The 114,067-nt window shown below is 63.5% G+C and carries 96 protein-coding genes, 2 tRNA genes and 1 pseudogene (2 of these 99 cut by a window edge); 72 read left to right on the forward strand and 27 right to left on the reverse strand.

The features are described 5' to 3' along the window. From tssF to CLU91_RS00565, 7 genes are all read left to right on the forward strand, one after another. Positions 1-348 carry the final stretch of a type VI secretion system baseplate subunit TssF gene (gene tssF / locus CLU91_RS00535; protein ID WP_157814524.1) on the forward strand. The gene continues 1,494 nt to the left of window position 1, outside the view, so 348 of the gene's 1,842 nt are visible here — the last part of the coding sequence; the start codon falls outside the window, past its left edge; the stop codon is at positions 346-348. Continuing rightward, positions 312-1,343 (forward strand): type VI secretion system baseplate subunit TssG, encoded by a 1,032-nt coding sequence (tssG, locus tag CLU91_RS00540; RefSeq protein ID WP_100872527.1) that lies wholly within the window; start codon positions 312-314, stop codon positions 1,341-1,343. The genes tssF and tssG overlap by 37 nt, the downstream gene beginning before the upstream one ends. 78 nt (positions 1,344-1,421) lie before the next feature. After that, a complete protein-coding gene (locus CLU91_RS00545) occupies positions 1,422-4,175 on the forward strand; it encodes a type VI secretion system Vgr family protein (RefSeq protein WP_100872528.1) in 2,754 nt (917 codons plus the stop codon). 40 nt (positions 4,176-4,215) lie between these two features. After that, a complete protein-coding gene (locus tag CLU91_RS00550) occupies positions 4,216-6,438 on the forward strand; it encodes a T6SS effector phospholipase Tle3 domain-containing protein (protein WP_100872529.1) in 2,223 nt (740 codons plus the stop codon). Positions 6,439-6,990: 552 nt separating this feature from the next. Continuing rightward, a complete protein-coding gene (locus CLU91_RS28335) occupies positions 6,991-7,824 on the forward strand; it encodes a hypothetical protein (protein ID WP_232730569.1) in 834 nt (277 codons plus the stop codon). Positions 7,825-7,878: 54 nt separating this feature from the next. Then, the gene (locus tag CLU91_RS28340) at positions 7,879-8,241 is read left to right on the forward strand and encodes a hypothetical protein (RefSeq protein ID WP_100872531.1); all 363 of its coding nucleotides are present in this window, start codon (positions 7,879-7,881) and stop codon (positions 8,239-8,241) included. Positions 8,242-8,349: 108 nt separating this feature from the next. Continuing rightward, positions 8,350-9,225, forward strand: coding sequence for a hypothetical protein (locus tag CLU91_RS00565; RefSeq protein ID WP_232730570.1), 876 nt, complete (start codon positions 8,350-8,352; stop codon positions 9,223-9,225). A gap of 14 nt (positions 9,226-9,239) precedes the next feature. Here the strand turns inward: CLU91_RS00565 and CLU91_RS00570 are convergent, their stop codons facing one another. Beyond that, a complete protein-coding gene (locus tag CLU91_RS00570) occupies positions 9,240-9,527 on the reverse strand; it encodes a barstar family protein (protein WP_100872532.1) in 288 nt (95 codons plus the stop codon). Between the two features lie 292 nt (positions 9,528-9,819). On the opposite strand from CLU91_RS00570, the gene CLU91_RS00575 reads away from it, so the two are divergent. From CLU91_RS00575 to CLU91_RS00600, 6 genes are all read left to right on the forward strand, one after another. Further along, positions 9,820-10,731, forward strand: a complete 912-nt coding sequence (locus CLU91_RS00575) for a patatin-like phospholipase family protein (RefSeq protein ID WP_099759670.1) — start codon at positions 9,820-9,822, stop codon at positions 10,729-10,731. Between the two features lie 59 nt (positions 10,732-10,790). After that, complete coding sequence (locus tag CLU91_RS00580) at positions 10,791-11,195, forward strand: GlcG/HbpS family heme-binding protein (RefSeq protein WP_096234935.1); 405 nt, start codon at positions 10,791-10,793, stop codon at positions 11,193-11,195. 295 nt (positions 11,196-11,490) lie between these two features. After that, on the forward strand, positions 11,491-12,669 hold the full coding sequence (carA, locus tag CLU91_RS00585) for a glutamine-hydrolyzing carbamoyl-phosphate synthase small subunit (RefSeq protein ID WP_096234936.1): 1,179 nt from the start codon (positions 11,491-11,493) through the stop codon (positions 12,667-12,669). After that, positions 12,662-15,892, forward strand: a complete 3,231-nt coding sequence (gene carB, locus CLU91_RS00590) for a carbamoyl-phosphate synthase large subunit (protein WP_100872533.1) — start codon at positions 12,662-12,664, stop codon at positions 15,890-15,892. Before carA ends, carB begins: the two co-directional genes overlap by 8 nt. Before the next feature lie 163 nt (positions 15,893-16,055). Next, entirely contained in the window at positions 16,056-16,532 is a 477-nt protein-coding gene (gene greA / locus CLU91_RS00595) for a transcription elongation factor GreA (RefSeq protein WP_010397233.1), read from the forward strand. Continuing rightward, on the forward strand, positions 16,532-16,975 hold the full coding sequence (locus CLU91_RS00600) for a DUF4149 domain-containing protein (protein WP_198521197.1): 444 nt from the start codon (positions 16,532-16,534) through the stop codon (positions 16,973-16,975). Before greA ends, CLU91_RS00600 begins: the two co-directional genes overlap by 1 nt. A gap of 180 nt (positions 16,976-17,155) precedes the next feature. Here the strand turns inward: CLU91_RS00600 and CLU91_RS00605 are convergent, their stop codons facing one another. Continuing rightward, a complete protein-coding gene (locus CLU91_RS00605) occupies positions 17,156-17,626 on the reverse strand; it encodes a YhbY family RNA-binding protein (protein WP_010397237.1) in 471 nt (156 codons plus the stop codon). 42 nt (positions 17,627-17,668) lie between these two features. On the opposite strand from CLU91_RS00605, the gene CLU91_RS00610 reads away from it, so the two are divergent. From CLU91_RS00610 to CLU91_RS00635, 6 genes are all read left to right on the forward strand, one after another. After that, on the forward strand, positions 17,669-18,352 hold the full coding sequence (locus CLU91_RS00610; RefSeq protein WP_100872535.1) for an RlmE family RNA methyltransferase: 684 nt from the start codon (positions 17,669-17,671) through the stop codon (positions 18,350-18,352). A gap of 202 nt (positions 18,353-18,554) precedes the next feature. After that, positions 18,555-20,438 carry an ATP-dependent zinc metalloprotease FtsH gene (gene ftsH / locus CLU91_RS00615; protein WP_100872536.1) on the forward strand — a complete coding sequence of 628 codons (1,884 nt, stop codon included), beginning with the start codon at positions 18,555-18,557 and terminating at the stop codon, positions 20,436-20,438. Between the two features lie 114 nt (positions 20,439-20,552). Next, positions 20,553-21,386, forward strand: a complete 834-nt coding sequence (gene folP / locus CLU91_RS00620) for a dihydropteroate synthase (protein ID WP_100872537.1) — start codon at positions 20,553-20,555, stop codon at positions 21,384-21,386. Between the two features lie 40 nt (positions 21,387-21,426). Then, the gene (gene glmM, locus CLU91_RS00625; RefSeq protein ID WP_100872538.1) at positions 21,427-22,764 is read left to right on the forward strand and encodes a phosphoglucosamine mutase; all 1,338 of its coding nucleotides are present in this window, start codon (positions 21,427-21,429) and stop codon (positions 22,762-22,764) included. Positions 22,765-22,845: 81 nt separating this feature from the next. Continuing rightward, positions 22,846-22,922: transfer RNA gene (locus tag CLU91_RS00630), tRNA-Pro, on the forward strand. 94 nt (positions 22,923-23,016) lie between these two features. After that, positions 23,017-23,091: transfer RNA gene (locus CLU91_RS00635), tRNA-Arg, on the forward strand. 71 nt (positions 23,092-23,162) lie between these two features. On the opposite strand, the gene CLU91_RS00640 is transcribed toward CLU91_RS00635, so the two are convergent. The 3 genes from CLU91_RS00640 to CLU91_RS00650 form a co-directional block, all read right to left on the reverse strand. After that, positions 23,163-23,342, reverse strand: a complete 180-nt coding sequence (locus tag CLU91_RS00640; RefSeq protein WP_100872539.1) for a hypothetical protein — start codon at positions 23,340-23,342, stop codon at positions 23,163-23,165. Positions 23,343-23,516: 174 nt separating this feature from the next. Continuing rightward, on the reverse strand, positions 23,517-24,092 hold the full coding sequence (locus CLU91_RS28345; protein ID WP_232730571.1) for an FxDxF family PEP-CTERM protein: 576 nt from the start codon (positions 24,090-24,092) through the stop codon (positions 23,517-23,519). A 302-nt stretch (positions 24,093-24,394) separates the two neighbouring features. Then, positions 24,395-24,967, reverse strand: coding sequence for a GbsR/MarR family transcriptional regulator (locus CLU91_RS00650; protein WP_232730572.1), 573 nt, complete (start codon positions 24,965-24,967; stop codon positions 24,395-24,397). 117 nt (positions 24,968-25,084) lie between these two features. Here CLU91_RS00650 and cydD point away from each other — a divergent pair, with 117 nt between their 5' ends. The 5 genes from cydD to cydX all read left to right on the forward strand — a co-directional run bounded on the left by cydD (position 25,085) and on the right by cydX (position 31,425). Next, the gene (gene cydD / locus CLU91_RS00655) at positions 25,085-26,785 is read left to right on the forward strand and encodes a thiol reductant ABC exporter subunit CydD (protein WP_100872540.1); all 1,701 of its coding nucleotides are present in this window, start codon (positions 25,085-25,087) and stop codon (positions 26,783-26,785) included. After that, positions 26,782-28,464 carry an amino acid ABC transporter ATP-binding/permease protein gene (locus CLU91_RS00660; protein ID WP_100872541.1) on the forward strand — a complete coding sequence of 561 codons (1,683 nt, stop codon included), beginning with the start codon at positions 26,782-26,784 and terminating at the stop codon, positions 28,462-28,464. The genes cydD and CLU91_RS00660 overlap by 4 nt, the downstream gene beginning before the upstream one ends. A 67-nt stretch (positions 28,465-28,531) precedes the next feature. Further along, entirely contained in the window at positions 28,532-30,109 is a 1,578-nt protein-coding gene (locus tag CLU91_RS00665) for a cytochrome ubiquinol oxidase subunit I (protein WP_100872542.1), read from the forward strand. 13 nt (positions 30,110-30,122) lie between these two features. Further along, positions 30,123-31,277 (forward strand): cytochrome d ubiquinol oxidase subunit II, encoded by a 1,155-nt coding sequence (gene cydB / locus CLU91_RS00670; RefSeq protein ID WP_100872543.1) that lies wholly within the window; start codon positions 30,123-30,125, stop codon positions 31,275-31,277. Positions 31,278-31,299: 22 nt separating this feature from the next. After that, a complete protein-coding gene (gene cydX / locus CLU91_RS00675; protein ID WP_070258990.1) occupies positions 31,300-31,425 on the forward strand; it encodes a cytochrome bd-I oxidase subunit CydX in 126 nt (41 codons plus the stop codon). A gap of 92 nt (positions 31,426-31,517) precedes the next feature. Here the strand turns inward: cydX and CLU91_RS00680 are convergent, their stop codons facing one another. Then, positions 31,518-31,697: a hypothetical protein gene (locus CLU91_RS00680; protein ID WP_100876512.1), complete on the reverse strand. Its 180-nt coding sequence runs from the start codon at positions 31,695-31,697 to the stop codon at positions 31,518-31,520. A gap of 164 nt (positions 31,698-31,861) precedes the next feature. On the opposite strand from CLU91_RS00680, the gene CLU91_RS00685 reads away from it, so the two are divergent. Beyond that, positions 31,862-32,596 carry a hypothetical protein gene (locus tag CLU91_RS00685; RefSeq protein ID WP_100872544.1) on the forward strand — a complete coding sequence of 245 codons (735 nt, stop codon included), beginning with the start codon at positions 31,862-31,864 and terminating at the stop codon, positions 32,594-32,596. 2 nt (positions 32,597-32,598) lie between these two features. On the opposite strand, the gene CLU91_RS00690 is transcribed toward CLU91_RS00685, so the two are convergent. Both CLU91_RS00690 and CLU91_RS00695 read right to left on the reverse strand, forming a co-directional pair. Next, the gene (locus tag CLU91_RS00690) at positions 32,599-32,973 is read right to left on the reverse strand and encodes a DUF1294 domain-containing protein (protein ID WP_100872545.1); all 375 of its coding nucleotides are present in this window, start codon (positions 32,971-32,973) and stop codon (positions 32,599-32,601) included. A 58-nt stretch (positions 32,974-33,031) separates the two neighbouring features. After that, a complete protein-coding gene (locus CLU91_RS00695; protein WP_100872546.1) occupies positions 33,032-33,598 on the reverse strand; it encodes a methylated-DNA--[protein]-cysteine S-methyltransferase in 567 nt (188 codons plus the stop codon). Positions 33,599-33,692: 94 nt separating this feature from the next. Here CLU91_RS00695 and CLU91_RS00700 point away from each other — a divergent pair, with 94 nt between their 5' ends. Continuing rightward, complete coding sequence (locus CLU91_RS00700; protein WP_100872547.1) at positions 33,693-34,442, forward strand: nucleotidyltransferase domain-containing protein; 750 nt, start codon at positions 33,693-33,695, stop codon at positions 34,440-34,442. Here the strand turns inward: CLU91_RS00700 and CLU91_RS00705 are convergent. Then, complete coding sequence (locus tag CLU91_RS00705; RefSeq protein ID WP_157814525.1) at positions 34,439-36,673, reverse strand: TonB-dependent siderophore receptor; 2,235 nt, start codon at positions 36,671-36,673, stop codon at positions 34,439-34,441. The two genes, CLU91_RS00700 and CLU91_RS00705, sit on opposite strands and share 4 nt — an antisense overlap. Before the next feature lie 326 nt (positions 36,674-36,999). On the opposite strand from CLU91_RS00705, the gene CLU91_RS00710 reads away from it, so the two are divergent. Further along, positions 37,000-37,836 (forward strand): hypothetical protein, encoded by an 837-nt coding sequence (locus CLU91_RS00710; RefSeq protein ID WP_157814526.1) that lies wholly within the window; start codon positions 37,000-37,002, stop codon positions 37,834-37,836. Positions 37,837-37,843: 7 nt separating this feature from the next. Here CLU91_RS00710 and CLU91_RS00715 read toward each other — a convergent pair whose 3' ends face one another. From CLU91_RS00715 to CLU91_RS00725, 4 genes are all read right to left on the reverse strand, one after another. Continuing rightward, on the reverse strand, positions 37,844-38,242 hold the full coding sequence (locus tag CLU91_RS00715; RefSeq protein ID WP_100872550.1) for a bacteriohemerythrin: 399 nt from the start codon (positions 38,240-38,242) through the stop codon (positions 37,844-37,846). A gap of 202 nt (positions 38,243-38,444) precedes the next feature. Then, positions 38,445-38,600, reverse strand: a complete 156-nt coding sequence (locus CLU91_RS27680) for a hypothetical protein (protein ID WP_157814527.1) — start codon at positions 38,598-38,600, stop codon at positions 38,445-38,447. Between the two features lie 150 nt (positions 38,601-38,750). After that, entirely contained in the window at positions 38,751-38,936 is a 186-nt protein-coding gene (locus CLU91_RS00720; RefSeq protein ID WP_100872551.1) for a hypothetical protein, read from the reverse strand. Positions 38,937-39,047: 111 nt separating this feature from the next. Beyond that, positions 39,048-41,570: a PepSY domain-containing protein gene (locus tag CLU91_RS00725; RefSeq protein ID WP_100876513.1), complete on the reverse strand. Its 2,523-nt coding sequence runs from the start codon at positions 41,568-41,570 to the stop codon at positions 39,048-39,050. Between the two features lie 195 nt (positions 41,571-41,765). On the opposite strand from CLU91_RS00725, the gene CLU91_RS00730 reads away from it, so the two are divergent. The 3 genes from CLU91_RS00730 to CLU91_RS00740 all read left to right on the forward strand — a co-directional run bounded on the left by CLU91_RS00730 (position 41,766) and on the right by CLU91_RS00740 (position 45,134). Next, a complete protein-coding gene (locus tag CLU91_RS00730; protein WP_100872552.1) occupies positions 41,766-42,866 on the forward strand; it encodes a branched-chain amino acid aminotransferase in 1,101 nt (366 codons plus the stop codon). Between the two features lie 67 nt (positions 42,867-42,933). Next, positions 42,934-43,650 (forward strand): ribonuclease T2 family protein, encoded by a 717-nt coding sequence (locus CLU91_RS00735; RefSeq protein ID WP_157814528.1) that lies wholly within the window; start codon positions 42,934-42,936, stop codon positions 43,648-43,650. A 77-nt stretch (positions 43,651-43,727) separates the two neighbouring features. Next, a complete protein-coding gene (locus CLU91_RS00740; RefSeq protein ID WP_100872554.1) occupies positions 43,728-45,134 on the forward strand; it encodes an MFS transporter in 1,407 nt (468 codons plus the stop codon). 10 nt (positions 45,135-45,144) lie between these two features. Here CLU91_RS00740 and CLU91_RS00745 read toward each other — a convergent pair whose 3' ends face one another. Next, a complete protein-coding gene (locus CLU91_RS00745; protein WP_100872555.1) occupies positions 45,145-46,779 on the reverse strand; it encodes an acyl-CoA synthetase in 1,635 nt (544 codons plus the stop codon). Positions 46,780-46,893: 114 nt separating this feature from the next. Here CLU91_RS00745 and CLU91_RS00750 point away from each other — a divergent pair, with 114 nt between their 5' ends. From CLU91_RS00750 to bla, 12 genes are all read left to right on the forward strand, one after another. Then, a complete protein-coding gene (locus CLU91_RS00750) occupies positions 46,894-47,595 on the forward strand; it encodes a Crp/Fnr family transcriptional regulator (RefSeq protein ID WP_100872556.1) in 702 nt (233 codons plus the stop codon). A gap of 62 nt (positions 47,596-47,657) precedes the next feature. Further along, the gene (locus CLU91_RS00755; protein WP_100872557.1) at positions 47,658-48,251 is read left to right on the forward strand and encodes a hypothetical protein; all 594 of its coding nucleotides are present in this window, start codon (positions 47,658-47,660) and stop codon (positions 48,249-48,251) included. A 24-nt stretch (positions 48,252-48,275) separates the two neighbouring features. Then, positions 48,276-48,674 (forward strand): DUF2946 domain-containing protein, encoded by a 399-nt coding sequence (locus CLU91_RS00760; protein WP_232730573.1) that lies wholly within the window; start codon positions 48,276-48,278, stop codon positions 48,672-48,674. A gap of 64 nt (positions 48,675-48,738) precedes the next feature. Then, positions 48,739-49,335 (forward strand): SCO family protein, encoded by a 597-nt coding sequence (locus CLU91_RS00765; protein WP_232730574.1) that lies wholly within the window; start codon positions 48,739-48,741, stop codon positions 49,333-49,335. A 17-nt stretch (positions 49,336-49,352) separates the two neighbouring features. Continuing rightward, positions 49,353-49,823, forward strand: coding sequence for a copper chaperone PCu(A)C (locus CLU91_RS00770; RefSeq protein WP_198521198.1), 471 nt, complete (start codon positions 49,353-49,355; stop codon positions 49,821-49,823). 123 nt (positions 49,824-49,946) lie between these two features. Next, on the forward strand, positions 49,947-50,609 hold the full coding sequence (locus CLU91_RS00775; protein ID WP_100872560.1) for a CerR family C-terminal domain-containing protein: 663 nt from the start codon (positions 49,947-49,949) through the stop codon (positions 50,607-50,609). Next, entirely contained in the window at positions 50,606-51,814 is a 1,209-nt protein-coding gene (locus CLU91_RS00780) for a multidrug effflux MFS transporter (protein WP_100872561.1), read from the forward strand. Before CLU91_RS00775 ends, CLU91_RS00780 begins: the two co-directional genes overlap by 4 nt. Before the next feature lie 110 nt (positions 51,815-51,924). Then, positions 51,925-53,271, forward strand: a complete 1,347-nt coding sequence (locus CLU91_RS00785) for a DUF3422 family protein (RefSeq protein ID WP_100872562.1) — start codon at positions 51,925-51,927, stop codon at positions 53,269-53,271. A gap of 73 nt (positions 53,272-53,344) precedes the next feature. Beyond that, positions 53,345-54,865, forward strand: a complete 1,521-nt coding sequence (locus CLU91_RS00790; RefSeq protein ID WP_100872563.1) for a hypothetical protein — start codon at positions 53,345-53,347, stop codon at positions 54,863-54,865. A gap of 66 nt (positions 54,866-54,931) precedes the next feature. Further along, positions 54,932-55,324, forward strand: a complete 393-nt coding sequence (locus tag CLU91_RS00795; RefSeq protein WP_100872564.1) for a BlaI/MecI/CopY family transcriptional regulator — start codon at positions 54,932-54,934, stop codon at positions 55,322-55,324. Next, positions 55,321-57,078 carry a M56 family metallopeptidase gene (locus CLU91_RS00800; protein ID WP_100872565.1) on the forward strand — a complete coding sequence of 586 codons (1,758 nt, stop codon included), beginning with the start codon at positions 55,321-55,323 and terminating at the stop codon, positions 57,076-57,078. The genes CLU91_RS00795 and CLU91_RS00800 overlap by 4 nt, the downstream gene beginning before the upstream one ends. Before the next feature lie 77 nt (positions 57,079-57,155). Continuing rightward, positions 57,156-58,085: a subclass B3 metallo-beta-lactamase gene (gene bla / locus CLU91_RS00805; RefSeq protein ID WP_232730575.1), complete on the forward strand. Its 930-nt coding sequence runs from the start codon at positions 57,156-57,158 to the stop codon at positions 58,083-58,085. A 5-nt stretch (positions 58,086-58,090) separates the two neighbouring features. On the opposite strand, the gene CLU91_RS00810 is transcribed toward bla, so the two are convergent. Further along, complete coding sequence (locus tag CLU91_RS00810; protein ID WP_100872566.1) at positions 58,091-58,414, reverse strand: tetratricopeptide repeat protein; 324 nt, start codon at positions 58,412-58,414, stop codon at positions 58,091-58,093. Positions 58,415-58,611: 197 nt separating this feature from the next. Here CLU91_RS00810 and CLU91_RS00815 point away from each other — a divergent pair, with 197 nt between their 5' ends. Then, on the forward strand, positions 58,612-60,702 hold the full coding sequence (locus tag CLU91_RS00815) for a TonB-dependent siderophore receptor (protein ID WP_198521199.1): 2,091 nt from the start codon (positions 58,612-58,614) through the stop codon (positions 60,700-60,702). Positions 60,703-60,809: 107 nt separating this feature from the next. Continuing rightward, positions 60,810-61,973 (forward strand): DUF1624 domain-containing protein, encoded by a 1,164-nt coding sequence (locus tag CLU91_RS00820; RefSeq protein WP_100872567.1) that lies wholly within the window; start codon positions 60,810-60,812, stop codon positions 61,971-61,973. Between the two features lie 6 nt (positions 61,974-61,979). Here the strand turns inward: CLU91_RS00820 and CLU91_RS00825 are convergent, their stop codons facing one another. The 3 genes from CLU91_RS00825 to CLU91_RS00835 form a co-directional block, all read right to left on the reverse strand. Further along, positions 61,980-63,851: a hypothetical protein gene (locus tag CLU91_RS00825; protein WP_100872568.1), complete on the reverse strand. Its 1,872-nt coding sequence runs from the start codon at positions 63,849-63,851 to the stop codon at positions 61,980-61,982. 108 nt (positions 63,852-63,959) lie between these two features. Beyond that, on the reverse strand, positions 63,960-64,490 hold the full coding sequence (locus CLU91_RS00830) for an isochorismatase family protein (protein ID WP_100872569.1): 531 nt from the start codon (positions 64,488-64,490) through the stop codon (positions 63,960-63,962). 42 nt (positions 64,491-64,532) lie between these two features. After that, positions 64,533-65,450, reverse strand: coding sequence for a LysR family transcriptional regulator (locus CLU91_RS00835; protein WP_100872570.1), 918 nt, complete (start codon positions 65,448-65,450; stop codon positions 64,533-64,535). A 121-nt stretch (positions 65,451-65,571) separates the two neighbouring features. Here CLU91_RS00835 and CLU91_RS00840 point away from each other — a divergent pair, with 121 nt between their 5' ends. The 9 genes from CLU91_RS00840 to CLU91_RS00880 all read left to right on the forward strand — a co-directional run bounded on the left by CLU91_RS00840 (position 65,572) and on the right by CLU91_RS00880 (position 83,531). After that, on the forward strand, positions 65,572-66,786 hold the full coding sequence (locus CLU91_RS00840) for an ABC transporter substrate-binding protein (protein ID WP_100872571.1): 1,215 nt from the start codon (positions 65,572-65,574) through the stop codon (positions 66,784-66,786). 95 nt (positions 66,787-66,881) lie between these two features. Beyond that, complete coding sequence (locus CLU91_RS00845) at positions 66,882-68,396, forward strand: CoA-acylating methylmalonate-semialdehyde dehydrogenase (RefSeq protein WP_100872572.1); 1,515 nt, start codon at positions 66,882-66,884, stop codon at positions 68,394-68,396. Positions 68,397-68,405: 9 nt separating this feature from the next. After that, positions 68,406-69,299 (forward strand): 3-hydroxyisobutyrate dehydrogenase, encoded by an 894-nt coding sequence (gene mmsB, locus CLU91_RS00850; RefSeq protein WP_100872573.1) that lies wholly within the window; start codon positions 68,406-68,408, stop codon positions 69,297-69,299. Between the two features lie 134 nt (positions 69,300-69,433). Next, complete coding sequence (locus CLU91_RS00855; RefSeq protein WP_157814529.1) at positions 69,434-72,991, forward strand: DUF4132 domain-containing protein; 3,558 nt, start codon at positions 69,434-69,436, stop codon at positions 72,989-72,991. Between the two features lie 30 nt (positions 72,992-73,021). Further along, positions 73,022-76,771 (forward strand): DUF4132 domain-containing protein, encoded by a 3,750-nt coding sequence (locus CLU91_RS00860; RefSeq protein WP_157814530.1) that lies wholly within the window; start codon positions 73,022-73,024, stop codon positions 76,769-76,771. A gap of 17 nt (positions 76,772-76,788) precedes the next feature. Further along, positions 76,789-77,892, forward strand: coding sequence for an AAA family ATPase (locus CLU91_RS00865; protein ID WP_100872576.1), 1,104 nt, complete (start codon positions 76,789-76,791; stop codon positions 77,890-77,892). Next, positions 77,883-80,372, forward strand: a complete 2,490-nt coding sequence (locus CLU91_RS00870; RefSeq protein ID WP_100872577.1) for a DUF5682 family protein — start codon at positions 77,883-77,885, stop codon at positions 80,370-80,372. The genes CLU91_RS00865 and CLU91_RS00870 overlap by 10 nt, the downstream gene beginning before the upstream one ends. Further along, positions 80,365-81,498, forward strand: coding sequence for a VWA domain-containing protein (locus tag CLU91_RS00875; protein ID WP_198521200.1), 1,134 nt, complete (start codon positions 80,365-80,367; stop codon positions 81,496-81,498). The genes CLU91_RS00870 and CLU91_RS00875 overlap by 8 nt, the downstream gene beginning before the upstream one ends. Continuing rightward, a complete protein-coding gene (locus CLU91_RS00880) occupies positions 81,495-83,531 on the forward strand; it encodes an SWIM zinc finger family protein (protein WP_100872578.1) in 2,037 nt (678 codons plus the stop codon). The genes CLU91_RS00875 and CLU91_RS00880 overlap by 4 nt, the downstream gene beginning before the upstream one ends. Before the next feature lie 13 nt (positions 83,532-83,544). Here CLU91_RS00880 and CLU91_RS00885 read toward each other — a convergent pair whose 3' ends face one another. Further along, positions 83,545-83,934 carry a DUF1090 family protein gene (locus CLU91_RS00885; protein ID WP_157814531.1) on the reverse strand — a complete coding sequence of 130 codons (390 nt, stop codon included), beginning with the start codon at positions 83,932-83,934 and terminating at the stop codon, positions 83,545-83,547. A 134-nt stretch (positions 83,935-84,068) separates the two neighbouring features. Here CLU91_RS00885 and CLU91_RS00890 point away from each other — a divergent pair, with 134 nt between their 5' ends. From CLU91_RS00890 to CLU91_RS00915, 6 genes are all read left to right on the forward strand, one after another. After that, positions 84,069-84,911, forward strand: a complete 843-nt coding sequence (locus CLU91_RS00890) for a tetratricopeptide repeat protein (RefSeq protein WP_198521201.1) — start codon at positions 84,069-84,071, stop codon at positions 84,909-84,911. Next, a complete protein-coding gene (locus CLU91_RS00895; RefSeq protein WP_198521202.1) occupies positions 84,908-85,906 on the forward strand; it encodes a tetratricopeptide repeat protein in 999 nt (332 codons plus the stop codon). The genes CLU91_RS00890 and CLU91_RS00895 overlap by 4 nt, the downstream gene beginning before the upstream one ends. A 68-nt stretch (positions 85,907-85,974) precedes the next feature. After that, entirely contained in the window at positions 85,975-87,189 is a 1,215-nt protein-coding gene (locus tag CLU91_RS00900) for an AGE family epimerase/isomerase (RefSeq protein WP_198521203.1), read from the forward strand. Beyond that, the gene (locus tag CLU91_RS00905; protein WP_100872581.1) at positions 87,186-88,121 is read left to right on the forward strand and encodes a carbohydrate kinase family protein; all 936 of its coding nucleotides are present in this window, start codon (positions 87,186-87,188) and stop codon (positions 88,119-88,121) included. The genes CLU91_RS00900 and CLU91_RS00905 overlap by 4 nt, the downstream gene beginning before the upstream one ends. 183 nt (positions 88,122-88,304) lie before the next feature. Beyond that, complete coding sequence (locus CLU91_RS00910; protein ID WP_232730895.1) at positions 88,305-88,757, forward strand: hemerythrin domain-containing protein; 453 nt, start codon at positions 88,305-88,307, stop codon at positions 88,755-88,757. A 570-nt stretch (positions 88,758-89,327) separates the two neighbouring features. Continuing rightward, positions 89,328-90,968: a diguanylate cyclase domain-containing protein gene (locus CLU91_RS00915; protein ID WP_100872583.1), complete on the forward strand. Its 1,641-nt coding sequence runs from the start codon at positions 89,328-89,330 to the stop codon at positions 90,966-90,968. 22 nt (positions 90,969-90,990) lie between these two features. On the opposite strand, the gene CLU91_RS00920 is transcribed toward CLU91_RS00915, so the two are convergent. Together CLU91_RS00920 and CLU91_RS00925 are read right to left on the reverse strand one after the other, a co-directional pair. Further along, complete coding sequence (locus CLU91_RS00920) at positions 90,991-92,079, reverse strand: LacI family DNA-binding transcriptional regulator (protein WP_100872584.1); 1,089 nt, start codon at positions 92,077-92,079, stop codon at positions 90,991-90,993. Continuing rightward, positions 92,063-93,976 carry a glucokinase gene (locus CLU91_RS00925; protein WP_100872585.1) on the reverse strand — a complete coding sequence of 638 codons (1,914 nt, stop codon included), beginning with the start codon at positions 93,974-93,976 and terminating at the stop codon, positions 92,063-92,065. Before CLU91_RS00925 ends, CLU91_RS00920 begins: the two co-directional genes overlap by 17 nt. Positions 93,977-94,320: 344 nt before the next feature. Between CLU91_RS00925 and CLU91_RS00930 the strand changes: the two genes are divergently transcribed. The 5 genes from CLU91_RS00930 to CLU91_RS00950 all read left to right on the forward strand — a co-directional run bounded on the left by CLU91_RS00930 (position 94,321) and on the right by CLU91_RS00950 (position 100,206). Then, positions 94,321-95,607: a maltoporin gene (locus CLU91_RS00930; protein WP_100872586.1), complete on the forward strand. Its 1,287-nt coding sequence runs from the start codon at positions 94,321-94,323 to the stop codon at positions 95,605-95,607. A gap of 357 nt (positions 95,608-95,964) precedes the next feature. Further along, complete coding sequence (locus CLU91_RS00935; protein WP_035817882.1) at positions 95,965-97,218, forward strand: ABC transporter substrate-binding protein; 1,254 nt, start codon at positions 95,965-95,967, stop codon at positions 97,216-97,218. Positions 97,219-97,330: 112 nt separating this feature from the next. Beyond that, complete coding sequence (locus tag CLU91_RS00940; protein WP_071077887.1) at positions 97,331-98,215, forward strand: carbohydrate ABC transporter permease; 885 nt, start codon at positions 97,331-97,333, stop codon at positions 98,213-98,215. Then, the gene (locus CLU91_RS00945) at positions 98,212-99,087 is read left to right on the forward strand and encodes a carbohydrate ABC transporter permease (RefSeq protein WP_071077886.1); all 876 of its coding nucleotides are present in this window, start codon (positions 98,212-98,214) and stop codon (positions 99,085-99,087) included. The genes CLU91_RS00940 and CLU91_RS00945 overlap by 4 nt, the downstream gene beginning before the upstream one ends. A 9-nt stretch (positions 99,088-99,096) precedes the next feature. After that, positions 99,097-100,206 (forward strand): ABC transporter ATP-binding protein, encoded by a 1,110-nt coding sequence (locus tag CLU91_RS00950; protein WP_100872587.1) that lies wholly within the window; start codon positions 99,097-99,099, stop codon positions 100,204-100,206. Positions 100,207-100,275: 69 nt separating this feature from the next. On the opposite strand, the gene CLU91_RS00955 is transcribed toward CLU91_RS00950, so the two are convergent. Together CLU91_RS00955 and CLU91_RS00960 are read right to left on the reverse strand one after the other, a co-directional pair. After that, positions 100,276-101,313: a ParB/Srx family N-terminal domain-containing protein gene (locus CLU91_RS00955; RefSeq protein WP_157814532.1), complete on the reverse strand. Its 1,038-nt coding sequence runs from the start codon at positions 101,311-101,313 to the stop codon at positions 100,276-100,278. A gap of 90 nt (positions 101,314-101,403) precedes the next feature. After that, complete coding sequence (locus CLU91_RS00960; RefSeq protein WP_232730576.1) at positions 101,404-102,045, reverse strand: TetR/AcrR family transcriptional regulator; 642 nt, start codon at positions 102,043-102,045, stop codon at positions 101,404-101,406. 123 nt (positions 102,046-102,168) lie between these two features. On the opposite strand from CLU91_RS00960, the gene CLU91_RS00965 reads away from it, so the two are divergent. Further along, a complete protein-coding gene (locus CLU91_RS00965) occupies positions 102,169-103,542 on the forward strand; it encodes an MFS transporter (protein WP_100876520.1) in 1,374 nt (457 codons plus the stop codon). Here the strand turns inward: CLU91_RS00965 and CLU91_RS00970 are convergent. Further along, on the reverse strand, positions 103,539-104,756 hold the full coding sequence (locus CLU91_RS00970) for a hypothetical protein (protein WP_198521204.1): 1,218 nt from the start codon (positions 104,754-104,756) through the stop codon (positions 103,539-103,541). The two genes, CLU91_RS00965 and CLU91_RS00970, sit on opposite strands and share 4 nt — an antisense overlap. Before the next feature lie 238 nt (positions 104,757-104,994). Here CLU91_RS00970 and CLU91_RS28790 point away from each other — a divergent pair. Next, positions 104,995-105,198 (forward strand): annotated as a pseudogene (locus tag CLU91_RS28790) (type II toxin-antitoxin system RelE/ParE family toxin); the annotation flags it as partial. A 192-nt stretch (positions 105,199-105,390) separates the two neighbouring features. Further along, entirely contained in the window at positions 105,391-105,687 is a 297-nt protein-coding gene (locus CLU91_RS00980) for a helix-turn-helix domain-containing transcriptional regulator (RefSeq protein WP_232730896.1), read from the forward strand. Between the two features lie 15 nt (positions 105,688-105,702). Here CLU91_RS00980 and CLU91_RS00985 read toward each other — a convergent pair whose 3' ends face one another. Genes CLU91_RS00985 through CLU91_RS00995 form a run of 3 tightly spaced genes read right to left on the reverse strand, consistent with a single transcriptional unit; the run spans position 105,703 to position 108,599 of the window. After that, positions 105,703-106,725, reverse strand: coding sequence for a Gfo/Idh/MocA family oxidoreductase (locus tag CLU91_RS00985; RefSeq protein ID WP_100872591.1), 1,023 nt, complete (start codon positions 106,723-106,725; stop codon positions 105,703-105,705). Positions 106,726-106,753: 28 nt separating this feature from the next. Continuing rightward, positions 106,754-107,740, reverse strand: coding sequence for an inositol 2-dehydrogenase (iolG, locus tag CLU91_RS00990; RefSeq protein ID WP_100872592.1), 987 nt, complete (start codon positions 107,738-107,740; stop codon positions 106,754-106,756). After that, positions 107,733-108,599 carry a MurR/RpiR family transcriptional regulator gene (locus CLU91_RS00995; protein WP_071077880.1) on the reverse strand — a complete coding sequence of 289 codons (867 nt, stop codon included), beginning with the start codon at positions 108,597-108,599 and terminating at the stop codon, positions 107,733-107,735. Before CLU91_RS00995 ends, iolG begins: the two co-directional genes overlap by 8 nt. A 260-nt stretch (positions 108,600-108,859) precedes the next feature. On the opposite strand from CLU91_RS00995, the gene CLU91_RS01000 reads away from it, so the two are divergent. From CLU91_RS01000 to iolD, 5 genes are all read left to right on the forward strand, one after another. Then, on the forward strand, positions 108,860-109,864 hold the full coding sequence (locus CLU91_RS01000) for a sugar ABC transporter substrate-binding protein (protein ID WP_100876521.1): 1,005 nt from the start codon (positions 108,860-108,862) through the stop codon (positions 109,862-109,864). 178 nt (positions 109,865-110,042) lie between these two features. Continuing rightward, positions 110,043-111,164 (forward strand): ABC transporter permease, encoded by a 1,122-nt coding sequence (locus CLU91_RS01005; RefSeq protein WP_100876522.1) that lies wholly within the window; start codon positions 110,043-110,045, stop codon positions 111,162-111,164. Between the two features lie 3 nt (positions 111,165-111,167). Then, positions 111,168-111,953 (forward strand): ATP-binding cassette domain-containing protein, encoded by a 786-nt coding sequence (locus CLU91_RS01010; RefSeq protein WP_100872593.1) that lies wholly within the window; start codon positions 111,168-111,170, stop codon positions 111,951-111,953. Between the two features lie 8 nt (positions 111,954-111,961). Further along, positions 111,962-113,908, forward strand: coding sequence for a bifunctional 5-dehydro-2-deoxygluconokinase/5-dehydro-2-deoxyphosphogluconate aldolase (locus CLU91_RS01015; protein WP_100872594.1), 1,947 nt, complete (start codon positions 111,962-111,964; stop codon positions 113,906-113,908). Beyond that, positions 113,905-114,067: the beginning of a 3D-(3,5/4)-trihydroxycyclohexane-1,2-dione acylhydrolase (decyclizing) gene (gene iolD / locus CLU91_RS01020; protein ID WP_100872595.1), read on the forward strand. The gene runs 1,670 nt beyond the window's last position; the window shows 163 of its 1,833 coding nt (coding positions 1-163); its start codon is at positions 113,905-113,907; its stop codon lies beyond the right edge, outside the window. The genes CLU91_RS01015 and iolD overlap by 4 nt, the downstream gene beginning before the upstream one ends.

A 114,067-nucleotide genomic window follows, 5' to 3' on the forward strand; every position in this document is an offset into this window, starting at 1 on the left:
GATGGTCTGGCGTTGTTTCAGGAAATGCTGGCGCTCCATGATTTGCCTGCTTCACTCATGTCACAACGGCAAATTCAAGGCATCCAGGCCTTGACGCAGCGCGCCAGCAGCACCTGGATGCCCGACGCCAGTGGCGGCGTGCTGGTATTTGGCATCGACGTCTTGCTGACGGTGGATGAAGAGGCCTACGTCGGCAGCGGCCTGCATGCCTTCGCGCAAGTAATCGAGCATGTGCTGGGCATGTATGTGCATGTCAACAGCTATTGCCGTTTGCTCGTCATTTCGCACAAGAGTGGGAAGGAGTTGCTGCGATGCCCGCCCCGCAATGGCCAGCAAGCACTGGCGTAATCGCGCTGCTGTCCCAGGCGCCATACCGTTTTGGTTTCTTTCAGACCGTGCGCCTGCTCGAACGCTGGCTATGCCGGCAGGGCGCGTGCGCCGAGTCCGCACTGCACGAGGGCTTGCGTTTCCATCAGAGCGTTGCGCTGGCCTTTCCTGCCTGCGAGATAGAGGCGGTGTGGCATGACGGCGAGCATGGCCGCCTGCACCTGCGGCCCAGTTTCATGGGCTTGCTGGGTGTGAATGGCACCTTGCCCCTGCACTATACGGAGCGGCTGGTGCGCAAGGAGCGGGCCACGGGCAATGCCGGCGCGCGTGCTTTTCTCGACGCCTTGTCGCAACGCGCGCCCGTGCTGTTTTATCAGGCCTGGGCCGGCAGCCGGATCGAGTGCCAGGCCGACGCAAGCGGCCGCCCCGGGTTTTTGTCGTTGCAACTGGCGCTGGCTGGCGCCTGGCCGTCGCGCCTGGCAAGTACCGGCGCGCTGCCGCCGGAAGCGCTTGCTTACTACGCTGCTGCACTGCGGCAGCGGCCCGTCAGCGCCGAGTTGATGGCCGATGTGCTGGCGGATTATTTCAGCGTGCCCTTGCGTATCGAGTCCTTCGTCAGCACTTGGCACGTGCGCCCAAGCAATGAGCATTCCCTGCTCAACCGTAGCAACGCGAGCCTGGGGCAGGGCGCCATGCTGGGCGCGCGTTGCCGGCGCCGGGATTTGCGCCTGCGCCTGTACCTGGGGCCTTTGACTCGGGCACAGTTCGACGATTTTCTCCCCGGACATTCCGCTGCGCTGGCCTTGAAAAGCATGTTGAGCCTGTTTGGCTTGCCATGCATGCAATACGAAATCCGTCTGATCCTGCGCGCTGCCGACGTGCATGGCAGCAGCCTGACGGCCAGGGTGGAGCAGGGCGCAGCTGGCTTGGGGCAGGGCGCGCGCTTGCTGACCGGGGACGCCCGCCGCGACTGTGACGCCATGTGCTATGACATCCGATTTCCCGGTGCCGCTTGATGCGCCGCAATTGGCCGCCGGCAAATGTATGAATACTGATGAGCTGGGAACGAGGCGTATCGGCACTGGGGAGATGGAATGGAGAACGCGGACGAATTCATGCAGTTCATGCTGGCGGCGAAGGAGTTGAACTCCGGTAACCGTCCGTTGCGCCTGCGCCTGGCGTATGCGGACGGAATCAACGACGATGTGCTGTTGCCGCAGCAGGTCGAGGGTCGCGAAGCCATTTGCGCCGGCCTCGAGTACCGCATCCGTTGCGTTTCGCTCGATGCGCACTTGCCGCTCAAGCAGTTCATCGGTGTCCCGTCCGAGTTGCAGATCGTTACCGACGCTGGGCAGTTGCGCAAGGTGTGCGGCATCGTCGCGCAGGCATCCGCCGGATTGAGCGATGGCGGCCTCGCCACTTATCAGCTGGTGCTGCACGATGCGCTGACCTTGATGGAAAAACGCCGCAATACGCGTGTGTTCCGCGGCAAGACGGAGTTGGAGATCGTCGAACTGCTGATTGCCGAATGGCGGCTGGGCAACACCATCATCGGCGCCACGTTTGCTTGCGAAATCGATCAGGCCTTGGCCGGTCGCCACTTTCCGGCGCGCGAACTGACCATGCAGCACAATGAATCCGATGCCGCATTCATCCGGCGCCTGCTGCGGCGGCGCGGCATTTCCTGGGTCATCCAGCCTGGCGCCGCACGGCATGGGACATCCGACGCCATGCCGTCGCACGTCTTGTTGCTGTTCGATGATGCCAGCCGCCTGCCGGAGCATGTGGCGCCTGTCATCCGCTACCACCGGGCGGACGCCACCGAAGAGAGCGATACCATCACGGCCTGGGGCGCCGTGCGCACCCTGCAGGCAGGCAGCATGGGGCGCCATAGCTGGGATTATGCGGCGCCGCGCAACCGCCAGTTCATGCAGACGGATGCGGGCGGCATGGCAGATCAGGGTGCCAGCGGCAATTGCCTTGCAGCCAAGCTCGACGACTATTTTGTGGCGACGCCGCACATGGGCAATGACGCAGAAGATTTCCGTCAGCTGGGCTTGCTGGCGATGGCGCGCCATGACGTGGAAACCAAGTGTTTTCATGGCGAGGGCGTGGTGCGCTCGCTGGGTGCCGGCCAGCAGTTCAGCCTGGAAGGTCATCCGGAAATCGACCAGCATCGGCCAGATGCCCGGCGTTTCCTTGTCACCGCATTGGAAGTGCATGCCAGTAACAACCTGCCGCGCGCCCTGGATGCGCGCATCGCGCGTCTGTTTGCCGCCAGTGACTGGCTGGCGCAAGGCGCAACCTGGGTGGCAGGGGAAACGGGGCCGCAAACGCCGCGTTATCGCATGCGCTTCAGTTGCGTGCGCGCCAGCGTGGTCCTGGTCCCCGCATTCGATCCGCAGCGCGATGTGCCCCAGCCGCAACTGCAAAGCGCCATCGTCGTCGGGCCCAGCGGCGAAGAAGTGCATTGCGACGAGCAAGGGCGCATCAAGGTGCGCTTTCCCGCCACGCGCGCCGCCGACCATGCACATGCGCAAGGTTCGGGCGCCTCGGATACGGAGCGCGACACGGCCTGGCTGCGCGTCGTCAGCAACTGGGCTGGCGATGGACAGGGCAGCGCGCACCAGTGCGGCACCTTGGCCTTGCCGAGAGTCGGGTCGGAAGTGCTGATCGGATTTTTGGCGGGCGACCCGGACCGGCCGATTGTGCTGGGACAATTGTTCAACGCCGTGGCGCCGCCACCGGCGCTCAGCAAGCGCGGCGCGCTGCCTGGCAACCGCTACCTGGCTGGCATGCGCAGCCGCGAAGTGCGCGGCCAGGGCGGCAATCAGCTGCGTTTTGACGATACGCCCCGGCAAATCAGTGCCCAGCTGGCCAGCGATCACGCCACCACTGAGCTCAACCTTGGGTTCCTGGTCGAGCCGCGCGCCGGCGGCGCTGGCCAGCAGCGTGGCGACGGATTCGAGTTGCGCAGCGATCACGGCGGCGCGATCCGCAGCGGCAAGGCGCTGCTGCTGTCGGCCTGGCAGCGGCTCGACGCGACGGGTGGCCAGTTATCGGCCGAGGAACATCTGGCGTTGATGCAAGAATGCCTGGACCTGTTCAAAGCGCTGGGCGAATACGCTGGCGCGCACCAGGCGCTGCCGGTCGACGTGGCGCCCGCCGCTGCTTTGAAAGAGGCGGTGGCTGCTGCCGTGGCGCCCACGGCCAGCCTGACGGCGCCCGCGGGGCTGGCGCTGAGCAGTCCGAAGACCATCGTCAGCTACGCCGGCGTGAATGCCGACACGGTGGCGCAGCAGCATGTACACGTGATCGCGGGCCAGCGCTGCAGCATGCAGGCTGGCGCTGGCGTTTCCGTGTTTGCCCACAAGGGCGGCATCACCCAGATCGCGCACCATGGCAAATTTCTCATGCAGAGCCAGTTTGACGAGATGCAGCTGAACGCCGCCAAGGCCCTGAAATTGACGGCCAATACCCGCCTGATCGGCATGGCGCAGGATGAAATCACGTTCATGACGGCCGGTGGCGCCTATCTGAAACTGGCGGGCGGCAACGTGGAACTCGGTGGTCCGGGTGCGCTGACCATCAAGACCGACGGCCATCACTGGAATGGTCCGGCCAGCAGCAAGGCTGAATTGCCGAGCTTTGACGAGGGCGACCTGGGCCGCATGCCACAGGTGCTTTCCGGCCTCGATGGCAGTCCCGTCAGTGGCGTCAAGATCGTTGTCGAGCGCGAGGATGGTTCGCAGCAAGTGGTCGATGCCGACAGCGAAGGCAAGGGTGCCGCCATCGTGGGCGACAGCCTGGAAAAACTCAAGGTGCGTATTTTCAGGCCGCGCGACTGAGCGTGGATAGTGCGTTGTCCATCATTCACGGGAGTCAGGCATGAGCGTACACAGACCCAAGGCGGGTTCCTTGCCCTTCGATGAAAGCAAATACCTGCAGATAGGCGAAAAAAACGGCTTGCTGCGCTTCGACCATGACACGCTGCCGATTACCACGCGCTTGCCCTTGCCGGGCATCATGATCTTCGTGCATGGCGTCAATTCCGACGGCGAATGGTATGACGAGGCGGAAACCGGTTTGTGCGCGGGATTGAACGCGCGCTTGCACCGGCGCCAGCATGATCCTGATCGCGGCCCGCAAGAGGGCATCGCCATGACGCCTGCCCGCTATTTGAAGCAGCTGACGCGCGACGGTTTCATTAACCCGCTGATGAAGCCGAGAACCTTCATGGAAGGCGATGGCTATTCGCCCGTGATCCGCTTTCGCTGGGGTTATGCGGCCAATGATATCGAGTTGCAGACGTATGGAAACGGCATATTTCTGAACGAGCAGAATTACTGGGGCGGGGGACCGTTCGCCAATGGCTGCAGTTCCCTGCCGGACTTGTGGGGTGAAGGCTTGTCGGACCAGCTGTTTTTGTGGATGCAGATCCAGCACATGAACCCCACCAATGACCGGCAGGTGTACGCCTGCCCGCCAAGGCCGTATTTCGTGCTGGCCGCCTACCGCCTGGCGCGGCTGATCGAGGCCATACGCCAAAAGCAGGCCGATGTGCCGATCACCATCGTGTGCCACAGCCAGGGCAATATGGTCAGCATGGCAGCGGCCTTTCTGGGCGAGCGGCTGCCCAAGGTGGCGGACTCCCAAGGCAGGATGTGGCCTTGCATTGCCGACAATTATGTCCTGTGCAATCCGCCGTACAGCGTGGTGGAAGACAACATGGCGGAGAACTGGACGTCGTCGAATCTGAAGGCAGCCGACGGCAGTACGGGCCGCCAGACGGCCGCGGCGCGCTTCGAGACGCTGGCGGCCTTCTTCGCCCTCATCGGCGAGCGGCGCGCCGCACAATGGCCGGCCGGGAAAATCGACCAGGCCATGAGCAGTGCGCACCACCCGTTCAAGGCGCAGCACGATATTGACAGTTATGGCGTGCGGGGCGCCACCGTGGGACGCGTGACCTTGTATTGCAATCCGCACGACCAGGTGATTTCGTCCTTGACGGTGCAAGGCATCGGCTGGCGCGGCCTGGCCGGCCCTGTGCTGGACAAGAATGGCCTGCCAAAGAAAGACCGCCATGGCAAGCCCGATCCCGGTGAAATCGCCAGGGCAGGCGGTGAGGGAATATTGACCCAGCGCGTGTTTGCCGAGCGTTTTCCCGTCGGCGTAAAAGGCGCGTACGACTACTGGGGCGATCATCGTCCTGCCATCGACTTTGGCAGCGACCATTTCTGGAATCCGCCTTCCATGATTTCCACGTATAGCGTGGAAAAGGGCCTGGAAGCGCAAGAGAACTGGCTGTTCCAGATACTCACCGTGGCGTTTGCGCCCATCGCCATCGTGGCCACCGCATTGATGCGCAAGCGTATCAATGCCTCGCCCGACAAGTACTGGAAAATCCCGCTGGAAGCGCCCGACCTGCCGGAGACCTTCTTTCCGCAGGCGAAGTTGTTTGGCGAGATCTGCCCCAGCTTTGACATGGGACTGCATCCGCATGGCTGGAATCGCAACAAGGATGCCGCCCATCCGGCCGGCGACCCGTTCCATGGCGAGCGCGAGCTGTCGATACCGCGTGGCGGCCTGCATGGCGAAAAACAACGCACCGATGCGGCGCGCGGCAACGAGGAGAGCGAAGCGGCCCTGCAATACGAGTACCACGCCTCCCTGCGCATGATGGCCAAGCGCGAAGGCAAGGTAGAGAAAGGCAAACAAGTCACGGAAGAAGACCATCCCGAGACGGCGAGCGCGCAATACACGGCTTGGCGCCAGCGGAAAATCCAGGCGGGACTCGCTGGCAATGTCGGCACCTATGCCACCGATCACTCCACCATTTTGACCAATAGCGAGCATTCCAGAAAGGCACTGGCGTATGACGTGGCCGTGGGCTGTTGTCATTTGCTGGAAACGGATTTGCGGGAGTTGCGGACGATGGCGGATTGGCGGTTTCTTGACGATCTTGCAGGCTCTGAACATATGAATATGTCTATTGAATATTTTTACGAAGGAAAAGTGAATGGAGTCGCGCCTTCGAAGTGGGTAAGAAAATCCGTAGATGGAGTAATGCCTAAAAAAATAAGAGATTCGCGTGAAAATATTGTGCCTTAATTTGTATTTAAAAGTATTTGTATAGGAGGGAGAATGGCTAAGAATTTCATATTTACTTCTGTCGCGGCGATCATGGCGACGCTAGGGTTATCGTCATGCGCACTCAAATCGGAACCAATGATCGATAAAAGCAAAGCTGGTACTGCTGGTATCGGCATGCCGTTTACTGCCCAAGTAGTTGGGGTGCAATGGCTGAATCCACTTCATAGGCAAGATTATCCTACGGAGTGGCAGTTATTGTGGACTCTGGGAAAAGTGCGTCCAAATAAAAAAGACGACATGGTGGAGTTGTACCCGACTATATTTTCGAATGTCAGATCAGTTGCAGGAATAGTATCTTCGAATGAAGGAAAAATTACTTTTAGTAATTTTCATATTAAGTACGTCAGGCAAATAATAACAAAATTTCATGGTATGTATTTTTCCAATCCCACCTATTTTTATAACGCCCACGACTTCAAACACAAAAAAGGCTGGAATGAACTGGCCGGTATTCATGTTGAGTACGCTTTGCCTGCAGAACGGTTTGATCCCCTTCTCGCCGGGGAAGACTTGCGCAAGCAAATTACGAGTACTTTTTCCATCGGGAATCCGGACTTCCCCAACTCCTGGACCAAATCCACCCCGCCCGACGTGCGCGTGACGGCCGGTGGCGCGAATGCCGGATTCATTTCCCTGGCCGCCGCCCTCGATTACTTGCAGGCGCATCCGAAGGAAACGGTGTGGGTGATGAGCTGGGATGCGCCCAGTTTTCCGAAAGATGAGCAGATCAATGAAAACATGGTGTTGCTGGTGCTGGCCGGTCCCCATTACAAGACGGAGCGCGATGCGCTGGCGTGGATAGGCTATCCGGCCACGCAGCAGGTGAGCGCCTTTACGGCGCAGAAGGGCTTGCCGCCGCCGACGGTGCAGGCCTGGCAGGCGACCTTGGCGCAGGCGGCAGGCAATGGGCGCAAGAGCGAGGTGGATATCGGCTATGTGATCCACGACGCGCACAACACGCATCCGGCGTCATCGGACCGCATCGCCCACCTGGCGCAAACCTTGACGATGGAATTGCCGGCCTTCGATTTCCTCCGGCAGACCTTCAACACCCCGGCGCTGCTGGGTGAAATGGGCGCCGCCACGGCCTTGACGAATGTAGCACTGGGTATCGCGCAGGCAAATCACTTTGGCCAGAACGTGCTGGTGGCGGGCACCAGCGACGCCGGCCAGACGAGCGGCGTGCTGATTTTGCCGCCGGCCAAGGTGCGCCCCATCGACCCCGTGAAACCGTGGTTCCGCGCGCGCGGCGGCGGCAATGCCTATCTGATGTGGTGGGGCATACAGCATGCCTGGGCCACGCTGGACGCGGGACAGTTCAATGAGCAGGGGTATTCGAAGTAGGTGATGGGAATGGCGCGCAAGATGGCGTTTTCGATGAACTGACCAGGGTGAAAAATGAACCTTCTCTTTTCCTTTCGCAACTTGGCTGTACTGCTGGCGGGCCTGGCTTTATCGGCATGCGTGACGCATCCGGCGAGCAAAGACGACCGTGAGAATGAAAAAGTAATTGCCCAGCCCTTCATGGCGCAAGTGGTGGGAGTGAAATGGTTGAACCCGCTTCAACGCCAGGATTATCCGACTGAGTGGCAATTGCTATGGACCCTCGGGAAAGTTAATCCGAATAAGAAGGATGATATGTTGGAGTTATATCCGGAGATTTTTTCAAAAATCAGGTTTGTTTCAGAAATTTCGCAGATAGAAAAAAGTAAGAGCAATTTTAGGAATTTTCATAAATCATATGTTTCAAATATGATTTAGATATTTCACGGTATGTATTTTTCCAATCCCACCTATTTTTATAACGCCCACGATTTCAAACGCCAAAAAGGCTGGAATGAACTGGCGGGTATTCATGTTGAATATGCCTTGCCTGCAACGCGCTTTGATCCCGTCCAGGCAGGTGAGGCCCTGCGCGAGGAAATCATCGATACTTTTTCGATCGGCAATCCAAGTTTCCCCAACTCCTGGACCAAATCCACCCCGCCCGACGTGCGCGTGACGGCCGGCGGCGCGAATGCAGGCTTTGTGTCTCTGGCGGCCGCCCTCGATTATTTGCAGGCGCATCCGAAGGAAACGGTGTGGGTGATGAGCTGGGATGCGCCCAGTTTTCCGAAAGATGAGCAGATCAATGAAAACATGGTCTTGTTGGTGCTGGCCGGTCCCCATTACAAGACGGAGCGCGATGCGCTGGCGTGGATAGGCTATCCGGCCACGCAGCAGGTCAGTGCATTTACGGCGCAGAAGGGCTTGCCGCCGCCGACGGTGCAGGCCTGGCAGGCGACCTTGGCGCAGGCGGCAGGCAATGGACGCAAGAGCGAGGTGGATATCGGCTATGTGATCCACGACGCGCACAATGCGCATCCGGCGTCATCGGACCGCATCGCCCACCTGGCGCAAACCTTGACGATGGAATTGCCGGCCTTCGATTTCCTCCGGCAGACCTTCAACACCCCGGCGCTGCTGGGTGAAATGGGCGCCGCCACGGCCTTGACGAATGTAGCACTGGGTATCGCGCAGGCAAATCACTTTGGCCAGAACGTGCTGGTGGCGGGCACCAGCGACGCCGGCCAGACGAGCGGCGTGCTGATTTTGCCGCCGGCCAAGGTGCGCCCCATCGACCCCGTGAAACCGTGGTTCCGCGCGCGCGGCGGCGGCAATGCCTATCTGATGTGGTGGGGCATCCGGCATGCCTGGGCGACGCTGGATGCTGGGCAATTCAATGAGCAGGGGTATTCGAAATAGACAATGTCGCAGGCTCAGGCATAGCGCACTTGCGCCGCCTGGGCCGGCATGTCCTGCGCCAGGCGCGCCAGGATGCGCTGCAGGGTGGCCGCCTCGGCGGGCAGGCGCGCCGCGAAGGCTGGCCAGCCGCGCAGTTCCAGCTGTTGCGGCATGTCCACCAGACCCGTGATGGCATCGTGGAAGGCATCCCAGTTCATGCCGTAGAAGGAAGGGAAGCCCAGCGCGGCGGCCAGTGCCGCATGCAACTGGCGCGGCGAGTTGATATCGCTCAAGTCGATTGTCACGAGGGCTTGGCGATTCATATTGCTCCCTTGAGCAAAAGGGCGTTCGACGAGCACAGCGCGGGCGCCTGGGCGGCCAGCCGTTGCGCAAGCGGGTCGCTCAGTGTGCGGCTGTCGGCAAATGGATGTTCTGACATAGTGGGAGCAAGTGACAAACCAGGCGTCAGTCTAGCAGCCGTGTGGTGGCAGAGTCGGCCTGCACGAACCTTGTCACCATAAACATTTAAGACTGCCTTCAGTGCGGACGGCCCCGCTTGCGCTACAATCGGTTCTCCTTTATTGCCACTGCCGCGCGCGGTTTCCCCTCTCCACCATGTTCCCTAAACGCCTGACCCTGCTTGCCCTGGCCGCCTTTGCGCTGGCCGGTTGCGATACCACCGCCCCGAAACCGATACAAGTATTGACGCCACCGGAACCCATCGTCGTCACGCCGCGCAAGATCAAGATCGGCCTGGCGCTCGGTGGCGGCGCGGCGCGCGGCTTCGCGCATATCGGCGTGATCAAGGCGCTCGAATCGCAGGGCATCCACGCCGACATCGTCACCGGCACCAGTGCCGGCAGCGTAGTGGGCGCGATGTATGCGGCGGGCAACTCCGGCTTCGCCCTGCAAAAGATGGCGTTCGACATGGACGAGGCGGCCATTTCCGACTGGGCCTTGCCCCTGTTCGGCAAGTCGTCCGGCGTGCTCAAGGGGGAGGCGCTGCAAAGCTATGTCAACAAGGCTGTCGGCGGCGTGCCGCTGGAAAAGCTCAAGATTCCGTTTGGCGTGGTGGCGACCGATTTGAAAAATGGCCAGCCGATCCTGTTCCAGCGCGGCAACACCGGCATGGCCGTGCGCGCCTCGTCGGCCGTGCCCGGCGTGTTCCAGCCCGTGACGATCGCCGGCCACACCTATGTCGATGGCGGCCTGGTCGCTCCCGTGCCCGTGCGCTTTGCGCGCGACATGGGGGCCGATTTCATCATCGCCGTGAATATTTCGTCGCAAACGGATACGCAAAAGGCCATCAGTTCGATGGAAGTGCTGATGCAGACGTTCGCCATCATGGGTCAGCGCATCAACCAGTTCGAATTGAAAGATGCGGACGTGGTGATCCAGCCCAGCCTGGGCACCATGAAGGGCAACGATTTCAACAGCCGCAACCAGGCCATCCTGGCGGGCGAGCAGGCGACTTTTGCCGTGATGGCGCAGCTCAAGCAAAAACTGAAAGCCAAACGCGAGCAGTGATGGATAGCGCCGCCGCGCATTTCGTATACAATTTTGTTTCAACATAACAAGGATGCACCATGCAATCGAAACCGATTTTGACCCTGGACGACGTAAAGAAAATCGCTGCCGCCGCCGAAGCGGAAGCGGTCAAGAATAACTGGGCGGTCGCGATCGCCATCGTCGATGATGGCGGCCACCTGCTGTGGCTGCAGCGCATGGACGGCGTGGCGCCGATCTCGTCGCACATTGCGCCATCGAAAGCCAAGACGGCCGCACTGGGCCGCCGTGAATCGCGCATCTATGAAGAGATGATCAATGGCGGCCGCGTATCGTTCCTGAGCGCGCCGGAAATCGACGGCTTGCTCGAAGGCGGCGTGCCCATCGTGTTTGATGGTCACTACGTGGGCGCCGTCGGCGTCTCGGGCGTGAAATCCGCCGAGGATGCGCAAATCGCCAAGGCCGGCATTGCGGCGCTAGTGTAAGTAGTAACCGGTATTGCTTTGCAAGCCGCCCCGCGCAAGCCGGGCGGCTTTTTTCATGGGGTGCAGGATTTATGCTGCTGCGCAAAAAAATGCCGGGCCTTCTGTATTTTCTTCCTTGTGAAAAAGCTTCCTTTTGGTTATAATTCAAAGGTTTAGCCAATCACACATATACCGTAGCGACTACCCATCCCCTCATTCAAAATGACCGTTGAAACACCCTGAGTGCATCTGGCTCGGGTAACTAGGCGGTCGGTCTGACGTGGCGCAGCTACGGTAACTTTATCAGGAGTTGCCCTTGCCGCCATTTTTTTCTGGCCCTGCCGTTCCAGCCATATTAGCGCTTGCTGATGGAACGATCTTTAAAGGTTTTTCGATCGGTGCCGCCGGTCATACCACGGGCGAGGTTGTTTTCAACACCTCGATGACCGGGTATCAGGAAATCCTTACCGACCCAAGCTATTGCCGCCAGATGGTCACCCTGACCTATCCGCATATCGGCAATACGGGCGTCAACCCGGAAGACGTCGAGTCTTCCAAGGTTCACGCCGCTGGCCTCATCATCCGCGATCTGCCCTTGCTGGCATCCAATTTCCGTTCCACGCTCTCCCTGTCCGATTACCTGAAAGCTGAAAATATCGTCGCCATCGCCGGCATCGATACACGCAAGCTCACGCGCATCCTGCGTGAAAAAGGTGCGCAGGGCGGCGCCATCCTGGTCGGCACGCAAGGCAATGAGCCATCCGCCGCGCAAGCGCTGGAACTGGCCCGCTCCTTCCCCGGCCTGGCCGGCATGGACCTGGCCAAGGTAGTGTCAAGCAAGGCCGCCTACGAATACCGCGAAACGGAATGGACCTTGGGCGAAGGCTACGGCCAGCTGGCGGACGCGGACGCGAAATACCACGTGGTCGCCTTCGACTACGGCGTCAAGCGCAACATCTTGCGCATGCTGACGGCACGCGGCTGCAAAGTCACCGTGCTGCCGGCGCAAGCGACGGCTGCCGACGCCCTGGCGCTGAACCCGGACGGCATCTTCCTGTCGAACGGCCCCGGCGATCCGGAGCCGTGCGACTACGCCATCGCTGCTACCCGCGAACTGATCGAGAAGGGTATTCCAACCTTCGGCATCTGCCTCGGCCACCAGATCATGGCGATCGCTTCGGGCGCAAAAACCTTGAAGATGAAGTTCGGCCACCACGGCGCCAACCACCCGGTGCAAGACCTGGAAACGAAGCAGGTCTTGATTACCTCGCAAAACCACGGTTTCGCAGTCGACGCGGCAACTCTGCCCGCGAATTGCCGCGTGACCCATGAATCGCTGTTCGACGGTTCCCTGCAGGGCTTTGCCCGCACGGACAAGCCGGCCTTCTGCTTCCAGGGCCACCCTGAAGCGTCGCCGGGCCCGATGGATGTTGCTTACCTGTTTGACCGCTTCATCAACTTGATGGCTGCGGAGGAGAAAAAGAAAAATGCCTAAACGTTTAGATATCAAAAGTATTCTGATTATTGGCGCTGGCCCGATCGTGATCGGCCAGGCCTGCGAATTCGATTATTCCGGCGCGCAAGCGTGCAAGGCCCTGCGCGAAGAGGGCTACAAAGTCATCCTGGTCAACAGCAATCCTGCGACCATCATGACGGACCCGGAAATGGCCGACGTCACCTACATCGAACCGATCACCTGGTCGGTCGTCGAGCGCATCATCGCCAAGGAGCGTCCTGACGCCATCCTGCCGACGATGGGCGGCCAGACGGCGCTGAACTGCGCGCTGGATCTGTTCAACAATGGCGTGCTGGAAAAATACAACGTCGAACTGATCGGCGCCTCGCCGGAAGCCATCGACAAGGCGGAAGACCGTTCGAAATTCAAGGACGCGATGACCAAGATCGGCCTCGGTTCGGCACGTTCCGGCGTGGCGCACTCGATGGAAGAATCGTGGGCCGTGCAGCGCACGCTGGGCTTCCCGACCATCATCCGCCCATCGTTCACCATGGGCGGCTCCGGCGGCGGCATCGCCTACAACGAAGAAGAATTCGAAACCATCTGCAAACGCGGCCTGGAAGCGTCGCCGACGAAAGAGTTGCTGATCGAAGAATCGTTGCTGGGCTGGAAAGAGTACGAGATGGAAGTGGTGCGCGACAAGGCGGACAACTGCATCATCATCTGCTCGATCGAAAACCTCGACCCGATGGGCGTGCACACGGGCGACTCCATCACGGTGGCGCCTGCGCAAACCCTGACGGACAAGGAATACCAGATCATGCGCAATGCCAGTCTGGCAGTGCTGCGCGAGATCGGCGTCGACACCGGTGGTTCGAACGTGCAATTCTCGATCAACCCTGTCGATGGCCGCATGATCGTCATCGAGATGAATCCGCGCGTATCGCGTTCGTCGGCGCTGGCATCGAAAGCGACGGGCTTCCCGATCGCGAAAATTGCCGCCAAGCTGGCCGTCGGTTTCACCCTGGACGAGCTGCGCAATGAAATCACGGGCGGCGCCACGCCGGCATCGTTCGAGCCGTCGATCGATTACGTCGTCACGAAGATCCCCCGTTTCACGTTCGAGAAATTCCCGACCGCCGATCACCACCTGACGACGCAGATGAAATCCGTCGGCGAAGTGATGGCCATTGGCCGTACCTTCCAGGAATCGTTCCAGAAAGCCTTGCGCGGCCTGGAAGTGGGCGTGGACGGCATGAACGAAAAGACCAAGGACCGCGAAAAGATCGAAGAAGAACTGGGTGAGCCTGGTCCTGAGCGCATCTGGTACGTGGGCGACGCGTTTGCCCAGGGTTTCACTCTGGAAGAAGTGCATCAGCTGACCAAGATCGACCCATGGTTCCTGATCCAGATCAAGGAAATCGTCGACCTGGAACTGTGGCTCGATACGCAGAAGCTGGAAAACCTGGACAAGAACACCCTGTACAAGTTGAAACAGAAGGGCTTCTCGGACCGCCGCCTGGGCTTTTTGCTGCAGACATCGGACTCTGCCATCCGCGCCAAGCGGCATGAACTGAATATCCGTCCCGTCTACAAGCGCGTCGATACTTGCGCGGCCGAGTTTTCGACCGACACGGCGTACATGTATTCCACGTACGACGAAGAGTGCGAATCGAATCCGACCGACAAGAAAAAGATCATGGTGCTGGGCGGTGGCCCGAACCGTATCGGCCAGGGTATCGAATTTGACTATTGCTGCGTCCACGCTGCCCTCGCCATGCGCGAAGACGGCTACGAAACCATCATGGTCAACTGCAACCCGGAAACCGTGTCGACCGACTATGACACTTCCGACCGTCTGTATTTTGAATCGCTGACCCTGGAAGACGTGCTGGAAATCGTCGCCATCGAAAAACCGGTCGGCGTGATCGTGCAGTACGGCGGCCAGACGCCTTTGAAACTGGCGCTGGACCTGGAAGCGAATGGCGTGCCGATCATCGGCACCTCGCCCGACATGATCGATGCGGCCGAAGACCGCGAGCGTTTCCAGCAAATGCTGCACAAGCTGGAACTGCGCCAGCCGCCTAACCGCACCGCGCGCACGGAAGCCGACGCTCTGGCGCTGGCGCAGGAAATCGGCTACCCGCTGGTCGTGCGTCCATCGTACGTGCTGGGCGGGCGCGCCATGGAAATCGTCCATGAGCAACGCGACCTCGAGCGCTACATGCGCGAAGCCGTCAAGGTTTCGCACGATTCGCCAGTGCTGCTGGACCGCTTCCTGAACGACGCCATCGAGTGCGACGTCGATTGCATCTCCGACGGCGAAACGACGTTCATCGGCGGCGTGATGGAACACATCGAACAGGCTGGGGTCCACTCGGGCGACTCGGCTTGCTCGCTGCCACCATACTCGCTGTCGCAAGAAACCATTGATGAACTGAAACGCCAGACGGCGCTGATGGCCAAGGGTTTGAATGTGGTCGGCCTGATGAACGTGCAGTTCGCGATCCAGAAGCAAGAGATCGACGGCGAAATGAAAGACGTCGTCTTCGTGCTGGAAGTCAATCCACGCGCGTCGCGCACCGTGCCTTTCGTTTCGAAAGCCACCGGTCTGCAACTGGCGAAGATCGCCGCGCGCTGCATGGTCGGCCAGTCGCTGGCATCGCAAGGCATCACGCAGGAAGTCGTGCCGCCATACTTCAGCGTCAAGGAAGCCGTGTTCCCATTCGTCAAGTTCCCGGGCGTGGATACCATCCTCGGCCCTGAAATGAAATCGACGGGCGAAGTCATGGGCGTGGGCCTGACCTTCGGCGAAGCGTTTGTGAAATCGCAGCTGGGCGCCGGCGTGAATCTGCCAAAATCGGGCAAGGTCTTCATCAGCGTGAAAGCGTCGGACAAGCCGCGCGCCGTGCAAGTGGCGCGTGATCTGGTCGAGTCCGGTTTTACCGTGGTCGCCACCAAGGGTACCGCCGCCGTGATCGCTGCTGCCGGCATCGCCGTCACGCCAGTGAACAAGGTGATCGAAGGCCGTCCGCACGTGGTCGACATGATCAAGAACCATGAAATCGTGCTGGTGATCAACACCGTGGAAGAAAAGCGCAGCGCCATCGTCGATTCGCGGGCCATCCGCACGTCGGCCCTGGCCTCGCGCGTGACGACCTACACCACCATCGCGGGCGCGGAAGCGGCCGTCGAAGGCATCCGCCACCTGGATGAGTTGCGTGTGTACGATTTGCAAGGTCTGCACAAGACCTTGAACTAAGTGCGTTTGCAGTGGCCGCCGTTAGGCGGTACACTGCATGCTTATCAACCACAGAGTTCCGTGCAGAGCAGCGCGCGGCCTCTGTGGTTTTCACTTGGTAAGTCCGTTAACCGTGGCAAAACACGGACAACGGCACCGATAACCAGCAGATAGTAGAGATAACATGACCTCAGTCCCATTGACCAAATACGGCGCAGAACTTCTGAAGGAAGAGCTGCATCATTTGAAGACCAAGGAACGCCGCATCGTCATCGATGCGATCGCCGAAGCGCGTTCGCACGGAGATTTGTCGGAAAACGCCGAGTACGATGCCGCCAAGGAGCGCCAGGCCTTCGTCGAAGGCCGCATCGCCGAGCTCGAAGGCAAGCTGGGCGCAGCGCAAATCATCGACCCGACCGCGCTCGACGCGGAAGGCCGTGTGGTGTTTGCCTCGACCGTGAACCTGGAAGACCTGGAATCGGGCCAGAAAGTCACGTACCAGATCGTCGGCCTCGATGAAGCCGACCTGAAAAAGAACAAAGTGTCCGTGACGTCCCCGATCGCGCGCGCGCTGATCGGCAAGTACGCCGGCGACGTGGTGGAAGTGCAGGCGCCGTCCGGCCCGCGCGAATACGAAATCCTGGAAGTGCTGTACATCTGATGCTCGCCCGCGTGCGCTTCCTCGTTGCCACCCTGTGGGCCGGCAGCCTGTGGACCATCGGCTTCATCGTGGCGCCGACCCTGTTCGGGACGTTGAGCGACAGAGTGCTGGCGGGCAATATCGCCGGCAGCATGTTCCGCGCCGAGGCCTGGCTGTCATTTGCTTGCGCTGTGGTGCTGCTGGCCTTGCTGCAATGGGCGCCCGGCGCGCTGGAGCTCAAGCGCCGCCGCCTGCTGGGGGCGCTGGTGCTGTCCATGCTGGTGTGCGCGCTGCTCAGCCATTTCGGCATTTCGCCGCTGATGGCCGAGCTCAAGGCGCAGGCACCTTCGGGCATCATGGATGATGCCATGCGCAGCCGCTTCGGCATGTTGCATGGCGTGTCGACCGTGATCTTTGCCGTGCAAAGCTTGCTGGCGGGTGTGTTGATCTGGAAACAGCAATAAACGTTGGCGGTGTTGTCGGATTACGCGCTGCGCGCTAATCCGACCTACCGATCAATGCCGTAGGTCGGATTAGCGGCGCCATGGCGCCGCGTAATCCGACAAGCAATAAAAAAGCGGAGCAGGGGATATCCCGTGCTCCGCTTCTTGTTTCAACAGCCTTGCGGCTGCTGAACGACAGGCTTACTTGCTGCCCAGTGCGCTTTTCTTGGCGCTCTTCTGACGTGGCTTGGCACGCTTGATGGAACCGCCTTCGGTAACGCGCTCATTGCCCTTGATCATGACTTTCGTCACGCTGGGGCGCTTGGTGCCGCTGGCGCTGGCCTTGACGATGGTCACTTCGCGCATGCCTTTGCCGGCGCTGACCTTCTCCTTAACCACTTCTTTTTTCGGACGGTAGATTACCAGCAGTTTGCCAATATGTTGTACCGGGGCGGCGCCGAGATTGCCGCAAATCGTATCGTACATTCCGACGCGGGCTTCGCGGTCGTCGCCGAACACGCGGACTTTAATCAGACCGTGCGAATCCAGGCCAAGGTCGATCTCTTTGAGTACAGCAGGTGTCAAGCCCGCTTCGCCAATGATGACGATAGGCTTCAGCGCGTGTGCTTCGGCGCGCAGTGCGCTGCGCTCTACGGGTGTAAGTTTTAGCATAATAATATTTAGTAATTCCCTTAAAAGCAGTATTCTACGCGAATGGCAAAGAAGAAATTAAACAAAAACTGGTTGCACGACCACATAAATGATCCTTATGTGAAGTTGGCGCAAAAAGAGGGCTACCGCGCCCGGGCAGCATACAAGCTCAAAGAAATCGATGAAGACGAAAAACTGATCAAGCACGGCCAGGTAATTGTCGACCTTGGTTGCACTCCTGGCAGCTGGGCCCAGTATCTGCGGCGCAAGCTGGCCGGCAAGGACGGCGGCGGGGTCAATGGTACCCTGATTGGCCTGGACATGCTGGAAATGGAACCGATCGCCGATTTCCACTTCATCCAGGGCGATTTCCGCGAATCTCGCGTACTGCGCCAGCTGGAAGTGGTGTTGCAAGGACGCAAGGTTGACGTGGTACTGTCGGACATGGCGCCGAATCTGTCGGGCATCGCCACGGCCGATGCCGCGCGCATGGAGCATCTGATCGACCTGGCCATCGAATTTTCGCAATTGCATTTGAAGCCATCGGGCGTGTTGCTGGTGAAATGCTTCAAAGACATGGGTTTCAGCCAGATCGTGGAGAAATTCCGCGCTGAATTCAAGGTCGTGGTGCAGAAAAAGCCCAAGGCGAGCCGCGATAAATCGTCGGAAATCTTCCTGATGGGGCGTGGTCTCAAGAATCCGCTGAAAAATGCCGTGCAAGAAGATGATTCCGCCCTTGATATTTAAGCGGGAATCCGCACATGGGAACGAGAAGTGCAGTAGCGTCTGATGGCATAAAAGCCTAAATTGTTTATACTGCATTTTTTTGCGTGAGCGCGGTTTTTTCGCGCGCACGGATCGGCGGGCTTTGGCACGGCCCGCTTATTGCGAGTAAAATCGTGTTTCTAGCTATTGGTAAAGAGATGCGCACTGCATCCAAGGAGTCTTCGTGAATAACATGTTTTCCAAATCTGCCATCTGGGTAGTCGTATTGCTGCTGTTGTTCATGCTGTTCAAGCAATTCGACAGTCATGGCGCCACAGGCGGCAGCAAGGCCATCGCTTATTCCGATTTGCTGGATGAAGTCAAAGCCAAGCGCGTCAAGGATGTCGTGATCGAAGGTTCGTCGATCACCGCCAAGCTGATGGACGACACCAAGGTGCGTACCACCGCCACCAGCCTCGACAAGGGCCTGATCGGCGACTTGCGCGACAATGGCGTGCACTTCGATGTGCGCCCGCCCGAGGAAGCGTCTTTCCTGCAAACTATTTTTGTATCCTGGTTCCCCATGCTGCTGTTGATCGGCGTCTGGGTCTTCTTCATGCGTCAGATGCAAGGCGGCGGCAAGGGCGGGGCATTCTCGTTCGGCAAGTCGAAGGCGCGCATGATGGATGAAGCCAGCAATACCGTCACCTTCGCCGATGTCGCCGGTTGCGACGAAGCGAAAGAAGAAGTCAACGAAGTGGTCGACTTCCTCAAGGACCCGAGCAAATTCCAGAAACTGGGCGGCCGCATTCCCCGCGGCGTGCTGATGGTCGGTCCTCCGGGCACGGGTAAAACCCTGCTGGCGCGCGCCATCGCCGGCGAAGCCAAGGTGCCGTTCTTCTCGATTTCCGGTTCCGACTTCGTGGAAATGTTCGTCGGCGTGGGCGCTTCCCGCGTGCGCGACATGTTTGAAAACGCGAAAAAGCATTCGCCATGCATCATCTTCATCGATGAGATCGACGCTGTCGGTCGTCACCGCGGTGCCGGCATGGGCGGCGGCAATGACGAGCGCGAACAGACCTTGAACCAGTTGCTGGTCGAGATGGACGGTTTTGAAGCGAACTCCGGCGTGATCGTCGTGGCCGCCACCAACCGTGCCGACGTGCTCGACAAAGCGCTGCTGCGTCCGGGTCGTTTCGACCGCCAGGTGTCCGTCGGCTTGCCCGATATCCGCGGCCGCGAACAGATCTTGAACGTGCACATGCGTAAAGTACCCATCAGTACTGACGTGAAAGCCGATATACTGGCCCGCGGCACCCCTGGTTTCTCGGGCGCCGACCTGGCCAACCTGGTCAACGAGGCAGCCCTGTTTGCCGCCCGCCGCAGCAAGCGCCTGGTGGAAATGGCCGACTTCGAAGACGCGAAGGACAAGATCTACATGGGTCCTGAGCGTAAATCGATGATCATCCGCGAGGAAGAGCGTCGCAATACGGCTTACCATGAGTCCGGTCACGCAGTGGTGGCGAAATTGCTGCCAAAAGCCGATCCCGTGCACAAAGTGACGATCATGCCGCGCGGCTGGGCCCTGGGCCTGACCTGGCAGTTGCCGGAACACGACAACTTGTCCGCCTACAAGGACAAGATGCTGGAAGAAATTTCCATCCTGTTCGGTGGCCGCATCGCCGAAGAGATTTTCGTGGGACAAATGTCCACGGGCGCGTCGAACGACTTCTCGCGTGCCACCAAGCTGGCCCGTTCCATGGTGACCCGCTTCGGCATGTCCGACAGCATGGGCGTGATGGTCTACGAAGACAGCGAAAACGAAGGTTTCTTCGGTGGCGCCACCAAGACGATCTCGGAAGCGACCCAGCAAAAGGTCGATGCTGAAATCCGCAACATTCTCGACAAGCAATATGCTTTGGCGCGCACTTTGCTGGAAGGCAACCGCGACAAGGTCGAAATGATGACCAAGGCCTTGCTGGAATGGGAAACCATTGATGCAGAACAAATCAATGACATCATGGCCGGCCTGGAGCCGCGTCCACCGAAAGTCATCCCGCCACGCCGCAATGCGGGCGGTGATAGCGGCACGGGCGGCATTTCGCCCAACGTGACGGCACCAGCCTGATAACGGCCGCCCCGACGGGCGGCACGCAAGGGTATGGCAAGAACGAGGGTAAGGAGCGATCCTTGCCCTTTTTCGTTGCCGCGCCAGATTTTCATGACGACTACAAAGATTCACATGCGACACTATTTGCAATTCGGCCGTTTCGGCTTCAACCTGTCCGGCACGCAGGCGCTGGTGATGGGTATCCTGAACATCACGCCCGACTCCTTTTCCGATGCGGGCCAGTATCAACTGCTTGAATTTGCCCTCTCGCGCGCCGAGCAGATGATGGTCGACGGCGTCGACATCATCGATATCGGCGGCGAATCGAGCCGTCCCGGCGCGCCACCCTTGCCGCTGCAGGACGAGCTTGCGCGCGTCATGCCGGTGCTGTACGCCTTGCGCGACTGCGGCAAGCCCCTCTCCGTCGACACGTATAAACCCGAAGTGATGCGCGAAGCCATCCTGGCAGGCGCCGACATGATCAACGACATCAACGCTTTCCGCGCGCCGGGCGCCATCGACGCCGTGCAGGACAGCGACTGCGCGCTGTGCATCATGCACATGCAAAACGTGCCAGAAACCATGCAAGCCCAGCCCCAGTATGAAGACGTGGTGCGCGAAGTCACCGACTTCCTGCGCGAACGCATCGACACGCTGACGGCGGCCGGCATCGCCCGCGAGCGCCTGTGCGTCGACCCCGGCTTTGGCTTCGGCAAGACGGTGGAGCAGAACTATGCCTTGTTGCGCGCCACGCGCCACTTGCGCAGCGAGCTGGGCTTGCCCGTGCTGGCGGGCCTGTCGCGCAAGTCGATGATCGGCGCCGTCACGGGACGTCCCGTCGAGCAGCGCCTGGCCGGCAGTGTTGCCGGTGCGCTTGCTGCGGTAGCGCAAGGTGCAGAAATTATCCGTGTGCATGATGTAGCTGAAACCGTCGATGCGCTGAAGGTCTGGCGCATGGCACACTGAACCAGTAAGATCTATCATAAACAACAAAAAGAGAAATACAATGACGCGTAAATATTTTGGTACCGATGGCATCCGCGGTCTGGTGGGCACGGCTCCGATCACCCCCGATTTCGTCATGCGCCTCGGCTATGCGGCCGGCAAGGTACTGGCCAAGTCGCAAGGCGGCAAGGCACGCCCGACGGTGCTGATCGGCAAGGACACGCGCATTTCCGGCTACATGCTGGAAGCGGCGCTGGAAGCGGGCCTGTCGGCCGCCGGCGTGGACGTGATGCTGGCCGGCCCCATGCCGACACCGGCGATCGCCTACCTGACGCGGGCGCTGCGCCTGTCGGCGGGTGTCGTCATCTCCGCCTCGCACAATCCCTATCACGATAATGGCATCAAGTTCTTTTCCAGCCAGGGCACCAAGCTGCCCGACAGCGTGGAACTGGAAATCGAAGCGGCGCTCGACGAGCCCATGGCCTGCGTGCCGTCGGACAAGCTGGGCCGCGCCAAGCGCCTGGACGATGCCCAGGGCCGCTACATCGAATTTTGCAAGAGCACCTTCCCGAACGAGTTGGACTTGCGCGGCCTGAAGATCGTCGTCGACTGCGCGCATGGCGCCGCCTACCATATCGCGCCGCACGTGTTCCATGAGCTGGGGGCCGAAGTCATCGCCATCGGCAACAAGCCCGATGGCTTCAACATCAATGCGGGCTTCGGCGCCACGGCAACCAAGGCCATGGCCGAAGCCGTCGTCGAGCACGGTGCGGATCTGGGCATCGCCCTCGATGGCGACGCCGACCGCCTGATCATGTGCGACGCCACGGGTCGCCTGTATAACGGCGACGAGCTGTTGTACGTCATGGTCAAGGACCGGCTGGCAACGGGCCCCGTGGCGGGCGCCGTCGGCACTTTGATGACCAATATGGCGCTGGAAGTATTGTTCAAGCAGCAGGGCATCGGCTTTGCGCGCGCCAAGGTGGGCGACCGCTACGTACTGGAAGTCATGAAGGAAAAGGGCTGGATACTGGGCGGCGAGGGCTCCGGCCATCTGCTGTGCCTGGACCGCCATACGACGGGCGACGGCATCGTTTCCGCGCTGCAAGTCTTGTCCGCGCTCAAGCGCAGCGGCCAGAGCCTGCAGCAATGCCTGGCCGAACTGGTGCTGTTCCCGCAAACCCTGATCAACCTGCGCGTGGCGCCCGGTTTCGACTGGCAGAAAAATGCCGCCATGGTGGCCGAGAAAGAACTCGTCGAGGCCGAGCTGGGCGACACGGGCCGCGTGCTGATCCGCGCCTCGGGCACGGAACCGCTGATCCGCGTGATGGTCGAGGCGAAAGACAAGGACAAGGCCGAGTCGATGGCGCGCCGCATCGCCGACAAAGTCGGTGTGTAAAAGCAAGCGCCGATAGTTTTTTCCATCTAATTCGTCTATGGCAATTGACGAAATTGGATGGGGGCGTTATTATCTTGTCTTCGGAGTGTGGCGCAGCCCGGTAGCGCACCTGGTTTGGGACCAGGGGGTCCAAGGTTCGAATCCTTGTACTCCGACCAAAGTCATAAGCGGGCTGTCAGAAATGACAGCCCGTTTTCTATTCCGCGCTGGCATTTCATTGCTGGCGCGCATGGACTAAAATACTGCACCTTTCCGCCCATCGTTCAACGGATAGGACAACGGTCTTCTAAACCGTGAATGGGGGTTCGATTCCCTCTGGGCGGACCAGTTTCATACTGGCCACGGCTTGCGCCATGCGGCCGCCATCTTTTCTCTTTCCTGTCTGTCAGCACGCGGCCCTAAGGCTGCGCAAACAGCACCTCGCTCAGCAAATACAACAGCGGCACCGCGCACAGCAGCGCCGAGCATAGCGAAACGATTTTTCTGTTGGCCAGTCGGGCCAGACGCAGCCGTTCCCGCACGGGCAAGTGCTGGCGGATCACGCTGCGCGCGCGTGGCTGAAACGGTTGTTCGTGCATGAGTTCTCCCTCGTCGGTCAGCAGTTGATGCTGTCGAGCATAGCGAGGGGCGTCTAAAGATGGTGTAAACAGTGGGCCTGGCGCCGCAAGCGCGGCGTAAAGAGGCGGCTGGCATTGAGGGCGGCAGCGGGCGCTGCTGCGCCGCTGCCGTTATGGGGCTTGTTATTAGGCTTGTTATGGGACTTGCTTTCCCTCGCGGCGGCGTGCCAGGAAGCCCAGCATGCCCAGGCCGGCGAGCAGCATGGCATAGGTTTCAGGTTCCGGCACGGCGGAAATGAAGGCCCTGTAGTTGCTCAGATCTTTGGGCAGGCCCGCCACCGTGAAAGTGGTGCCGGCGGCCACGGGTGCGTCCCAGTGGAACACCAGTTCGCCCTGGCCGAAGTGGATGGCCAGATAGTCATAGGCGGCCGCGCTCGTATAGGAATTGACGCCACCGCTCCAGCCTGCAGTGGTGCCGGCAGTGCAGCCCGAGGTGGCGTTGTCGCAATACGAGACGGCGGCGCCCAGGCTGGTGCCAAACACGCCATTGATGTAACCCTGGACGTCCGAAGGATCCTGTGGCACCAGGTTGTCGTCATAATATTTCACCTGCAGTGCCGGCGATGGCGAATAAGTGACGGTGCTGCCGGCGATGACGAAACCGCTGGCCGGGCCCACATCCACCCAGGTGGCCGCTTGCGCCGCACTTGCCAGTACGGTCATTGCGGCCAGCATGGATGCCTTGATGGCAATGCTCTGTATGCTTTTCATGAAAATCCCCTTGTGCTTGAGACAGTCGCTTCATAATGTCGGGACGCGCCCCTGCATGCCGGGGAAGTCATCCTATTGCCCGTTTTTATCTATTTCCTGTGCGTAGCGAGTACGCAAATGAAAGCTTACTCTTGATGTAAACTAATACAATTTTAATAATTCTATTGGTTTGCTTGACAACATCGCATATGGCTATGTACGGCTGTGCTAACGATAGCCAACATGACGTTGGGAAATGGCGTGACAAGACGCCCCAGTTTGTGCTGGCGGCGCCTTGGGCAGGGGGAGGGGAGGCGGGTGCGTCAGTCGCTGTTGTTGCTGACGCCAAACAGACGGTCTTTGGCGTTGAGCAATTTTTGCACCTTGGCGCCCATTTTCATCAGCTGCGCCATCGATTCGGGCGACAGGCGCTGCAAGTCGTCGAACCAGGTGTTGGCCAGGTCGACCAATTCATACATTTCGCGCATGCGCTCCTGCGCATATTGGTCGACGGGTTCCGTGGCCGGCGCCAGCAGCGATTCGCGCAGCACCGTCAGCGTGGGCGCCACTTCGCGGCGGCGGCGCTCGGCGGCCACCACGCGGAAGATTTGCCACACATCGCCCAGCGAGGAAAAATACTCGCGCCGGTCGCCGGGAATGCGCGACTGGCGTATCAAGCCCCAGCCCTGCAATTCCTTCAAGCCGATGCTCACGTTCGAGCGTGAAAAACTCAGGTGTTCCGCGATTTCGTCTGCGTGCAAAGGATGCTCCGCGACAAACAACAAGGCGTACACTTGCCCCACCGTGCGGTTAAAGCCCCAGCGGCTGCCCATCTCGCCGAAATGGCTGACGAAGGTCAGGATCAGCGGCGTCATGTGGATATTTTGAGTTTTCATAATTATCTGAATTTTTTCACGCCACACCCGCAGGGTCAATTGATATATGTCATGTTTCGCAGTATTATACAAAATATCGAATTTACAGAAAATTCTGAAAACTCAAAAAGTATAGAGATGCCGACCACGCCACTGTCTTTACCCCGCTTTCTCCTTCCCCGCGCCGCCAGCCTGGCGCAAGGTGGCGCCGCCTTGTTGTGGCTGCCACAAGCGGCCTTGCTGGCCTGGGCCGTGCAAGCCATGCTCGATGGCGCGCCGTGGCGCGCGGCCCTGCTGCCGGCCGCTGGCGTGCTGCTGCTGGGCGTGCTGCGCGCAGGCGGCGAAGCGTGGGGCGCGCGGCGCATGTACGCGGCGGCGCGCGCGCACCTGTCCACCTTGCGCGCGCAAGTGGCGCAAGCGCTGGCGCACCGTTCGCCGCTGGACCGCCAGCGCGCGCAGTCGGGCCAGGCGGCCAGCGTCATCGCCGAGCAGGCCGAAGCCATCGTGCCGTACCTGGTGCGCTACAAGCCGGCGCGCTGGAAGGTGATGCTCGTGCCGCTCGTGATCCTGGCCGTCGTCACGCCGCTGTCGTGGATCGCCGCCTTGATCCTGCTCATCGCCGCGCCCCTGATTCCCGTCTTCATGGCTCTGGTGGGCATGGGTGCGCAAGCGGCCAGCCGCGCGCAGATGGTGGAAATGGGCAGCATGAACGCCTTTCTATTGGACCGCCTGCGCGGCCTGGCCACCCTGCGCGCGCTCGACGCCGTCGACGCCACGGCCGAACGGCTCGACGCCTCGTCGCAATCCGTGCGCCGGCGCACGATGGTGGTGCTGCGCATCGCCTTTTTGTCGTCCGCCGTGCTGGAACTGTTTTCCGCGCTGGGGGTGGCCATGGTGGCGGCCTTCATCGGCTTTTCACTGTTGGGCAGCATCAATTTCGGCACCTGGGGCCGTGAGCTGAGCCTGGGGCAGGGCTTGTTCATCCTGCTGCTGGCCCCCGCGTTCTTCGAACCGCTGCGCGAACTGGCCGCCGTCTGGCACGACAAGGCGGCCGGCGAAGCGGGCCTGGCCGGCCTGCACGACCTGGCGGGCGAGGGCGTAGCCCTGCCTGGAGCCGGCGTGGCAGCGGCTGCCGTGTCCGCCGCCGCCATGGCGGTGGCACCGCCACCGGCCGTCGAACTCCATCAACTGCGCTTTGCCCACCCCGGCGAAGCGCCCGTATTCGAGCGCTTCGATTTGACGGTACATGCCGGCGAACACGTGGCCCTGCTGGGCGCCAGCGGCGCCGGCAAGACCACCTTGCTGTCGTTGCTGGCCGGCTTGCTGCCCGCCAGCGGCGGCGAGATCCGCATCGGCGGCGTGCGCCTGACCGACGGCACCGTCAATACCTTGCGCCAGCGCATGGCGTGGATGGGCCAGCGCCCGCACGTGTTTGCCGCGTCCGTCAGCCAGAATGTGACACTGGGCCGGGCAGATGCGAACGCCGCGCAGGTGACGCAGGCGCTGCACCTGGCCGACCTGGCTAGCGTGGCGCAGGCGCAGCCGGCCGTCATGCTCAGCGATGGCGGCCAGGGCTTGTCCGGCGGCGAAGCCGTGCGCCTGGCGCTGGCCCGCGTGGCCCTGCATCCGCATGCCGATTTGCTGCTGGTCGATGAGCCGACGGCCCACCTGGACAGCGAAACGGCGGCGCGCGTCACGGATGCCTTGCTGGAATTGGCCAAGGGCAAGACGATGATCGTTGCCACGCACGACCCCGTGCTGGCCGGCCGGCTGCAGCGCACGGTGCAGGTCGATGCCCTAGCCCTGGCACAGGAGCACGAACAGGAACAGCCGGCATGAAAAATTCACTGATACACAACCCCGTCCTGCGGCAATTGCTGCTGGCCCAACCCGGCAAGCTGATCGCCGGCGCCTTGCTGGCGGCCCTGACGGCGGTGGCCGGCATGGCCTTGCTGGGTTTGTCCGGCTGGTTCATCACGGCCACCTCGATTGCCGGCCTGCATGCCTCTACGGCCATCGTGTTCGACGTGTTCGGCCCGTCGGCCGGCATCCGCCTGCTGGCCATCGGCCGCACGGGCTCGCGCTATGCGGAGCGGCTCGTCACGCACGACGCCACGTTCGCCGCGCTGGCCAGCATCCGCGTGCGGCTGTTCCGTGGCTGGTCGCGCCCGGAAGCGGCCAGCCGCTTGCTGCGCCAGCCCGCCAGGCTGCTGTTCCGCCTGACGGCCGATATCGACGCGCTCGAATCGCTGTACTTGCGCCTGCTGGTGCCAGCTTTTACGGCCCTGTGCGTGGCCTTGCTGGCCGGCGTGGCGCTGGGCGTGATGCAGTGGCAGCTGGGCCTGGGCCTGGCTGCGTGGCTGCTGCTCGCCGGCGGCGGCATCAGCTGGGCCGTGGCGCAGCGTGCCCGCCGTCCCGCCATCGTGCGCTCGCGCGCCATCGAAAAATTGCGTTCCGGCACCATCGACCTGGTGGCCGGTCAGACGGATCTGGTGATGGCGGGCCGCATCGACGCCCAGTGCGCGGCGCTGGCGCAGATCGACCGTTCGCTGGCGCAAGCCGATTTTGCCCTGCTGCGCCTGGAAACGGCGGCCGGCGCCGCGTATGGCGTGGCGGGCAGCGCGCTACTTTCCGGCGTGCTGCTGGCCGTGGCCGCGCTGGTGCAGCAGCAAACGATGAGTGTTCCGCTGGCGGCCTTGGCCCTGCTGATCGCCCTGACGGCCGTGGAACCGTTCGCGGGACTGCGCCGCGGCGCGCTGGAAGCGGGGCGCATGCTGCTGGCCATGCGCCGCCTGGCGCCGCGCCTTGACGGCAATGAGGTGGCGCTGCCGCGCTTTGATGCCGCACCGGGCTTGCGCCTGGAACACGTGAGTGCTGCGCATGCGGGCAGCCAGGTCGCCATCTTGCATGACGTATCGCTGCACATCGCCGACGGCGAGCGCGTGGCCTTGATCGGCCCCAGCGGCGCGGGCAAGTCCACCTTGCTGGCCCTTGCCGCGCGCGAGCTGGCGCCGCTGTCGGGCAAGGTGGCCGCGCCGCGCGCCTGTTTGTTCACGCAGAAGACGGAACTATTTCAGGACAGCTTGCGCGACAACCTGCGCCTGGCGGACCCGTCCGCCAGCGATGCGCAGCTGTGGGCGGCGCTGCAGGCAGCCGGCCTGGACGAGGAAGTGCGCGCGTTTGCGGACGGCCTGGACACCATGCTGGGCGAGGGCGGCCTGGGCTTGTCGGGCGGCCAGGCGCGGCGATTGGCGCTGGCGCGGCTGTTCCTGCACGAATCGAGCTTGTGGCTGCTGGACGAAGCGACCGAAGCGCTCAATGCGCAGGTGGCCATCGACGTCCTGCGGCGCCTGCGCGCGCGCAGCGAAGGACGCAGCTTGCTGATCGCCACCCACTTGCGGCGCGAAGCGGCGCTGGCGGACAGGCTGGTCAGCCTGCGCGATGGCCGCATCGTCGGTGACGCGCGCCGTGGCACAGCCGCCTTCGAGGCGGCGCTAGCGGGATTGCGGGGGGACTGACGGGCAAGCGGTCAGTATTTGAAAGGTAGCAAGTTTACACACAGTAGGGAAACACCAAGGAAATCATATGGACTTCGATATTGTCGCTTTATCCAGACTGCAGTTCGCGCTGACAGCTCTGTACCACTTTATATTTGTTCCGCTGACGATAGGCCTGTCAGTGATCCTCGCCATCATGGAAACGGTTTACGTGATGACGAACCGCCCCATCTGGCGCGACATGACCAAGTTCTGGGGTGTCTTGTTCGGCATCAACTTCGCCATGGGTGTGGCGACGGGCATCGTCATGGAATTCCAGTTCGGCATGAACTGGAGCTACTACAGCCATTATGTGGGCGACATTTTCGGCGCGCCGCTGGCCATCGAGGGGCTGATGGCCTTCTTCCTGGAAGCGACCTTCGTCGGCCTGTTCTTCTTCGGCTGGGACAAGTTGTCGAAGCGGGGCCACCTGATCACCACCTGGCTGGTGGCCATCGGCTCGAACTTCTCGGCCCTGTGGATTTTGATCGCCAACGGCTGGATGCAAAATCCCGTCGGCGCGGCCTTCAATCCGCAGACCATGCGCATGGAAGTGACGGATTTCGGCGCCGTGCTGACGAACCCCGTGGCGCAGGCGAAATTCGTGCACACGGTGTCGGCCGGTTACACGGCGGCGGCCATCTTCGTGCTCGGTATTTCCGCCTGGTATCTGCTGAAGGGCCGCCACGTGCAGCTGGCCAAGCGTTCGATGACGGTGGCCGCCTCGTTCGGCCTGGCCGCCACCTTGTCGGTGGTGGTACTCGGCGACGAAAGCGGCTACCTGTCGTCCGAACATCAGAAGATGAAGCTGGCCGCCATCGAGGCCATGTGGACCACGGAGCCGGCGCCCGCCGCCTTCACGGCCTTCGGCTTCCCTGACGCGCAAGCGCGCGAGACGCATTACGCCGTGCACATCCCGATGGTGATGGGCTTGATCGGCACGCGTTCACTGTCGACGGAAATCCCCGGCATCGAGCAGCTGGTCGACCGTGGCGAACTGCTGATCAAGGATGGCATCAAAGCGTATGACGCGCTGCAAACCATCCGCAGCGTGGCGCCGGGCGCCCCCGTGCCGCAGGACGCGAAGGACGTGTTCGAGTCGAAAGGCCAGTCCATGGGCTATGCCTTGTTGCTGAAACGCTATGTCGACGATCCGCGCCAGGCCACGCCCGAGCAGATCCGCAAGGCCGCGCTCGACACCGTGCCGCCCGTGGGGCCCTTGTTCTGGTCCTTCCGCGTGATGGTGGGTCTGGGCATGTTCTTTATCTTGCTGACCGGTACCTTCTTCGTGCTGTCGACGCGCCGCACCCTGGACAAGCACCGCTGGCTGCTGAAGCTGGCCGTGTTCGCCATCCCGCTGCCGTGGGTGGCGATTGAAGCGGGCTGGATCGTGGCCGAAGTGGGCCGCCAGCCGTGGGTCATCGAAGGCGTGCTGCCAACGGCCGTGGCCGTCTCGAACCTGGGCGCGACCACCTTGCTCATCACCATTGCCGGCTTTGCCGCCATCTACACCGTGCTGCTGATGATCGAAATGAAGCTCATGCTCAAGGCCATCCGCAAGGGGCCGGAAGAGACGGCGCCGGGCCCCGTGCCAGCGGCCGCAGCCATTCATACTCAACGCGCCTGAGGAGGGCCAGACCATGATTTTGCATGAAATGATTTCGTATGAAACCCTGCGCCTGATCTGGTGGCTGCTGATCGGCATCCTGCTGGTGGGCTTTGCCATCACGGACGGCTTCGACCTGGGCACGGGTATTTTGCTGCCCTTCGTCGGCAAGACGGACCTTGAGCGCCGGGTCGTCATCAACAGTATCGGTCCCGTGTGGGAAGGCAATCAGGTGTGGCTGATTCTTGGCGGCGGCGCCATCTTTGCCGCCTGGCCGCAACTGTACGCCGTCTCGTTCTCGGGCTTTTACCTGGCCATGTTCGTCATCCTGGTGGCGCTGATCGTGCGTCCCGTGGCGTTCAAGTTCCGCAGCAAGCGCGAAGATCCTCGCTGGCGCGCGCGCTGGGATGCGGCCCTGTTCGTGGGCGGCTTCGTGCCGGCCCTGATCTGCGGCGTGGCGATCGGCAACGTGCTGCAAGGCGTGCCGTTCCGTTTCTCGCCGGACATGCACATCTTTTATGACGGCACCTTCTTTGCGCTGCTCAACCCGTTTGCGCTGCTGTGCGGCCTCGTCTCGGTGGCCATGCTGGTGATGCACGGCGCCACCTGGCTGCAGCTGAAAACGGATGGTGCCGTGGCTGAGCGGGCGCGCCGCTACGGCAGCGTCGCGGCGATTGCCACGGTCGTGCTGTATGCGGCCGCCGGCGTTGCCCTGTGGCTGTGGGTCGACGGCTATCGCATCAGCAGCACTGTGGTGGTCGACGGTCCGTCGAACCCGATGCTGAAAACGGCGCAAGTGCACGTGGGCGCCTGGTTCCTCAACTTTGCCGCCCATCCGTGGACCTGGATCGCTCCGGCCATCGGCTTGCTGGGACCCCTGCTGGCGTTCGCCTTGCTGCGCGCGCGCCGCGAAGTGCCTGCCTTGCTGGCCAGCGCGGCGGCCATCGCCGGCATCATCCTCAGCGTGGGCGCGGCCATGTTCCCGTTCATCCTGCCTTCGTCGATCGACCCGCGCGCCAGCCTGACGGTGTGGGATTCCTCGTCCAGCCACATGACCCTGTTCATCATGCTGGTCGTCACGGCCGTCTTCATTCCCCTCATCGTGGCGTACACGACCTGGGTATATAAAGTGCTGTGGGGTAAGGTTGACGGTAAAGCCATCGAAGACGACAGCGGTCACGCCTACTAAGAATTTACGAAAGGATATAACTATGTGGTATTTCGCCTGGATACTGGGTCTTCCGCTGGCGGCGACCTTCGCCGTACTCAATGCGATGTGGTATGAAATTGCCGATGGCGACACGACGCCGGAGCAGTACCGCGACACGCCGAAGTAGGCGCATGTCGGCTTGACTGTCCCCGTCCGGCGCGATGGTTTTACCATCGCTGCCCGGCGGGGTTTTTTTATTCGGCATGTGGCCGGTGGCCGTCAGGCTGGCGTCTTGCTCGGCGGTTTCGGCACGGCCACGGCGATCGGGTCGCTGGCCGGAAAGCTTTCCTTCAGCGCTTCATCGAGCGCTTCCTCGGCATGGCTTTCGCTCGCTGGCGTGGGCGAATCGCGCTCCGGTGGCGGGGCGGGTGCGGTGGCGGCGTTGGTGCTGGAATGCATGATGATCTCCTCGCGGTGGTGCGCCATGCTGCCGAGGTGGCCGTGGCGCGTGCTGCTGTTTCCAGCCTAGCACATCGCGCAGGAAGGGCGCGCCGGATGCGCCTGCCGAAGCGATGGCGGCGGCGTCTGCTACACTGCGCTCCACTTTCATCGACGGAACTGCCATGACTTCCCTTTCTTTGCCATACCGCGCCACCGCCACCCAAGCCTGTGCCTGGCTGGCGCAACAGACGGGCACGCCGTGGACCCTGGCGCGCCTGCTGGAGCAGGGCGGCTTGCCGTATGTCTGGCTCGATTACAGCGACGCCTGGGCCGAGCTGTTCCATGACGGCGTGACGCGCTACGCGGCGCCCGTCGTGTTCATCGGCGACAAAGAGCACCTGGCTTCGGGGGCGGACGCTTCGGGTGCGGACGATGTGTGGCTGCGCTTTACGCGCGACTCGGGCAATATCGCCATCGAACTGAAGGCGCCGGGCTTGCGCGTGCCGCTGGACGGCTTGCACTTCCAGGAGCGTGACTTATTGCGCTTGCTCAAGGAGTTGCAGCATCCGCAGCCCGATGAAGGGCAGGCGGACAAGGCGCCCGTGGTCTTGCCCAGCGCCTTGAAGGGCTTGGGCCGCGAGCAGATTTTGCTGGCCTTTGCCGGTGTGGGCAAGGTCGACCTGGACAAGGGCATGGCCAGCGGCGTGGGTATCTTTGGCGACGATGGCGCGCGCGTGCGCAAGAATTCGCGCGGTGGCAAGAATAGCCATTTGTGGCATCCGGTGACCTTGGCGTTTGGCTTGCACGACGTGCACCGCGTGCCGATGGCGCATCTGAAAAAGGCGTTCGCCACGCAACCCTTGCTGCGCGAATGGAAGGCGGACTGGCTGGAATCGCTGCGCTTGCTGGGCGAGTGAGCTTACAGTTCGATGGGCGCCACTTCCGTGCCGATGTCGGGCGCCGCGTAATGCATGCTGAAATACACGAAAGCGCCGATATTGAGGGCGACCGTGATCCAGAACACGATGCGGAACGAGCGCTTGCTAGACTTGTGGCGCAGCCATTGCTGGGCCAGCACGGCGCCCGGCCAGCCGCACAGCAGTCCCAATAGCAGCAAGGTGCGCTCCGAGGTGCGCCAGCGCCCTTGTTTGGCGGCCGACTTGTCGATCGCATAGGCGACGAAACAGCCGAGGCTCAGCACGCCGTACACGAGGGCGACCAAGGCGGGGATGTGGAAAAAGAACGTGGCCAGCAAATACAGAACGACAAAGAACAGGATGGCAAGGTAGGGCATAGGATGTGGTGGCTTGAGCGGGGGCGTGAGTATCCCACATGGAGAGCGATGCCGCTGTCTAAAATAAACAGCCTTGCGCCATATCAACATGCACGGCGCGGCGGCGGGCGTGGCCCGTCTTCAGCGCCTCGCGGTCACTGGACAGGGCGATGCCTTCCAGCGCCAATAACGTTTCCTTGGCATGCAGGCCGCCCGCAAAGCCCGTCAACTCGCCCGTGGCGCCGATGACGCGGTGGCAGGGGGCGATGATGGAAATGGGATTCTTGCCGTTGGCGGCGCCCACGGCGCGCACGGCGGCGGGACGGCCGATCTGGCGCGCGATCTCGCCATAGCTGCGCGTCTGGCCGTACGGTATGGTCAGCAGCGCGCGCCAGACTTCCTGCTGGAATGGCGTGCCGGCAAAATCGAGCGGCACCTCAAAACGCTGGCGCGTGCCGGCAAAATATTCAGCCAGCTGGCGCGCCGTTTCCCGCAGCACGGCGCTATCGTCATCGACGCGCATGTCGCCCAGTCGCACGCGGTTGGGCTTGTCGTTTTCCCACAGGATGGCGGCCAGGGCCGCGCCGCGCGCCACCAGGGTCAGCTCGCCCACGGGCGAAGGCACCACGATGCAGTCGTATTCCATGTTGGTTCCTTGATCAGATGGCGCCAGTGTAGCAGGCTGGCGGCAGCCTGCGTATTGCGTGTAGGATAGTGTTTTTCGGCATGGAGCACCGGCTTTGACGACGATCCCCACTTATGACGCCATCCGCGCGATTGCCGTGCGGCTGGTGCAGGAACACTATCCCACGGCCGTGGTGGCCATCATCGGCGGCTCGTTTGCCACGGGCCGGCAGACGGCTACTTCCGATATCGATTTGCTGCTGCTGTTCGACCACGTCGACTGCGCCTGGCGCTCGACCATCGCTGCCGAAGGGCGCACGGTGGAATTGTTCGCGCACGACATGGCCACGTTCACGTATTTTTGCAAGGAAATGGATGCGCCCGGCGGCACGGTGCCGCTGGCGATGATGGTGCTCGAAGGCGAGAACATCGCCGCACCCGGGCCGCAGCACGCGCAGCTGCTGGCGCTGGCGCAAGCATTCGCCGCCGCCGGGCCGCCCATGCTCGACGCGGAGAACTTGCAACGGCGCCGCTACGCCATCACCACCGCGCTGGAAGACCTGGTCGACAGCCGGCACCCGGGCGAGGCGCTGGCCGTCGCCTGCCAGCTGTACGAAGCGCTGGCGGACCTGCACTTGCGCGCGGCTGGTGTATGGAGCGGCGGCGGCAAGCACCTGTTCCGCTGCCTGCAGGCATTTGACGCCGCCATCGCCGCGCAGCTCGACGGCGCCTTGCGCTTGACGGCGGCCGACTTGCCAGCCGGCCAGCGTGCCTTCGAGCAAGTCACCGCCGCCGTGCTGGCGCCCGTGGGCGGGCCCTTGCTCGATGGCTTTACCTTGCCGGCGCCCGCGCACTGGCGCGCTTAGAAAGCCGTGCGCACGGCCAGGCTGATGTTGCGCGGCTCGCCCCAGAATACGCCGTCGAAGAAGCCCACGTTGCGGTAGTACTTTTTATCGAGCAAGTTATTCACGTTCAGCTGCACGCTGGCGTGGCGGTTGATGGCATAGCTGGCCATGGCGTTGACCAGCGCATAGCCGGCCTGCGGGATATTCGTCATCTCGCCCGATGGCGGACGGCCGTACCACGATTCGCTGTAGGTGGCGCTTTGCGCCGTCATGCTGGCGCCCGCCCTCAGGCCGGCCAGGCGGCCGTCGAAGCGGTAGCTGGTGGCCAGGCGCAGCAAGTGGCGCGGCTGCGTGGTGGCGGCGCGGCGGCCATCGGCCTCGGCCGCGTGCAGATAGGTATAGCCGCCGCTCGCTTCCCAGGCGGGCGTGATCTGGCCGGAGACGTCGAACTCGACGCCCTTGGCCGTCACGCCGGTGCCATTGGCCACCATGGCCTGGCCGCCGTCGGGCAGCAGGAAGCCGGGCGCTACCGTGCGGTCCAGCTCGGCCATGTTCTTTTTCTTCGTGTGGAACAGGGCGGCCGACGCGTTCAGCTTGCCTTCATAGAATTCGCCCTTGATGCCCAGTTCCGCATTGTCGCCCGTTTCCGGCGCCAGGAACTGGTTGTTGCGGTCCTTGCTCGTCTGCGGATTGAATAGCTGCGTGAAGCTGGCGTAGGCCGAATATTGCTTGTTGATATCGAACACGGCGCCCACGTAGGGCGTGACTTCATTGCGCGTTTCCACGAAGTCGCCGCTGCCCGTGTACGCGCCACGCTTATCGTAGCTGCGCGTATCCGTGCGGTAAGTACTGCTGCGCGCGCCGATGATGACGTGCAGCGGGTCGGCCAGGCTCAAGCGCGTGGCCACGTAGCCGCCTGCCAGGCGCGTGACGGCTTCCGTGTGCGAGCCGTCCGGGTGGAACACGGGGCGGGGGATGTTGCCCGTCCAGTTGCGGTAATCGGGGACGAAGTCCGGGTACTCGATTTTTGCCTTGCCGCCCAGCGAGCGGGCGCGCTGGTTGCCGCCGTTCCAGCCGACGATGGCCGTATGCTTGCGCCCCAGCAAGGTAAATGGGCCGCTGGCGTACACGTCGAAGTTGTCGCCCGTGGTCTTGCCCGGGCCATAGGCGCCCGTCCACAGGAACATGCCTTCGCCTGTGGCCGGATCGGGCTTGCCGCCGCCCGCATAGGCGACGGTGGTGCGGTTCGTGCTTTCCGTGCGCGCATAGCCCAGGTGCATATTCCAGTTGCCGGGCAGGCGCTGGTCCAGCGACGTGAATACCGTGTGCTGCTTGTTGGCCCAGGTGCTCCACGGCGTCGTGAGGCTGGTGTTGCGCGGCAAGTTGGCCAGGCTGCCATCCGCATTCCAGTAGGGCACGGCGCCCCAGGTGGCGCCTGTGGGCTGGTTGTCCTGGAAGTCGACGCCGGCCGTCAGCAGGGTGCCGGGACGCACGTCCGCCTCAAGGATGACCATGCCGACCGTCTTGCGTTCGTGATACATGTCCAGGTAGGAATCGCGTTTTTGCCACGCCAGGGACGTGCGGGCGCGCACGCTGCCCTCCGCGTTCAGGGGCGTGGACAGGTCGGCTTCGAATCGCTGGTCATCCCAGCGACCCATGATGAGGCCGGCGCTGGCCTGGAACTCCTTCGTCGGCCGCTTGCGTATCATGTTGATGGTGGCCGACGGGTCGCCCTTGCCGCCCATCAAGCCCGTGGCGCCGCGCACGACCTCGATGCGGTCGTACAGGATGGTGTCTTGCAGCGGCGCATTGCCGCCGCGCGCCATGCCGTCGATCTGGAGATTGTTGATGCCGAAGCCGCGCGCATAAAAGGTCGTGCGCTCCGTATCGTTCTGGCCCACCTGGATGCCCGTCGTCTGCGCCAGGGCCTGGTCCAGGCGCACGGCGCCCAGGTCGTCGAGCAGCTGGCGCGTGATGACGCTGACCGATTGCGGCGTTTCGCGCAAGGTCAGTTCCATGCGCGTGGCGCTGCGCGCTTCGCCAGCCGTGTACGACTGCGTGCCTTCCGTCGTCGCCGTCGACTGGCCTGTCACGGTGACGGCCGGCATGGTGACGTCGGCCGCAGCGGTATCGGCGGCCTGCGCCGGCAGGGCCGCGCCAGCGGCAAGGCTGAGCAGGCTGATGTGTAGTAAGCGGGGGAGGGGGCGCAAGGCGGGCTGGCGCGAAGAAGGGAAGACTGTCGTTGATTGCATCATTTTCCTGGGATATTTTTAGTCGTGTGTTTTCCTATCTCGTCTGGCGAGGTGCGCAGTAGCTGGGGGGGGATGGCATGACGCTGGCCCGTGGTCTGGCTTGGATAGCAGTTCCACCGCAAGGCCCGGCGCGGTCGGGCAGTGGAAAAGAAGGCGCGCGATTCCCCTCACTTTTGTGAATAAGAATCATTATCAATATAGGCTGTATTTGCCAAATAATCAAGCGTGTGCACCAACAGAGTGCGGCAGGCCAAGCGAGGCGCATCGTCCGGCCTTCTGCGATAATGCAGGCGCTGATAAAATATTTTCCTCATTGAAAGAAATGCATGCGTACATGGATCGCTTGTGCCGGATGGTTGTGTGTCGTGTCGCTGGGGCAAGCCCAGGAACACGCGCCGCCGGCTGTTCCCGCGCCGCTGCAGAGCGCCAGCGTGCAGTCCGCCACGGATGCCGCATCCGCCCCATCTGCTGCGCCGACGGTAGCGGCGCCCGCAGAGGACGCCTTGCCTTCGCAAACGGTGACGATCACGGCCAACAGCGACGCCAAGGCGCCGCGCATCCGTTTCACGGCTTACCGCGAGAGTTATCTGACGGCCAGGAAAGTGTGGCAAGTGTCGAGCGGCAGCGTGGTCATGGCCCTGCGCCTGATTCCCGCCAAGCTCAGTGCCACCATCGACGATGTGCGCGTGGCCCTGCAAGGCAATGGTGCTGCCGTGCCGATCAAGGTGTCCGCCGGCGGCGTGTTTGTCGTGCCGCTCAACGACGACATCGCCGCGCAAGATGGCACTTTCCTGGTGAACAAGGGCAGGGGCGAGTTGACGGCCAATATCGTGCTCCAGCCATCCGTGGCGCGCGATGCATGGAACGTCACGCGCGTGGGGCAAGTCTTGCACGACGCGCGGCGCGCCGTGCGGGCCATCACGCCGTGGTACAAGCGGCCGTTCGCCAGCGATGTGCAATCGCTGGCCTTTTGCGCCACCGAGCGGGGCAGCGCCTTGCAGCTGATGGATGGCGAGCAACTGATCGCCACCTTGCCCATGAATGAGGCTGCCGTCAACGACATCAAGCAGCCCGTGTTTTGCAAGATTTTCGACGGCGAAGACAAATACCCGGGACATTACCGCGTCGTCCTGCCCGAGCAAGCCACGGTGCTGCTGCTGTAATTAGCTGCTAGTTCGGCTGGCGCTGCACCAGCTCCAGCGCCGCCGCCAGAGCCAGGTCCATGGTGGCCTGATGGAAGATCAGCCATTGCGGCAGCAGCGACAGCGCATGGCGTCCCTGTTCCAGGTCGCCTTCATCGACGGCGGCCCACGCATGGTGCAAGCCGCTGAGCACGCGCGCATGCTGTTCCCGGTGATTCGCCAGCGAGGGGAAGGCGATTTGTTCCATCAAATCCTCTTCCTCGCGGAAATCGCGCTCGACGGCCGCAATCAGCTCGCGAAACGCCACGCTGAAATGCTGGTCGCTCAACTTGCCCAGCCGCGCCAGCTCCTGAAACAGCGCCTCATGCGCCTCGTCGATGGCGGGAACGCCCAGCGCCATCTCATCTTTCCAAGCCGATATACCCATGCCGATACTCCCGGTTAAGTCCGTCGCGATGCGAAGCGGACTGTTCCAGTGTGGACGCGGCGACGCTTCAAATCCATGACCTGAATCAAAAATATGGTAAAGAGGGGGAGGGGGAGGCACAGAGAAATGAAGGAAAACGGGGAACAAATCCCCATCCGCAATAAAGCGGTTCTAAATGAGGCAAGCTGCTACCTAGCGCGTCTTATTGCCGAGGCCAATGACTCCACATGGCATGGGCATCGACATTCGGCACCAGCATCTGCTGTCCGGCCGACGTCTGCATCGCGTCGCGCAGCACGAGGGGCACGAGCAGCAAGGCCGACAGGGCAAGGCAGGCCAGCACTTTGAGCGTCAACATGGTCGTCTCCCGGTGTCCCGGTGGCGGCGCGGGGATGCGGCGCCTGCCGGTCACTTCCTATGTACTTCCATGCTTGCAGTTTAGTTCATCTGATTGAAACTTCAACTAATTGCTGTGATGCACTGCACCAGTTCGCCTGTTGCCAGGGACTTATTTGGCCTTGCGGCTGCGCCGTGCCTTGCCAGTTGGCGGCAGGAATGAATCGAACCACACTTGCGTCAGTTGCCGCGTATTTTTCGCCGCTTCGCGCTTGACGGCGGCCGTGGCGTGGCCGCGCGCCGTGTTGGCGATGCGGTTGGCGGCGCTCAGGTACATGCTCATCCAGGGGTTTTTCATGGCTAGCCTCGCAGACGGTGGGTGGGGATGTCTCCACTCTAGTCCGATGGCTGGCGCCGACTGTGCGCCCGCCCACATAGCCGGGCGGCGCCGCAGGCTGGCTGAGGCAGATCAATACACGTCGCGGCGGTAGCGTCCCGCCGCCAGCAGGGCGTCGAGGCCTTCCTGGCCCAGCACTTCTTGCAGCACAGCATCGATTCCTGCCGCCATGCCGTGCAGGCTGCCGCACACGTAGACGATGGCGCCTTGCGCCAGCCACTCGCGCAGTTCGTGGGCGTTGGCGCGCAGGCGGTCTTGCACGTATTCCCGAGTTTCAGCATCGCGCGAAAAGACCTTGTCCAGGCGCGCCAGGTGGCCAGCGTCGAGCCAGCCTTGCAACTCTGCGCCGCAGACGCTGTCAAAAGCTTGCTGCCGTTCGCCAAACAGCAGCCAGTTGCGGCCCAGCCCCGCCCGCTGGCGTGCGCGCAGGTGCGCACGCAGGCCCGCCAGGCCGGAACCGTTGCCGATGTAAATGCAGGGCACGTCGACCAGGGCGGGGGCGAAGGCGGGATTGGCTTGCAGGCGCAGGCGGATGGGGCTGCCCAGCGGGGCGAAGCGCGTGAGCCAGCCGGAACAGATGCCATGTCCCTCGTTTTCGCTGCCCGCATGGCGTTCCTGGCGCACCAGCAATTGCAGTTCGCCATCGGACGGCAGCGAGGCGAGCGAGTAGCTGCGCGGCGCGTGATGGGCACTGTCGGGGTGGCTACCCTCACCCTCGCTGCCGTCCGCGTTGCATCCGATAATTTCCGCCAGCGCGCCCGCTTCCCAGGTGGCGCCGGCCGGGCCCGTTAAGGTGATTTCATGCAGTTCGCCACCCTGGCTGCCCGGGTTGAGCAGCACGCGGCGCGCCAGGCGCCACTCGGCGTACGAGGCTTCTTCCTGCACGCCGATGGCGTCGATGGCGCTGCCGCTGCAGCGGGCCAGCGCTTGCGACCAGTCGGCCAGGGCGGCAGGGTCGTGCTTGTCCACTTCGATCAACGGGAACAAGGGCGTGGCGCCCAGCGCCTGCAGTTGCTGCGCCAGCGCATGGCCGAAGCCGCAGAAGGCGCTGTAATGGCGGTCGCCCAGGGCCAGCATGCCCACTGCCAGGCCGGCCAGCGGCGTGCCGGTGGTCGCTTGCAGCAGGCGCGCGAAGCGGCGCGTGCCGTCCGGCGCTTCGCCTTCGCCAAAGGTGCTGGCGACGATCAGGGCCCGCTCGTACTGGCGCAATTGCGCGGGATCAAAGCGGTCCAGCGATTGCACGTCGACGGCCACGCCAGCCTGCTGCAGGGCGCGCGCGCTTGCCAAAGCCAGGCGTTCGGCCTGGCCCGACTGGCTGGCGTAGGCGACGAGCGTCGGCAAGCCGGTATTTTGCTTGTCCACTGCACCGGCGCCCAGCATGGCGCGCTGCGCTTGCACAGCTCGCTTAGCCTTGCGGCGACCCAGGTACAACATCCAGCCCGTGATGGCGAACAGGGGCAGGCCCAGGCTGGCCAGGGTGACGATGATGCGGCCCGGCAAGCCGAAATACGTGCCCATGTGCAGCGGATAAATGATGTTGACGAGGCGCGCACCGAGCCCCTGCTGGCTGTACGGCTCGTTTTCCGTGAGCGTGCCGTCGGCAGGGGCAATGCTCATGCGGCTGCGCGCCCGTTCGTGTGGTGCGTCGCTGGCCAGCCACGTGAATTGCACGGCTTCGCCGGCGCGTGTCGGCAGGCGCAGCGTAGCCAGGGTCCAGCCGGGGGCATGTTGCTGGAAGCTGCTCCAGGCCAGGCTGATGTCGACGGCGGGCGCATCCTTTTTCTCTTTGGATACACGCTTGGGCGATTGCGCTGCGCGCGGCGGCTTGCCTGCCCAGGCATCGATGTTGTCCCGCACCACGTCGTAGCTCCAGTAAATCCCCGTCAGGGTCAGTGCCACGTACACCACCAGGCACCAGGTGCCGGCCACGGCGTGCAAATTCCACAAAAACGAGCGGCCTTTTAATGCTGGATCGAAGGTCAGCCAGGTGCGCCAGTCCAGCGGACGGCGGGGCCAGCGCAGATACAGGCCCGACAATGCCAGGCCCAGCAGGCACAGGGCCAGCGCGCCCGCGACTTGCCGGCCCGGATCGCGCGGCAGCAGCAGCCAGCGGTGCAAGGACTCCGTCCACTCGAAAAATTCCGCGCCCGCCAGCGCCGGCTGGGTGGCGCCCGTGTACGGGTGCAGGTAGATCGACTCGCCGCGCCGCTGGCCATTCTTCGGTGCGAAGAACAGGCGTGGCGTCGCGCCCGCTTCTGCATACATGGTGATGGAGGCCACGCGCTGGCCGTGTTCGGCGGCGGCAATGTTGCTCAGCTGGGCCGGCGTCAGCGGCGCGCGCGTTTCCACTGGCACATGGCGCACGCCGGGGTTCATGACATCAAGTAACTCATCCTTGAAGGCCAGGGTGGCGCCACTCAGGCCAATGATCACCAGCACCGTGCCGGCCGTGATGCCGATGAACCAGTGCAATTGAAACCATACCTGCTTCCAGGTCCAGTGCCAGCGCCGTTGTTGCGGGGCGGCGCTTGGCTGGCGCGCTGCGGACACGGCGTCGGTGCTGGCGCGCAACTGGGGGAGGGAGGAGGTGGTCATGGCGGCTTTCGATAGCGCCGCCATGCAGGTATCAGGCAGGGCGGGAAGAAGGAAGGCTGATATTTTAACGCAAACGAGAATCATTCGCAAATGATGGCGTCCTGTTGTCACGTGGCGGGGGCCATTCCCGTTTTGCCTGATTGGCCGCCATAGGCGCTACAATAGGAATACTGTTCACTAGTTCCCATTGCCGCCATGACCACTTCCACACCGAATCTCGTCGTCACTCCGTCCGCCCACCCCTTGTCCGACGCCGAGCGCGCCGCGCGCATGGCCAATCCCGCCTTCGGCCGCATCTTCACCGACCACATGGTGGTGATTCCTTACCGCGACGGCAAGTGGCAGCAGGGTGAACTGAAGGCGTATGGCCCCTTGATGCTGGACCCGTCCGCTTCATCGCTGCATTATGGTCAGGCCATCTTTGAAGGCTACAAGGCCTTCGCCCAGCCCGATGGCAGCATCAAGACTTTCCGTCCAGAACAGAATGCGGAGCGCTTCAACCGCAGCGCCGCGCGCCTGGCCATGCCGGCCATCCCTGTCGAGCTGTTCCTGGAAGCGGGCGACGCGCTGATCGCGCAAGACCGCAACTGGGTGCCGAAGAACACGGGCGAGAGCCTGTACATGCGTCCGCTGATGATTGCCACCGACCCTTACCTGGGCGTGCGTCCTTCGGAAGAATACCTGTTCGTGCTGTTCGCCTCGCCGGCCGGCGCCTACTTCCCGAAAGGCGTCAAACCCGTTACCGTGTGGATCAGCGAAGACTTCGTGCGCGCCGCGCCGGGCGGCACCGGTGAAGCGAAGTGCGCGGGCAACTACGCGGCCAGCCTTATGGCCCAGTCTCAAGCACAGGAAAAGGGCTGCGACCAGGTCGTCTGGCTCGATGCCGTGCACCGTGAATTCATCGAAGAAATGGGCGGCATGAATTTGTTCTTCGTCTACAAGGATGGCGAGAAAATCACGGTGGTGACGCCGGAACTGACGGGCACCTTGCTGCCAGGCATCACCCGCCGCAGCCTGCTGGACATGGCGAAAGACCTCGGCTATGCGACGCAAGAGCGTAAATTGTCCGTCCAGCAATGGCGCGACGATATCGCCTCGGGCCGCATGACCGAAGTGTTCGCCTGCGGCACGGCCGCCGTCATCACGCCCGTGGGCGTGGCCAAGGCCAATGGCTTTGAAATGACCATCAACAACAATGAAAACGGCGCCGTCACCCTGGCCCTGCGCGAAGCGTTGCTGGGCTTGCAGCATGGCACGGCTCCAGACACCCACGGCTGGATGCACAAGGTCTGCTGATCAGCTTGTTGGATTGATACCGCGCCGGCACTCAGTTGCCGGCGTTTTTATATCTTGAAGGAATATGATGAACATTCGCTCTGTCTTGCCCGCCCTGGCCGCCGCTTTCCTCAGCCTGTCCTTTGGTGCCGTCCACGCGGCCGACGCCAGCTGCGCCATTCCGCGCAACGTCAGCTATGTCGATTACGACGTCAAGCCGTCGGACGAGAAAAACACCTGCTACAAGCAAAGCACGAACGTGCCCACCGATTACTTCATGCTGGCGCTGTCGTGGTCGCCGGGCTTTTGCGACAGCCAGCGACGCCGCGGCGCCGTGTCGAAGAAGGCCGCCTTCCAGTGCGCCGAGAGCAACCAGTTCGGCTGGATCGTGCATGGCCTGTGGGCGCAGTCGGCCAATCCGGCCACGTGCGAAGACATTTCCGTGACGCCGCCGCGCAAGACGGACCTGCATCCGCGCTATTGCAAGGGCAATTTGCCGAAGCTGGCGCCGTCGGAGATCCTGCCCTATATGTGCATGCAGCCGGGCGAAGCCTTGCTGCAGGGCGAGTGGGAAAAGCATGGCGCCTGCGATTTCGATACGGCAAAGGAATATTTCGAGAAGGAACGCGAACTGTTCCAGGCCTTGAAGTTGCCGGACTCCACCATGCCGAAAAACGAGCTGTTCCAGTGGATGAAGCAGAACAACCCGCAATTGAAAGGCCGCTGGCTCGGCTATGAAAAGCACTCGGGCGAGTTGCGCATCTGTTATTCGAAAGATTTTAAAGTGATCGATTGCCAGAAGTAAGCTTGCCTGTTCTGCAGGTTTTTTGCATACATGCTAGTGTATTGCCCGGATCAGCAAGATGAACAGGTAGTGTATTTATGCAGCAGCAGCACACGCAACCGGTCATGGTAGGCGAGGACGGCTTGCCGCCCGGCGCCCGTTTATGGGCCATGCTGGCGCTGGCCATCGGCGTGGGCATGGCCTCGCTCGATACGGCGATCGCCAACACGGCTTTGCCGGCCATCGCCAGCGAGCTGCACACGACGCCGGCCGCCTCCGTCTGGATCGTCAACGTCTATCAACTGGCCATGGTGGCGACCCTGCTGCCGTTTTCCGCCCTCGGCGAAATCGCCGGCTACCGCCGCGTGTTTATCTCCGGCATGCTCTTGTTTACGTTGGCGTCGCTCGCCTGCGCATTGGCCTGGTCCCTGCCGTCGCTGGTGGTGGCAAGGTTGTTCCAGGGCGTCGGTGCCAGCGCCATGATGAGCGTCAATACAGCGCTGCTGCGCGCCCTGTACCCGAAACATTTGCTGGGCCGCGCGTTCGGCAACAATGCGCTGGTGGTGGCCGTCGCGTTCGCCATCGGCCCCACGGCCGCCTCGCTGATCCTGGCGGTGGCATCGTGGCCGTGGCTGTTCGCCATCAATGTGCCGCTGGGCGTGCTCGGCTTTTTCCTCGCCAGCCGCATGCTGCCGGCCACCAGATTGTCTGGTCACACGCTCGACGCGCGCACGGCGCTGTACAACGTGGGGGCCTTCGGTTTGCTGATTCTGCTCTTTGGCGACGCGGCCCATCACGCGGCGCTGTCGACCTTGCTGCCGGAACTGGTGGCGGTGGTGATTTTCTTTATCTTGCTGCTGCGCCGCCAGGAAGGGCACGCTGCACCGATGCTGCCGATCGACCTGTTTCGCCGTCCATTATTCCTGCTGTCGTCACTGACGGCCATCTGCACGTTTGCCGCGCAGGGACTGGCCTTTGTTTCATTGCCCTTTTATTTTGAAGTGACACTGGGCCGTTCGCCCGTCGAGACGGGCTTTTTGATGACGCCGTGGGCCGTGCTGGTGGCCGTGATGGCGCCCGTGGCCGGCCGCCTGAGCGACCGTTATTCGCCGGGCGTGCTGGGCGGCATCGGCCTGGCGGCGCTGGCCGGCGGCTTGCTGACCCTGGTGTGGATACCGGCCCACCCCAGCGCGTTTGACATCGGCTGGCGCATGGCCTTGTGCGGCATCGGTTTCGGCTTTTTCCAGGCGCCGAACCTGAAAGCCATCATGGGCAGCGCGCCGCCTGAACGGGCCGGCGGCGCCAGCGGCGTGGTCGCCACGTCGCGCCTGATCGGCCAAGCGACGGGCGCGGCGCTGGTCGCGTATTGCTTCACGGTTTCCGCCGCCAAAGGCACGACGTATGCGCTGTGCCTGGCGGCAGGGTTCGCCGCCGTGGCCAGCATCGCCAGCTTTTCGCGCCTGGTGGTGGCGCAGCCGGCGTGGCAGGCCGGCAAGCGCGACTGACCGGTATCGCTTAAACGTCGATGGCCTTGTCCGACTGCATGCGCTTGCGCAATTCGAACTTCTGGATCTTGCCCGTCGACGTGCGGGGCAGGGGGCCAAAATAAATGGCTTTCGGCACCTTGAAACCGGCCAGGTTGTTCTTGCAGAAGGCGATCAATTCCGCTTCCGTCACCGTACCGCCTTCGCGCAGTTCGACGAACGCGCATGGCGTCTCGCCCCATTTCTCGTCCGGTTGGGCGATGACGGCGGCGGCCAGCACTTGCGGGTGGTGGTACAAGGCGTCTTCCACTTCTACGCTGGAAATGTTCTCTCCACCGGAAATGATGATGTCCTTGCTGCGGTCCTTCAGCTTGATATAGCCGTCCGGATACATGACACCGAGGTCGCCCGTGTGGAACCAGCCGCCGGCAAACGCTTCCTGCGTCGCCCTTTCATTTTTCAGGTAACCCTTCATGCAGATGTTGCCCCGGAACATGATCTCGCCGATCTGTTCGCCATCGGCCGCCACGTGCTGCATGGTGTCCGGGTCGATCACGGCGACGGCGCTTTGCAAGTGGTAGCGCACGCCCTGGCGCGATTTCAACACGGCGCGTTCTTCCTGGCTCAAGGCCGCCCACTCGTCCTGCTCGGCGCAGATGGCGGCGGGGCCGTACACTTCCGTCAAGCCGTACGAGTGGATCAAGTCAAAGCCCATGGCTTCGATCTTCGCCACCATGGCCGCTGGCGGCGGCGCGCCGGCTACCATGCCGCGCACGGTCCAGTCTATGCCGTCGCGCCAGTTGGCAGGCGCGTTGGCCAGGGCCGCGTGCACGATGGGTGCCGCGCAATAGTGGGTGATGCGCAATTCGCGCATCAGGTCGAACACCAGTTTCGGTTCGAACTTGCGCAGGCACACGTTGACGCCGGCACGCGCGGCGATGGTCCACGGGAAGCACCAGCCATTGCAGTGGAACATCGGCAATGTCCACAAATACACGGCATGCTTGGGCATGTCCCACTCTAATATGTTCGACAGGGCGTTCAGGGCCGCGCCCCGGTGGTGGTAGACCACGCCTTTCGGGTCGCCCGTGGTGCCGGATGTGTAGTTGAGGGCGATGGCGTCCCACTCGTCCGCAGGCCCCTGCCAGTCGTAATCGGGGTCGCCGCTGGCCAGCAAGCTTTCGTAGTCGAGGTCGGAAAAGGCTTCCACTTCCGGTCCCAGCACGTCGTTGACCTGGATCACGCGCAGGCCGGGAATCTGCGCCGCCATCTGGCGCGCCAGTCCGGCAAATTCCGTGTCGGCCAGCAAGACTTTTGCGTGGCCATGGCGCAGCATGAAGGTCAGCGCCGCCAGGTCGAGGCGGATATTGAGGGCGTTGAGGACGGCGCCGGCCATGGGCACGCCAAAGCTCGCTTCCACCATGGCGGGCGTGTTCGGCAGCATCACGGCCACCGTGTCGCCCGTGCCCACGCCCAGCTTGATGAGGCCGGAGGCCAGCCGGCGCGTGCGCGCATACGTTTCGCGCCACGTCTGGCGCAGGCTGCCATGTGCAATTGCCAGGCGATTGCCATATACTGCCGCTGCCCTGGCGATATAGTCGAGCGGGGTGAGGGCGGCGTAGTTGGCGCTGTTTTTGCCGAGGCCGGTGTTGAAATCAGGTGTCATGCTTGTCTCCTGGTAAAAGAATCTTGTAGCTCCCTGTTTCGGGATTGATACCGGCCAGCATAGCACCGGCGCTGTAAAATCACTGTCATCTTAGTGACAGGTCTGAAGGATGGAATGGATAGCAACGATAGTGTAGACCTTGCCGTGCCCGAACTCGCTAGCCACGACTGGTTCACTGCCCTCGACGCGCGGCATCAGACCTTGTTGCGCGCCGGCAGCGTGTTGCGGCACTATGAAGCGGGCGCCTTCGTCACGCGGCGCGGCGAACCGTCGGCGCACTGGATCGGCGTGCACACGGGCTTGATCAAGCTGGCCGTCTACAACGCCGATGGGCGCGGCGCCACGTTTTCCGGCGTGCCGGCCGGCGGCTGGTGCGGCGAAGGAAGCGTGCTCAAGCGCGAACTGCGCCGCTACGACGTGGTGGCCGTGCGCGCCGCGAACATCATCCTCGTGCCGGTGGACCTGTTTCACCTGCTGCTGGCCGAGAGCCTCTCCTTTAACGCCTTCGTCATCCGCCAGCTGAACGAGCGCATGGGACAATTCATCGCCACCATCCAGAACCAGCGCCTGCTGGCCGTCGACGCGCAAGTGGCGCAAGCGATCGCGCAGCTGTTCCATCCCATGCTATACCCGCGCACTTCCAGCGTGCTTGAGCTGTCGCAGGAAGAAATCGGCTTGCTGACCGGCATTTCTCGCCAGCGCGTGAACCAGGCGCTGGGCCATCTGGCCGAGCTCAATCTCATCAGCATCGCCTACCAATCGATCCGCGTCGTCGACCTCGACGGCTTGCGCCGCTATGGCGTGGCGTCGCTGTGATGACAGACTGCTTGCGCGATGTGTGGCATGCTGGCGGCTCGTTCATCACCTTGACCTGACGCATGGCCCTCGTTTCCGATCATCCCTTGCACTTGCTGGGCTTGCGCTTTCCGCTCCGGCTGCGCGTCACCGTGCGCCAGGGTTTCGTCACCTTGCATAATGAAATCACCACCAAGAAACTGGGCAGCGGCGACAGTTTTGTCGTGCCCGCCTTCTTGCGCTTCGCCTGCGACGTGATGCCGGGGCGGGGCAAGCCGGCCGTGTTCACCCTGGCGCTGGAAGGCGACGAGGCGGACGGTGGCCACGGCGGCGGCAAGCGCTGGAGCCAGGCGCTGGCGCAGCACATCTTCGATACGCCGCAAGGCAAATGGACGGCGGCGCGCCTGGCGGCCCTGTGGCAAGTGACGCCGCACAAGGCCCGCGCGCGCCTGTTTGCCGAGGGCGAGGCATTGCTCAGTCTGGTGCGCGAGCAGCGCCTCGCGCACGCGCTGCACACGGCGGCGCAAGCGGGCGCCGATGGCGAAGGCGGCGAGCGCGACCTGGCGCAAGTGGCGGCCGGCTCCGGCTTTGCCTCGATCCCCGCGTTTTGCGACGCCTGCGTGGACGTGGCGGGCGTGCGTCCCAGCCTGTTCCTGCGCTGCCAGGCGCCCGGATAGTCAGACTCCGTTATAATCGGGACCATGGGATCTTTATTGAAGCGCAAACAGTGGCATATGTGGTTCGCCTGCCTGGCGATACTGCTCAATGCGCTGTCGCCGTCCCTGTCGTATGCGTTTGCGTCGCTGCACGCGAACGCGAACAACGCCACCGTCGAAATCTGCTCGGCCAGCGGCGCCGTCTACACGCAAGCGGACCTGGCGCCAGCCGCCAGATCCACCACCGATTCCGTACTGCACCACATCGAGCATTGCCCGTTCTGCATCAGCCATGCGGGCAGCGTGGGCTTGCCGCCGTCCTCATCCTCGCCGCTGGCCGTCATCACGGGCCACGACCACTATCCGCCCTTGTTTTACCAGGCGCCGCAACCCCAGTTTGCGTGGCTGGCCGCCAGCCCGCGCGGCCCGCCTTTGCCTGTCTGAACGCAGCAGTCACGCCTTTTACGTCTCAACTTGTCTCAACTACGCCCATCGGGCTGGAATTACCATGAAACGTCGTCTTTTCCTTCTCGCCGGCACGGCGGGATTGCTCACGCTTGCCGCTTGCGAACAAGCACCGAAACCCCATTACAACGGCCTCGACTTGACGGGAGGCGATTACAAGCCCGACTTCAAGTTGAGCGGCCCCGATGGCAAGGTCTACACCCTGGCCGACTTCAAGGGCAAGTATGTGATGGTTTTCTTTGGCTTCACGCAATGTCCGGACGTGTGCCCCACGGCCCTGTCGCGCGCGCTGGAAATCCGCCAGAAGCTGGGGCCGGATGCCGATAAGCTGCAAGTGATCTTCATCAGCATCGACCCCGAGCGCGATACCCCCGAGTTGCTGGGCGAGTACATGCGCGCCTTCGACCCCAGTTTCCTCGGCTTGCGCACGGACCCGCAGGCGACGGCGCAGACTGCCTTCAATTACAAGGTCTTCTACCGCAGAGTGCCTAGCGGCAGCTCGTACACGATGGACCACACGGCCATCAGCTATGTGCTCGATGCCGAGGGACGCATGCGCCTGGGCTTGAAGCACCAGTTGACGGGCGACGAGTGCGTGCAAGACATCAAGACCCTGATGCAATCGAAATACACCTTATAACTACCGAGGAAATGATCATGACCCATCTGAAAACCCTGCTGGCCACGGCCCTGACCGTGCTGTCCTTCTCCGCCATCGCACAAACCAGCGTGCAGATTAGCGACCCGTGGGTGCGCGCCACCGTGCCGCAGCAAAAAGCCACGGGCGCCTTCATGCAGATCACGGCGCCAAAAGCCATGCGCTTGCTGGAAGTGCGCTCGCCCGTGGCCGGCGTGGCGGAAATCCATGAAATGAGCATGACGGACAATATGATGCGCATGCGCCAGGTCAAGGAAATCAGCTTGCCAGCCGGCAAGGCCGTCGAATTGAAACCGGGCGGCTACCACGTCATGCTGCTGGACCTGAAAGGGCAGGTGAAGGCGGGCGACAAGATCCCGCTGACCCTCGTCGTCGAAGGTGAGGACAAGCGCCGCGAAACCATCGAAGTGACCGCCGTGGCGCGTCCGCTGGGCGCCACCCCGGCCCCGATGCCGGCCATGAAGCACTAAGCCTTTCCGTTACATCCTTGAAAGCCCGGTACGCCGGGCTTTTTTGTGCTCGTCTGAAAGTTAAACGAGTGTTTGATATAATTCCGCACAATATTAAACGGTTGTTTAAATGATGGGAATGGCATGACGAACGATAAGGAAAACGAACCGGCGCGCGCGCGCATCCTGCAGGCGGCGGCGGACCTGTTTGCCGACGACGGCTACAAGAACACCTCCGTGCGCCGCATCTGCGAGGCGGCCCACGTCAACGTGGCAATGGTGAATTATTACTTTCATAGCAAGGAAGAGCTGCACCTGGCCGCTTTTGACCATGCGCGCGAGCTGGCGCGGGCCTCGGCTGCCGACGTGGCCGCCGCCAGCGCGCAGGCGCAGCTGCCGCCGGTGCAACAGTTGCGCCTGGCTATCGAGGCGCTCGTGTCCGACATGCTGCGCTCGGGGCCGGCATCCTTGTTCAGCCGGTTGGTGGCGCGCGAACTGATCGAGCCGACTGCCGCCATCCACAAGCTGGCCGAGCGCAATGTGCGGCCCCAGCACGCGCTGTTCACGGGTTTGATCCGTGGCGTGGTGGGGCCGGCCATGCCGGCGGACGTGGTGCAGAAATGCGTGTTCAGCGTGATCGGCCAGGCCGTGTTCTATGCCCGTTCGCGCATCGTGCATGAACTGGTGGCGCCGGAAATCACCTATGACGAGGCGGGCATCGCCAGCATCGCGCGCCACGTCGCGCAATTTTCGCTGGCGGCCCTGGAAGGCATGCGCCTTCAATACACCGCGCAGGCGGGCGCATGAAGGCGCGCAAGCTGACCCTGGTGCTGGCCGGGCTGGCCATGCTGGGCCCGTTCGCCACCGATACTTTCTTGCCATCGTTTCCCGCGATCGGCACGCATTTCGACGTCAGCAGCGTGCTGGTGCAGCAGACCCTGAGCGTCTACCTGGCTGCCTACGCCTTCATGACCTTGTTCTACGGCACCTTGTCCGATTCGTTCGGCCGCCGTCCCGTGATCCTCGCTTCCTTGCTGATCTTCGCCATCGGTTCCATCGGCGCCGCGTTTGCACCGAGCTTTGGCTGGCTGCTGTTCTTCCGCGGCATGCAGGGCGCCTCGGCGGGAGCGGGCAGGGTCATCGGTCAAGCCATCGTGCGCGACACCTTGTCGGGCGCGGCCGCGCAAAAGATGCTGGCCAACATCATGATGGTGTTCGGCATCGCGCCCGCCATCGCGCCCATCATCGGCGGCTGGCTGCACGTGGCCTACGGCTGGCAATCGACGTTCGTGTTCACCTTTGCCGTCACAGTGTTGCTGGCGCTGGCCTGCCTGAAAGGCTTGCCGGAAAGTTTGGCCGTCGAGCAACGCCAGCCTTTCCACCCAGGCAATATCGCGCGCAATTACTGGCTGGCCTTGCGCCACCGGGCATTCCTCTTGCGCTCGCTGGCCGTGGCCTTCGCCTTTGGCGGCTTCGCCCTGTACATCGCCTCGGCCCCGCATTTTATTTTGGAACTGCTGCGCCTGCCGGAAACGGCGTTTGGCTGGATGTTCATCCCCATGGTGGCCGGTTTGGTGCTGGGCTCGGCGCTGTCGGGCAAGCTGGCCCATGCGGTGAAAAGCACCGTGCTGGTGCGCTGGGGCTTGCTGGCCATGGCGGCCACGGGCGCGCTCAATATTGCTTACAACCACTGGTTTGCCGCCAGCATCCCGTTCGCCGTCGTGCCCGTGATGCTGTATGCGTTCGGCATGTCGCTGGCCTTGCCGGGCATGACCATGTCGACGCTCGACATTTTCCCGCAGATGCGGGGCCTGGCCGCGTCCCTGCAAAACTTCGTGCAAATGCTGGTGTTTGCGCTGGTGTCCGGTTTTGTCGCACCGTTGCTGTTCGACAGCGCCTTCAAGCTGGCGCTGGGACAGGCGTCGGCCGTCGTGCTCGCTGCCGTGTTCTGGTGGCTGGGCAGCCGGCAAGGGGCGGAAAACGGTGCAACGGGGCTTATTAAGACGACATGACGGGCCCTGGAAAAGAGTGGCATGCTTTCTGCTTTGTTACACTGTGACCATCAGACCTTGCCGCAGGCGGTGTGGGTCTAAGCAGTTTTGCAACTTTACCTTTAGCTATCATGCACTTGATTAACTCCAGTTTGAACCACGCCTTGCGCGTGCCGCTGGCTGCGGAAATCCACTCGCGGCCGTTTTTGCAGCTCGATGCCCCCGAACTGATCACCCATCTGGCCGTCTACAAGGATGACAGCGCGGCGCCCGGTGCGTCGAATATGGCGGCCCAGCACGCCACCCTGGCGGCCCTGTGCACGCATTTCGGCGTCACGCCGCCCGCCGCCGAAGCCAAGTATTTTTATTACGACTTTGGCCGCTTCCGCCTGAAATGGGAATGCCATACGGAATTTGCCACGTTTACCTTCGCCGAGCATCCGGGCGCCGCCTTGCCCCTGGAACAGGCGTTTGAGCGCATGCCCCTGGAACAATTGCCGCAGCAGTGGCTGGCAGGCTTGAAGGGCAAGCTGATGGTGGCAGCCCACGTGGTGCTGGAACAGGCATTGGCCCCGGCCGAGATCTTCATGCAGGGCTTGTCGCGTGTGTTCGAGGGCAATACCCTGGCCGGCAGCAAAGTATTGCAGGGCGGCGAATTGTGGACCGATTTTACGATCCAGTCCGATGGCTTCAGCCGTTTCGTCATCCGCGATGCGGGCATGCACTCGCAGCAGTCGGGCCGGCTGGTGCAGCGCGTGCTGGAAATCGAAACCTACCGCATGATGGCTTTATTGGGCTTGCCCTACGCCATGCAGGCGGCGCCATCCTTGAACGCCATCGAAAACGAATTGGCCACCCTGGCCGCCGCCATGGTCGACACGGATGACGCGCCGGGCCTGGCCAAGGCCGACGAGGGCGTTGCTGAGCAAGCCTTGCTTGACCGCATCACGCGCCTGGCCGCCCGCATTGAAAAGCTGTCACTCGACAATAGCTACCGTTTTTCCGCCTCGAAAGCCTACATGGGTCTCGTGAAAGCGCGCATCGAGGAGTTGCGCGAAGAGCGCATCGAGGGCATTCCCACGGTCGAGGAATTCATGGACCGCCGCTTGACGCCCGCCATGAATACCTGCGAAGCGATGGCCAGCCGCCAGGAAGCGATGGCGCAGCGCATTGCCAACACGAATGACTTGCTGCGCACGCGCGTGGGCATCGTGCAGGAATTGCAGAACCGGCAAATCCTGCAATCGATGAACGCGCGCGCCGCGCAGCAACTGCAACTGCAGCAAGCGGTGGAAGGCTTGTCGGTTGCCGCCATTTCGTATTACGTGATCGGCCTGTTCAGCTACACGGGCAAGGCGGCCAAGGTGATGGGCTTGCCCGTGAATCCGGAAATCCTCGTCGGTGCGCTGGTGCCGTTCGTGGCAGCGGCCGTGTGGCTGGGGCTGCGGCGCATGCATCACAAGCTGCACGCGGACTGAACAGGACGACGCTGCGCTGTCATTTTTGCTATCTTCCAACATTCGACCGTCAGGTGTTTTGAAAGGAAGTTGCGTGCTACCGAATGTTGGCGATGTTTACAGTGTGTTTTCGTCCGAGCTGCAGCAGTATGTGGCTTGCCAGGTCACCCGCATCAAGGATGCTTCATCGTCCAGGCCGCTAGCTGCCGTGCTGGAGCTGGACTGGAGCGGCGACGCCTTGCCTGATGCGGCGGCCGTGCAAGCCATGCGGCCGCTGCTGTGCGACTATTTTTTCTGGAACAAGCGCCACGATCATTGCTATGCCACGGCGAACGTGCCGCCTGGCCATACTCTCGTTGGCAATATCGCGCCGCTGGTCGATGTGGAAGTCAACAGCTACCGCAGCGGCTGGAACGTGGGCGACAGCGTGCTGCGCCAGCGCAACTGGGAGCGCATCGATCCGCTGCGGCGCCAGCAGTTCAAGGCCGCGTCGCGCGAGCGTGAAGTAACAGTCGGCGGCCACGTCTTCCGCCAGGACGCGACGAAAATCAATGACAGCGTCTTGCAGGCGCTGGGCGACTTGTCCGAGCTGGAGCAACTGCCTTGCCTGATGTCGATCGAGACCCGCCATGGCACGCCAGCCTTGATGGAGTTTGTCCAAGGCAATCCCTTCATCAATGAGCTGGACTGGCAATCATCGACGGTGCCTGCGCTCGATTTCAGCGGCAGCGGCCTGGAACGCCTGATCCTGCAGCCCGATGGCGTCAGCAGCCTGGTCTTGAACGCAGGCCTGGGCCTGCTCGCGCTGCGCAGCGCGCCATCGCCGGCGCTGCGCATCAAGGATGGCGCCGATGGCCGCCATCTGACACTGCAGTGCAAGCAGACGCTGCCGCCGTTCCACGGTCTCGGCCAACTGGGCGGCCTGTCGCTGGTCGGCATGAAAGACGTCGATCTGGCGCAGGTGGCGCAGCGCTTTCCCCATTTGACGGCCTTGCGCATCTGGGGCAAGCCGGGGCTGGCGTCGCAGATGGCCAGCCTGGCGCTGTTGACAGAGCTGCGGATGTTCACCGCCTGTGATCTGTTCGGTTACACGGCGGAGGAGTTTCCACTGGCCACGCAATTGCCGCAGCTGTCGGCCCTGTGGCTGACCAGCTTGCCGCTGGACGCTGCCAAGGCCATCAAGGCCGGCTACAAGAAAGCGGCGGCGCTGGGCTTGGATTTGTCGGTGACCAAGGCGCGCAAGCCGGAATGGCTGGCGGAAAATTTGCTCAACCCGTTCCGCGACTGGGATGGCCGCGAGCATATTTCCCCTGTGTATGCGAAAAAGGCGGCGCTGGCCTACAAGAACATGCTGGCCGTGACGCGTGGCATCGATGCCGCCATGACGGCGACGGCGGTTGCCGCCGCGCTGGAGGCGATGGTCACCGCCTATGTCGATGCATTCAACAAGATCGAGCGGCGGACGAGCATCATCGAGACGGTCGAGCGCGAAGAAATTTACACGGTGCTGGCGGAACTGCTGGTGCAGCTGCGGCAGCAACTGGGCGGGCAGGGTGCCGCGCTGGTCGATGAGGCGGCCTTGCTGGAGCTGTTCGACCGCTTGCGCGAGTTCTAGGGCCACTGCCAGCACTCTAGAAAAAAAGTTCTAGACAATGAGTTCTAGACTGGGTATGCTGGCGGCATGTTAAAAAATACCTCCACTCTCCATCCCACGGCCGCCGAACTGGACCTGCTGCGCATCCTGTGGCAGCGCGGTCCGTCCGACGCGCGCGCCGTGTACGAGGCCCTGGCCGCCGAGCGTGCCGACGCCAGCTACGCCACCGTGCTGCGCCAGTTGCAGCTGATGCATGGCAAGGGACTCTTGAGCCGCGATGAAAGCCAGCGGCCGCAGCTGTATGCGGCCGTCGACGCGCAGGAAAAGTTACAGACCAGCTTGCTCAAGGACTTGATCGGCAAGGTGTTTTCCGGTTCCGGCAAGGCGCTCGTGCTGACGGCGCTGCGCGAGCACGTGAGCGACGCGGAACGCCTGGAAATTGAAAAAATCCTGCGCAGCAAGGATGGCGGCGCGCCATGAACCTGGACATGGGCTTGGGCATTGAGTTGGGCAAGCTTGTCCCGGCGCTGGGCTGGGTCTTGCTGTATTTTGTCTGGCAGGGCGTGATCGTCGGCGCCGTCTCCGCCGTCCTGCTCTGGCTGCTGCGCCACGCCAGCGCGCGCTGGCGCTATGCCGTGTGCGCGCTGGCACTGCTGCTGTGCCTGTGCATTCCCGCCGTCCATCTGCTTTCTCTGCTGTCTGGCACAGCGCTGGCCCAGCTGCCCGTGGACGCGCCACCCGCCTGGCGTGCCGCGCTGCAAGCGTGGATGCCGGCCCTGGTGCTGGCCTGGAGCGCCGGTGTCGGTCTGATGAGCTTGCGCCTGTGCCTGGGCCTGGCCTGGGTCGGCAAGCTGCGGCGCCAGGCCGTGGCCGCGCCCGCCATCTGGCAGGCGCGCCTCGATGCGCTGGCGCTGCGCATGGGCTTGCGCCAGCCTCTGCCACTGAAGCTGCACGCTGGGCTGGCCAGCCCCGTCACCGTGGGTTTCTGGCGCCCCGTCATCCTGCTGCCCGCCGCCTTGCTGAGCGGCATGCCCGTCGCCTTGCTCGAAGCGCTGCTGGCGCATGAACTGGCGCACGTGCGGCGCTGGGATTACCTGGTCAACCTCTTGCAAAGCGTGGCCGAGGCGCTGCTGTTTTTTCACCCCGTCGTCTGGTGGCTGTCGGCGCGCATGCGGGCCGAACGGGAACAGGTGGCCGATGCGCTGGCTGCGCAAGCGCTGCAAGACCCGCAGCAGCTGGCCACGGCCCTGCATGCGCTGTCCTTGCAGACGGCCGCGTCGCAGCATTCCGGCTTGCTGATGTCGGCCCGCGGCGGGGCACTGCTCACGCGGATCGAACGCCTGATGGCGCCCGGCCTTGATACGGCCGGCTGGAAACTGGCCGTGCCGGCCATGCTGCTGGCCTGCGCCACCTTATTGCTGCAGACGCAGGGCAAGCCCGAAGTCAGCGGGGCGACCCTGGCCGAGGCCGCCGCCGCGATGCTGGACTTGCCCGTCAGCGCCAAACACATGCTGGTATTTGACGACAGCACGGGCCAGGTGCTGATGGCGAAAGATGCGGACGCCGTCGTGCCCATCGCCTCGATCACCAAGCTGATGACGGCCATGGTGGTGCTCGATGCGGGACTCGATCCCGATGAACAGCTGCGCATCGTGCGCGCCGATGGGAATGCTTCGCTGCAGCGCCACAGCCTGCTGGCCGATGGCGTGGCCGTGTCGCGCGGCGCGCTGTTGCAACTGGCGCTGTTGCCGTCCGAAAACCGCGCCGCCGCCGCGCTGGCGCGCACCTATCCGGGCGGCAACGCCGCGTTTCAGCAGGCACTGCAGGCGAAGATCCGCCACCTGGGTTTGCACCGCACCACCTTGCTGGACCCCGTCGGCAGTTCGCCCGCGAATACGTCCACGGCCAGCGAGGTGGCGAAGATCGTCGCGGCAGCCGCGCGCTATCCCGACATCGCGCGCATCACCAGCCACCCGCAAGCGAGCGTGGCCGTCAATGGCAAGGTCCGTACCTTGCGCAACACCAACCCGCTGGTCGGTGGTAAAGGCTGGGACATTCTGCTGTCCAAGACGGGCAGCAGCCACGAGGCGGGCAGTTGCCTGACCATGCGCATGCGCAGCGGCGGCAAGCACGTCACCGTGGTGCTGCTGGACGCCGACGGCGCGCAGCGGCGCTCGCTCGACGCCGGACACATCCGCGACACCCTGGCCGACAGGACTGGCCGCATGCATTGATACCCCCCCGGGCGCGCCAGTGCGGGCGCCCATCTTTTTACACTCTGGAGATGAAGATGACACTATTGGCGAAGTTGATGCTGGCTACGGTTGCGACCATGGCGGCTGGTACGGTGCAGGCGAAGAAGCTGGCGACTGTGCAGGATAAACCGGTGAATTGTGATAATTGCAAGGAATGGAACGCGCCCGTCAAGCCGTTCAATGTCTTTGGCAATACCTGGTATGTGGGCACGGCCGGCCTGTCGGCCGTGCTGGTGACGAGTCCGCAGGGCCATATCCTGCTCGACGGCGCGCTGCCGCAATCGGCGCCCTTGATCGTGGCGAACATCAAGGCGCTGGGCTTTCGCATCGAGGATGTGAAAGTCATCCTCAATTCGCATGCGCATTGGGACCATGCGGGCGGCATCGCCGCGCTGCAACGGGCCAGCGGCGCCACCGTGATGGCCAGCGCGGCGGCCGGCCCCGTGCTGCAAAGCGGCACCAATGGCAAGGACGATCCGCAGTACCAGGCCGATCCCGTCGTGCATGTCGCGAAAGTCGCCAAGGTCAAGGTGGTGGGCGAGGGCGAGACCGTCAAGGTAGGACCGTTGACCTTGACGGCCCACATGACGCCGGGCCACACGCCAGGCGGCACGACGTGGACGTGGACCTCGTGCGAAGGCCAGCGCTGCCTGGACGTCGTGTATGCGGATAGCCTGAACCCGTATTCCAGTGGCGATTTTACTTACACAGGCAAAGGCGGCACGCCCGATATCTCGGCCTCGTTCGAAGCGAGCATCGCCAAGGTGGCGGCCTTGCCATGCGACATTATCATCCCCGTGCATCCGGGCACGACGGACGTGCTGGGCAAGGCCGCCAGGCGCAGCGGTACGGACAATCCCCTGATCGACGCCAGCGCCTGCCGCGCCTATGCGGCCGAAGCGGGCGGCTTGCTGGCCAAGCGCCTGGCGAAAGAGCGGGGCGTGGCGTTACCAGCCGAAGCGAAAGGCGCGGCGCACGCGCACTAAGCTTTTTACTCGGCCGCCTGCTGCTGTTTGTGCAGGCGTTTCAGAAATATCGTCATTTCCTTGACGGCTTGCAAGTCGCCTTGCTGCTGGGCCACAGTCACGCCGGTGCTCCAGGCGGCTTGCGCTTCGTCCAGCCGGCCCAGCTGGTGCAAGGCCTTGCCCAGCAGTTTCCAGGCGGCGGAATAACCAGGCTGCTGCACGGTGGCTTGCGCCAGGTGCAGCGCGGCTTGCTCGGCGTCATGGTCTTTCAGGTAAGCATCTCCCAGGCCAAAGCGCAGCAGCGCGTTGTCGCGTCCCTGCGCCAGCAGTTTCTCCAGCTTTTCACGCATGCCCGGCTCCTTAATATGCAAGTTAATTCTTGTATATTAACGCTTGAGCGCGCGGGAAACAAGCGGGCGTTTCATCGTCCACGTCCGCCAGCAGGACAGATATGGGCCGGGCATCGTTCAAAAATCCATTAATGAGAATTCATTATCATTTATAATGCAAGCTTATTGCATTGATTTGCGCCCTCGTCAGGAATCCCATGTCCGTATTTTTACGCCGCCCCGTGGCGCTTTTGCTGGCCGCCGCCAGTCCCTGGTCACTGGCAGTCGATGGTGCGCAGGCCGATGATGTCGTCACCGTCAAGGCCGAGCGCCAGCATTACCGCAGCCTGTCGGCCACGGGCGCCACCAAGACGGACGCCTTGCTGATGGACTTGCCGCAAAGCGTGCGCGTGCTGACGGGCGACTTGCTGCGCGACGCGGGCGTGACGACCCTGGCCGGCGCGCTGGACCTGGCCAGCGGCATTGCAAAACAAAGCCCGCTGGGCGGCCTGTGGGACAGCTACGCCATGCGCGGCTTTACGGGCGACCCGAATTTCGGCTCCGATTACATGGTCAACGGTTTCAGTTCCAGCCGCGGCTACAACGGCATGCGCGACGGCGGCAATACGCAGGCCATCGAAGTGCTGAAAGGCCCCGCGTCGGCCCTGTATGGCCGGGGCGAGCCGGGCGGCACGGTGAACATTACGACGAAAAAGCCGCAGTTCGCGCCCGCATACAGCGCCGATGTATCGCTGGGCAGCTTCCGCACGCGCCGCGCTGCCGTGGACTTGACGGGACCCTTGAGCGACACCATTGCCTACCGCCTGAACGCGGCGCAGGAAGAAGGGCACAGCTTCCGCGATACGGTGAAAGTCGCGCGCAGCCTGTTTTCGCCATCCTTCCTCTGGATGGTGGGCGAGCACACGACCGTGTCGTATGAAATCGAAGCGGTGCGGCAGCGCGCGCCGTTCGACCGCGGCGTCGTCGCCGTGAATGGCCAGCTGGGAGCGGTACCCGTGTCGCGCTTCCTGGGCGAGCCTGGCGACGGCCCGATGACGGTCAAGTCGCTGGGGCAGCAGTTATTTATTCACCACGCGCTGTCCGACGACTGGACGGTGCAGGCGGGCGCTTCCTACCGCGACAGCGCATTGAGCGGCTATTCGACCGAGGCGAGCAAGCTGCTGGCCGATGGCCTCACCCTGCAACGCCAGCGCCGCCACCGCGATTTTTCGGCCACCGACGTGTCGGCCCGCGTTGAAGTGCTGGGCAAGTTCAAAACGGGCGCGCTGGCGCACGAGGTGCTGGCCGGCGTCGACGCCTATCACTTCGACGACCACCGGGTGCAGCTGCGCCGCAACCCCTCGGCCGCGAATGCCTATGCCATCGACATTGTCAATCCCGCGTATGGCGGCAAGGCCGCTCCGCTGGCCCTGTCCATCGATACGCAGGAAGGGCAAAAGGCGCGGGGACTGTATGCGCAAGATCAACTGGACCTGGGCGCGCAATGGAAGGCGCTGGTCGGCGTGCGCCACGATACGTACACGCAGGACGTGACGAACAATCGCTTGCACGTGAGCAACCGCCAGTCGCTGTCGGCCACCAGTCCGCGCGCGGGCCTCGTCTACCAGCCGTCGAAAGCGTGGTCGCTGTATGCGAGTGCGGCCAAGGGTTTCCGCCCCAACAGCGGCATCAGCATCGCCAACCAGGCGTTTCCGGCCGAGCGCAGCCGCTCGTATGAGCTGGGCGCGAAGCTGGAAACGGGCAAGCTGACGGGCACCGTGGCCGTGTACGACATCCGCAAGAGCAATGTGCTGACGACCAATCCCGCCAACACGGACTTCGCCATCGCGGCGGGCGAGGTGGGCAGCCGTGGCCTGGAGCTCGACGTGTCGGGAGAACTGGCGCGCGGCTTGCGCGTCTCGGGCGCGTATGCCTACACCAACGCCACCGTCACGCGCGGCGACAATACGATCGTGACGGGCAGCCGCTTCGCCAACGTGCCGCGCCACAGCGCCAACCTGCTGGCTACCCAGCAATTCGCGCTGGGCTCGGGCACGGCCAGCGTGGGCGGTGGCCTGCAATACGTGGGCGAGCGCCTGGGCGACGTGGCCGTCAGCAGCAGCTTTACCCTGCCAGCCTACACGACGGCCAAACTGCTGGCGTCGTATTCTCCCAACGCCAAACTGCGATTGGCACTGAACGTGGAAAACCTGTTCAACCGCAGTTACTATGCGAGTTCCTATAGCCAGCTGTGGGTGGCGCCGGGGGCGGAGCGTGCGGTGACCTTGAATGCGCATTACAGGTTTTGATATATTCACCCAACAGCAAAGTGCCGGGGTCGGACCTTAAGGTCCGACCCCAGTTTCTGCCGTTGGGGTACGCACGCTACTCTTACCCTTACATTAAAAATGAATAAATGACTGCCTCCCTGACTTCCCCCGCCACCCTGCGCGCCCGCATCGCCGTCATCGACGTCATGCGCGGCCTCGTCATGCTGATCATGCTGTTCGACCATGTGCGCGAAACGGTCTTCCTGCACCACCAGGTCAGCGACCCCATGGATGCGGCCCATGTCGACCCGGCACTGTTCTTCACGCGCCTGGCCGCCCACGTGTGCGCGCCCATGTTTGTCTTTTTGACGGGCTTGTCGGCCTGGCTGTATGCGCATCCGGCCGCCGGTCCGCGCAGCGCTACCGGTTTCCTGTTCAAGCGGGGCTTGCTGCTCGTCGTGCTGGAACTGGTGTTCGTCAACTTTGCCTGGATGGGCACTTTCACGCCGGCGATCCTGTATCTGCAGGTGATCTGGGTCATCGGCCTGGCCATGATGGCGCTGGCCGTGCTGCATAAGCTGCCGTTGAAAGTGCTGCTCGTGCTGGGCGTGGCGATCATCGCGGGCCAGCATTTGTTTACCTGGCTGCACGCAGAAGAGGGCAGCCTTGGCTACTATCTGCTGACGGTGTTGCTGCAACGCGGTTATCTGGTGGCGGACGGCGCCATGAAAATCAAGGTCAGCTATCCGCTGCTGCCGTGGATAGGCGTGATCGTGCTCGGCTATGCGGCCGGACCCCTGTATGCGCGGGGGCTGTCCGCCGAAGGACGTCGGCGCCTGCTGCTGGCGCTGGGCGGTGGCAGCTTGCTGCTCTTGGGCCTGCTGCGCGGCTTGAATATTTATGGTGAAACCCTGCCGTGGGTGGCCGGCGACACGGCCTTGCGCACGGCCATGAGCGTGCTGAACTTCACCAAGTATCCGCCGTCGCTGGACTTCCTGCTGTTCACCCTGGGCTTGGGCTTGCTGGGCATGGCCTGGCTGGAAAGCGTCGATAACTGGTTTACGCGGGCCTGCGCCACCTTTGGCGGCGCGCCCATGTTCTACTATCTGCTGCACCTGTATCTGCTGCTGGTCATTCGCATCGTGCTGACTGCCGTGCTGGGCGCCAATCATGGCACCCGCTATGGCGTCGAGCACATTTGGCAAGTGTGGCTGATCGCGCTGGCCCTGATGCCCGTGCTGTATTTCCCTTGCCGCGCGTTTGCCAATTACAAGCGCACGTCGAAGCAGGCCTGGGTGCGCTACTTCTAAGCTCGCCTACTTGCAGTAGAGGCGGTCAATGCTGTGGCTGGATGCCAGGTAATGCCGTGTCTGCCAACCGATGGCCACGCGATAGGCGCACGGTGGGTCGAGCGCCACGTTGACGGGGAAGCCGCCGTTGTTGCCCGATAAATGCGGCCCGCCCGCGCCGCCGCGGAACAGGTAGTTGCTCGGTGGCGGTGGCGGCGTGAACGTGGCGGCCGGCAGCGGTGGCGGCGGGTGCGTGATGCCGTTGTTGTTGGAAATCGTGATATTGAAAAAGCGCAGATGCGGGTGATCGATCGTGTACAGGATATGCACGAGGCCGCCCGCGATGGGGTTGCAGGCATTGCTGCGCAGCTCTTCCAGGTCCAGCGCCACGATGACGGGCGAGTTGTCGAAGACGATGGAGTCGAGCCCGTCCGTGGCCACCAGCGCCAGGCTGACGCCGTCGCGCACCTCGAAGCCCAGGCGGTAGCGGCGTATCGGCTCGCTCTCGGCCGCCGTCAGGCTGCGGCCCGCGTCGAGGATGGGCAAGCCGCCCGGCAGCTTGGCCGGATGCAGGCTCGTGATGGCCGGCGTATTCACGGTCAGTAAATCAAACGTGCGCAGGAAGATGTTGGGCGCCACGTTGACGATGGCCGTCGTGCCGTCGCGCATGTCCACGGTGACGCTCTTGCCGTCCACCCGTATCCAGCCGCCCGGTTTCAAATCGCCCGCGTCGATGATGACGGGCGCGGAATCGCCGAGGCCCAGCCCGTTCGTATAAAACACATAGCCGACGTGCGTGCCGAGCACTTGCGTCAACGGCGCCAGGCTGGCGGGTGCCACCGAGGGGATGGCCGTCGGGTCGTCGCTGCCGCCGGGCCAGGACCATTCGCCGATGAGAAAGCGGTATTCGAGCGGGTTGGCGGGGATGGCGCTGTTGCGCAATGGGCAATTGCCTTTCAGGGTGACGCCGCCGGCGAACACGTAGGATGCGCCGGGGCCGCCCGCATAGCCTTGCGCGGAAAAGCCGGCCAGCGAGGGGAACGGGTGGATGTCGAAGATTTCCACTTGCTGCCAGTGAGGCACGCCTTCCACATCGGGCGGCAAGACTTCCTTCGAGCACAATTCCACGCAGAAACAGTGACCCACGTTTTCGCGGCCCGGCTGGCGGCCGTTGGCCTGCGTTTCCGACAGGATGGTGACGCTGCCCAGCTGCGCCGTGAAATACACGTCGGGGCCGCTGGCGAACTCCACGTTGATGAACGGAGAGAAGGGCGTCAAGGTGAAGTCCGACGTCAGGTAATCGATGCGGAAGCGCCCGCTGGCGTCCGTGACGGCCTGGCCCAGCGCGTCGTCTTGCAGCCAGTCGGCGTCGAACGCCCGCACTGTTGCGCCGGCGATCGGCGTGTGCGGCGCATCGCAGGTGCGCAATCGGCCGCAGATGGTCCAGGCGCCAAAGCGGGCGCGCACCAGGCACCAGAAGCGTTGTGGCAGGCAATAGTCCCAGATGGCGAGAAAATCATTGTCGACCTGGCGCCAGCGGGGCTGGATGGTGGTGATGGAAAACTGCAGCGGCACCGGGTCTTTCGGCCCCGGTTTCAATTGCGGCACGGTCGGGCACAGGACGTCGACTTCGACGGCCTCGCCCTGATAATCGCCGTCCAAGGTGAAACTGTAATTGCCATCGTCATCCGTGCGTGCTTCGGCCAGCAGGAACGGTGCTTTCGCTTGCACCTCTTCATCCGTGAGGATGGCGAAGGTTTCCTTGGCGCTGGCCATGGCCAGCGCCGTGATGTTTTGCGACTCGCGCGGCCGGTACAGGCGCACGATGACGTGGGATAAAGCTTCAGGACACTCGGCGCAGATCAAGCCGCACAGCTTGCCCCGCAGGATATAGGCCATGATGGCTCCCTTGCTGATGTGGACGGCGCGCCGCTCGGAATGGCGGCGCTGTTACCAAGCTAGCAAATGAATGGCCGATGGACTTGATCTGAATTAAAGGCGGGCCAGCTATTTAATCAGTGCGAGCACTTCGCGGAAGCGCGGATGCTTGCAGTCCCGCAACCATTCAAAGGCCAGCATTTCCACCGTCACCAGATGGGCGCCGAGCTTGTCCAGGCGGGCCAGCGCCGCGTCGCGGCTGGCCCCCTGGCGCGAACCGACGGCATCGATGGCGATGATGACCTCGTAGTCCAGCTGCAGCAGGCCGATGGCCGTCTGCAGCATGCACACATGGGCTTCGCACCCCGTGACGACGATCTGTTTGCGCCCTGGCGGCAGAATATCCTGCAAGCCGTCAAAGCAGGCGCCGAAATGCGTCTTGTGCAAGGTCCGTTCGCACAGGGCGGCGATTTCTTCCACGTTGGGCCCCAGACCCTGGCGGTTCTGTTCCGTGCCCAGCACGGGCACGTCGAGCAGGCGGGCGATCTTCGCCAGGCGCAGGTTTTGCGCCAGCACCAGGCCGGCGTCGTGGATGGCCGGCATCAAACGGCCTTGCAGGTCGACAATGACCAGTACGGCCTGGTTCGCATCCATCAGCATGGGGTTCTCCTTATTCCTATGTGGCGACAGTGTAGCGCGCAGTCAGCTTGGCCAGCTGGGCACGGCCGTTTTGCCCATCAGGTAGGCGTGGTTCAAATCGATGGCGCTGCGCAGGTAATTCCACAGGGCGCTGACCCTGGCGATGTTGCGCCGCTCGCTCGGTGAAATCATCCAGAAGGCGCGCAGCAGGTCGATCTCGCCATCGAGCACGGGCACCAGTTCGTTCGACTGCTGCGCCACAAAGCAGGGCAAAATCGCCAGCGCCTGGCCCGCGCGCGCCGCGTGGTACTGGGCGATGACGCTGGTGCTGCGAAACGCGCGCAGGGAATCGGGCGCCACGTTGTCCATGTAGCGCAGTTCCGAACTGAAGACCAGATCATCCACGTAGCCGATGATCGGATGCTGCGCCAGCTGCGCCACGCTGGTGATCGGCGCGTGGCGCGCCAGGTAGGCTGGCGTGGCGTACAGTTTCAGCCGGTAGTCGGACAGCTTCGTCACCACGTAGGGGCCGGACAGGGGACGCTCGATGGAAATGGCCACGTCCGCCTCGCGTTTGGACAGGCTGACGAAACGGGGCACGGCGATCAGGTCCACGCTGATGTGCGGATAGCGGCCGCAAAACTGCGCCAGGTGCGGCGCCAGCACGATGGCGCCGAAGCCTTCCGTGGCGCCCAGGCGCACCTGGCCCGACAGCAATCGGTTGTGTTCGCCCAGCTCCTCGGTGGCGGCGAACACCGTGCTTTCCATGGTTTCCGCGTATTCCATCAGGCGGTGGCCTTCGGGCGTCAGCTGGTAGCCCACGTAGTTGCGGTCGAACAGCTGCGTGCCCACCTGCTCCTCGAACTTGCGCATGCGCCGCGACACGGTGGAATGGTCGATGCCCAGCTTTTTCGCCGCATCGACGAGTCCCGCGCTGCGCGTCAGTTCCAGGAAGACCCGTACATTGTCCCAATCGAGCATGGCAAACCCTCTCTGTGCATTTTTGCAAAGGAATTATGCATTAATTTCACTTGAGTGCATATTTTTACACATGCAGAATGCATCTATACATATAAGAAAACCCATCCACCTGGAGACACGCATGAAAAAAACCGTTCTGGCCATGGGCGCGCTGGCGCTCACCCTGTCCTTTGGCGCGCAGGCGCAGATTTCCGATGGCGTCGTCAAGGTGGGTATCCTGACCGACATGTCCGGCCCGTACTCGGCCATGGGCGGGCGCGGCTCCGTCGTCGCCAGCCAGATGGCCGTCGAGGATTGCCTGAAGGCCGAATGCAAGGGCATGAAGATCGAAATCGTCTCGGCCGACCACTTGAACAAGGCCGATATCGCCGCCTCCAAGGCGCGCGAATGGCTGGACCGCGACAAGGTCGACGCCATCGCCGACCTGACAAATTCCTCGGTGGCCCTGTCCGTGCAAAAGCTGATGAAAGAAAAGGGCGGCATCGCCATGTTCAGCGGCCCGGCCACCACGCGCCTGACCAATGAAGACTGTTCGCCGAACGGCTTCCACTGGATGTTCGACACGTACTCGCAGGCGGCCGGCACGGCGGCGGCGCTGACGAAACTGGGGCAGAAATCGTGGTACTTCGTCACCGTCGATTACGCCTTCGGCCATTCGCTGGAAAAAGACGCCAGCGAAGTCGTCAAGCACAACGGCGGCACGGTGCTGGGCGCCGTGCGCCATCCGCTCAACGCCTCGGATTTCTCGTCCTTCCTGGTGCAGGCGCAGGGTTCCAAGGCGCAGGTGATCGGCCTGGCCAATGGTGGGGCGGACACCGTCTCCGCCATCAAGCAGGCGCGCGAATTTCGCATCGGCAGCGGCAAGGACCAGCGCCTGGCCGCCTTGCTCGTGTTCCTGTCCGACGTGCACGCGCTGGGCCTGGAAACGGCACAGGGCCTCGTCTACGCGGACGGTTTTTACTGGGATTACGACGACCGCAGCCGCGCGTTCGCCAAGCGTTTCGAGGCGCTCAACAAGGGCGCCAAGCCGACCATGGTGCAGGCGGGCGTGTATTCCAGTGTCTACCACTACCTGAAATCGGTGGCGGCGGCCAAAAGCGACGATTCGAAGATCGTCGCCCAGAAAATGCGCGAGCTGCCGATCAAGGACGCCGTCATGAACAACGCCTCCATCCGCCCCGACGGCCGCGTCATCCACGACATGTACCTGGTGCAGGTGAAAACCCCGGCCGAATCGAAAGGCGCGTGGGATTACCTGAAAGTGCTGTCGACCATCCCCGCCGACCAGGCGTTCAAGACTATGGATGCGGCGGCGTGCAACCTCGTTAAAAAATAATTTTCACCCCTAACGGCGAAAAAGCTGGGGTCGGACCCTCAGGGTCCGACCCCGGAATCTGCTCTTGGGGTAACTAGTCAATCACGGAGCACACCATGAACCAAGCCCTCACCCAAATCCCCGCCATCCCCCTGCACATCGCCGGCAAGCACCACGCTTCGACCAGCACGGAATGGCGCGACGTCATCAATCCGGCCACGCAGGAAATCGTCGCCAGGGTGCCGTTTTCCACGCCGGATGAAGTCAACCTGGCCGTCGCCACGGCCAAGGAAGCCTTTAAAACCTGGCGGAATACCCCGCTGGCGGCGCGCATGCGCATCATGCTGAAGTACCAGCACCTGATCCGCGAAAATATCGGTGCCCTTGCCGAACTGATCACGCGAGAGCACGGCAAGACCTTGCCCGACGCGGAAGGGGAGGTGATGCGCGGCCTGGAAGTGGTGGAACACGCGTGCTCGATCGCCACCCTGCAACTGGGCGAGATCGCGGAAAACGCGGCCACCGGCGTCGATGTCTACAATATCTACCAGCCGCTGGGCGTGGGCGCCGGCATCACGGCCTTCAATTTCCCCGTCATGCTGCCGTGCTTCATGTTCCCGATTGCCATCGCCTGCGGCAATACCTTTGTGCTGAAACCGTCGGAGCAGGATCCGTCATCGACCATGTACCTGGTCGAACTGATGTACCAGGCGGGCTTGCCGGCCGGCGTGCTGAACGTCGTGCATGGCGGCGCGGACGTCGTCAACATGCTGTGCGACCATGCCGACATCAAGGCCGTGTCCTTCATCGGTTCCACCCACGTGGGCACGCATGTGTACCGCCGCGCCAGCGAATCGGGCAAGCGCGCGCAATCGATGATGGGGGCGAAAAACCATTGCGTGGTGCTGGCCGACGCCAACAAGGAGCAGGCGATCAATAACCTGATCGGCGCCGCGTTCGGCGCGGCCGGCCAGCGCTGCATGGCCAATTCCGTCGTCGTGCTGGTGGGCGAGGCGCGATCCTGGCTGCCGGAAATCGTCGCCCGTTCGCAAGCGCTGAAAGTGGGGCCGGGCAGCGACCGGACCGCCGACCTGGGTCCGATGGTCTCGAAAGCGGCCATGCAGCGCGCGGAAAAACTGATACAGGCGGGCGTGGACGAAGGCGCGCAGCTGCTGCTCGATGGCCGTGGCCACAAGGTGGCCGGCTACGAGGGCGGCAACTTCATGGGACCGACGATTTTCTCGAAGGTGGCGGCATCGAACTCCGTCTACACGCAGGAAATCTTCGGCCCCGCCATGTGCGTGGTCGAGACGGATACGCTGGACCAGGCCATCGCTTTCATCAACGCCAACCCGAACGGCAACGGCACCTCGATCTTCACCTCATCCGGCTGGGCGGGGCGCAAGTTCCAGAACGAGATCGACGTGGGGCAGGTGGGCATCAACGTGGCCATTCCCGTGCCCGTCGCCTATTTCAGTTTTACGGGCTCGCGCGCGTCGAAACTGGGCGACCTGGGCCCGAACGGCAAGCAAGCCTTGTACTTCTGGACGCAGACCAAGACCGTCACGGCGCGCTGGTTCGCCCCGGACGATGGCGGCAGCGGCGTCAATACCACCATCTCGATGAAATAAGGGGCTGCCATGGCGACCAATATCGTTTTCATCGGCCTCGGTAACATGGGCTTGCCGATGGCGCAAAACCTCGTGCGCGCCGGCCATGCCGTCACGGGGTTTGACTTGCTGCCGGCCAGCGTGCGGCAATTCGCCGACGGCGGCGGCCTCGTATCCGATGACCAGGGCGCGGCGATCCAGGCGGCCGACATCGTCATCACCATGCTGCCGGCTAGCCGGCATGTTCTCGGCGCCTACCTTGGCGACACGGGCATCCTGGCGCAGGCGCGGCGCGGCACCTTGCTGATCGACTGTTCGACGATATCCACCGAGGCGGCGCGCCAGGTGGGCCGCGCGGCCGAGGAAAAGGGCATGCCCATGCTGGACGCGCCCGTCTCGGGCGGCACGGCGGGCGCCACCAACGGCACCCTGACCTTCATGGTGGGCGGGGAAGAGTCGGCGCTGGCGGCGGCGCGGCCTTATCTGGACGTCATGGGCAAGGCCATCTTCCACGCGGGCGGCTCGGGCTGCGGGCAGACGGTCAAGATCTGCAACAACATGTTGCTGGGGATTTTGATGATCGGCACGAGCGAAGCGATACGCCTGGGCGTGGCCAATGGCCTCGATGCTAAAGTGGTGTCGGACGTGATGGCGAAAAGCTCGGGTCGCAACTGGACCCTGGACGTGTACAACCCGTGCCCGGGCGTGGCCGAGAACGTGCCCGCGTCGCGCGGCTACACGGGCGGCTTTGGCGTCGACCTGATGCTCAAAGACCTGGGCCTGGCCATGGAAAGCGCCGAGGCGTCGGGCGCCAGCGTACCGCTGGGCGCCCTGGCGCGCACGCTGTACGACATGCACAGCAAGGCAGGATCGGGCGGCCTCGATTTCTCCAGCATCTACCGGCTGCAGGATACTCCGGCATAAGGCCGCTGCCGTGGCGAAGGCGCTCCTGCGGGAGCGCCTTTTTTTTGTTGATCGCCATCCAAACGTACATGCTATCAGGAGGATAAGAATATACAATCAGCAACTTGTGATCTAGGGCAAGATCGGGGATGCGCATGAACGATACGGGAAAACAGGTGCCTGGCGCAGGCCAGGCGGCCCTGGAACGGGGATTGAAGGGACTCGCCAGCATCGACAAGACGCTGTGGCAGGATAGTTGCGCCTTTGTCCTTGGCGGTGAGCACCCGGCCACGTTGCAGAAACTGCGGCACGGTGGCGCGCGCACGGCGGCCGTGCTTGGCCATCCGGGCCGCCTGAGCCACAGTTTTTTCGCCATCGGCACCAGCGACGAGGACGCGCTGCAGGCACGCGCTGGCCTGGTTGCGCGCGACGCATTGTATGCGGCGCCCGATGCCGGTGCCCTGCCACCGGCATGCCTGGTCAGGCTGGGCAAGGTGCTCGAGGCGGCCGACCACGGCCTGTCGTTCGCACCGACGGGCGCCAATGTGCCCGACTGGCTGCATTACCTGGTCAACGACGCCCTGTTTGCCACCCGCAGCCAGACGCGCGAAGAAGCGACGGCCGACAACCGTCCCGCCTGGGATGTGCGGCTGGTGGCGCGCTTGCTGGAAGCGGACGGCCTGTCCCCCGAACCTGCGCTGGAACTGGTGTTCGAGCGCAGGCGGATCGCCGGGCATCAGCTGGAAGGCTGCCTGCGGCGCCTGCTGGCGCCGGGCGCGCTCGATGACTACATGCAGGAGCGGCCGGAGCAGGTACGCGCGCTGGCGCTACGGCTGTCGGCGCAGGGCCGGCGCCTGCTGGCCGCACGCCTGGGCGGCGCCCCCATGCTGGCCGGTGTTTTTGACGATGTGCTGGTGCGTTTGGCCGTCGATGGCAGCAAGGCCGTGCGCGCGACGGCCGCGCCGTTTGTCAGCGCGATGGCTGGCGAACGGCAACTGGCCTTGCTCGGGCACTGGCTCCTGAACGGCAAGCTCGATGAACGCGCGCGGGCGGCCGAACTGCTGGGCACTGATGCCGCCCCGGCGCTGCTCAAACGGGCGCTGCTCGAACGTGCGCTGCCGCTGGAGTCGGGCAAGGCCGCCAGACAGGCGATCACCGATGCGCTGGCGCGCATGGACGGGCAGCATGCTGCCGTTGATGCGCCGCCGCCTGCGCCGCAGGCGCCCCACACGGTGCTGAGCGAGGAAGCGCTGCGGATACTGCTGGAAAACCATGGCGAACTGCTCAAGGAATGCGATGCCGCCGCGCGCAAGGAAGAAGCGGAAAATCGCCGCCAGCGCGTGCAGAATGACAACTGGCAGCGCCGCGAGCAGCAGCAACTGGCGTGCGGGGAAGCGCGCTTGCGCGGCGTGATCCGCGCCTTGAATGGGCAGGGCGATGCGGCGGACCGGCGGCTGTTGCACGACGAAGCCATGCGCGACACGATTTGCCTGCACGGGCGGCTGTTTGAGCTGGACGATTTCGGCCTGCGTCAGCTGGCGCAGTGGTATGGCCCGCTGCGCGAGCACCGTTTCTCGCTGTGGAATGATCCGCCATTCCAGGCCTGGCTGGCGCGGCAGGACCCGGCAGGCGTCGATCTGCGCACCATCGATGCGCTGCTGCGCGACGCCGGCGCGATGCCCGACCTCGTGGCGCTGGCCTGGCTTGCGCCCGGCTGGGACGGCCCGCCGCAGGTGCAGCACCTGCTGCCGGCCGACGCCATATGGCCCCTGTTTCTCGAACAGCCGGCACTGATCGAGCAGGCCCTGGGCCTGTCGGTGGCGCGCGGCGAGATCACGCTGGACCTGGCATGGACCCTGGAGGTGCTCGAATTGTTCCCCGTGCTGCCCGTGCGCTGGCGCCCGCGCCTGATGGAGCTGGCGCTGGGCGAGGGCAAGACCTATCGCCACAGGGCCCAGCGCTTGCTGGCCAGGGTGCCCGGCATCGGCCAGCAGGTGAGCGGCAATCTGGAGTCCGGCAAGCAGGAATTGCGCGGCATCGCCGCGCGCTGGCTGGCGGAACTTGGCTGCCGCGCGGCCGTGCCGTCGCTGTACCGGGCGCTGGAGCGGGAAAGCCGTGCAACTGTCGGCGCGCTGCTGATGGCGGCGCTGGATGCCCTGGGCGAAGACCTGTCGCCGCGCCTGTCGCCTCCGCTGCTGCTGGCGCAGGCGCGCGAGGGCTTGCGCGGCAAGACGCCTGCCGGCCTTTCCTGGTTTCCGTTCACGATGCTGCCTGCCTGCACATGGCACGATGGCCAGGCGGTCGACGCGGACATCGTGCGCTGGTGGCTGGTGCTGGCCTGTCAATGGAAGGAACCGGGCGGCAATGGCTTGCTGGCGCGTTACCTGTGTTTGCTGGCGCCTGCCAGCCGGGCGGCGCTCGGCAGCATGGTGCTGCGCACGTTTATCGCCCATGACGAGAGCGGCGGCAGCGTGATCGGCGAGAAAGGCATGCTGGCGCTGGCCGTCCATGCACCCGGACGCGAAGCGGTCAGCCTGCTGCAGGCGTACATGCGCGATTTCCCTGCATGCCGCGCGCAGATCGAGGCCATGCTGGAAGCGCTGGCCGGCGGCGATGATCCGACCGTGGTCCAGTTCCTGCTGGGCGTGGCGCACCGCTACCGCAACGCTGCCGTGCAAGGCAGGGCGCGTGAGCTGCTCGGGCAGATCGCGCAACGGCGGGGCTGGAGCGAAGAGCAACTGGCCGATCGCACGGTGCCCATGGCCGGCTTCGATGATGCGGGCCGGCTCGAACTCGATTACGGCGCACGGCGGTTCCATGCCACGCTGGACCCTGACTTGAAGCCCGTGCTGCAGCGTGCCGATGGTGGCGCGATCAAGACCTTGCCCGTGGCATGCCTGGGTGATGACGAGCGCCTCGTCCACGAGGCCAGGCTGGCGCTGGCCGCGTGCAGGAAAGAAGTCAGGCAGGTGGCCGAGACGCAGGCGGCGCGGCTGTACGGCGCCATGTGCACGGGCCGCGTCTGGCCGCTGGAAGAGTGGCAACGCCATCTGCTTGGCCATCCCGTCGTCGGGCGCCTGGCGCAGCGGCTGGTGTGGCTGGCGCAGGATGATGGCGGCATGCCGCTGCAACTGCTGCGCCCCACGGAAGATGGCAGCCTGATCGGCGAGGATGACGCGGAGCTGGTGCTGGCGCCAGGCAGCGCCTTGCGCCTGGCCCATGCCGCCATCTTGAGCGGGCCGCAGATCGGCGCCTGGCAGCGGCACCTGATCGACTACAGGATCACGCCGCTGTTCGAACAGTTGCAGCGCGCCTCGCCCGATGCGGGCTTGCTGGGCGGCGCGGCCATCAGCGACCGCCTGGGCTGGGTCAGCGATGCCCATACGTTGCGCGCCGCGTTCGGCAAGCTGGGATACCAGCGCGCCCCGGCCGACGACGGCGGCCTGTTCGACAGCTACTACAAGGACTTTGGCGCCGCCGATCTGCGCGTCGCGATCGATTTTTCGGGCAATGTGCTGCCGGAGAAAAACCTGCCCGCCGCCTTGAAAAGCCTGCGCTTCGAGCGCCTGTCCGGCCCCGGGCAGCAGCGCGGCGTCGCGCCGGCCGAGGTGCCGGGCGTGCTGCTGGCCGAGGCCTATGGCGACTACCTGGCGGTGGCGGCGCAGTGTGCAGGTTTTGACGCCGCATGGGAGGAACGGATGCCATGGCAATGATTTCAATGACTATTCACGATGGAACGATGCATGTTTAAGAAAATACTGGCACTGGCGCAGGGCGTAGTGGGTCTGGCAAGCCTGGATGAGCAGGCGCAGTTGAAGAAGGGCTTGCGCGGCCTGGCGCAGATCTCGCCTGCGCTGTGGGAGCGCGCCTGCGAGTTCGTCTGCGAAGGGCGCCAGGAAGGCGTGCTGCTCGATGTGCAGGCGGCGGCGCCGCGCGGCGGCACCCTGCTGGGCAAGCCCGGGCGCCTGTACTCGCATTTTTATACGCATAACATGAACAACAAGGATGGCGCGCTGGCCAATGAAAGCTTGCGCCACCGGCACCAGTTCTACGCCCAGTCCGATGCGGCCACGCTGGACGCGGCGCTGCTGGTGCGCCTGGGCAAGCTGCTGCAGGCCGCCGACGGGGGCGATACGCTGGAACGCACGGGCGCCCCGGTGCCGCAGTGGCTCGACTACCTGCTCGGCGATGCGCTGTTCGCCAGTTTTTCCGAGACCCGCGCGCAGGCGACCACGGTCAACCGGCGCGGCTGGGACGTGGCGCTGCTGGCGCGCCTGCTGGCCGCCGATGGCGAGGCGGAAGACGGCGCGCTGCAACTGGTGTTCGAGCGGCGCGAATTGAACGAATACGTGCGCGACAACTGCCTGCAGCGCCTGCTGGCGCCGGGCGCGCTCGACGCTTACATGCTCGCGCATGCCGCGCAGGTGGAGCAATTGCCAACGCTGTTGTCGGCCAGCGGCAAAGTGCAGTTGGCCAGGCGCCTGGGCGCCGCGCCGGCGCTGGCCGACGCCTATGCCGCCATCCTGGTGCGGTTGGCCGTCGATGGCGGCAAGAGCGTGCGCATCGAAGCGGCGCCCCATCTGGCGGCCATTCCCGTGGAACGCCGGGCCGTCTTGCTGCAGCAATGCCTGTTGACGGGCAAGACGGAAGAGCGCGTGCAGGCGGCCGAGCTGCTGGGCCGCAGCCTGGGGCCGCAACAGGGTGCGCTGCTGGAACAGGCACTGGCGCAGGAGGCGAGCAAGCCGGTGCAGGCGGCCATCCGCAATGCCCTGTCGTGGCTGGGCGCGGCCAGCGATGCGGGCGCGGCGGAACAGCCCGTGCCGCCGCTGCCGCCCGCGCCGCCGGCGGCGCGCCTGGGCGACGCCGCGCTGCAACTGCTGCAGGCCAACCATGCGGTGCTGCTGGAAAAAAGCCGCGCCGAAGCACGGCGGGAGCGCGAAGACAACCAGCACGCCAAGCTCAAGTACCAGTGGCATCAGGAGCGCCTGAAACACATTGAGGCGATCAAGCCTGCCTACATGGAAGCGGCCATCCGCGTGTTCAATGGCGAGGCAGCGAAGGGCGACGAGGGGCCCTTGCAAAGTAACCTGGCGCGCGAACCCGTCGAGCTGCAGGGCAAGCTGGCTGCCTTGCCGGAGTTTGGCGTGGCGCACATGGCACGCTGGCTGCAGGCCACGCGGCGCAATATTTTTCATTTCTGGCACGATGACTTCTTCCAGCAATGGCTGGCGCGGCAGGACCTGTCCACGTTTGACCTGCGCCTGCTGGCGCGCGCCATGCGCGAGGCTGGCGACGAGCATGACAGCGTGGCCATGGCCTGCGTGGCCAGCAACTGGTGGGGCGCCAAGCCGCAGCAGGTGCTGGCGGCGGACATGGTCTGGCCGCTGTTCGCGGAACGCCCCGAACTGATCGAGCAGGGCCTGGGCTTGCGCGCCGTCGAAAGGCGCCGGGGCGTGGCACCCGAGCTGGGTCCCACCCTGGAAGTGCTGGCCACCTTTCCGGTGCTGCCGGCGCAATGGCTGCCGCGCGTGATGGAGCTCGCGCTGGGCGAGGGCAAGCAGCACCGCGCCAGCGCGCAGCAGGTGCTGGCCAGCCTGCCCGATATCGGCAAGCGCGTGGCCGAGGCGCTGGGATCGGGCAAGCAGGACATGCGCATCGGCGCCGCGCGCTGGCTGGCCGACCTCGATTACCGCGCTGCCGTCCCGGCGCTGTACCAGGCGCTGGACAAGGAGACGCGCGAGACCGTGATCGCCGCGCTGATGACGGCGCTGGAAAAGCTGGGCGAGGATTTGAGTCCGCGCCTGTCGCCCGAGATCCTGCTGGCCGCCGCGCGCAAGGGCTTGAAGGGCAAGGCGCCCGTCGGCCTGGCCTGGTTCGTCTTCGAGGCGCTGCCCGCCTGCCGCTGGCAGGACGGCACGCCGGTCGACGCCGACATCATCCGCTGGTGGGTGGTGCTGGCCTGCAAATTGAAGGAGCCGGGCGGCAACGCCTTGCTGCTGCGTTATCTGGGCCTGCTGGACGCGGCAAGCCGCGCCGCCCTGGGCGAGACGGTGCTGCGCCTGTTCATCACCGAGGATCTGCGCGGCCCGAGCCTGGAAGTGGCGACCGCCGAAGCGCAGGCGCGCGCGCCGCAGGCCTACCTGAGCTACCAGGACCAGGCCAGGCGCTATCCCGAGTATTATGCCGCGCTGGGCAAGATGAGCGAAGAGCAGGTGTTCGACCAGATCCGCCGCGACAAGATGGCCGAATACCTGGGCAGCGCCATCGGCGAGAAGGGCATCCTCGCGCTGGCCGCGCATACGCCTGGTCATGTGGCGATCAGCCTGCTGCAAGCGTATATGCGCGACCATTACCCGCGCCGCGCGCAGATCGAAGCGATGCTTGACGGTCTGGCCGATGGCTACGACCCGGCCGTCATCCAGTTACTCCTGGGGATCTCGCGGCGCTACCGCACGGCCTCGGTGCAGGAAAAGGCGCGTCTGCTCGTCGAGCGCATCGCGCAAGGCAAGGGCTGGAGCCAGGACCAGCTGGGCGACCGCACCATCCCGACCGGCGGCTTCGACGACAGCGGCCGCCTCGACCTGTCGTATGGCGAGCGGGTCTTTCAGGTGACCCTGGACGGCGCCATGAAGCCGCGCCTGCACAACTCCGACGGCAAGGAGATCAAGGCCTTGCCCGAGCCGCGCCAGGACGAAGCGCCGGAACTGGCCAAGGAAGCCAAACAGCAGCTATCCGTGTGCAAGAAAGAACTCAAGCAAGTCATCACCATGCAGACGGCGCGCCTGTACGAAGCCATGTGCGCGGGACGTATCTGGCCAGCGCAGGAGTGGCGCGATTACCTGCTTGGCCATCCGATCGCGGGCCGCCTGGTGCAGGCGCTGGTGTGGATCAGCGAGGACGACGCAGGGCGCACCCTGCTGCGCCCCAGCGACGATGGCAGCCTGCTCGACGCGGACGACGAGGAAGTCGCGCTGCCCGAAGGCAGCCGGCTGCGCCTGGCGCACGCCTCGCTGCTGGATGTGGCGCAGATCGCTGCCTGGCAGCGCCATTTCAAGGATTACAAGGTCAAGCCTCTGTTCGAGCAGCTGGCGCATCAATTGCCCGACGCCGCACTGATGGCGGGCCGGCACATCGCGGACCGCGAAGGCTGGGTGGGCGACACCTTCGGCTTGCGCGGCGCTTTCGGCAAGCACGGCTACCAGCGCGGCCAGGCCGAGGATGGCGGCGTCTTCACCGAGTATCACAAGGATTTCGTCAGCGCCGGCCTGCGCGCAGTGATCGAATTTTCCGGCAGCAGCCTGCCCGAGGAATTGATGGCGGCGGCCCTGAAAACGCTGCAATTCTATCCCTTGCCGCGCTCCTGGCGCGACGAGGCGGTGCCGCTGGCCGACGTGCCGTCCGTGCTGCTGGCCGAAACCTATGCCGATTATCTGGCGGTGTCGAAGGCGTGCGGCGGCTATGATGCGCAATGGGAAAGTAAAATGCCGTGGTAAGCAAAGAAAGCACAATCATGACGGAACAACATAACGATACGCAGGTGGTGCGCCGCAGCGCCGAACAGCGCTACGCCAGCGAGCTGGAACGCCTGAAGGCGGCCGATACCGATCCGCGCCCGCAGGGCTGGCAGCTGTCGCCGCGCGCGGTGCGCCGCTTCATCCTCGGCGACGCGGCGCTGCAAGTGAGCCGCAAATTCTATGGCGACGATCCGCTGGTCGACCGCGCCATCGTCACCCTGATGGGGCACCAGGGGCTGATGCTGGTGGGCGAGCCGGGTACGGCCAAGTCGCTGCTGTCCGAATTGCTGGCCGCGGCCATCAGCGGCGACTCCGCGCTGGCGATACAGGGCACGGCCGGCACCACCGAAGACCATATCAAGTATTCGTGGAACTATGCCTTGCTGCTGGCCGAAGGGCCGAGCCGGCGCGCGCTGGTGCCGTCGCCCTTGTTCCAGGCCATGGAAGCGGGCAAGCTGGTGCGCTTCGAGGAAATCACGCGCTGTGCGCCCGAGATGCAGGACGTGCTCATTTCACTGATGTCGGAAAAGCAGCTGATGATTCCGGAACTGGGCGGCGACGCGCGCGTGCATGCGCGGCGCGGCTTCAATATCATCGCCAGCGCCAACTTGCGCGACCGCGGCGTGCATGAAATGTCGTCGGCGCTGAAACGCCGCTTCAACTTCGAAACCGTCAAGCCGATCCGCGACCATGGCTTCGAAGTCGAACTGGTGATGCAGCAGCTGCAGCGCGAACTCGATGCCATCGGCGCCGCCGTCATCGTCAGGCGCGACGTGGTCGAACTGCTGGTGACCACGTTCCAGGAACTGCGCGCCGGCCAGACCCGCGAAGGCACGGCCATCAAGACGCCGGAGGCGGTGATGTCGAGCGCCGAGGCGGTCAACCTGGTCTATGCGGCCTCGCTGGAGGCGCTGCATTTCGGCGACGGCACCTTGCGCCCGCGCGAACTGGCCAACCAGTTGCAGGGCGTGGTACTGAAGGACAACGCCGATGACCTCAAGCGCGTGCGCCATTATTTCGACACGGTGGTGCGCGAACGTGGCCGCCGCGACGATTTGTGGAAAAGCTTCGGCGACGCGGCACGCCAGCTATGGCTGTAGTGCAGCCGGATTTGCAGCCGGATTTGCCGGCCGGCGTGGCTGCCGCGCGCGCCAGGCTGTTCGGACCTGGCGTGTACTTTGCGCCGGTGCGCCACCATAGCCCGGCGTGCGCGCAGGCATTGCAGGCCATGCTGCGCGAATTGCGCCCGGCCGCCGTGCTGATCGAGGGACCGGAAGGCTTTACGGACATGCTGCCCCTGCTGCTGGACGAACGCACGCGCCCGCCCGTGGCGCTGCTGTGCCAGACGCCGGCGGCAGGCGCGCAAGGCGCGCGCGCGCAATCGGCGTTTTTCCCGTTTTGCGATTACAGCCCCGAATGGGTGGCGCTGCGCGAGGGGGCGGCCGTGCAGGCGCAGCTGGCCTTCATCGACCTGCCGTGGCAGGCGCGCGCGGGCACGGCCGATGCGCACGATGCCGAGGCGCGCAGCCTGATGGCCGAACGCTACCTGGCCCACAGCAGCTATCTGAACGCGCTGGCCGCGCGCGCCGGCTGCCGCGACCAGGACGAACTGTGGGATCACCTGTTCGAGGCGCGCTCGCGCGCGGCGCTGGCGGACTGGCGCAGCGTGTTTGGCGACGTGTTTTCATACTGCGCCATGGCCCGCCTCGATTACGAGCCGGCCGTGCTGGAAGCGGAGGGCAGCCTGCCGCGCGAACGCCACATGGCGGCGCATATCGCCCGCTGGCGCAAGCAGGTCGATGGCCCCGTGGTGGTGGTCACGGGCGGCTTTCACACCAGCGCGCTGATCGAACTGCTTGACACGAATCCCTCACCTGCCGCACCTGCCGCGCCGGCCACTGCCGGCGCCAGCTGGCTGATACGCTACAGCTTTGAGCGGCTCGATGCCCTGAACGGCTACGGCGCCGGCATGCCGGCACCCGCCTACTACCAGGCCGTCTGGGATGCCCTGCAGTCGCCGGCGCCGGGCGAGCATCAGCTTGCCGTCGCCGTGGACCAGCTGACCAGGCTGGCCCAGGATAGCCGGACGCGCGGCGTGCAGGAGCGCATTTCCACGGCGCAGGTACAGGCGGCCGTGCTGCAGGCGGCCAGGCTCGCCGCCTTGCGCGGCCATGCGGGTCCGGGCCGCCAGGATGTGCTCGACGCCATGCGCTCCTGCTTCGTCAAGGGCGCCATCGACGACGGCATGCAAGGCCTGTTCGACGACGTGCGGCGCCAGATGACGGGCAGCCGGCTGGGCGACGTGCCGCCGTCGGCCGGTTCGCCGCCGCTGGTGCAAGACGCGCGCGCGGCTGCGCATCGCCACGGCTTGCGCCTCGACGACGGCGACAAGCGGCTGGCGCGGCTGGACCTGTACCGCAAGCCGCGCCACCGCCTGCGCAGCCGCTTCTTTCATCTGATGCAGTATCTTGAAACGGACCTGGCGCGCTGGCAGGGCGGCCCCGATTTCATGGCCGGCAGCCGGCTGGAACTGCTGTTCGAGGAATGGACGTATGTGTGGACGCCGCTGGTCGAAGCGCGCCTGATCGAATTGGCTGCCGATGGCGCCACCCTGGCCGAGGTGGCGCTGGCGCGGCTGCTGCGCGAAGAGCAGGCGCTGGGCGCCGCGGGCCGGGCCCGTTCGGCTGGCAGCGCCGCTGCCCTGCTGGTGCGTGCCTGCCTGGTGGGCTTGCATGAACGCCTGCCCGATTTGCTGTCGCTGTTGTCGCGCCATCTCGATGACGATGCCGATTTTACCTCCGTCGTCGCCTGCGGCCATGCGCTGGTGACCCTGTGGCGCGCGCGCGAGCCGCTGGGCGTGCGCGAGCATCCGGGCGTGCTGGCGCTGATGCGGCGCGTCTGGCCGGCCGCGCTGTTTCTGCTGCCCGGACTGGCCGACACGGACAGGGACGGGGAAGGCGCGCAAGTGGGACAGTTGCTGGCATTGCGCGAATTTGGCCGTGCCGCGCGCAGCGCCTTGCCGGAGCAGGAGGCTGGCCTGGCCTTCGACGCCGCCGACTTGCACCAGCGCCTGCAGGCCCTGACGGCGACGCGCAGCTGCGCGCCCGGCATCTGCGGCGCCGCCGCCGCGCTGCTGTTCCTCGATGGCGCCTGGGGTGAGCAGGATTTGTCGCGCTTGCTGGAACAGCGCTTCGGCGCCGGCGCCACGCCGCAGGATGCCGTGCGCTTCCTGTCGGGGCTGATGGCCGCCGCGCCTGAATTGCTGCTGACGCAGCCGGGACTGCGGCGCAGCTTCAATACCCTCGTCGGCAGCTGGGACGAGGCCAGTTTCATCGAGTATCTGCCCGATTTGCGGCTGGCCTTCACGGGCCTGAAGCCGCAGGAGACGAGCGACCTGGCCGAGGCGCTGGCGGTGCTCAACGGCGCCGCGCCGGACGCCTTGCAGGCCGAATTCCACTACGACGTCAGCGAAGACGAGATGCTGGCGGGCGGCCGCCTGAACGCGGCGCTGGCCGCCTGCCTGGAGCGCGATGCGCTGTCTGTCTGGCTGGATCTTTCAACGGAGAAGCCGCATGGCTGAGAATCTGGACAATCAGGCGTTGCTGCGCCGCTGGCGCCTGATGCTGGGACGCTACGCGCAGCCGCTGCAAACGGAGGCCTGGTCCGCCAACGATGGCCGGCTCGATGCCTGCCTCGATTATCTGTATGGCCGCGAGTATGAGCGCAAGGGCATGCTGCGCGCCAGCGGTGGCGGTTCGCTGGACCCCAGCCAGCTGCGCGCCATCGACTGGCTGGCGCAGACGCGCAAGCTGTTTCCGCAGGACGTGTACGAGCGCGTGCAGGGCCACGCGATCGAGCGCTATGAATTGAGCGGCCTGCTGCGCGACCCTGCCGTGCTGGCCAGCCTGGAGCCGAACCAGGCGCTGGCGCGCGCCCTGATCGGCATGCGTGGGCGGCTCGGCGCGGACATGCATGACGCGGTGCGCGCCGTGATACGCCACGTGGTCGAGGAACTCACCGAGCGCCTGCGCAAGGATTTCGTCAACGCGGTGGTGGGGCGGCGCAACCGCTTTCGCCGCACGCAGATGCAAAGCGCGCAGAACTTCGATTGGCGCGCCACCATTGCCGCCAACCTGAAACACTATGACCTGGCCAGCCGCCGCCTGCTGATGGCGCGGCCCGTCTTCAACGCGCGCGTCAAGCGCAGCCTGCCGTGGGACGTCATCCTGTGCGTCGACCAGAGCGCCTCGATGATGGATTCGGTGATCTATGCGGCCGTGGTGGCCGGCATCCTGTCCGGCCTGCCGGCCGTGAATGTGCGGCTGGTGGTATTCGACACCAGCGTGGTGGACCTGACGCACCTGGCCGACGACCCGGTCGAGGTGCTGCTGACGGTGCAGCTGGGTGGTGGCACGAATATCGGCCGCGCGGTGCAGTACTGCGAGCAGCTGGTGAGCAATCCGCAGCGCACGGTACTGGCCCTGATCAGCGATTTCGAGGAGGGCGCGCCGCCCGGGCCGCTGCTGGCGGCGCTCAAGCGCATGGCCGAGTCGCGCGTCACCCTGCTGGGCCTGGCCGCTCTCGACGTGCGCGCACAGCCTGTGTATGACCACGGCATGGCGCAGCGCCTGGCGGATCAGGGCATGCACGTGGCGGCACTGACGCCGCAGCACTTTGCCGAATGGCTGGCCGGGGTGATGGGATGAGCTGGCGCGCCGTGTACCGCAGCTTTGACGACGACAGCCTGGCGACGCTGGCCAACGCGGGCCTGCTGCGCCGCGCCCTGAAAGATATCGAGGCGGGCAAGGTAGGCTGGCAGGATGACGTGGGCGGCGCCCTGGTCGCCGACGGCCAACGGGTGCTGCTCGATGCGGGTGGCCCGCAGAAGGGCCGCTGCGATTGCCCGGCGCCCGGCATGTGCAAGCATATCCTGGCCGCTGCCGTGTGGCTGCGCGAACTGCCGCAAGAGGGTGGACAGGACGGTGTCCAGGATGCGCCGCCGGCCGGCGTGCAGGAGGAGGTGCTGGCGCTCGACAGCGCGGCCGTCTGCAAGCAGGCGGGCAAGCCGGCCGTGCGCCAGGCGCTGGCCTGGCTGGCCGAAGGCGACCAGGCGGACGTCACCATCGTCAACGCCAGGCTGCAGATCGAGCTGCCCCTGTTGAAGCTGGGCTGCAGCTATCTGCGCGGCGCCGGCGTGGATGCCATGGTGTCTGATACGCCAGCCGCCCTGCGCAAGGCGCTGCACCTGTATGCGCTGGCCTGCGTCTGGCGCCAGCATGGCCGGGAGTTTGCCTGGCCGGACGGCGCCGCGACGGCGCCCGCCGCCGCAGCGCCGGGCATGAGTACGTCCGAGCTGGTGTTCCTGGCCCAGGTGCGGCGGCTGCTCGGTGAGTTGTACGACAATGGCCTGTCGCATGCCAGCGCGATTGCCGCCGGCCAGCTGCGCGCGCTGACCATGTCGGCGCGCAGTGAAAACCTGCCCCGTCTTGCTGCGCTGTTGCGTGGCCTGGGCGGTACGCTGGACTTGCTCGTGCGGCGCGATTACCACGCCAGCGAGCGCCAGGCATTCGACGAGATGGCGGCCATCGGCGCCTTGTGCGCGGCGCTCGAACACGCGCCTGGCCCGCTCTTGCAGCGCTTGCGCGGACAGGCGCGGCGCAGCTTCGATGCGGCCGGCGACGCGCCCATCGAGCTGCTGCCGCTGGGTGCGTATTGGTGGGAAACGCGCGGCGGCGCGCATGGCCTGACCTTGTCATTCTGGCAGCATGGCGATGGAGGCGATGGAGGCGATGGAGGCGAGGGGCGCATCGCACAGGCCGTGCTGGCGCGGCCCGACGCCAGCGACCGCTCGTTTACGCGCGAATCGGCATGGGATGCGGGCAGCCTGTGGACGGGCGCCGGCAGCGCCCGGCATATGTGCGGCGCGAGCTGGCAGTTGGCGGGCGCGTCCCTGGCCGACGATGGGCGCCTTGCCATGGACAGCGGCGTGCGCGCCAGTGCGGCGCCGCTGTGGGCGCTCGACGATGCGCGCTGGCAGAGTCTGGGTTTCAGCGACTGGACGGCGCTGGCCGCTTTCATGAGCGACAACGTCGGCCTGGTGCGGGAACCCGTCGATTGCGTGGTGCTGCGTCCGGCGGCAGTGGCGCGGCCGCTGCTCGACGAAGTGGGGCAGCGGCTCGATTGGCAAGTGTTCGATGCCAGCGGCGCCGCCCTGGACTTGCAGATTCCGGCGCTGCCGGCGCTGCGTCCGCGCATCACGCGGCTGCAGACGGCCGTGGCCGATGGCGCCGATATCCGGGCCGTGCTGGCCAGCCGCGCGCGTGGCGAGCCAGGTGGCTGGCAGCCGGTGGCGCTGCTCATCGCCAAGAATGGCGCGCTGCGCGTGGTGTCGCTCGATTTCGAGGTCGACGCGGGCAAGCTGCCGTCGGCGCTGGCGCGCTTTTTCAAGAGCCTGGGGGGCGCCAGCCTGGCGCCGTCGGTGCCGCAGCAAAGCTCGGCGGCAGAGCGGGTGCTGGCCCAGGTGCTCGACCTTCTCGCACTGCAGGCGCGCAGTGGCCGGCCACGGCTGGAAGCCGAGCTGGCCGGCGAACTGGCGCAGCACGGCGCCACCTTGCGCGCGCTGGGCCTGGATTTGCCGGCCGGCCTGCTGGCGGCCTACGTCGGCACGCCGCGCGCGCCTGAAGCCTTGCGCCTGGCGTATGTCTGCACGACGTGCCTCGCGCTGGAGGCGGCACGGTAGCCGCCCCTTGCCGTCAGGGTTGCTGCGCCTGCAGGGCGGCCAGTTCCGCCCTGGCTTTTTCCAGCTTGCCTTCCAGCTTGGCGATTTTCTTCGGCTGTTTATTGGCTTCCTGGGCCAGGCGCAGCGAACGCTCCGTCTGATTGACCTTCGCCTGTGCCTTCAGCACCTTCTTGTTGTGGCGTTCGGCCAGGCTGCTGTCGCGGCAGTGGGCATTGACCTCGTCGAGCGCGCGCGTCAGGCCCGCGACCTTGTCGGACAGGCCCTGTTCCTGCGCCAGGCGCAATTCGCTGCGGATGTTTTCGCGCTTGGCGGCGCAGCCGGCCAGCTGGGTGTCTGCGGCGCTGACGCCCACGGAGGCCGCGGCGAGCAGCAGGGTCAAGGCGGTGGTGGCGAGGCGGTTCATGGCGTTCCTGTATAAGTGATAAGCTCGTGCAATGTAAGCCCGCCGGGATGCCCTGTCAAACTTCGCCTGCAGTGCGCGCCTGTCCGGCCGGGCATCGGCTACCATGCGTGTTTTCTTCTTCCCGATACCGCCGCATGCCCAAGAAATTACTCTGTCTGCTGCCTTTTCTGCTGCCGCTGCCCGTCCTGGCGCAAACTTCGCCCACCTTGCTCGATCTGCAGCTGCTCGCCATCAAGGCACGGGCCGATGTGACTACCCATAGTCAGGAAAGCATCGCCGAATTTGCCGAGACCCGGCGGCTGGCGGAAACGGGCGACGTGGAGGCACAGCTGGACCTGGCGCGCATGCTGCAGCTGGGCGTGGGCGCGCCGCAAGATATGGCGCAGTCGATGGCCTGGATACGCAAGTCGGCCGAGGGCGGCTATGCGCCGGCGCAAGCGGCTTTGGGCCTGTCCTATACTGTCGGTGGCAAGGTGCCCGTCGACCGTGTGCAGGGTGAATACTGGCTGCGCAAGGGCGTGGCACAGGGCGATGCGCTTGCGCAGACCATCCTGGCGCTGGAATTCATCGATGGCGGCAGCAGTGCCGAAGAGCAGGCGCTGGCCATCACCTGGCTGAAGGCGGCGGCGAACGAGCAGCACTTTGTGCCCGCCTATAATGCGCTGGGCGAGCACCTGATGCGCGCCGCCACCGATGCACAGGATCGCGGCGAGGCCTTCCATTGGTATGACCGATCGGCGCGTGAAAAGCAGCCGGCCGGCATGCGCAACCTGGCCCGCGCGCACGAGCTGGGCCTGGGAGTAAAACAGTCGGACAAGTGGGCCCTGGTCTGGTACGAGCGGGCGGGATGGAGCGGCGACGTGCCCGCCATGCGGCGCATGATTGACGTCTACGTCAAGGGCGAACTGGGACAACAGGCGAATGCCGAAGACGCTGCCGAATGGCGCGCAAAACTGGCCGAGAAGGAAAAGCAATGAAGACCATGCTGTTTGTATTGAGCCTGGCGCTGGCGCAGAGCGTGCTGGCCCAGCCAGCCGAAGCGCAGCCGCGCCAGCATCCGGCGCTGGCCGAATTCGACATGTCCGGTCTCGACGCCATGCGCGCGCGCGTGCAGGCCGTGATCAACCGCCCGGCCGACCTGTCGCCGGACAAGGTCGCCGCCTTCGGGAAAGCGCGTATCGCTGCCGAAGGCGGCGATGTCGCTGCCCAGCTGGACCTGGCGCAGATGCTGCACGACGGCGAGGGCACGCCGCGTGACGTCGACGCCGGCCTGGCGTGGATGCAGAAATCGGCCGAAGGCGGCTATGGCCCGGCGCAGGCATTCCTGGGCGTGGCCTATACCCTGGGCCAGGGCATGGCCATCGACCGCAAACTGGGCGAATACTGGTCGCGCAAGGGCGCCGCGCAAGGCGTCGAGCTGGCCAACTTCACCGTGGCCATGCACTTTGAAAACATCCACAGCAGCGCGGCAGAACAGGCGCATGCGCTGCACTGGCTCAAACACTATGCCGAGAATGGCTTCATCCCTGCCTACAATGAAATCGGCTACCGCCTGATGATGACGGCCAAGGATGACGCGCAGCGCAAGGAAGCGTTCACTTGGTACATGCGCGCGGCCAAGGCGCTCGACCCTTCCGGCTTGAACAATGTCGCGTATTCATATGAGGTGGGGCAGGGCGTGCCGCAGAGCGACGAGGCGGCCCTGGGCTGGTACGAGATGGCGGCCATCGCCAAAAGTCCTCCGGGCCAGACGGGTTTTGCGCGGCTGCTGGAGCAGGGCCGCGGCGGTCCTACCCGGCAAGGGCCGGCTCCTGAACCGTTCTCCTTGTACCTGCTGGCGGCAAAGCAGGGCGACGCGGAAGCCATGGAACGGCTGGTCAGGGTATACGACAAGGGCGAGCTGCAGCAGGCGGCCGACCCCGCGCAGGCCGCACTGTGGCGTGAAAAGCTCAGGCTGGCCAAGACGCCCTGAGGGGGCATGACGGCGCGGAAACGGCATGCTATCATCATTGTTATCGATAACAATATCATGAGAAACCGATGAATCCCGATTTCCGCTCCAAGGCGATGCTCGAAGCGCATATCCTGCACACGATGCACTTTTATCACCCGCGTGCCATTGACCCCAGCGGCGGCTTCTATCACTTCTTCCTCGACGATGGCACCGTGTACGACGCGGCCACGCGGCATCTGGTCAGCAGCACGCGCTTCATCTTCAATTACGCCATGGCCTACCGCCGTTTCGGCGGCGACGATTACCTGGCGGCCGTGCGCCACGGCGTGGCCTTCTTGCGCGACGCGCACCGCGACCCGGCCACGGGCGGCTACGCCTGGCAATTGACATGGCAAGACGGCGTCAAGACGGTGGAAGACGGCGCCAACCACTGCTATGGCCTGGCCTTCGTGCTGCTGGCGTATGCACATGCCTTGCAGGCGGGCTTGCCGGAAGCGCGCGCGTATCTGGACGAAACGTTTGAACTGATGGAGCAGCGCTTCTGGCTGCCCGAACACGGCCTGTACGCGGACGTGGCCAGCGCCGACTGGTCTGTTCTGGATGGCTACCGTGGCCAGAACGCCAACATGCACGCGTGCGAAGCGATGCTGGCCGCGTTCGAAGCGACGGGCGAAGCACGCTACCTGCACCGCGCCGAAACCTTGGCGCACAACATCACGGTGCGCCAGGCGGGCCTGGCGAACGGCATGATATGGGAGCACTACACGCCCGACTGGGCGATCGACTGGAATTACAACCTGCACGACAAGAGCAATATCTTCCGCCCGTGGGGCTACCAGCCCGGCCACTTCACGGAATGGGCCAAGCTGCTGCTGATCATGGAGCGGCACAGCCGGTTTATGGCCGGCCCGTCCGACTGGCTGCTGCCGCGCGCGCGCGCCCTGTACGACACGGCCCTGGCCAAGGCCTGGGATGGCGCGCATGGCGGCATCCATTACGGTTTCGGCCCGCACGATGAAATCTGCGATGGCGACAAATACTTCTGGGTGCAGGCGGAAAGCTTCGCCGCCGCCGCCGTGCTGGCCGCGCGCACGGGCGACGACGCCTACTGGCAAAGCTATGACAAGATCTGGGACTACAGCTGGGCGCACTTCGTCGACCATGAACACGGCGCCTGGTACCGCATTTTGACGCCCGAGAATCAAAAAATCAGCAACGAAAAAAGCCCGGCCGGCAAGACCGATTACCACACCATGGGCGCCTGTTATGAAGTGCTGAACGCGATTGGCGGTGCGGCATGAGCACCTCTTTTCCAACTTTTGTGTCGGCTGGCGAAGCGCTGACGGACATGCTGCGCACGGGCCCTGACACATGGAGCAGCCAGGTGGGCGGCTCGACCTGGAACGTGGCGCGCGTGATGGCGCGCCTGGGCGTGCCCAGCGCGTTTGCCGGCGCCGTCAGCCGCGACGTCTTCGGCGACGCGCTGGCTGCTGCCACCGACGTGGCGGGCCTGGACATGCGCTTCCTGCAGCGCCATGCGAAGTCGCCGCTGCTGGCCATCGTGCATGAACTGCACCCGCCCACGTATTACTTCATCGGCGACGACAGCGCCGACCTGCATTTCGACGCGGCGCTTTTGCCGGCCGGCTGGATGCAGGGCGCGCAATGGGTGCATTTCGGCGGCATCAGCCTGGCGCGCGAACCGCTGGCGGGCAAGCTGGTGGCGCTGGCGCAGGAACTCAAGGCGGCTGGCGTGAAGATCAGCTACGACCCGAATTTCCGCATCATGATGGATGAACGCTATGACGCCACCCTGCGTCGCATGGTGGAACTGGCCGACGTGGTCAAGGTGTCCGATGAAGACCTGGCGGGCCTGTTCCGCCACGGCGACATCGATGGCGCGTTTGCCATGCTGCGCGGCTGGAACCGGCACGCCACGTATTTGTATACGCGCGGCGCGCAGGGCGCAGCGCTGTACCGGGGCGAACGGACATGGCAGGCGGCGCCGCCCGCCATCGATGTGGTCGACTCGGTGGGGGCGGGCGACGCCAGCATCGGTGGCTTGCTGTACAGCCTGATGTACCGGCCCGACGCCGATGGTGGCCAGCACTTGCGCTTTGCCGTCGCGGCCGGGGCGGGCGCCTGCCTGGCCGCTGGCGCGGCGCCACCTTCGGTGGAGCTGGTGCAGTCGCTGGAGGCGCGCACGGTCGTCAGTGAAGTCAACTTGGCCTGATCTGCATCAACAAGGTAGCCACCTTCACGCTTGGCCTACCTTGGCGCTAGCCATGCTCCTACATGGCTAGCGCAGGGCGCTGTCTAGAATGGGCACTTCATGTGTACAACTGGAGACTACATCATGGCCACCCAATCACCTCAGGCAGCTTCCGTTTCCCAAACACAGGCCGGCATGCCGGACATGGATGCGATCGAGCTGCTGACGCAAGACCATCAAACCGTGAAGGACCTGTTCGAACAATATGAGGGCCTGAGCGACCGTTCGCTGGCCAGCAAGCGCAAGCTGGCCTTGAAAATCTGTGAGGAACTGAGCAAGCATGCGATGGTGGAAGAAGAAATCTTCTATCCCGCCGTGCGCGACGCCAGCCGTTCGAACGAAGACCTGGTCGATGAAGCCATCGTCGAGCACGCATCGGCCAAGGAGCTGATCGCGCAGATCGTCGCCATGGAAGCGGGGGAAGATTTATACGACGCCAAGGTCAAGGTCTTGTCCGAGCAGATCGACCACCACGTGCTGGAAGAGGAGGGCGAGATCTTTCCCCGCGCGCGCGATGCGGAACTCGACCTGCAAGCCATGGGCAGCCAGATCGCGGCGCGCAAGGCGGAAATCGAACTGCCTGACATGCAGGCGTGAGCGCCATGGCCGTGCGCTCAGTTCGCGATCGGCCTGTGCGCCATTGAAGCGCAGGCCACGTCGACCCCGTTCCATCAAGGAGCTCAATACGGCTGGCGTCAAGATCCGCTACAACGCTGTCGATGGCGCGTTTGCCACCTTGCGCAGCTGGAATCGGCAATCGACGTATTTAATATGCGCGGCCCTGTACCAGGGCGGGCGACGTCAGCATCGGCGGCTTGTTGTACCGCCTGATCCGCCTGATGTTTCGGCCCGAGGCCGATGGCGGCCAGCACGTGCGCACCGCCGTCGGTGCAATTGGTGGTATCGTTGCTGGAGCGCACTATATTGGGATGATATGGGTCGCGTGGAAGTATTCAGCGGCGCCAGGGTGCCATTTTTGCAAGAAAAGGCGTAAGATTTGCTCTCTCGCCATGTCAAGAGCCTGTCCCGGGAACGGTATTCATCTGCGGGGATAGGCGCCAGGTCCATGCGCTGACCAATATGCCATTCCTCCCAGGGCCATGCATGGCGCCACCTGGCCGGATCTGTGCGCTTTACAGCGCATGGGCGCTGAGAAGGAAGTTTCGCATGTATAAGATCTGGAAATTTTTCAATCCCTGGAGCTTCAAATTCAAGATGACGGTGCTCGTCGGCGTGCTGGTGCTGTGCGCGACGGGCTCAGTTGCGCTCACGTCGCTGTCTGTTGCGCAAGGGCAGATGGTATCGGTCATCGGCAATCAGCAATATGCCTTGCTGACCAGTGCGGCGGCATATATCGACGAAGACTTGAATGCGAAGAAAGCACTGCTCAAGGTGCTGGCGGAAGGGCTACCGGCGGAGGTGGTTGAACATCCGCAGCGGATGCAGGCATTTATTGAAAAGCATTCAACCCTGCGCGAGGAATTTTTCAATCTCGTCGCCTTTGATGCTACGGGAAAATTAATTGCCAGCATGAATGACCGGCGCGTGGTCGGCAAGCTCAATTTCGCCGCGCGTGACTATTTTATCGATACCGTGAAACTCAGGGAAGGCGTGATATCGCGTCCATTCAAGAGCCAGTTGTCGGGCAAGCCCATTGTGCTGGTAACCGAACCGATCTATGACGAAGCCGGCAAATTGCTGTATATGATCGCTGGCGGTATCAATTTGCAAAGCCCGACATTTTTTGGCCAGTGGGAGCAGCTCAAGCCGGGCAAAAGCGGTTATCTGTTCATGTTGACCGACGACGGCACGCTGCTCCACCATCCGGACCCGGCGCGCATCCTGAAACGGGTGAGTGAGGAGAAGGGTGGGGCTACGCCTTCCACCTTGGCCGCATTGCGTGGATTCGACGGTTGGATGCAGGGTAAAACCAAGCTGGGCGTGCAGGCCATTATCACGTACAAGCATTTGCATGCGGCCGATTGGATCATCGGTGCCGTCTACCCTGAAAGCGAGGCATTCACGCCGATCACCGATATTTATGCCCAAGTCATCATTGCTTCGTCATGTGTCGCCTTGCTGGCCAGTTGTGCCGGCTGGCTGGCGGTGATGCTGCTCTTGCGTCCCTTGGGCGATCTGGGCCGGCATGTGGTGCGCATACGCTCCGGCCATGCCGATATTGCGGTGTTTGATATCGCCCGCAAAGACGAGTTCGGAAAACTGAGCCGTGCCTTCTATGCGCTGTCGCTGCAGAGGGAAGCCGCGGAGAGCAACCTCGCCGCTCTGGCGCGTACGGACATGCTGACCGGCCTGCACAACAGGCGCATGTTTGACGAGGCGCTGGCCGCGGCATTGACGCGCGCCCGGCGCGCTGGTACGGGCCTGGCGCTGGCCTATCTGGATATCGACTTTTTTAAAAAAATAAATGATACCTATGGGCATGGCATCGGCGATCTGGTGTTGATTGAATTTGCCAAACGGCTCAAAGCTTGCGTACGGGCCTCGGACACGGTGGCGCGCCTTGCCGGCGACGAGTTTGTCATTATTTTTGAACAACTGAGGGATCAGTCCGAGCTCGCGATACTGGGCAAGAAAATCGTGCAGGAGATGGTCGTGCACTTCGATTGCGGCGGTATCGGTCTGCATGTCAGCACCAGTGTCGGCCTGGCGTTCAGCGCCCGGGGCGATACGACGGCAGGGACATTGTTGACGGCGGCCGATACGGCGCTCTACCAGGCAAAAAGCGCTGGGCGCAACGGTTATGCCGTCACTTCCATCGGCAGCCCCGCCCTGACCGAGGCGCTGTAGGACATCGCCTGTTCTGGCAGCGTCAAGGTTTGCGTTGGCCCTTGGCCGCCGGCAGCGCATACCTGCCCGACGATGCCCGCTCGACCAGCGTAAATTCCATCAGGCGATGCGTTGCCGGTGCGGGTTCTCCTGCGCGGCGCTGGCGTATCTCGTCGATGACGAGGCTGACGGCGGCGCGCGCCATGTCGGCGATGGGCTGGTGGATGGTGGTCAGCTCGGGCCAGACGGTGGTGGCGACGGGGGTATCGTCGAAGCCGCACACGCTCAGTTCCGCCGGCACTTGCAAGCCCATGCCGTGCGCCACGGCCAGGGTGGCGGCGGCCATGTCGTCGTTGCTGGCGAAGATGGCGCTGGGGCGCGGTATTTGCGCCAGCAGCTGGCGCGCCGCGTCCAGTCCCGAACGATACGTAAAGTAGCCTTGCGCCACCCTGTGCGGCGGCACTGGCAAGCCCGCTTCGCGCATGCCGTCCTCGAAAGCCTGGCGCCGCAGCAGGGCGGGCGTGTGCGCCGGATCGCCTTCGATGAAGCCGATGTCGCGGTGGCCCAGCGCAAGCAGATGGCGCGTCATGGCCAGCGCGCCTTCATAGTCGTCGATGCGCACGGCCGATACGTCGGGCGAGGGGCGCGCCGTGGCCACGGCGATGGCGGGGATGCCCATTTGATTGAGCTGCGCCAGCACTGCGGGCGAATCGCACAGGGGCGGCGGCACCAGGATGCCGTCCACGCCGGCCGCCACCAGGCAATCGATGCCGGCGCGCTGGCTGTCGATGTCTTCGCAGCGTTCGAGTAGCAGCTGGCCGCCGCCCTGGCGGCATTGATCCATGGCGCCGACGAGAAATTCGCTGAGGAAGGCGGCGCTGGGGTTGCTGTACAACAGGCCGATGCGCAAGGTGCCCGTGCGGGCGGCACGGGCTGCCAGGTTGGGCTGGTAGTGCAGGCTGGCGATCGCCGCCTGGACCTTGTCGCGCGTGGCCGCGCTGACGCTGGCGCGCCCGTTGATCACGCGCGACACCGTCATGGCCGACACGCCGGCCACGCGCGCCACGTCGTGCACGGTGGCGCCGCTGCTTGTATCGGAGGCGGCGTGCGCCGCCTTATTCGAGGTGGCCACCGAATTTCAGCTTGCCGCTGATGCGCATGCCGTGCAATTGCCCCTCTTCCAGTTCGGCGGCGCTGGTGCGCTGCGCCGTGTCGCGCCGCGCCAGTCCCACCGACAGGATATCGAGCATCATCAGCTGCAGCAGGCGCACGATCATGGGCACGAAATTGAGGTTGCCCTCGGGGTGGTTCAGGGTCAGCAGCACGTCGGCCAGCTTGGCCAGCGGCGAACCGCTGGCCGTAATGGCCAGCACGCGCGCGCCGCAACCCTGCGCCACCTTGACGGTGCGCAGCAGTTCGGGCAGGGCGCCCGAGCGGGAAATCACCAGCGCCACGTCGCCCGGTTTCAGCATGGCGGCGCTCATTTCCTGCGCCTGCGGATCGGCAAAGAAGCTGCTGACGATGCCCAGGTTGAGCAGCTTGTGCTGCATGTCGTCGGCCACCACGCGGGCGCTGCCCACGGCCAGCAATTCCACGCGCTGCGCGCCGCGCAGCAGTTCGATGGCGGCCGTCAGCGCCTTCACGTCGAGCATGTCGCGCAGGGCCAGCGCGGCCGAGGCATTATTGCCCAGCACCTTGCGCGCCAGTTCCGCGTCGGAGTCCGAGATCTCGACATGGCAGTGCGCCACCGTGATGGCGCCGCCCGTCAGGCCGGACGCCAGCTTCAGTTTGAAGTCGGCCAGGCCCTGCACGCCGATCGAGCGGCAAAAGCGCATCACCGTCGGCTGGCTCACGCCCACCCGCTGGGCGATTTCGGCGATCGGCAAGGTGAGCATGGCGTTCGGTTCTTTCAGCACCCAGTCTGCCACCTTGCATTCCGATGGGCTCATGCGCCCGCGCGCCTGGCGCACCGATTCGAGCACGGGTGCGCCGGTATGGGCGCGCTTGAGCTTTTGCGCCAGGATGGCGGCGATGCCCAGAAAAGTGGGCAGTTCTGCCGTGATCAGGAAGGTGGGGATCTGCGCCAGGTAGTCGTTCAGGCGGCCCTTCTGTTCGAAGCGGGCGCGGAACTGCGACTGTTCGAACAGGGGACCCAGGCGCGGCACGATGCCGCCGCCTATATAGATGCCGCCCAGCGCACCGAGCGTCATGGCGACGTTGCCGGCGATGGAGCCGAGGATGGCGCAAAAGCAGTCCACCGCTTCGAGGCACACGTCGCATTCATCGTTCAGGGCGCGGCTGGTGATGTCGGCTGCCAGCAGCGGCGGCACGTCATGCCGGCCGGCGCGGTCGGACAGGGCGCGGTAGATCAGTTCCAGGCCGCGCCCGGAGGCGAGGCGCTCGGCCGAGACGTGCGACAGTTCGCGCCAGGCGAAGGACAGCACGTCCATCTCGCGCTGGTCGCAGGGGGCGAAGCTGACGTGGCCCCCTTCGCTGCCCAGCGCGATCCAGCGGTCTTCGGCGGGAATCATGCCCGACACGCCCAGGCCCGTGCCCGAACCGAGCAGGCCGATGACGCTGTCGGCGCGCGCCATGCCGCCGCCGATCTGCAGGCGCTGGTCGGGCCGCAGATAGGGCAGGGCCATGGCCAGCGCCGTGAAGTCGTTCACCACCAGCAAGGTGTCGAGGCCCAGCGCGGCGCGCATCGCTTCGATCGAGAAGAACCAGTGATGGTTCATCATGCGGATATTGTCGTCGTCGATGGGATTGGCGATGGCGATGGCCGCATGGCGCACGCGCGCCGAACCGGCGGCGCGCGCCTCGCTGCTATCCATATAGGCGGTGATGGCGTCGAGCAGCGACGCGTAGTCGTCGCAGGGCAGCACGGCCACCGCTTCCAGGTGGCCCTGGCGCGTTTCGAGCACGAAGCGGGCATTCGTGCCGCCGATGTCGGCCAGCAAACGCGGCCCTTCACTGAAACGCTCCGCCGGATCGCTGCCTGCTACTTCCATTTTTTCATCAATTTTCATGGCGGTGCTTAGTCTCGTCTGCGTGCGCGGTCGTGGCCGCGCACTGTCGTTATGGGCAAAAACCAAGGATTTTAATTCGTATACGTGCCGCGTGCCGAAAAATGCAGGGTGCCTGCGCAAATGCCTGCGCGCAGCGCCAGAAACGCTGGCGCCAGCGGAAAAACAGGGCAGTCAACTCGCACATCAGTACGCAAATAAAGTGTCGCAGAGTAGTCGTAGGATTACAACATAATATGTTGATATTTGTTCGTAGTATAGTTACTATGTCCCTGCTGGAAAGAATTCTGGCCAGTACATTCGGCCACGAATGACTAGATAAAAAATAACTACTGAGGAGACTTACCATGCTGCATCGCACCATGTTGAAGGCCGTGTTGAAAACGCTGCCAGCTGCCATCGTCTTAGCCATCGCCAGCGGTTCCGCTGCCGCCGATCCAATGTATCCATCCGACGCCGAAGGCTTCCATGGCTACCTGCGCGCCGGCGCCGGCAGCAATACCTCGGGCGGCGGCGGTTCGCAAGGCTGCTTCGGCCTGGGTGGCAATACCATGAAATACCGTCTGGGCAATGAGTGCGACGCCTACACGGAATTCGGCTACACCAAGTCCGTCGCCAAGTCCGGCGGCGTGAACTACCTGGCCACCATCTGGGTCAACGCCTACGCGCCAAACTCCGATTTCGGCGACAACAAACTGGGCATCGTCAAGGCCTACGTCGAAGCGCAGGGACTCGATTTCCTGAACGGCGGCACGGCCTGGATCGGTAAACGCTTCTACTACCGTCCTGACATCCACATGCTGGATCTGCAATACATCAACATGAACGGCACGGGCGCCGGCCTGGACCGCATTCCTGCAGGACCGGGTAAATTCTCGTATGCCTTCTTCAAGGACAACGACATCAAGATCGCGTTGCCGAACGGCGGCGTCAACACCAAATCGGCGGTGCGCCAGAACTTCATCTTTGGCGAGATTCCCGTCAATGAAAACGGCACCCTGGACCTGGCCGCGACCTACATCATCGGCGAAGGCAAGGATGATGTCGCCACTGGCAAGCGCAATAACGGCTGGCAACTGTCGGCCTTCCACCGTCAAGGTAAAGTGTTCGGCGGCGGCAACACCTTTGGCGTGCAGTACGGCGTCGGTCCTGGCACCGGCAATGGCGCGCAGTTCGGCGCTTCGGGCGACACCAATTTCGGTTCCGACGTGAAACGCACGCGCATCTTCAATGATATGGCGATCCAGCCGATGGCCAATTTCGGCATGGAATTCGTCGCCCTGTGGCAAAAAGACGAGTCGAACGCCAAAGGTTCATCGACCTGGACTTCGGTCGGCGTGCGTCCTGTGTATGCCTTCACCGACAACTTCAAGCTGGTGGGCGAACTGGGCACGGACAGAGTGACGCAAGCGGGTGGCCAGCCGGCCAAGCGCCTGACCAAGCTGACCATCGCGCCGACGATCTCGGCCGGTCCTGGCTTGTGGTCGCGTCCTGAACTGCGCGCTTTTGTTACCTACGGCAAATGGAACGATGCGGCTACCGCATCGGTCAATACGTCGAACAACGGCGGCCCGATCTACAACAACAATACCAGCGGCACTTCCTACGGTTTCCAGGTAGAAACCTGGTTCTAAACACCGAACCAAACCTGCTGCGCGGCGCGCTTTGCGGCCTGCGATGCTCACCGTGCTCCAGCACGGCTGCGCTTCTCGGCCACAAATCACTGCCGCTCGCGACGGTTTGGTTCAGTGTTGATGTTTGTAATGCAGATCAACCTGGCGCATCCTTCGCGGATGCGTTTTTGGCGCCGTCCCGTGATATAAATACGATGTAAGCATGTCATGGATCACGGCGCCGTCTTTTCACTGAAGATGATGCCCGTTTGCAAGCGGGTCTGAGCACAAGAGCGCCGGTACAGGCGCAGATTTCACCTTTTTCGGCCCCCGTATGCCGAAGCCCCCTAAAAGCTTGATCAAAAAAGGAATGTGGAGATGAAACTGAAATTCAAGATTACCCAACTGGCCGCATTGACCACCCTGGCATTTGCCGGCAGCGCGTTTGCGACCGACGTGGAAGTGTTGCACTACTGGACCTCCGGCGGCGAAGCGAAGTCCGTGGGCCAGTTGCAGCAAATCGTGAAAGAAAGCGGCTTCGGCTGGAAAGACTTCGCCGTGGCTGGTGGTGCTGGCGAAAACGCCGCGACCGCGCTGAAAACCCGCGTCATTTCCGGCAACCCGCCGACGGCCGCCCAGATCAAGGGCCCATCGATCCAGGAGTGGGGCGCTGAAGGCGTGCTGGCCAATATCGATGATGCCGCCATTCCAGGCAAATGGGATGCCGTGCTGCCGAAAGTCGTCGCCGACATCATGAAATACAAGGGCCACTACGTTGCCGCTCCCGTCAACGTCCACCGCGTCAACTGGATGTGGGTCAATCCGGAAGTGCTGAAAAAAGCCGGCGTGGCCACCACCCCGACCACCTGGGATGCGTTCTTCGACGCGGCCGAGAAAATCAAGAAATCGGGCGGCATCGCGATTGCCCACGGCGGCCAGCCTTGGCAGGACGCCACCGTGTTTGAATCGGTCGCGCTGGGCGTGGGCGGCACGGAATTCTACAAAAAAGCCATCCTCAAGCTGGACCAGAAGGAATTGACCGGCCCGACCATGCTCAAGGTGTTCGACACCCTGGGCAAGGTGAAGACCTACATCGACAAGGATGCGGCAGGCCGCGACTGGAACCTGGCCACCGCCATGGTCATCAACAACAAGGCCGGTTTCCAGTTCATGGGCGACTGGGCCAAGGGCGAGTTCACGGCCGCCGGCAAGGTGCCGGGCAAGGACTACCTGTGCGTGGCAGCGCCTGGCACGGACAAGGCCTACACCTTCAACATCGATTCGTTTGCCATGTTCACGCAAAAGGATGCGAATGCGAAGAAAGGGCAGATCGCCCTGGCCAACGCCATCATGAATCCGAAGTTCCAGTCGATCTTCAACTTGAACAAGGGTTCCATCCCCGTGCGTTCCGGCGTATCGAAGGACAAGTTTGACGCTTGCGCCCTGAAATCGATGGAAGACATGGACGCCACCAACAAGACCGGCGGCCTGGTGCCATCGTTCGCGCACGGCATGGCGCTGCCATCGGCCACGCAAGGCGCCGTCACCGACGTCATCGCCAAGTTCATGAACACCAACATGAGCTCGAAAGACGCGGTTGCAGCCCTGGCCAAAGCGGCAAAAGTGAAGTAATCACGACGGCGCCGGCACGCTCGCCGGCGCCCGCTGCATTGCATGCATCGCAGGCGTCCGCCCTGGCTTCGACCAGGCCGGCGCCACACGCAGTTCTCTCTACGGCTCTCCTATGTCCATACGCAAGCAATTCGACCGATGGATACCGCAGATGGTGCTGGGCCCCACGCTCATCGCCAGTCTGTTATTCGTCTATGGTTTTATCTTTTTGACCGGTTGGCTGTCGCTGACCGAATCGCGGCTGATGCCGAACTACGAGTTCGCCGGCCTGGTGCAATACGTCGAGCTGTTCGACAATGAGCGCTGGTGGACCTCGCTCAAGAACCTCGGCATCTTCGGTGTCCTGTTCATCGGTTGCAGCATCGCCATCGGCCTGTTCCTGGCGATCCTGCTGGACCAGAAAATCCGCGCCGAAGGCGCGCTGCGCGCCATCTACCTGTATCCGATGGCGCTGTCCTTCATCGTCACCGGCACGGCCTGGAAATGGATGCTCAATCCCAGCCTGGGCCTGGAAAAGGTCATGCACGACTGGGGCTGGACCTCGTTTACCTTCGACTGGCTGGTCAATTCCGACATGGCCATCTACACGGTGGTGATCGCCGGCGTATGGCAATCGTCGGGCTTCGTCATGGCCCTGTTCCTGGCCGGCCTGCGCGGCATCGATGATGAAATCATCAAGGCGGCGCAAGTCGATGGCGCGTCCCTGCCGACGATCTACTGGCGCATCGTGATTCCCGCCATGCGTCCCGTGTTCTTCAGCGTGCTGCTGATCCTCGCGCACATCGCCATCAAGAGCTTCGACCTGGTCATCGCACTGACGGCTGGCGGCCCTGGCAATTCGTCGTCCGTGCCGGCCATCTTCATGTACCAGTTTTCCTTCACCCGCGGCCAGCTGGGCCTGGGCTCGGCATCGGCCATGATGATGCTGGCCACCATCGTGGCCGTGCTCGTGCCGCTGATGTACCTGGAAACGCGCAGCGCAAAGGCGATGAGATGACACACACTCCTACACGTAACAACAAACTCACCCTGGGACGGGTGGTGCTGTACCTGCTGCTGATCCTGTTCGCGGTGTACTACATCGTGCCCCTGTACGTGACCCTGTCGACGTCGTTCAAGTCGCTCGACGAGATCCGCAGCGGCAACCTGCTGGCCTTGCCGCACGTGTGGCAATTCGACTCCTGGTCCAAGGCCTGGTCTTCGGCCTGCACGGGCGTCACTTGCGACGGCATGCAGCCGTTCTTCTGGAACTCGATCAAGATGGTGATACCCGCCGTGCTGATCTCGACCTTCCTGGGCGCCTTCAACGGCTATGTGTTCGCGCACTGGCGCTTCCGCGGTTCGGAAATGCTGTTTGCCGCCTTGCTGGTGGGCTGCTTCATTCCGTTCCAGGTGGTGATCCTGCCGATGGCGCGCCTGCTGGGCGAATTCGGCCTGGCCAATACCACCACGGGCCTCGTCTTCGTGCACGTGGTGTATGGCACGGCCTTCACGACCCTGTTCTTCCGCAATTACTACATCGGCGTGCCGGAAGAGCTGATCAAGGCGGCGCGCATCGATGGCGCCGGCTTCTTCCTGATCTTCCGTAAGATCGTGCTGCCGATTTCGGGTCCGATTTTCGTCGTCTGCATCATCTGGCAGTTCACGCAGATCTGGAACGACTTCCTGTTCGGTATCGTCTTCGCCAGCGGCGATTCGCAACCGATTACGGTGGGCTTGAACAATCTGGTCAACACGTCCACGGGCGTGAAGGAATACAACGTCAACATGGCGGCCGCGGTGATTGCCGCGCTGCCTACCCTGCTGGTCTATCTGGTCGCAGGCCGATATTTTGTGCGCGGTCTGACCGCAGGCGCAGTCAAAGGTTAAGGAAATAATATGTCCAGTTTATCGATACGCGGTATCCGCAAGGTGTACACGAATGGCGTCGAAGTCCTCAAGGGCATCGACATCGAGATCAAGGATGGCCAGTTCCTGATTCTCGTCGGCGGCTCCGGCTCCGGCAAATCGACCTTGCTCAACATGGTGGCCGGCCTGGAAAGCGTCACCTCGGGCGAAATCCTCATCGACGGCAAGGTCGTCAACGACTTGCCGCCGAAGGACCGCGACATCGCCATGGTGTTCCAGTCCTATGCGCTGTACCCGTCGATGACGGTGCGCGAAAACATCGCGTTCGGTCTGAACGTAAAAAAGGTGCCGAAGGCCGAGCAGGAAGAAATCGTCTCGCGCGTTGCCGAAACCTTGCAGATCACGCACTTGCTGGACCGCCGTCCGGCGCAGCTGTCGGGCGGCCAGCGCCAGAGGGTAGCCATGGGCCGCGCCATCTCGCGCAAGCCGTCGCTGTTCCTGTTCGACGAACCGCTGTCAAACCTGGACGCCAAGCTGCGCGTGGAAATGCGCGCCGAGATCAAGCTGCTGCACCAGCGCCTGAAAGCGACCATCGTCTACGTCACGCATGACCAGATCGAAGCGATGACCATGGGCGACCTGATCGCCGTCATGAAGGATGGGGTGGTGCAGCAGCTGGGTACGCCGCAGGAAATCTACGACAATCCGGCCAACCTGTTCGTGGCTGGCTTCATCGGCTCGCCGTCGATGAATTTCATTACCGTCAAGCCTGTCGTCGAGGGCAACGAGGTGTTTGTCGCCATCGACAACGCGGGCAAGAGCATGCGCCTGGCCTTGCCTTTCGACGCCGACAAGCTGCGTAGCTATGCTGGCCGCGAGGTGGTCCTGGGCGTGCGTCCGGAACAGATCACGGACATGAGCAGCGCGCACGGCGACGTGGGCCAGGAACTCGGTTGTCTGATCGATCTGGTCGAGCCGACCGGCCCCGATACCCTGCTGACGACACGCTTGAACGGCGCGGCCGTGACGTGCCGCACGCATCCGCGCGAAGCCGTGTTGCCGGGGCAGACCATGCAGCTGTCGTTCAACCTGTCGAAAGCGGCCATGTTTGATCCGGCCAATGGCGAGCGCATCGCGTAAGCGGCACCTGCCATAGATAACGGCCCGCCTGTCAGCTGACAGGCGGGCCGTTGTTGTTTGCGCAGGCGCTTATCGTGCCAGCGATTTCTTGTACATGATGGACTGGCGTAGCTTGCCCTTGTCGTCGATCAGTTCATCGAACGCTTCCCGGTTGACTTCCTGCAGCGCACCCAGGTCCGCCGCGCGCTTGCCACCGCTGACGATATCGCCGGGTTGCAGCGCCACCATCGCCTGCGCCGCCAGCAAGATCGCATTCGCATACGCGGCGCGATCAAGCAGGTCGATGCGCGCCAGGTCCAGCGCCGGCATGCCGCGCAGCCAGCCGGCCCAGTAAAATTCGAGAAATTCCGTGGCTTGCGCGGGCGGCTTGTAGCCGATCTCGCGCGTAAAGTAGACGAGCGAGCGGTACGGGTCGTCGCCCAGCGATGCCAGTCCGATGGCGGCCGGCAGTTGCTGCGCCGTGATGGCCTGGTTGCGGCCGTCTTTCAGCCACACCTTGTTTTCTGCGTGCATGCGCGCCCAGAACGCCGCTTCGCCCAGCGTGCTGAAATTGTCGCTGACCTTGACCCAGACTTTCAATTCATGATTGCGCCCGCCGTCGGCCTCCCAGAAGGTGGAAAAGGTGTGGTGGCCATCGGTCAGATAAAGCTTGCCCTGCGGGCCGATGACGACGGTTTTCATGTCGTTCGGGCGGCTGCCCACGGCCGCCTTGCAGCGGTAGCCGGCCGGTGGCGTGGCCAGGGCGGCGCCAGGCACATTGGCCGTGTCGGGCAAGACGTCGCCCTGGCCATTGGCCTCGCACAGGTCGGCGAATTTCTTCGGCCTGGCGATGTCGGCGATGTGTTTTTCTTCGGCCGCATAGCGTCCCAGCTTGTAATAGACCTGATCGTAGCCGATGGCCGGCTGGGTCGGATGCAGTTCATCGAGGCGCACCTGCAGGATGCGCGGATGGGCGGCGTTGCCCACGACGGTGGCCATCAGCGCCTGCTGGCGCGCGCTCAGGGCGGGCAGCGTGGCGGCATCGCGTGCCAGTGCCGGCGGCAGGAATGCCGACTGGCAGCCCAATGCCAGCAGCAGGGCAGGGGAACGGTGGAAAATCCGGTGCATTGCCATCCTCTCCAAAAGACACAGTATCGCTGACGCCATGCACCGCAGCTTGATGCCGCGCAGGCTGGCGTCAATTCATGCGGCCCGCCGTCAGCGGCCCAGCATGCGCAGGCAGGCGTCCGCGACATCGGCGGCAAAGGCGCTGCTGTCCTGCAGTTGCGCGGCGATGGCGTCGTCCGTCACGCCATGCACGGCCGAGTAAATCATCAGGGACGTCAGGCGCGGCTGCGGCAATGGCCATGCGCCCGCTGCCGCGCCGCCCTCGAGGATGGCGTCCAGCTGGGCCAGGATGGCGTTCTTGTCGCGGTTGTCCGCCGGCTCGATGCCGAGGCTGCGCCGGTGGCTCGTGTAGACGATGTCGTGCAGCCGCCAGGTACGCAGATAGGTAGCGACATTGGCCTGTACCCATGCGCGCAGCCGGCCCTCCCAGTCGTGCGGCATGCACAGGTCAACGGCCGCTTCCAGGCTGGCCAGGAAGCGGCTGGTGTAGCGTGCGGCCAGCGCCGCCAGCATTTCCTGCTTGGACGGAAAGTAATGATAGAACGTGCCTTTCGCCACATCCGCCAGGGTAGTGATGTCGCTGACCGTGGTCGCTTCCACGCCCTTGTCCAGGAACAGCTGCTCGGCAGCGGCCATCAATTCATCGAGGCGAATCTCGGCCGGCTTGGTGCGGGGTCGGGCGGACGCTGGCGTGGCGGCGGCATCGGGCATGGCGGGGCGGGAGGTAGTCATGCGCCCAGTATAAATGAAGCGCCGGCGCAGCCCAAGCGCACAGCCGCTCGCTATTTCCATTTAATTGACTGACGGTCAGTCGATATGTATGATGAAGGAGAACTCATGAATTGGAGCATCTCCATGCAACGTTATCGCCGCGCGGCCCTGGTGGCCGCTGCCTACCTGGGCACCTTTCTCGCGTCGCTCGACATCAGCATCGTCAACGTGGCCCTGCCGACCTTGCAGACGGCGCTGGCGACGGACATGGCGGGCTTGCAGTGGGTGATCAATGCGTACGCGCTCTGCCTGTCGGCCTGCATGCTGTCGGCTGGCCCGCTGGGCGACCGGCATGGCCACAAGCGTATCTGGCTGCTGGGCGTGGCATTGTTTACCGCCGGTTCGCTGCTGTGCGCGCTGGCGGCCAGCCTGCCGCTGCTGCTGGCCGGGCGCGCCGTGCAGGGCGTGGCGGGGGCCTTGTTGATTCCAGGCGCGATGCCGATACTCAGCCATGCTTTTCCGGATCCGCGCGAACGGGCGCATGTGATCGGCGGCTGGTCGGCCTTCAGTGCGCTGGCGCTGATTCTGGGACCGTTGTTGGGCGGCATGCTGCTGGAGGCCACGGGATGGCAAAGCATCTTCCTGATCAATCTGCCGCTGGGTTTGCTGGCCATGCTGCTGGGCGCCTGGGGCATCACGGAGCGTCATTACCGCGAGCAGGCGGCGCTGGACCGAACCGGGCAGGTGTTGAGCATCGCCTGGCTGGGCGCACTCACGTATGGCTTGACCGCGCTGGGTTCAGGCAGTACGCCGGCCTGGCCGCCACTGGTGTTCGCGCTGCTGGCCTTTATCGTCTTCCTTGCCGTCGAGGCGCGCGCGCCGCGCCCTTTGTTGCCGCTACGAATGTTTCGCGAGCGAAGCTTCGCGCTGGTCAACCTGGCCTCGCTGGTGCTGGGCTTTGCCTGCTACAGCAGCCTGTTCTTTTTCTCGCTGTACTTGCAGCAAATCCAGGGCTGGGCGGCGGGAGCCAGCGGCTGGCGCATGTTGCCGCAGTTTGCCGCCATGGGCATCGTTTCCCTGGGCTTTGGCCGTCTCAGCCGCCACGTGCCTTTGCGCCGCCTGATGTTGGGTGGCTACATGCTGGCGGGACTGGTGCTGCTGGCGACGGCGACCTTGGCGCCCCGGACGCCGTATGCCATCGTCGGTACCCTGTTCGGCTTGCTGGGCGTGGCCATGGGACTGGCCGTGCCAGCCACCGGCTTGCTGGCCATGGCCAGCGTGGGCAGCGAGCGTGGCGCCATGGCGTCGGCCATCATGAATGCCTTGCGCCAGGCAGGCATGACCCTGGGCGTGGCGGTGCTGGGCAGCGTGATGAGCTTGCGTACCAACGCCATGCTGGAGCGGTCGGGACAGGTTGCCGCACTCGCCGCCGGCTTCCAGCTGGCCATGCTGCTGGCGGGGCTGGCATGCCTGGCGGTTGCCTTGCCGCTGTACTGGCTGCCAGCCAGGCAGTCCTAGGCGAGCAAGCCGCTGGGCACGCGCGGCGAAGACATCAAATCGCGGAACGCGGCCCAGTGCTCGGCGCGCGTCGTGCCCTGGCGCTCGACATAGGCTTTCGCCATGTCCTGGCCCAGGTTGTAATTGATGACATAAGCGCCCATGGCGTCGTAGAACTGCAGGCGCTGCACCGATTTTTCGGCCGGGTACAGGCGCACGTTGACCAGCCATTCCAGCGCCTCCTCGCGACTCAGGCTGCCTTCGAGATACTGGCGCGCGATGTCGTTGTCGGCATAGCCGAGCTTGGCCAGCAGCGCATTGAGTCGCGCATAGCGGGGCGCCAGGGCCGGATCGAGGCCGGCCAGCGGGTACAGCACCTGTTGTTCAAAAGCCAGCCGTTCTTCATCCGTAAAGCTCAGTTCGATGCCGTAATTGGCCGTGCCTTCGGCGATCAGCGATTGCGGTGAATACAGCGGATAGATGCAGTATTCCATCCAGCCCTTGCCACGCACCAGGTCGCGTTCGAGTAGCACGTTATAGACGTGGTGGCCCGGATACGCTTCATGGCAGCCGAGGTCGACGGCGCGATCGATGTACACGGGCAAGTCGGTATTGATCTGGATCACGCTCTGGTAGTTGCCCTTGTACCAGTTGTAGCCGCTCCATGGCTTGTCGGTAACGAATTCCAATATAAAATCTTCGCCTTCGGGCAGGGCGATGTAGCGCAAGGTGCGCTCGCGGCCCGCGCGGATGGCCGCATCCATGACGGCGCGCAGCTTGTCGGCGGGAACGACGAGTTGCGCGCGCAAGGCGTTGACCCTGTCGCTGACCGTGCCGTCGCCGGGCAGCAGCGCGTCGATCTGCGCCACCAGTGCTTCATAGTATGCGCGGCTGTGATGGGGCGAGACGGCGTCGTACAGGCGCGCGCTTTCCGTATCGAAATCGAGGCGTGTGCCTTGCAGCATGTCCGCCTTGGCCAGCACGGCTTGCAGCTGCTTGCGCAGGTTGAGGGCGCGCAGGCAGGATGCGTCTGCCAGCAGGGCCAGCGCCTTGTCTGTCGCGGCCTGGATATCGCTCAAACTCTGTGGCTGTTCTACCGCTTCCTGTTGCCATGCGGGCGGTCCGTAATACGCGTCGACATACGAGGCATCGTGCTGGCCCATGGCCAGGACCAGCTTGACGTAGCGTTCGGCCACGTCGGCGTGAAGGGGGGAGTTGCTGTCGTTGTTCGTCATGGCGGCCTGATTGTGCTGTTGGGCAGGCGCTTATTGTATAGCGCAATGGCGCGCAGGCGCGGCATGCACCTGTCACATCATTTCCCTATAACAATTAGAGAAACGCATCTTGATATACATCAGTGACCCCGGCATTTGCGGCCTGCGCATGCGGGTTTGGTAGCAAGATGGCGTGGTCGTCTTTTTTCGTGCTTACGTGATTTTCTCCTTGATCTTTCTTCGTTTATGGACGAATATGATGTACGAGATCCGGCACTACCTGACGTCATCGGGCAGGGATTTATATACGGAATGGCTGAAACGCCAGCGCGACAATACGGCCAGGGTGGCCATCGTGCGGCGCGTGCTGCGCATGATGCCCGGCAATTTTGGCGACCATAAATTTTGTCACGACGGCGTGTGGGAGTTGCGCATCGATGTGGGCGCCGGTTATCGTATTTACTATGCCATCGACGGCGGCCAGATTATTTTATTGCTGTGTGGTGGCGACAAGCGCGTGGCGACAAGCGCACGCAACCGAAAGATATCGAATACGCCTGTGCCTGCTGGCACGACTGGAAGGAGAGAGGACATGAAAGAGGACGTGAAACAGGTCATGAGCAAACCACCAAGAGACCGCTCGCATGACGAAGCGATGGCTGAGCTGTACCGCGACGATCCCGATCTCGCCCTTGAATTGATCAACAATATCCTCGCCGATGGTGATCTCGGCGAACTGCTGGCCGTGCTGCGCCAGCTGACGCGTGCCTTTGGCGGCGTGCCTGCCGTGGCGCAGGCGGCCAAGCTCAATCCTACCCAGCTGTACCGCACCCTGTCGCCCGATGGCAATCCATCCTTGAGCACCTTGACGGCCATCCTCGATGCCATGGGCTTGCGGCTGGCGGTGGAACCCAGGCAGCCCGAACGTTCATTTCCCGCACCGGCTGCCTGAGTTCTTGGCACGCGGCTAGAATTCCACGGGCCGTGCCTCGCGCATGGCCTGCGTCATGGCCAGGCCGATGCGCGTCGCTTCCGTCGCGTCGTGCAAAGTCAGCGACAAGGTGCGCCGGCCCAGTGCTGCATCCGTAAACTCCTTCGCCTCGATCAAAAAGGCATCGGCGAAGCGGGCATAGAAGTCCGGCGTGCACTCAGTGCGCACGCCATGCGCATCCGAAATTTCCACGCGGTTCAGGCGCGGATTGCTGCCCACGGCCAGGCGGCCGCCCGTGCCGAACACTTCCGTCAGAGTTTCATGGCCATGCGCCATGGTGCGCGATGCCATGAAGCTGGCCATGCTGCCATCGGAAAATTCGACCGTGGCCAGGCCATTGTCGACGTCGCCGAACGCCTGCAAGCCCGTGTGGATGGCGTTGGTGCCGCTCGCATACACGCGTTTGGGCACGGGGTTGCCCAGCAGCCAGCGCGCCAGGTCGATGTCGTGCACGCTGCAATCGAGGAAGATGCCGCCGCTGGTGGGGGCGAAGCGCATGAAGGCGCCGCTGGGGTCGTTCTGGTCGCAGGTTTGCGAACGCACCAGATACGGCTTGCCGATGAGGCCCTGGGCGATCTTTTGCTGCGCGTCATGGTAGCTGGCGTCAAAACGGCGCACGAAACCGATCATGATCGTCAACTGAGGGTGGCGCGCCGCTTCCGCTTCCACCTTCAGGCAGTCGGCCAGGTCCAGCGACAGCGGTTTTTCGCAAAACACGTGCTTGCCGGCGCGCAGGGCGGCGATGATCTGGTCCGCATGCAGCGAGGTGGGCGTGACGAGAAAGACGGCGTCCAGGCCCGGGTGGGCCAGCAGGGCGTCGTAATCGGCATAGCCGGTGGTGACGCCGAGCATGCTGGCGGCCCAGTCCAGTTCGGTGGGTACGGGGCTGCAGGCGGCGACGACTTCGGCGTTCGGCACGCGCTGCGCCAGGTTGATGGCATGGCGCTGGCCCAGCCGGCCCAGGCCGACGATGCCGACTTTTAATGTTGGGGATGACATGGTGTCTCCAGGTATTTTTATTATTGGTTTATAAAGTGATCACGCGCTGTTCGCGCCACGACAGGGTGGCCGCCTCGGCCAATTCCAGTGCCTTCAAGCCATCGTGCACGGTGGTGCGCAGCGGCGTGCCGTGGCTGAGGGCGTCAAAGAAATGCGCCATTTCCTGCGCATACGCCACGCGGTAACGTTCCAGGAAAAAATCTTCCGGCTTGTCCACGCTGACATTCACCGAACCATAGGCCGTCACTTCCGTCGGCTTGTGGTTGCCCGCTTGCAGCATGCCGGCGCTGCCCAGCACCTCAAAACGCTGGTCGTAGCCGTAGGCGGCGCGGCGCGAGGCATTGATCTGGCACAAGCGTCCCTTCGCCGTGCGGATGGTGACGACGGCCGTATCGAGGTCGCCCGCCTCGCCGATGGCCGGGTCGACGAGGCAGCTGCCCGTGGCGTGCACGCTGACGGCTTCATCGTCGAGTATCCAGCGGAAGATGTCGAAATCGTGGATCAGCATATCCTTGAAGATGCCGCCCGACACCTTGATGTAGCTGACCGGTGGCGGTCCCGGATCGCGGCTGGTCACAATGAGCAACTGCGGCGTGCCGATTTCGCCCGCCTCAATGCGTGTCTTGACGGCATTGAAAGTGGGATCGTAGCGGCGCTGGAAGCCCAGCATGCACAGCACCTTGGCTTCCTTGACGGCGGCGGCGCAGGCGCGCGCCCGGTCGAGGGTCAGGTCGACGGGCTTTTCGCAAAAGATGGCCTTGCCGGCAGCGGCCGAGCGCAGGATCAGGTCCGCGTGCGTGTCCGTGCTGGAAGCGATGACGACGGCCTTGATGGCCGGGTCGGCCAGCGCCGCCTCGACAGTCGCGCTGCTGCCGCCATGCAGGCCGGCCAGCGCGGCGGCCGCTTCCTGGTTGACGTCGACCACATACTTGAACTGCACGCCGGGTTGGGCAGCCAGGTTGGCCGCGTGGATTTTGCCGATGCGTCCGGCGCCGAACAACGCTACTTCAATCATCATGTTCTCCTGGGGTGTGGATTTCTTCGATGTCGAGCTCTAATTTATATGCCAGCGCGATGAACAGCGCCTGGCACAGGCAGATGGTGCTGGTCAGCGAGCGGAAGGCGAAGGCGCTGCCCTCGGTGACGGTGAGCAGCGCGTCGGCGGCCCGCGCGAGCGGGGCCAGCTTGCTGTCGGTAATCACCAGGACCTTGGCGCCCTTGTCTTGCGCCGCCTTGATGCACTGCTGGGTTTCCTTGCCGTAAGGCGAGAAACTGATGGCGATCGCCACATCGCGTTCGCGCACGCTGCGCATCTGTTCGCGGTGCATGCCGCCCAGTCCGCTAATCAGGTGCACGCGCTTGTCCGTGTGTTCCAGCGCGTAGGCGATGTAGGAGGCGATCGGAAAGGACCGGCGCACGCCGATCACATAGATATTTTCAGCCTTGAGCAGCAGATTGACGGCCGCTTCCAGCTGCGCGTCGTCGAGTCCGGCCGCCAGGTCGTCGAGGCCGGCACGGCTGGCGCCGACGAATTCGCGCGTCAGGTCGCCTGCGCTCAGCGCCGCGTCGCGCGTGGAAATGAGCTTGCGGATGCGCTGCTGGTAATCGGGCGTGGCGCCGGCCTGGTCCGTGTAAGCCTGGCGGAACACGTCTTGCATTTCGGAAAAGCCCGTGTAGCCGAAGCGCTGCGCGAAACGCACGATGGCCGACGGCTGCACGTCGCAAGCGGTGGCGATGTCGCTGATGCGTTCGAGCATCAGGCTGGCCCGGTGCTTCTCGATGTATTGGGCGATGACTTTCAACTGGCGCGACAGATTGTCGTACTCGGCGGCGATGTGTTGCATCAGTTGTTCGATGGGGGCGGTGGCTGCCATGTTGTTTCCTTTGGGCTGGTTCTGGCGAGAATTATAGGATTGAATTCAGAAAATAGAAATGATTTTCTATTTAAATTTATTTTGAAAATTTTATTGCATTTGTCTTTTTTGTGGCCTAAGCTGTGCGCAGTGCATCGGGTCTTGCCGGCTTTCCGGCTCCCCGCTGACACGCTTCAAAAGCTGGCAACTATAAAAATTCATCCTTCAAGGAGACATTCATGCAAAGCAATAAGCGTAAGGGATTTCTGAAGCGCCTGGCCATGCTGGGCCTCGGCCTGGGACTGGGTCTGGGCATGAGCGCCAGCCACGCGGCGGGCGAGAAATTCGTGTTGATCAGCCATGCGCCCGATTCCGATTCCTGGTGGAATACGATCAAAAATTCCGTCAAGCAAGCAGGTGAAGACTTCAATGTCAGCGTCGACTACCGCAACCCGCCGAATGGCGACCTGGCCGATATGGCGCGCCTGGTCGAGCAATCGGCCGCCCGCAACTACGACGGCGTGATCGTCAGCATCGCCGATTTCAGCGTGCTGCAAAAACCGCTGGGCCTGGTGGCGGCGAAGAAAATCCCCTTTATTACGATCAACTCGGGCACCCTGGCGCAAAGCGAACAGCTGGGCGCCGTGATGCATGTGGGCCAGCCTGAATTTGAGGCAGGCAAGGGCGCGGGCGAAAAAGCCAAGGCGGCCGGCATCAAATCCTTCGTCTGCGTCAACCACTACGCGACGAATCCTTCGTCGTTCGAGCGTTGCCGCGGTTTTGCCGAAGCCATCGGCGTCGACTTCAAGGCCGCCACCCTGGATGCGGGCGAAGACCCGACCACCATCGAAAGCAAGCTGAGCGCCTTCCTGCGCAACAATCCGAAAACCCAGGCCGTGCTGGCGCTGGGACCGACCTCGGCCCACGCTTCGCTCAAGGCGCTGGAAAAAATGGGTTTGAAGGGCAAGATGTGGTTCGCCACCTTCGACCTGTCCGATGACATCTCGAAAGCGATCAAGGATGGCAGCATCCAGTTCGCCATCGACCAGCAACCGTACCTGCAAGGCTATATCCCCGTTGCCGTGCTGGCCATCATGAAGCAGGACAAGACCACGGACCTGGCCAAGGTGCGCGAAAAGCTGATCAATAACGCCAAGTTCAAGGCGCGCCTGGCCGAGTATGGCCTGGCACCATCGTATGGCCCGCGCCATATCGGTTCCGGTCCTGGGTATGTCACCAAGGACAATATCGGCAAGGTGGAGAAATACGCCGGCCAGTTCCGTTAAGCAGTTAAGCACCCGCTTTTCAATTCAATCAATACTTAGTTGTTGTCCCCGCGCGCAGGCCATGCTTGCCGGCGCGCGGGTCCTGCCGCCCTGGAATTGTTGGCAAGGCTGGCAGGTTGCTATAAAACAAGGGAGACATAGCATGAGTACCGTGAAATTAAGCGTGGAGCAGGGCGGCATGGCCGCCTCGGGCACGCCGCCGCAAAAGCAGGGCCTTGATGAGCGCGTGGGGCAGGTCAGCTGGCTCAAGCGGCTGTTCAGCCGCCCGGAATTCGCCTCGATCTCGGGCGCCATCCTGGTGTTCGCCTTCTTCATCCTGACGGCTGGTGACTCTGGCATGTTCAACCTCGACGGCGTGATCAACTGGGCGCAAGTGGCCGCCTACCTGGGCATCATCGCCATCGGCGCCTGCGTATTGATGATCGCCGGTGAATTCGACCTGTCGATCGGCTCCATGATCGGCTTTTCCGGCATGATGATCGCCATCCCTTCCGTGTATTTCCACTGGCCCGTGTGGGCCGCCATCCTGTTCGCCTTTGCCGGTTCGATGGCGCTGGGCTGGCTCAACGGCTACCTGGTCATCAAGACGCGCTTGCCGTCGTTTATCGTCACCCTGGCCTTCCTGTTCATCTTGCGCGGCCTGACCCTGGCCCTGTCCATCATGTTTGCCAACCGCACCATCGTCAGCGGCATTGGCGCGCTGGCCGCCGACGACTGGCTGGCCCTGACCCTGTTCCATGGCGAAGTGGGCACCTCGCTGTTCGCCTGGATGGCCAAGGCGGGCTGGATCACGGCGCTCGACAATGGCGCGCCGCTGGTCAAGGGCATACCCAAGGTCATCGTCTGGTGGGCCGGCCTGGCGCTGGTGTCCGGCTTTGTCCTGGCCCGCACCCGCATCGGCAACTGGATCTTCGCCGTCGGCGGCGACGCCAACGCTGCCAAGAACGTGGGGGTGCCCGTGAAAACCATCAAGGTATCGCTGTTTGTCTTCACCGCCTTCTGTGCCTGCCTGTTTGCCACGCTGCAAGTATTTGACGTGGGATCGGCTGCCGCCGACCGCGGCATGCAAAAGGAGTTCGAAGCCATCATCGCGGCCGTCATCGGCGGCGCCTTGCTGACGGGCGGCTACGGTTCCGTCGTCGGCGCCTGCTTCGGCGCGCTGATCTTCGGCGTGGTGCAGATCGGCATTACTTATACGAATATCAATTCGGACTGGTTCCGCGTCTTCCTCGGCGTCATGCTGCTGATCGCGGTACTGTTCAACAACTTTGTCCGTGCACGTGTCACGGAAGCGAGATAAGCCATGAGCGAATACATCCTTGCGCTGGAAAACATCAGCAAACGTTTCGGCTCCGTCATCGCCCTGCAAAACGTTACCCTGCGCTTGAAACCGGGCGAAGTGCATTGCCTGCTGGGTGACAACGGCGCCGGCAAGTCGACCCTGATCAAGACCCTGGCCGGCGTGCACCGGCCTACCAGCGGGCAATACCTGGTCGATGGCCAGAGCGTCTGCTTCAATTCGCCGAAGGAAGCGCTCGACCTGGGCGTGGCTACCGTCTACCAGGACCTGGCGCTGGTGCCCCTGCTGTCCGTGGCGCGCAATTTCTTCATGGGACGCGAGCCGATCAAAAAAATGTTCGGCGTGCTGCACGTGATGGATATGGAGTACGCGGCCACCACGGCGCGCGACAAGCTGGCCGAAATGGGCATCATGGTGCGCGACCCGCACCAGGCCGTGGGCACCATGTCGGGCGGCGAACGCCAGTGCCTGGCGATTGCCCGCGCCATCCACTTCGGCGCCCGCGTGCTGATCCTCGACGAGCCGACGGCCGCGCTGGGCGTGAAGCAGTCGTTCAATGTGCTGAAACTGATTTACAAGGCGCGCGAGCGGGGCTTGTCCGTGATCTTCATTACCCACAATGTGCACCACGCTTACCCCGTGGGCGACTCGTTCACCCTCTTGAACCGGGGCAAGTCGCTGGGCACTTACACCAAGGAAACCGTTTCCAAGGATGAAGTACTCGACATGATGGCGGGCGGTGCGGAAATGCAAACGCTGATGGCTGAACTCGACGGTGTCACGATTTAAGGATAACCATGAATAACCCGACACAATTTGCCCAGGGCCGCGCGCTCGACGTGATTTGCCTGGGCCGCCTGGCGGTGGACCTGTATGCGCAGCAGATCGGCAGCACCCTGGAAGACGCGACCAGTTTCGCCAAGTACCTGGGCGGCTCGTCGGCGAACATCGCCTTCGGCACGGCCCGCCTGGGCCTCAAATCGGCCATGCTGTCGAAAGTGGGCGACGACCACATGGGACGTTTCTTGACGGATACTTTGTCGAAAGAGGGTTGCGACGTCAGCCATGTGGGCATCGACCGCGACAGGCTCACCGCCCTCGTCATGCTGGGCATCAAGGATAAAAACACCTTCCCCCTGATCTTTTACAGGGAAAATTGCGCCGACATGGCCATCGACCTGGCGTCGGTGGATGCGGCCTTCATTGCCTCGAGCAAAGCGCTCCTGATCACTGGCACGCATTTTTCTACCAGTGCCATGCACGCCGTCAGCACGCAAGCATTGAAACTGGCCCGCGCCAACAACGTGCGCACCGTGCTCGACATCGATTACCGGCCCGTGCTGTGGGGCTTGTCGGGCAAGGCGGACGGCGAAACGCGTTTCGTTTCGAACGAAGGCGTGACCAAACATCTGCAAAGCATCCTGCCTCATTTTGATTTGATCGTCGGCACGGAAGAGGAATTCATGATCGCCGGCGGCGGCGCGGACATCATGGCGTCCCTGCGCGCCGTGCGGGCCGCCACCCTGGCCACCCTGGTCGTCAAGCGGGGCCCGTTGGGCAGCGCCGTCATCGACAATGTGGTGCCGGCCAGTTTGGATGACGCGTATAACTACCGTGGCGTGCGCGTGGAAGTGCTGAACGTGCTGGGCGCGGGCGACGCTTTTCTGTCCGGTTTCCTGAAAGGCTGGCTGCGCGGCGAGGATTACGAAGCGTGCTGCCGCTATGCGAATGGCTGCGGCGCCCTGGTCGTGTCGCGCCACGGCTGCGCACCGGCCATGCCATCGCCCGTCGAGCTCGACTATTTCCTGGCCAACGCAGCCAAGCTGACCCAGCCGGACCAGGACGCCACCTTGTCGCGCCTGCACCGCACCACGGTCGCGCGCCAGCAGTGGGATGAGCTGTGCGTGTTTGCCTTTGACCACCGCACGCAATTCTTTGAGCTGGCGCAACAGACGGGCGCATCCGAGTCGCGTATCTCGGCCTTGAAGCAATTGATGGTGCAAGCCGTGGCGCAGACGGAAACAGCCTTGCAGCTGGCCGGCAAGACGGGCGTGCTGATCGATGGACGCTATGGCGTCGACGCGCTCAACGATGCGACGGGGCGGGGATGGTGGATCGGCCGGCCCGTGGAATTGCCCGGTTCCAATCCGCTGCAATTCGACTGGGGCCGCTCCATCGGTTCGCATCTGCTCAGCTGGCCCAAGGAACACGTGATCAAATGCCTGGTGCAGCTGCACCCGGACGATGCCGTGGAAAACCGTCTGGAGCAGGAAGCGCAGATCAAGGCCCTGTACGACGCGGCGCAAGTGAGCGGTCACGAACTGTTACTGGAAGTCATACCGTCGGAAGCCTTGCCGCACAGTGACGACAAGGTCTTGCGTGCCGTCAAGCGCCTGTACAACCTGGGTATCTACCCGGAATGGTGGAAGCTGGAAAGCATGTCAGCCCAGCAATGGCAAGCCATCGATGCCCTCGTGCACGAGCGCGATCCGTATTGCCGTGGCGTCGTGTTGCTGGGCTTGAACGCGCCGATTACCGCCCTGGCCGCCAGTTTCGAGCAAGCCAGCGCCAGCCGTACTTGCAAGGGTTTCATGGTCGGCCGCACCATCTTCCAGGAACCGAGCCGCCGCTGGCTGGCCGGTGAAATCGACGATGCGGGCCTGATCGCCGCCGTGCGCGCCAACTTCGAACAACTCATCAGCTTGTGGCAACGCACGCGCAAGCACCTGGAGCGTGCGGCATGAAGACCACCACGATCAGATTGACCATGGCGCAGGCCCTCGTGCGCTACCTGGCCGCCTTGCGCACGGACGATGGACAGCCGCTGTTCGGCGGCGCCTTCGCCATCTTTGGCCACGGCAACGTGGCGGGACTGGGCGAGGCGCTGTACCAGTACCGCGACA

It is taken from the genome of Janthinobacterium sp. 64 (assembly GCF_002813325.1).
Lineage (GTDB): Bacteria > Pseudomonadota > Gammaproteobacteria > Burkholderiales > Burkholderiaceae_D > Janthinobacterium.

What these genes read in the sequence shown, in the direction of transcription:
- tssG (WP_100872527.1), top strand. Translation starts at nt 312, where the DNA reads ATGCCCGCCCCGCAATGGCCAGCAAGCACTGGCGTAATCGCGCTGCTG.
- CLU91_RS00545 (WP_100872528.1), top strand. Translation starts at nt 1,422, where the DNA reads ATGGAGAACGCGGACGAATTCATGCAGTTCATGCTGGCGGCGAAGGAG.
- CLU91_RS00550 (WP_100872529.1), top strand. Translation starts at nt 4,216, where the DNA reads ATGAGCGTACACAGACCCAAGGCGGGTTCCTTGCCCTTCGATGAAAGC.
- CLU91_RS28340 (WP_100872531.1), top strand. Translation starts at nt 7,879, where the DNA reads ATGAACCTTCTCTTTTCCTTTCGCAACTTGGCTGTACTGCTGGCGGGC.
- CLU91_RS00570 (WP_100872532.1), bottom strand. Translation starts at nt 9,527, where the DNA reads ATGAATCGCCAAGCCCTCGTGACAATCGACTTGAGCGATATCAACTCG.
- CLU91_RS00575 (WP_099759670.1), top strand. Translation starts at nt 9,820, where the DNA reads ATGTTCCCTAAACGCCTGACCCTGCTTGCCCTGGCCGCCTTTGCGCTG.
- CLU91_RS00580 (WP_096234935.1), top strand. Translation starts at nt 10,791, where the DNA reads ATGCAATCGAAACCGATTTTGACCCTGGACGACGTAAAGAAAATCGCT.
- carB (WP_100872533.1), top strand. Translation starts at nt 12,662, where the DNA reads ATGCCTAAACGTTTAGATATCAAAAGTATTCTGATTATTGGCGCTGGC.
- greA (WP_010397233.1), top strand. Translation starts at nt 16,056, where the DNA reads ATGACCTCAGTCCCATTGACCAAATACGGCGCAGAACTTCTGAAGGAA.
- CLU91_RS00600 (WP_198521197.1), top strand. Translation starts at nt 16,532, where the DNA reads ATGCTCGCCCGCGTGCGCTTCCTCGTTGCCACCCTGTGGGCCGGCAGC.
- CLU91_RS00605 (WP_010397237.1), bottom strand. Translation starts at nt 17,626, where the DNA reads ATGCTAAAACTTACACCCGTAGAGCGCAGCGCACTGCGCGCCGAAGCA.
- CLU91_RS00610 (WP_100872535.1), top strand. Translation starts at nt 17,669, where the DNA reads ATGGCAAAGAAGAAATTAAACAAAAACTGGTTGCACGACCACATAAAT.
- folP (WP_100872537.1), top strand. Translation starts at nt 20,553, where the DNA reads ATGCGACACTATTTGCAATTCGGCCGTTTCGGCTTCAACCTGTCCGGC.
- glmM (WP_100872538.1), top strand. Translation starts at nt 21,427, where the DNA reads ATGACGCGTAAATATTTTGGTACCGATGGCATCCGCGGTCTGGTGGGC.
- CLU91_RS00640 (WP_100872539.1), bottom strand. Translation starts at nt 23,342, where the DNA reads ATGCACGAACAACCGTTTCAGCCACGCGCGCGCAGCGTGATCCGCCAG.
- CLU91_RS28345 (WP_232730571.1), bottom strand. Translation starts at nt 24,092, where the DNA reads ATGAAAAGCATACAGAGCATTGCCATCAAGGCATCCATGCTGGCCGCA.
- CLU91_RS00650 (WP_232730572.1), bottom strand. Translation starts at nt 24,967, where the DNA reads ATGAAAACTCAAAATATCCACATGACGCCGCTGATCCTGACCTTCGTC.
- cydD (WP_100872540.1), top strand. Translation starts at nt 25,085, where the DNA reads ATGCCGACCACGCCACTGTCTTTACCCCGCTTTCTCCTTCCCCGCGCC.
- CLU91_RS00660 (WP_100872541.1), top strand. Translation starts at nt 26,782, where the DNA reads ATGAAAAATTCACTGATACACAACCCCGTCCTGCGGCAATTGCTGCTG.
- CLU91_RS00665 (WP_100872542.1), top strand. Translation starts at nt 28,532, where the DNA reads ATGGACTTCGATATTGTCGCTTTATCCAGACTGCAGTTCGCGCTGACA.
- cydB (WP_100872543.1), top strand. Translation starts at nt 30,123, where the DNA reads ATGATTTTGCATGAAATGATTTCGTATGAAACCCTGCGCCTGATCTGG.
- cydX (WP_070258990.1), top strand. Translation starts at nt 31,300, where the DNA reads ATGTGGTATTTCGCCTGGATACTGGGTCTTCCGCTGGCGGCGACCTTC.
- CLU91_RS00680 (WP_100876512.1), bottom strand. Translation starts at nt 31,697, where the DNA reads ATGCATTCCAGCACCAACGCCGCCACCGCACCCGCCCCGCCACCGGAG.
- CLU91_RS00685 (WP_100872544.1), top strand. Translation starts at nt 31,862, where the DNA reads ATGACTTCCCTTTCTTTGCCATACCGCGCCACCGCCACCCAAGCCTGT.
- CLU91_RS00690 (WP_100872545.1), bottom strand. Translation starts at nt 32,973, where the DNA reads ATGCCCTACCTTGCCATCCTGTTCTTTGTCGTTCTGTATTTGCTGGCC.
- CLU91_RS00695 (WP_100872546.1), bottom strand. Translation starts at nt 33,598, where the DNA reads ATGGAATACGACTGCATCGTGGTGCCTTCGCCCGTGGGCGAGCTGACC.
- CLU91_RS00705 (WP_157814525.1), bottom strand. Translation starts at nt 36,673, where the DNA reads ATGCAATCAACGACAGTCTTCCCTTCTTCGCGCCAGCCCGCCTTGCGC.
- CLU91_RS00710 (WP_157814526.1), top strand. Translation starts at nt 37,000, where the DNA reads ATGCGTACATGGATCGCTTGTGCCGGATGGTTGTGTGTCGTGTCGCTG.
- CLU91_RS00715 (WP_100872550.1), bottom strand. Translation starts at nt 38,242, where the DNA reads ATGGGTATATCGGCTTGGAAAGATGAGATGGCGCTGGGCGTTCCCGCC.
- CLU91_RS27680 (WP_157814527.1), bottom strand. Translation starts at nt 38,600, where the DNA reads ATGTTGACGCTCAAAGTGCTGGCCTGCCTTGCCCTGTCGGCCTTGCTG.
- CLU91_RS00720 (WP_100872551.1), bottom strand. Translation starts at nt 38,936, where the DNA reads ATGAAAAACCCCTGGATGAGCATGTACCTGAGCGCCGCCAACCGCATC.
- CLU91_RS00725 (WP_100876513.1), bottom strand. Translation starts at nt 41,570, where the DNA reads ATGACCACCTCCTCCCTCCCCCAGTTGCGCGCCAGCACCGACGCCGTG.
- CLU91_RS00730 (WP_100872552.1), top strand. Translation starts at nt 41,766, where the DNA reads ATGACCACTTCCACACCGAATCTCGTCGTCACTCCGTCCGCCCACCCC.
- CLU91_RS00735 (WP_157814528.1), top strand. Translation starts at nt 42,934, where the DNA reads ATGAACATTCGCTCTGTCTTGCCCGCCCTGGCCGCCGCTTTCCTCAGC.
- CLU91_RS00740 (WP_100872554.1), top strand. Translation starts at nt 43,728, where the DNA reads ATGCAGCAGCAGCACACGCAACCGGTCATGGTAGGCGAGGACGGCTTG.
- CLU91_RS00745 (WP_100872555.1), bottom strand. Translation starts at nt 46,779, where the DNA reads ATGACACCTGATTTCAACACCGGCCTCGGCAAAAACAGCGCCAACTAC.
- CLU91_RS00750 (WP_100872556.1), top strand. Translation starts at nt 46,894, where the DNA reads ATGGATAGCAACGATAGTGTAGACCTTGCCGTGCCCGAACTCGCTAGC.
- CLU91_RS00755 (WP_100872557.1), top strand. Translation starts at nt 47,658, where the DNA reads ATGGCCCTCGTTTCCGATCATCCCTTGCACTTGCTGGGCTTGCGCTTT.
- CLU91_RS00760 (WP_232730573.1), top strand. Translation starts at nt 48,276, where the DNA reads ATGGGATCTTTATTGAAGCGCAAACAGTGGCATATGTGGTTCGCCTGC.
- CLU91_RS00765 (WP_232730574.1), top strand. Translation starts at nt 48,739, where the DNA reads ATGAAACGTCGTCTTTTCCTTCTCGCCGGCACGGCGGGATTGCTCACG.
- CLU91_RS00770 (WP_198521198.1), top strand. Translation starts at nt 49,353, where the DNA reads ATGACCCATCTGAAAACCCTGCTGGCCACGGCCCTGACCGTGCTGTCC.
- CLU91_RS00775 (WP_100872560.1), top strand. Translation starts at nt 49,947, where the DNA reads ATGACGAACGATAAGGAAAACGAACCGGCGCGCGCGCGCATCCTGCAG.
- CLU91_RS00780 (WP_100872561.1), top strand. Translation starts at nt 50,606, where the DNA reads ATGAAGGCGCGCAAGCTGACCCTGGTGCTGGCCGGGCTGGCCATGCTG.
- CLU91_RS00785 (WP_100872562.1), top strand. Translation starts at nt 51,925, where the DNA reads ATGCACTTGATTAACTCCAGTTTGAACCACGCCTTGCGCGTGCCGCTG.
- CLU91_RS00795 (WP_100872564.1), top strand. Translation starts at nt 54,932, where the DNA reads ATGTTAAAAAATACCTCCACTCTCCATCCCACGGCCGCCGAACTGGAC.
- CLU91_RS00800 (WP_100872565.1), top strand. Translation starts at nt 55,321, where the DNA reads ATGAACCTGGACATGGGCTTGGGCATTGAGTTGGGCAAGCTTGTCCCG.
- bla (WP_232730575.1), top strand. Translation starts at nt 57,156, where the DNA reads ATGCTGGCTACGGTTGCGACCATGGCGGCTGGTACGGTGCAGGCGAAG.
- CLU91_RS00810 (WP_100872566.1), bottom strand. Translation starts at nt 58,414, where the DNA reads ATGCGTGAAAAGCTGGAGAAACTGCTGGCGCAGGGACGCGACAACGCG.
- CLU91_RS00815 (WP_198521199.1), top strand. Translation starts at nt 58,612, where the DNA reads ATGTCCGTATTTTTACGCCGCCCCGTGGCGCTTTTGCTGGCCGCCGCC.
- CLU91_RS00820 (WP_100872567.1), top strand. Translation starts at nt 60,810, where the DNA reads ATGACTGCCTCCCTGACTTCCCCCGCCACCCTGCGCGCCCGCATCGCC.
- CLU91_RS00825 (WP_100872568.1), bottom strand. Translation starts at nt 63,851, where the DNA reads ATGGCCTATATCCTGCGGGGCAAGCTGTGCGGCTTGATCTGCGCCGAG.
- CLU91_RS00830 (WP_100872569.1), bottom strand. Translation starts at nt 64,490, where the DNA reads ATGCTGATGGATGCGAACCAGGCCGTACTGGTCATTGTCGACCTGCAA.
- CLU91_RS00835 (WP_100872570.1), bottom strand. Translation starts at nt 65,450, where the DNA reads ATGCTCGATTGGGACAATGTACGGGTCTTCCTGGAACTGACGCGCAGC.
- CLU91_RS00840 (WP_100872571.1), top strand. Translation starts at nt 65,572, where the DNA reads ATGAAAAAAACCGTTCTGGCCATGGGCGCGCTGGCGCTCACCCTGTCC.
- CLU91_RS00845 (WP_100872572.1), top strand. Translation starts at nt 66,882, where the DNA reads ATGAACCAAGCCCTCACCCAAATCCCCGCCATCCCCCTGCACATCGCC.
- mmsB (WP_100872573.1), top strand. Translation starts at nt 68,406, where the DNA reads ATGGCGACCAATATCGTTTTCATCGGCCTCGGTAACATGGGCTTGCCG.
- CLU91_RS00855 (WP_157814529.1), top strand. Translation starts at nt 69,434, where the DNA reads ATGAACGATACGGGAAAACAGGTGCCTGGCGCAGGCCAGGCGGCCCTG.
- CLU91_RS00860 (WP_157814530.1), top strand. Translation starts at nt 73,022, where the DNA reads ATGTTTAAGAAAATACTGGCACTGGCGCAGGGCGTAGTGGGTCTGGCA.
- CLU91_RS00865 (WP_100872576.1), top strand. Translation starts at nt 76,789, where the DNA reads ATGACGGAACAACATAACGATACGCAGGTGGTGCGCCGCAGCGCCGAA.
- CLU91_RS00870 (WP_100872577.1), top strand. Translation starts at nt 77,883, where the DNA reads ATGGCTGTAGTGCAGCCGGATTTGCAGCCGGATTTGCCGGCCGGCGTG.
- CLU91_RS00875 (WP_198521200.1), top strand. Translation starts at nt 80,365, where the DNA reads ATGGCTGAGAATCTGGACAATCAGGCGTTGCTGCGCCGCTGGCGCCTG.
- CLU91_RS00880 (WP_100872578.1), top strand. Translation starts at nt 81,495, where the DNA reads ATGAGCTGGCGCGCCGTGTACCGCAGCTTTGACGACGACAGCCTGGCG.
- CLU91_RS00885 (WP_157814531.1), bottom strand. Translation starts at nt 83,934, where the DNA reads ATGAACCGCCTCGCCACCACCGCCTTGACCCTGCTGCTCGCCGCGGCC.
- CLU91_RS00890 (WP_198521201.1), top strand. Translation starts at nt 84,069, where the DNA reads ATGCCCAAGAAATTACTCTGTCTGCTGCCTTTTCTGCTGCCGCTGCCC.
- CLU91_RS00895 (WP_198521202.1), top strand. Translation starts at nt 84,908, where the DNA reads ATGAAGACCATGCTGTTTGTATTGAGCCTGGCGCTGGCGCAGAGCGTG.
- CLU91_RS00900 (WP_198521203.1), top strand. Translation starts at nt 85,975, where the DNA reads ATGAATCCCGATTTCCGCTCCAAGGCGATGCTCGAAGCGCATATCCTG.
- CLU91_RS00905 (WP_100872581.1), top strand. Translation starts at nt 87,186, where the DNA reads ATGAGCACCTCTTTTCCAACTTTTGTGTCGGCTGGCGAAGCGCTGACG.
- CLU91_RS00910 (WP_232730895.1), top strand. Translation starts at nt 88,305, where the DNA reads ATGGATGCGATCGAGCTGCTGACGCAAGACCATCAAACCGTGAAGGAC.
- CLU91_RS00915 (WP_100872583.1), top strand. Translation starts at nt 89,328, where the DNA reads ATGTATAAGATCTGGAAATTTTTCAATCCCTGGAGCTTCAAATTCAAG.
- CLU91_RS00925 (WP_100872585.1), bottom strand. Translation starts at nt 93,976, where the DNA reads ATGAAAATTGATGAAAAAATGGAAGTAGCAGGCAGCGATCCGGCGGAG.
- CLU91_RS00930 (WP_100872586.1), top strand. Translation starts at nt 94,321, where the DNA reads ATGCTGCATCGCACCATGTTGAAGGCCGTGTTGAAAACGCTGCCAGCT.
- CLU91_RS00935 (WP_035817882.1), top strand. Translation starts at nt 95,965, where the DNA reads ATGAAACTGAAATTCAAGATTACCCAACTGGCCGCATTGACCACCCTG.
- CLU91_RS00940 (WP_071077887.1), top strand. Translation starts at nt 97,331, where the DNA reads ATGTCCATACGCAAGCAATTCGACCGATGGATACCGCAGATGGTGCTG.
- CLU91_RS00945 (WP_071077886.1), top strand. Translation starts at nt 98,212, where the DNA reads ATGACACACACTCCTACACGTAACAACAAACTCACCCTGGGACGGGTG.
- CLU91_RS00950 (WP_100872587.1), top strand. Translation starts at nt 99,097, where the DNA reads ATGTCCAGTTTATCGATACGCGGTATCCGCAAGGTGTACACGAATGGC.
- CLU91_RS00955 (WP_157814532.1), bottom strand. Translation starts at nt 101,313, where the DNA reads ATGCACCGGATTTTCCACCGTTCCCCTGCCCTGCTGCTGGCATTGGGC.
- CLU91_RS00960 (WP_232730576.1), bottom strand. Translation starts at nt 102,045, where the DNA reads ATGACTACCTCCCGCCCCGCCATGCCCGATGCCGCCGCCACGCCAGCG.
- CLU91_RS00965 (WP_100876520.1), top strand. Translation starts at nt 102,169, where the DNA reads ATGCAACGTTATCGCCGCGCGGCCCTGGTGGCCGCTGCCTACCTGGGC.
- CLU91_RS00970 (WP_198521204.1), bottom strand. Translation starts at nt 104,756, where the DNA reads ATGACGAACAACGACAGCAACTCCCCCCTTCACGCCGACGTGGCCGAA.
- CLU91_RS00980 (WP_232730896.1), top strand. Translation starts at nt 105,391, where the DNA reads ATGGCTGAGCTGTACCGCGACGATCCCGATCTCGCCCTTGAATTGATC.
- CLU91_RS00985 (WP_100872591.1), bottom strand. Translation starts at nt 106,725, where the DNA reads ATGTCATCCCCAACATTAAAAGTCGGCATCGTCGGCCTGGGCCGGCTG.
- iolG (WP_100872592.1), bottom strand. Translation starts at nt 107,740, where the DNA reads ATGATTGAAGTAGCGTTGTTCGGCGCCGGACGCATCGGCAAAATCCAC.
- CLU91_RS00995 (WP_071077880.1), bottom strand. Translation starts at nt 108,599, where the DNA reads ATGGCAGCCACCGCCCCCATCGAACAACTGATGCAACACATCGCCGCC.
- CLU91_RS01000 (WP_100876521.1), top strand. Translation starts at nt 108,860, where the DNA reads ATGCTGGGCCTCGGCCTGGGACTGGGTCTGGGCATGAGCGCCAGCCAC.
- CLU91_RS01005 (WP_100876522.1), top strand. Translation starts at nt 110,043, where the DNA reads ATGGCCGCCTCGGGCACGCCGCCGCAAAAGCAGGGCCTTGATGAGCGC.
- CLU91_RS01010 (WP_100872593.1), top strand. Translation starts at nt 111,168, where the DNA reads ATGAGCGAATACATCCTTGCGCTGGAAAACATCAGCAAACGTTTCGGC.
- CLU91_RS01015 (WP_100872594.1), top strand. Translation starts at nt 111,962, where the DNA reads ATGAATAACCCGACACAATTTGCCCAGGGCCGCGCGCTCGACGTGATT.